Source organism: Acidovorax sp. BLS4, assembly GCF_032929295.1.
Lineage (GTDB): Bacteria > Pseudomonadota > Gammaproteobacteria > Burkholderiales > Burkholderiaceae_C > Paracidovorax.
On the sequence record NZ_CP136797.1, the window covers coordinates 3,190,383 to 3,301,014 of the forward strand.

Here is a 110,632-nt window from a genome sequence, read left to right on the forward strand (position 1 = left end):
CGGCCATCGGCCATCGGCCATCGGCCATCGGCCATCGGCCATCCCTCACTGACTGGTTACCCGGCCTCCGCTTGGCGTTCCTGGCCCGACCCCTGTGTCTCGCCCGCGTCCTCATCGAACGCGAAGCCCACCCCGTACACCGACCGGATCCATTCCACGCCGTCGCCGCTGGCGGCCTTGAGCTTCTTGCGCAGGTTCTTGATGTGGCTGTCGATGGCCCGTTCGTTCACGTCCAGCGTGTCGCCGTAGGCCAGGTCGAGCAATTGCGCGCGCGAGAAGATGCGCCCACTTTGCCGCGCCAGCGCCTGCAGCAGGCGGAATTCGCGCGGCGTGAGCGCCACGTGGGCGCCGCGCAGCGTGACCTGCCAGTGCGCCTCGTCCAGCGCCAGCACCGGCGGGCCGGCCGTGGCCGGCGCCTGGGCCATGCCGCGCCGCAGCACGGTCTTGACCCGCGCCACCACCTCGCGCGGGGAGAACGGCTTGCAGATGTAGTCGTCCGCGCCCAGCTCCAGGCCGATCAGGCGGTCCACCTCCTCGACGCGGGCGGTGAGCATGATGATGGGCTTGTCCGTGTGGCGGCGCGCCTGGCGCAGCACCGACAGGCCGTCGAGCCCCGGCAGCATCACGTCCAGCAGGGTGAGGTCGGGCGGCGTGGGGCCGGTGAGCCGGGCCAGGGCGCCGGGGCCGTCGGCCACGTGCTCGGCCTCGTAGCCGGCGTGGCGCAGGTAGTCGAGCACGATGTGGGCGATGTCGGTCTCGTCCTCGACCACGAGGATGCGCGCTGTCATGAAGGGTTCTCCAGCAAGGGCAGGGTGAGGGTGGTGCGCAGCCCGCCGAGCGGCGAGGGCTGCGCGGTGATGCGGCCGCCGTGCGATTGCACGATGGCGCGGCAGATCGCCAGGCCCAGGCCCGATCCGCCCAGGTCGCCGGTGGCGCGCGCGCGCGACGCCTCGGCGCGGTACAGGCGGTCGAACAGGCGCGGCAGGTCGTGCTCGGCCACGCCGGGCGCGGTGTCGTCGAACTGCAGCACGAGCGAGGGCGCGGGTCCGCTGCGCTCGGTCTGCGCCTGGATTTCCAGCCGGCCGCCGGGATCGGTGTAGCGCACGGTGTTTTCCAGCAGGTTCAGGAACACGCGGTGAAGCTGCTGCGCGTCGCCGCGCACCAGCGGCGGGGGCGACAGGCTGGCGAGCGCGGCCAGCCCGTGCGTGTCCACCGCAAGCTCGGCCTGGTCGAATCGCGGCTGCATGGAGGCCACGGCCTCGGCCAGCAGCGACAGCGGGTGCACGGGCACCAGCGCGGAGGGCGCGCTGCCCGCGGCGGCATCCAGGCTGGCGCGCAGGTCGCCCACCAGCTGGATGAGCCGCATCACCTGCCGGTGCAGGCGCAGCGCGGTCTTGTCGTCGAACGGGCGCACGCCGTCCTGCACGGCCTCGATCTCGGCGCGCATCGCCGCCAGCGGGGTGCGCAACTCGTGCGCCACGTCGCCGATCCATTGCCGGCGCGAGGCTTCCATGCCGCCCAATTGCTCGGCCATGTCGTTGAAGGTGAGCGCCAGCCGCGCCAGCTCGTCGTCGCCATGCACGGCCACGCGCGTGTCCAGCCGGCCCGCCGCCACGCCGCGCGCGCCGTCCACCAGCGCGCCGATGGGGGCGAGCCAGCGGCGGGCCAGCGCCCAGGACAGCAGCAGCGCGAGCGCCAGGCCGGCAATGCCGGTCCACACCACGAAGCCCAGTTGCCGGGCGATGAAGGCACGGTCGGCCTCGGTCTCCATGTGCGAGGGCGGGCTCAGCACCAGCTCGCCGATGGGGGTGCCGTCGCTGCCGCGCAGCGGCAGGCGGGCGGCATCGGGCGTGGGGCGCACGCCGGCCACCAGGCGGCCCTGGGCATCGAGCACGCCGAGCCGCTGCGACAGCATGGAGCCCGGCGGCGGCGGCGGACGGTCGCGGCCATCGGAGGCGGTGCGATCGGGCGAATAGCCGTCGGGCGGCGGGCCTTCACCGGGTTCGCCGAAGTCGGGCGGCGGCGGGGGGCGCTCCCGAAAGCCGCCGCCGCGGCCCTCGTTGCCGGCGGTGGTGTTGTCGCCGCTGCGGCCGTTCGGGCTGGCCGCGCCCTGGGCGCTGCTGCGCAGCGCGGGGCTGTCGCCGGGGCGGCGCATCTCGCGCCACAGCTCGGGCTGGGTGCGCAGCGTCTGCCAGCCGCCATGCAGCAGGTGCATGCGCTGCAGCCGCGCGGCCAGCCAGTCCATGCGGGCCAGCTCGATCTCGGCCACGTACGGGCCCAGCCCGCGCTGCAGCCCCAGGCGCGAGAACCCCACGAAAAGCAGCAGCAGCACGGCCAGCAACAGGGTGAGTGCGAGGAAGGCTTTGCTTTGCAGCGTGAGGCGGGGCATGGGCGGCTGGTCGGGGGTCAGCGGGAGGGGGGCGGGCCGCCAGCGCCTGGAGGGGGGCCGCCGGCGGGCATGGCCACGAGGGTGCCGTTCATTGTGCGGCATGTGCCGGGCAGGGTCTTGCCGTCCGGCATGGTCAGCGTGACCGAGGCGCCTTCGGTCTGGCCCTTGCAGGCGGTGTAGGCCTCTGGCGGCGGGCCGGGGGGCTGCCCGCCCGGCGCGCCCTGGGCCAGGGCGCCGCAGGTGAAGGCGGCGAGGGACAGGCCCAGGCAGAGGCCGGCGAGGGTGATGGTCGTGTGGCGGGGAGGGTGCATGGTGTCACGTGCCTTTCTGGCGGGGAGAAGAAGGCCCGGGGCCGGGCCCAGGGGCAGGGAACACACCGGGGCAACGGCCCCGGTGGCGCTCAGGCGGCGATCGAGATCGTGATGGCGGCGGTGTAGCCGCCGCTGCCGTTGCTTTGCATGGTCACCATCTCGAGGTCGGTGCCGTCGCTGAACACGTTGTCGGTGGCGAAGGTGATCGCCGCCAGGTTGGACACGCTGGCGCTGTAGCCCGAATTGGCCGTGTAGATGGAGCGCAGGGTGTCCGTGGGGAACGCGAGCTGGGTGGTCTTGACCTTGTTGCTGGCCGTGGTGGCCACCGACAGGCTGGGATACACCTCCAGGTGCATGTGGGGCATGCGCCCGGCATAGCAGCCCGGCACGATGGTGGTGAAGGTGACGGTGCCGCTCGCATCGGTGGCCTGCACGCCGCGCAGGTAGTTGGCGGCGATGCTGCGCTCGGTGTAGACCGAGTAGTCGCCGCCCTGCGAGCAATGCCACAGGTAGATGGCATAGCCCTGCAGCGCCGCGCAGCTGGCACGCGTGTTGGTGAGCGTGATGGTGATGGTGAGCGGCACGCCGCCCACGGTGGTGGACGCGCCGATGTTGCTGCGGATGTCCTGGCGCACGATGCCGCTGAGCGCGAGCACGTTGTAGTTGGAGTTGCTGGCGTTGGAGCCGTCGGCGGGGTAGGGGCCGGCGGTTTCCTCGGGGACGACGGAGCAGGTGGTGTCCGTGCCGGTTCCCGTTCCGGTGCCGGTGCCTGTCCCCGTGTCCGTTCCTGTCCCGGTTCCAGTGCCCGTACCGGTGCCTGTCCCCGTGCCCGAACTGTCGGCCACGGCGTCGGAGCCGCCTCCGCCGCAGCCCAGCAGGGTGGCGATGCCCAGGGAGCCGATGGTGCCGAGTGCCAGGCGCCGCCGCTGGTCCGCGGTGGATGCTGCGATGTCAGTGGCTGCGGTGGCCAATGGGGTGGATGTGTTCATGGTTCCTCTCCTTTTCCTTCGTTGGGGGATGGAGGAACTTTGCAATCCAATTGAGGAGAAATTGAGGCGGTGCACGCCTTTCTCCCCGTCAGGCGGGCGGTGCATGGTGCTATTGTTTTGATAGCAAAATGCCCTAGTAGTCCATGCGCTGGAGGCCTTTTTCGCCTCCAGTGTGGCCGGCCCGCTGCTCACGCCGCGGCGAACGCCTGGGCGATGTCCTGCGTCACCGCGAGGAACCGGTCCACGTCGGCCGTCGAATGGCAGTGCAGCGGCGAGACGCGCACCGCGCCCGCGAGGCCGAACGACTCCAGCATGCGGCGCGAATACAGGCTGGAGGCCGAACGCTCGTACACCGTCACGCCGCGTGCGCCGTACTCGCGCACGGCGCTGGTGCAGTCCAGGTGCGGAAAGCCGATGCCGACGATCAGGTCGCGCCGGGTGAGGTCGGGGTGGTCCAGGAACACCTCCACGCCCGGCATGGCGCGCAGCCCGGGCACCGCACCCACGCCGTCGCCGCCGTTCAGCAGGCGCGACAGCAGCGCGCGTTCGTGCAGCTCGATGGCCGCGATGCCGGCTTCGAAGCGCGCCCGCCGGTCGCCAGGGGCCGCATCGCCGGCGGGCCCGCCCTCGGGCGCCTGTGCGCCGAGCCAGCACACGTAATCCACGATCTCCGTCACCACGGCGAACTGCCAGGGCGCGGTGCTGCCCAGGTCCCAGAAATCGGCGGGCTTGGCCGACAGCTTGTGGTGCGGCAGGGCGGCCGCGCGGTCGGACAGCCAGGCGAAGCCCGAGCCCCGGCAGCCGAAGAACTTGTAGGGCGCGATGTTGATGCCGTCCACCGGCGTCTTCTGCAAATCGATGAGGCCGTGCGGCGCGTGCTGCACCGCGTCCACCAGGATGTACAGGTCGGGCCGGATGGCGCGGGCCCGGCGCACGATGGCCTCCAGGTCCAGCTTGGCGCCGGAGATGTTGGAGGCGTGGATCACGTTGAGCACGCTGGTGCCCTCGTCCACCAGGGCCACGATGGCGTCCACGTCCACGCCGCCAGTGGCGCGGTTGCTGGGTGCCACGCGCAGCTCGCGGCCCATCTCGCGGGCGTAGCGCTCCATGGCGTCGTACGACGAGGGGTGCTCCAGCACGGTGGTGACCATGTTGGTGCCTGGCACGTTCTGCGCCACGGCCCGCACCATCTCGAACATGGCGCCCGAGGCGGTGAGCGCGGCGTACACGCTGCCGCCCGTGGCGTTGAGCAGCAGCCGCACGTCGGCCACGCCGGCGGCCTGGATATCCTGCAGCTCGCGCGCCGTGGCGTGGATGCGCTCGGTGTTGTCCGGCACGGCATCGATCTGCGCGAAGCGCTCCACCGCCGCCTTCAGCCGGAACGAGCCGCCCGCGTTGTCGAAATACAGCCGCTCGTGGCCGTGGTGGTCGCGCTCCACCTGCAGGAAGCGCTCGCGCACCTCGCGCATCAGGGCGTCGGAGAAGAGGCGGCCCTGCGGGTAGGGTGTGGTGTTGCGGTGGCCTGCCATCACACGCCCTTGTTGCTGGGGTTGCGGAAGGCTTCGCGCACGGCGTCGGACATGGGGAAGTTCAGGTTCACGTTGCTCGGCGGGATGGGCTGGGTGAACCAGCGCGCGTACAGCCGCTCCATTTCGCCGGAGCGCATCAGGCCGGTCACCGTCTGGTCCACCAGGGCCTGGAACTGCGGGTCGTTCTTGCGCAGCATGATCCCGTAGGGCTCCTGGCGCAGCACCACATCCTTGAGGATGCGGAAGTCGCCCGGGTTGGGCGCGGTGGCGATCAGGCCGGCCAGCTGCACGTCGTCCAGCACGTAGGCGGCGGCGCGGTCGCTGGCCAGCAGCAGGAAGGCATCGGCCGTGTCCTTGCCCGAGATTTCCTGCACCTCCAGGTTCTCGGCGCGCTTGTAGGTGCGCAGCAGCTGGATCGACGTGCTGCCCGCCACGGTGGCCACCGTCTTGCCGGCCAGGTCGGCCAGCGACTGGATGCCGGAGTTCTTCTTCACCGCCACGGTGATGTTGGTCACGAAATGGCTGGGCGCGAAATTCACGTGCTGCTGGCGCACGACCGAATTGGTGGTGGTGGCGCAGTCCAGGTCCACGGTGCCGTTTTGCAGCAGCGGAATGCGGTTGAGCGAGTTGAGCAACGTGTACTGCACGCGCAGCGTGGGCAGGCCGAGCTTGGCCTTCACCGCCTCGGCGATCTTCAGGCAGATGTCGTTGGAAAAGCCGATGGGGTCGCCGCTGCCGGTGGGCTTGTACGAAAACGGAATGGAGCTGTCGCGGCTGCCGATGATGAGGGTGCCGCTCTCCTTGATCTTGCGCAGGGTGTCGATTTCCTGGGCGCTGGCCGCGGTGGACAGCAGGGCGGCGCAGACCGCCAGGGACAGGGTGCGGCGCAGGGCGAAGGCAAGGGGGCGGGGCAGGCGGTGCATGGCGGGCTTTCGGAAGAGGGCGCTGGGGACCTCGCGTTGGCGAGGGGCTGAAAGGCATTCTCAAAGCGCCGACGCTTTTGAAAAAGCGATTTTTTGTGCTCGAATCGGATGAATAAAAGTGTTCTGAAATCCCCGCCATGATGACCTTCAAGCAACTCGAAGCGCTGTACTGGATCGGCCAGCTCGGCGGCTTCGCGCAGGCGGCCCAGAAGCTGCACACCTCGCAGTCGGCCGTGTCCAAACGGGTGCACGAGCTGGAGCTGCTCTTCGACACGCCGCTGTTCGACCGCAGCCAGCGCACGGCGCGGCTGACCGAAAAAGGCGAGGAGATGTTCGTGCTCGCCCGCAAGCTGCTGCGCCAGCGCGATGCGGCGGTGGAGCAGTTCGGCAAGCCCGGCGTGATCGAGCGGCGCCTGCGCATCGGCGTGACCGAACTCACCGCGATGACCTGGCTGCCCCGGCTGGTCGCCCTGGTGCAGCAGCACTACCCCAAGGTGACCCTGGAGCCCGATGTGGACGGCAGCCTGCCCCTGCGCGACAAGCTGCTGGCCGACGAGCTGGACCTCATCATCGTGCCCGATGCCTTCGCCGATGCGCGCCTGCCGGCCAAGGCGATCGGCCAGGTGGAAAGCGCGTGGATGTGCAAGCCCGGGCTGGTGCCGGCCGGCACGGGGCGGCTGCACGAACTGGCGCGCCACCGCCTGCTGGTGCAGGGCAACGCCTCGGGCACCGGGCGGCTCTACGACGCGTGGATGAAGGAGCGCGGGGTGGAACTGGCCGACGCCATCGTGGTGAGCAACCTCGTCGCGCTCACGGGCCTCACCGTATCGGGCCTGGGCGTGGCCTACCTGCCCCGGCACTGCCTGGCGCCGCTGATCGCGGCGGGCATGCTGGCCGTGATCGACGTGGTGCCCGCGCTGCCCAGCGTGCCCTACGTGGCCATGCACAAGGGCGAGCACCGCAGCGCGCTGGCCGCCTCGATCATCATGCTGGCGCAGTCGTGCTGCGACTTCACGCGGGCCTTCCAGGCGCAGGCCGATGGCGCGGCGTGATGCCCTCGGGCAGCGCGTGCCCGGGGCTGCGCGCCGCCTCAGGGCCTGGCCGCGGCGAGCGCCTGCTGGATCCAGCCGTCGAAGGTCTTCTGGTGGGCCTTGATCCAGCCGTCGGTGTGGCGCGCCACGTCGGCCGGCTGGTTCTGGCCGTTCTTCATCGCCAGGTTCTGGGCGTTGATGTCGCCCACGGGCAGCTGCATCACCTCGAACAGGCGCGCGGCGGCGGGGTTCTTCTCGGCGAAGGCCTTGTTGGCCACGATGCGCTGGGTGTTCAGCACGAAGCCGTAGTTCTTGCCGTCGGGCAGGGCGGTGTCCTGCCCGGCCTGCGCGCCCGGCAGCGAAGACCGCGGCACCTGCAGCCACACCACGTCCTGGCCCGGGCGCAGCACGCCGCTCACCCAGTAGGGCGTCCAGGTGTAGTAGAGGATGGGCTGGCCCTGCTTGAAGCGCGCGATGGTGTCGGCGATCAGCGCCGAGTAGCTGCCCTGCACGTGCGTGACGGTGGCGCCCAGGCCGAAGGCCTTCAGCTGGTGCTCGATCACGCCCTCGCAGCCCCAGCCGGGGTTGCAGCCCGTGAGGTCGGCCTTGCCGTCGCCGTTGGTGTCGAAGAGCTTGGCGAGCTTGGGGTCCTTGAGCTGGTCGATGTGGGTGATGCGGTACTTCTCGGCCGTCTTGCGGTCGATCAGGTAGCCCTGCGCGGCGTTCTGCGAATAGGTGCCTTGGCGCCACAGCCTGGCATCGCCGCCCGCGTTCTTGTAGAAGTCCGCGTGCAGCGGGTCCCAGTGGTCCGCCATGAAGGTGGCGTCGCCGTTGGCGATCGCCACGTGGGCGGTGGCGTACTCGATCTCCTTGATGGGCTGCACGTCGTAGCCCAGCTTTTGCAGCGCGCGGCCGACCAGCAGGGTCTGGAAGGTCTCCTCCGCGATGGAGCTTTGCAGCGGCTGCACGCGCACGCCCTGGCCCGGCAGGGCCTGCGCGGCGGCGGTGCCGGCCAGGCCGACGGCCAGGGCGCTGGCGGCCAGCCAGGTGCGGGCGAGGGATCGCGAGGGGCGCAGGGAAGGGGTGATGCAGGTCATGTCGTCGTCCTTGTTTCTGAAAGGGGATGGGCGGGGCTCAGCGGCCGGCGGTGGCCCATTGCGGGGCGGCGCCGGAGGCGCCTTGCGCGGCAGGCGAGGGCGATGCCGCATCGGCCGCGGGGGCCGCCGGGGCGGCGTGGTCGCGCCGCGCGGCGAGGCGCCACACCAGGCCGGCCGGGCCGGTCTGCCACCAGTGGCGCACGCCGCGGCGCGGCTGGCCCATGGACTGGGTGATGCGGTCCAGCGTGATGGCCAGCAGCACGATGCCCAGGCCACCCACGGTCGCCAGGCCCATGTCCAGCCGGCCGATGCCGCGCAGCACCATCTGGCCCAGGCCGCCCACGGCGATCATCGAGGCGATCACCACCATCGACAGCGACAGCATCAGCGACTGGTTGATGCCCGCCATGATGGACGGCATGGCCAGCGGCAGCTGCACCTTGGCCAGCAACTGCAGCGGCGAGGCCCCGTAGGCCCGGGCGGCCTCGATCAGGTCGGGCCGCACCTGGCGGATGCCCAGGTTGGTCAGGCGCACCAGCGGCGGTAGCGCGAACACGATGGTCACCACCACGCCCGGCACGTTGCCGATGCCGAACAGCATCACCACCGGCACCAGGTACACGAAGGCCGGCGTGGTCTGCATGGCATCGAGCACCGGCCGCATCACGCGCTGGGCCCGGTCGCTGCTGGCCAGCAGGATGCCCAGCGGCAGCCCGATGACCAGGCAGAAGGCCAGCGAGGTCAGCACCAGCGACAGCGTCACCATGGCCTCGGGCCAGATGCCCAGCATGGCCACGAGCAGCAGCGAGACCACCGTGCCCACGGCCAGCGCGCGCCCCGCGAACTGCCAGGCGAGCACGCCGATCAGCGCGATCATGGCCAGCGTGGGCACGCTGGTGAGCAGGCCTTCCACCCAGGCCAGCGTGCCGTCGATGGGCGCGCGCACGGTCTGGAAGAACGGCCGGAAATGCGCCACCACCCACGACAGGCCGTGGTTGATCCACGACTCCACGGGCAGGCTGCCGTCCCACAGCTGGTGCAGGTGAAAGCCGCCGGCCGTGGGGTCGAAGCCCGTGGCGGCGTCGCCGGGCGTGGCGCTGGCGGGGGCGTTCAGCCAGTCGGTGTTGCCGGCGTCGCTGGGTGCGGTGGACGCGGCCCAGGGATCGGCCGCCGCCTCGGGGGCGGGGGCCTGCTGCGCTGCGGCGGCCGGGCTATCCCAGGGCGAGGCCGAAGCCGCAGGGGGTGCTTCCGCGGCCGGCGTCCAGGGGGGGGACTCGCCGGCCGTGGGGTTGGCGGTGGAATCGAGCGCTGGGGCGGTGGACTGGGTCATGCCGGGCTCCTTTCGGATGGTTCATTGGCGGGCGGGTTGGCGATGGCGGGCGCGGGCGCGGATGGCAAAGGGTCCGGCGGCACGGGCGGCGTGTCGCGGTCGAGAAAGCGCAGCAGCGTGGTCTTGCTGATCGCGCCGCGGAAGCGGCCGCCGTCCTCCACCACCGGCAGCGGGCAGGGCGCCTGCGCCACCTGGCCGAACAGGTCCGCCACCGGCGCATCCACGGGAATGGGCACCACGCCGTCCAGATAGGCGTGCTGCAGGCCCAGCGGGCCCACGTGGCCCTGCAGCGCGGCGCGCAGCGAGTCGGCCGACACCGTGCCCAGGTACATCCGCGCCGGGCTCACCACGTAGGCGAAGTCGCGGTCCTGCTCCTCCAGCTGCTGCAGCGCGGCGCGCGAGCCCCGGTCGCGCTGCTCCGACACCACGGTGAGCGGGCGCCGGGCGATGTCGCCGGCCTTGAAGACCGCCGCCGCGTCCACGCCGCGCACGAAGCTGCGCACGTAGTCGTTGGCCGGGTTGCGCAGGATCTCGTCGGGCGTGCCCACCTGCACCACGTAGCCGTCCTTCATGATGGCGATGCGGTCGCCGATGCGCATCGCCTCGTCCAGGTCGTGCGAGATGAAGACGATGGTGCGGCGCTGGATCTGCTGCAGGCGCAGCAGCTCGCTCTGCATCTCGGTGCGGATGATCGGGTCCAGCGCGGAGAACGCCTCGTCCATCAGCAGGATGGACGGGTCCGACGCCAGCGCCCGGGCCAGGCCCACGCGCTGCTGCATGCCGCCCGACAGCTCGTCGGGGTAGCTGTCGGCCCAGCATCCCAGGCCCACCTGCTCCAGCGCCAGTGCGGCCTGGCGCTGGCGCTCGGGCCGGGCCACGCCCGCCAGTTCGAGGCCGAAAGCGGTGTTGTCCAGCACCGTGAGATGGGGCATGAGCGCGAACGACTGGAACACCATGCTGATGTCCTTGCGGCGCAGCGCGCGCAGTTGCCGGTCGGACAGCGCGTTGATGTCCTGGCCGTCCACCAGGATGCGGCCCGCCGTGGGCTCGATCAGCCGGTTGAGCATGCGCACCAGGGTCGACTTGCCCGAGCCCGACAGCCCCATGACGACGAAGATCTCGCCCGCCTCGATGGTGAAGCTGGCGTCGAACACGCCGATGGAATGGCCGGTGCGCGCCAGGATGTCCTGCTTGCTCAGGCCCTGGCTGGCGAGTTCGAGCGCGGCTTGCGGCGCATCGCCGAAAACCTTGAACACATGTTCGATGGTGATTTGTTTGGCCACGGTGGGGGTCCTCCCTCGGTTGGAACGGGTTGAACACGCCCCGGCCGCCCGAAGGCGGGCGGGGCTGCGAAGGCCTGGGCATTCGAGACCCTGATGCGGCAGCCGAACCCGGACGCCCAGGGCGCGCGGGAACAGCAGCGAAAGGGTGGGCACCGAGGTGACCGGGATCGGCCCGAATGGCACGCGAGGCGGTGCGCAAGGGCCTGGGGCGTGCCGGGAGAGGTCGGTCGGAGGACTCCCGGGATCACGCGGCGCCGAGCCCGATGAACGGGCGAGCGCCTTGGGGCATCAGGGCCGAATGGGTCGGCCATGGGCCAGGGGGAAGCGGCCGGGCCTGGGGCCGGGCCGCCGTTTTCCTGGCGGGATCCGCTCCGGTGAAAGCGCCGCGTTGCGGGCCGGAAAGAGCGGATTACCTGCATTGCAGGTTGTAAAACACTCCAAAAGTATAGTTATTGGGTGTTTTTGTGTCAAAAGACCCGGGTTTGCCCGATGTGTTAATCGCGGGCGCAGCAGCGGAGCCGGGTGGATACCGGTTTGCTATGTTTTTGGTAGCAATCAGGCCAATAAGTACTAAGGCAAGAGCCCGAAAGACCCCTGTTTGGGGGCCTTGCCGGGGCTCGGTGGGAGAGGGGGTGGGCGCTCAGTGCTTTTCGTGCGAAACGTTCAGCAATTTGTCAGTGTAGGCAATGGCGATGGCGCTCAGCAGAAACACCACGTGGATGATCGTCTGCCACATCAGCACCTTCTCATCGTAGTTGGCGGCGTTGATGAAGGTCTTGAGCAGGTGGATGGAGCTGATCCCGATGATCGACAGGCCCAGCTTCACCTTGAGCACCGAGGCGTTCACGTGGCCCAGCCATTCCGGCTGGTCGGGGTGGCTTTGCAGGTTGAGCCGGCTTACGAAGGTCTCGTAGCCGCCCACGATCACCATGATGAGCAGGTTGGAGATCATCACCACGTCGATGAGCGCCAGCACGACCAGCATGATCACCGTCTCGTTGAGCGCCGTGACCTCCACGCCCGGCTTGTAGCCGATGCTGGTGACCAGCGACTGCAGCGCGCCCTGGTGGCCGAACGCGGCCTCGATCAGGTGCCACAGCTCCACGAGGAAGTGCCACACGTACACGCCCTGGGCGGCGATCAGCCCCAGGTAAAGCGGCAGTTGCAGCCAGCGGCTGGCGAAGATCAGCGAGGCCAGCGGGGTGAGGGACTTGCTGCCGTTGCGGGAAGCGGGGGGTTGCGGGAGGGCCATGGGAGGGTTTTCTTGAAAATCGCTAGAAATGAAACTCGCGCGATTCTAGAAGCACCGGCCGCTTGCCCTGTGACAGAAACCCGCCGCCTGCACAGGCGTAGCATCGGAGCCTTTGGCGGCCGCCGGCATCCGTCAGTGGCATGTAAGTGCGGCCCCCGAAAGTACCGCCAAATTATGTTGACTCCAGGAGACAAAACCCATGAGTGCGCCCTCGTCCACGATTGAATCCGTGCTGGTGGAAAACCGCGTTTTCCCGCCCTCCGAAGCCCTGCAGAAGGCCGCGCGCATTTCCGGCATGGCCGGCTACGACGCGCTGTGCGCCGAGGCCGAGCAGGATTTCGAAGGCTTCTGGGCCCGCCTGGCGCGCGAGAACCTGCAGTGGGACAAGCCCTTCACGCGCACGCTCGATGCCTCCAAGGCGCCGTTCTACGAATGGTTCGCCGACGGCCAACTGAACGCCAGCGCCAACTGCCTGGACCGGCACATCGGCACCCCGGTCGAGAACAAGACCGCCATCATTTTCGAAGCCGACGACGGCACCGTCACCCAGGTCACCTACAAGGAACTGCTGGCCCGCGTGGGGCAGTTCGCCAACGCGCTCAAGGCCAACGGCGTGCAGCAGGGCGACCGCGTGCTCATCTACATGCCCATGACGGTCGAGGGCGTGATCGCCATGCAGGCGTGCGCGCGCATCGGCGCCACGCACAGCGTGGTGTTCGGGGGCTTTTCGGCCAAGGCGCTGCAGGAGCGGATCATCGATGCGGGCGCGGTGGCCGTCATCACCGCCAACTACCAGATGCGCGGCGGCAAGGAACTGCCGCTCAAGGCCATCGTGGACGAGGCCCTGGCCATGGGCGGCTGCGACACCATCCGCAGCATCCTCGTGTACCAGCGCACGGCCACCGCCTGCGCCATGGTGGCGGGCCGCGACAAGACCTTCGCCGAGGCGCTGCAGGGCCAGAGCAGCGACTGCCCGCCGGTGCCCGTGGGCGCCGAGCACCCGCTGTTCATCCTGTACACCAGCGGCTCCACCGGCAAGCCCAAGGGCGTGCAGCACGCCACCGGCGGCTACCTGCTGTGGGCCAAGCTCACCATGGACTGGACGTTCGACCTGCGCCCGGACGACGTGTTCTGGTGCACGGCCGACATCGGCTGGATCACCGGCCACACCTACGTGGCCTACGGGCCGCTGGCTGCGGGCGCCACGCAGATCATCTTCGAGGGCATTCCCACCTTCCCGAACGCCGGCCGCTTCTGGCAGATGATCGAGCGCCACCGCTGCACGATCTTCTACACCGCGCCCACGGCGATCCGCTCGCTCATCAAGGCGGCCGAAGGCGATGCCGCCGTGCACCCCGCACGCTCCGACCTGTCGAGCCTGCGCATCCTGGGCAGCGTGGGCGAGCCCATCAACCCCGAGGCCTGGATGTGGTACCACAAGAACGTGGGCGGCGAGCGCTGCCCTATCGTGGACACCTTCTGGCAGACCGAGACCGGCGGTCACGTCATCACCCCGCTGCCGGGTGCGACGCCGCTGGTGCCGGGCAGCTGCACCTTGCCGCTGCCGGGCATCGCGGCCGCCATCGTGGACGAGGTGGGCAACGACATCGCCAACGGCACGGGCGGCATCCTGGTCATCAAGAAGCCCTGGCCCAGCATGATCCGCACCATCTGGAACGATCCCGAGCGCTTCAAGAAAAGCTACTTCCCCGAAGAGCTCAAGGGCTACTACCTGGCGGGCGACGGCGCGGTGCGCAGTGCCGATCGCGGCTACTTCCGCATCACGGGCCGCATCGACGACGTGCTGAACGTCTCGGGCCACCGCATGGGCACAATGGAGATCGAATCGGCCCTGGTGTCCAAGACCGACCTGGTCGCCGAGGCCGCCGTCGTGGGCCGGCCTGACGACGTGACGGGCGAGGCGATCTGCGCCTTCGTCGTGCTCAAGCGCTCGCGCCCCACCGGCGACGAGGCCAAGGCCATCGCCAAGGAACTGCGCGACTGGGTCGCCAAGGAGATCGGCCCCATCGCCAAGCCCAAGGACATCCGCTTCGGCGACAACCTGCCCAAGACCCGCAGCGGCAAGATCATGCGCCGCCTGCTGCGCTCCATCGCCAAGGGCGAGCAGATCACGCAGGACACGAGCACGTTGGAAAACCCTGCGATCCTGGATCAATTGGCTGAAACCAATTGATCCAGGGGGCCGCCGCAAGGCGGCTTGGCGCGAAGCGCTTCGCAGGGTTTGCCGTCACTCATATCGCCGCAGGCGATGTGAGTGACGGCAAAATCCCCCAATCTCATCCAGGGTGCACTGGCCTTCGAGGCTTCCTAAAAACCACCGCACGCCCCCGTCCGGTGGTTTTTTCACGCCTGCGCCGCGCTGTAGGACAGTGCCGGTTTCAATTTCCTGCCAGCGATAACCGCTCCCGCACAGGTTAAAAACGTCCCCCAACCGCGCCTGCCAGGCTGCGGATTTCGACACCTTCCGGGAGATTGACATGAATTTCAGAACCATCGCGCTGCTGCTCATCGTGGCCGCCATGGCCGTGCTGGCCGCGCTCAACTGGACCACGCTGGCCACCCCATCCGTCATCTCGCTGGGGCTGACCTCCTTCGAGGCCCCGCTGGGCCTGCTCATGCTGGGGCTGACCGTGCTGCTGGGCATTTTCTTCATCGCCTACGTCCTGTCGCTGCAGGGCTCGGTGCTGCTGGAGACGCGCCGCCACGCCAAGGAAATGACGGCCCAGCGCGATCTGGCCGACAAGGCCGAAGCCTCCCGCTTCACCGAACTGCGCGCGTTTCTCGAAAACCAGAACCTGCAGTCCCATTCCGCCCTGATCGCGCGCATCGATGCGCTGGAACTGCACCTGGCCCAGCGCGCTCAGGAATCGGACAACACCACGGCGGCCTACGTGGGCCAGCTCGAACACCAGCTGCGCGGCACCCCGCGCGTCGATTCCCGCATCGACCCGATCTGATGTGGTGATGCGTCGGCGGCCCAGCCCGCCCGCCGACCCTCCAAAACGAACGCCGCGCTGCACGGGAACCCGTGCAGCGCGGCGTTTGCGTTAGCGTTGATCGGCAGCGCGATGGATGGATTTACTTCAGAGACAGCACCCAGGCGGCCAGCTTCTTGGCGTCGGCATCGTTCACCTGGGCATTCGCCGGCATGGGCACCGGGCCCCACACGCCCGATCCGCCCTTCATGATCTTGGCGGCCAGCTTGTCCACCGCATCCTTTTGGCCGGCGTATTTGGCGGCCACATCCTTGTACGATGGGCCCACCAGCTTCTTATCCACCGCATGGCAGGCCATGCAGTTTTTCGAGGTGGCGAGGGCCTGGTCGGCCAGGGCCGGCACGGCCACCGACAGGGCCATCGCGAGGGTGATCAGGGTGCGCTTCATCGGGGGTTTCCTGTGGGTTGTGGGTTAGTATCCGGCTCAATGAAATTGTAGTGGCGGGGGTTGACCCCTGGCACGTAAAGTCCGTACCGCACAGGAGATCGCCATGTACGCGCTGGGTCTGGGAGTGCTTCTTGTGCTGCTCAAATACCTCGAGATCGGGCCCGTGGCCCTGTGGTCGTGGTGGTGGGTTCTGTCCCCCTTCGCCGTGGCCTTCGTCTGGTGGGCCTGGGCCGACGCCACCGGCTACACCAAGCGCCGCGCGATGGAACGGATGGACCAGCGCAAGCAGGACCGCATCAACAAGAACAAGGAAGCGCTGGGCATCCAGCCACGCAACCGCCGCTGAACGCACCGCCCCGATCGGCACCGCCCCCTCCAACCAAAAGCCCGCGCGCCTGACCGGCCGCGGGCTTTGTCTTTTGCAATGGCCGGCGCGCGGCCGGCCTGGATCAGTAGGCGTCCAGCACCGCGCCCTTGCTGGCGCTGGCGGCATTGAAGGCGAACTTGGCCTGCACGCCGCGCGTGTAGCGCGGAGCGGGGGGCGTCCAGCCTTCGCGGCGGCGGGCCAGTTCGGCCTCGGGCACGTTCAGTTCCAGCCGCAGCGTGTGCGCGTCGATGGTGATGGAATCGCCTTCGTTCACGAACGCGATGGTGCCGCCCGCCGCCGCTTCCGGTGCCACGTGGCCCACGACCATGCCCCAGGTGCCGCCGGAGAAGCGCCCATCGGTGATGAGGCCCACGCTTTCGCCCAGGCCCGCGCCGATCAGCGCGCCCGTGGGTGCCAGCATCTCGGGCATGCCGGGGCCGCCCTTGGGGCCCAGGTAGCGCAGCACCATCACGTCGCCCGCCACGATCTTGCCGTCCAGGATGGCCTTCAGGGCCGACTGCTCGTCGTCGAACACGCGCGCCGGGCCGGTGATGACGGGGTTCTTCAGGCCCGTGATCTTGGCGACCGCGCCCTCGGGGCTCAGGTTGCCCTTGAGGATGGCCAGGTGGCCCTGCTCGTACATGGGCCGGTCGATGGGGCGGATCACGTCCTGGTCGGCGCGGGGCGCGTCCGGCACGTCCTTCAGCACCTCGGCGATGGTCTTGCCTTCGATGGTGAGGCAGTCGCCGTGCAGCAGGCCGGCGTTCAGCAGCACCTTCATGACCTGCGGAATGCCGCCGGCCTGGTGCAGGTCCACGGCCAGGTACTTGCCGCTGGGCTTGAGGTCGCACAGCACGGGCGTCTTCTGGCGCACGCGCTCGAAGTCGTCGATGGACCATTCCACGCCGGCCGCGTGCGCGATGGCCAGGAAGTGCAGCACCGCATTGGTCGAGCCGCCGGTGGCCATGATCACGGCCACGGCGTTTTCGATGGACTTCCTGGTCACGATGTCGCTCGGGCGGATGTCCTTCTTGATCGCCTCGATCAGCACCTTGGCCGATTCCTTGGCCGAGTTCTGCTTCTCGTCGTGCGGGTTGGCCATGGTGCTGGAGTAGGGCAGGCTGATGCCCAGCGCCTCGAACGCGCTGGACATGGTGTTGGCCGTGTACATGCCGCCGCACGAGCCGGTGCCGGGAATGGCGCGCTTTTCGATCTCCTTGAGGTCGAAGTCGCTCAGGTTGCCGGCGGCGTTCTGGCCCACGGCCTCGAACACGCTCACGATGTTCAGGTCCTGGCCCTTGTACTTGCCCGGCAGGATGGTGCCGCCGTACACATAGATGGCCGGCACGTTGGCGCGCAGCATGCCCATCAGGCCGCCGGGCATGTTCTTGTCGCAGCCGCCCACGACGACCACGCCGTCCATCCACTGGCCCTGCACGCAGGTTTCGATGCAGTCGCTGATGACCTCGCGGCTCACCAGGCTGTACTTCATGCCTTCGGTGCCCATGGCCATGCCGTCGCTGATGGTCGGGGTGCCGAACACCTGGGCGTTGCCGCCGGCTTCCTCAATGCCCTGGATGGCCGCATCGGCCAGCTTCTGCAGGCCCGAGTTGCACGGCGTGATCGTGCTGTGCCCGTTGGCCACGCCCACCATGGGCTTCTTGAAGTCGCCTTCTTCGTAGCCCATCGCGTAGTACATCGAGCGGTTGGGCGCGCGCGACTTGCCTTCGGTGATGTTGGCGCTGCGGCGGTTGATCTGCAGGGGTTTGTTTTCCATGGGGGCGTCCTTCGTGGGAGGAAATTTCGTGTCGCCGGGCCGGCCTCGGGTGGGCGGGCGGCTTTTGGGGCAGCGCGGAGTATGCGCTGTTTGATTGATTGGTTCCAATCCGTTTTCAAGGGGTCATTGATATGCTTGGCATATGAATGACGCATCGATCGAGCTGCGCGTGTGGCGCCAGTTCCTGGCCGTGGCGGAAGAGCTGCACTTCGGCCGCGCCGCGCAGCGCCTGCACATGACCCAGCCCCCGCTCACCCAGGCGATTGCTCAGCTGGAGCGCGCGCTGGGCCTGCTGCTGTTCGACCGCACGCGCCGCCGCGTCGCGCTCACGCCGGCCGGCGAGGCGCTGCTGCCCGACGTGCGCGAGGTGCTGGCGCGTGCCCAGGCCCTGCCGGCGCGCGCCCGGGCCGCGGCGCAGGGCGAGGTCGGGCGCATCCGGCTGGCCTTCGTGTCCACCGTGGGCTTCGAGCAGTTGCCCGCCTGGGTGCGCGCCTTTCGCCGCGCCTGCCCGCAGGTGTCGCTGGAACTGGTCGAGGCGACGGGCGACGTGCAGCTGCAGTTGCTGGAGCGCGGGGAGATCGATGCCGGCCTGCTGCTGCATTCACCGCAGTTCGCCCCGCCGGGCCTGGCCGGCCTGCGCGTGGCGCGCGAGCCGCTGGTGCTGGCGCTGCCGGCGGCGCACCCGCTGGCGGTGCAGGCGAAAGCCCCGCCACTGGCCGCCGTGCTGGCCGAGCCGCTGGTGATCTTTCCGCGCCGCATCCTGCCTTCGGTGTACGACGCGATCTTCGCGCTCTACCACGCGGCCGGGCATTCACCGCAGGTGGCGCAGGAAGCCATCCAGATGCAGACCATCGTCAACCTGGTGGCGGCCGGCCTGGGGCTGGCCTTCGTGCCGCAGAGCGTGATGCAGTTCCAGCGCACCGGCGTGGTCTACCGCCGCGTGGCCACGCCGCTGCGCCGGCCGGGGCCTTTGCTGCCTGAGTGCGAAACCCGGCTGGTGTGGAACGCCCCCGCGGCCGGGCCGGCCCTGCTGCGCTTCGTGGCCTTCGTGCAGGCGCTCCAGGGTGCGGCGCCGGGCGAGGGTGCGGATCAGTCGATCGGGGATGTTTTGCTATCAAATGAATAGCTGCCGGGGCAATGAAAACGCCGGCGTGGGGCTTGAACGGCTTGGAAAAAAGAAAAGCGCGCACACCGCCCTGGCGTGCGCGCCTTGGTCGGGCGCAGGATCAGTCCGCGGAGGCCGATTGTGTTTGCAGGTAGTTCTGCAGGCCGACCTTGTCGATCAGGCCGATCTGCTTTTCCAGCCAGTAGGCGTGGTCTTCCTCGGTGTCGCGCAACTGGGCGAGCAGCAGGTCGCGGCTCACGTAGTCCCGCACGCTTTCGCACAGGGCCATGCCTTGCTGCAGCGCGGCGCGCACTTCGTATTCGGTGGCCAGGTCCTTGCGCAGCATCTCGGGCACCGTGGTGCCGGGGGTGAATTCCTTCGGGCGCATGTCGGGCATGCCGCCCAGGAAGAGAATGCGCCGCAGCAGCGCGTCGGCGTGCTGGGTCTCCTCCTGCATTTCATGGTCGATCCGCGTGTAGAGCTTCACGAAGCCCTGGTCTTCGTAGAGGCGCGAATGGATGAAGTATTGATCGCGCGCGGCCAGTTCGCCGCGCAGCAGGTCCTTGAAATAATCGATGACCTGTGGGTTTCCCTGCATGTGTTTTCCTTGGAATCAGGGCAGGAGTATCGCGCGGCCGCCCGGCCCGCGGGTGAAAGCCCCCGGGCCGGCGCTCTGCATGCGTACCGGGATCAGAAGCGTTCGCGTTGGGGGTGCTTTGATGATGATAGCGCTCGGCGTTGATGGAGCCGATCGGTATTTCGTGCATCGATGGTCAATTGCAGGAAAAGATGCTCGACTTTCAACAAGGAGATGTGCTGCCAATTCGTCAAGCGAGAGTAATTCGTTATTTTTGCCATTGCTTCGCGCTCGATCATTGGGTTTCCTTTGCATTTTTTAAGATGATTTAACGAATTGCTATGGAGTCCCCTAATGAAGTCATCGCCCATTGATTCATCATCACGTCGTGGTAACCCGACTGCATCAGGGGAAGGGCCGAGTACCCAACGCCCGCCTCTCAGGCATCGGGCTGCGCTCCATCGCCCATCTGATTTGCCTCCACGCGTCGAGGGCAACTCATCGAGTTCCAGTTCGTCTGCTCCAAGAAAGGCATTTGCGTTTCAGCCCCGTGGACCTGCGCTGGATCGGCGAAGGATGACGGAAATTGCCGAGCGGGTCGCATCCGAGCCGGGGTCTGCCCTGATGATGTCTCCCTCGATAAGGGGTCGATCGGGCAGGGCGGAAATCAGGCCAGTATTGCCACAGAGCAAGAGCGAGCAAAGGGAAATGCTCCAAGATTTTTTGACGAATTGGTCAGGTCCCCAGTCGGTAAAAACCAAAATTCTCAAAGCCCACGAGGAGGAGTCCTTCGTTCTAGACTTGGAAGGGAAACATCTGAGCAGTCTTCCGGATGGGCTTTTCTTGCTGCCACATTTGGGAAACCTCATTGTGAATGGCAACCCTTCACTCAAAAATTTGCCGCCCGATCTGGCTTACGCCCCCGCATTGGCCCGCATCCAGGCAAACGATTGTGACCTGCATGAGTTGCCGGAAAATATCGGTCAGGCGGGGGAGCTGGTCATGCTGGAGATTAAAAATAACGGCCAATTAACCGAACTCCCTGCATCGATGGCGGATTTGAAAAAATTCGAGGTGATCGAGGCGACCCGTTGTAATTTGGTGGTCTTGCCGGAAGGCGGGATGGGCCCAAAAATCCGGCAAATCGATCTCTCTAATAATCCGAGACTCAGCCATTTACCGGAGAAATTAGGCGAGAGCCCCAATATTGAACATCTGGAATTGAAAGGTTGCTCGCTCTCGAGCATTCCTTCTGGTATTGGTGCCCTCCCAAGGCTGAAGTCGCTGAACTTAGCGGACAACGCGGCCATGCAGCAGCTTCCACCAGGCCTGAACTTCAAAAAGGTGCATGTCGGCACGCGAGGCACGCAGATCCGCCTGATGGACTTGGTTTTAAACCAACCCATCAGTCCGCCTGTGCGCAAAGAGCAAGACGCCAAACTCAAGCACGTGCAAAAGCACTGGGGAACGATCCAGAAGCTGATCGAAACCGGCGGCGCTAGAGTGGCACAGAAGGCAGAGGCCGCCCGCTTGGAAGTGGACCAGGGCAGGGCCGGTCTCTCCAATACCGCGCAATCAACACCACTGGCAGGGCGCAATTGGAAGGCCGCCAATCATCAAATCGAAGAATGGATCGGCCAGCACCAGCCGTTGGATACCGACCATCTGAAGCGCCTGAATGCGATGCTGGGCAAGGACACCGATCCTTTCAATGACCCCGATGCTTATGAAAAACTTGGCGCTCGCTTTGGGGAGTTTCGTCGGCAACCGACTGGTTTTCCCCAGGGGGGCTCTGCAGCTGCTGTAGTGGACGAGCGAGAAGTGGGTGCGGAGATGGCTCAGTTTGATGAATGGTTTGAACAGGCGTCTGCTAAGGTGGCTCAAGGCAGAATGAGTCCCGCTGAATTGTCTGCTGCGACAGTGCAGCGCCTTGTCAGCATTCACCCGTTCCCCGATGCCAACGGTCGCACGACGCGGCTTGCGGGCGACTGGGTATTGATGAGCTATGGACTGCCGCCCGTCAACAGCCCGCAACGTCCAATCATCGTGTTTTCCAGCGGACGCAATCCAAACGGTCCCGACGATGCTTTGGCCTGGACAGTCGAGGGGATGACAAAGACCGTCGAGATTTACGAAAAACATTTGGGATTGAAAACCTCAAGGCGTTAGAACTCACCATATCCAAAGATGCCTTTTGACAAACCCGTCTCCGCACGGCGTGTCCTGCGCAGCACTTTGGTGCTTTGTTTTGTCTCCACCGCTGCGGTGGCGCACGCTGGAGGAGCAGGTATCTACCGCTTGGACTGGCCCTACCGCGGCGAAGTGCTCAACTACCGCTCCTGCGGCTGCGCCGACGCATGCTGGGTGGCCGAAGTTCGGATTCAGCGGACAAAGGTCTTGAAAGCCCGGTTGCGGTGCGACTGCGAGTCCCTGCGCTACGCCCGCTCCACGAGTCCGTCCAAAGAAACGGCGCTGGGGAATTGCGAAACCATCAACCGCAGTGGAAGCAAAGCGGAAGCGATCCGCGAAAAGCTGGAGCAGATTCTGCACCCCACCGGCGCGCATCGAGGTTTAGCGTCCTCTGCACCATGAGGCTGACACGGCAACGCCGGCGGCGTTGTTCGGGCCTCTGATTTCCTGCCAGGCAACCTAGCGTCAGAAATCCACAGCCGCCGACAGCATCAGCGTGCGTGGCGCGCCCACGGTCACGTAGTTGCTGACCACCCAGTAGTTCTTGTCGAACGCGTTTTCCAGGCTGGCGCGCAGCACCACGGGCTTGCCGGAGACCTTGGTGGCGTAGCGGGCGCCGATGTCCAGGCGCGTCCAGTTGCCCACGCGCAGGCGGTTGGCGGCGTCGGCATAGACCGGCGAGGTGTGGATGACGCGGCCGTTCAGGCTCAGGCCCTGCGCCCAGGGGGTGTCCCAGTCCAGGCCCAGGTTGAAGGTGCGGTCCGGCACGCCGGCGGCGTTGTTGCCCTGGTTCAGGCCGCCTGCGGTGCGCGTGAGCTTGGCGTCGTTGAAGGCGGCGCTGGCCATCAGGCGCAGGCCGCGCTGGACTTCGCCGTAGGCCGTCAGCTCCAGGCCGCGGTTGCGCTGCTCTCCACCGAAGCTGTACACGTTGGTGGCCGGGTCGGTGACCGCGCCGGGCTTCTTGATCTGGTAGATGGCGGCCTGCGTGGTGAGCTGGCCCCAGTCCACTTTCACGCCCACTTCGTGCTGCTTGGATTTTTGCGGGGCGAAGGTCTCGCCGGCGTTGGCGGTGGTGACCCCGGCGGTGGCGCCGCGGGTGAGGCCTGCGGTGTAGTTGGCATAGACCGAGATGTTCCTCGCGGGCTTGAACACCACGCCCGCCAGCGGCGTCACGGCGCTCTTGTCGTAGTGGCTGGTGGAGACTCCGGTGGTGGGCGTGAAGTTTTCCTGCTCCATGGTCTGGTGGCGCAGGCCCAGGGTCACCAGCAGGCGGTCGTCGAGGAAGGCCATGGTGTCGGCCAGGGCCAGGCTCGACTGGTCGGTGACCGAGCTTTTGCCGGGTGCGCCGCGCGCCACGGTCATGGCGGGCAGGGGCGAGGGGTTGTACAGGTTGGAGGCGTTGGTCGTGGCCGAGGTGGCGTAGAAGTAGCCCGTTTCCTGGTTCAGGTAGTTCGCGCCCAGCGCCAGCGTGTGGCCGACGCTGCCGGTCTTGAAGCGCGTGCGCAGGCCGACGTCGGCGGCCTTGGACTTCGTGTACTGGTCGTAATAGGCGTTCGACACCCGGAAGTTGCCCAGCGCGTCGGGCCGGCCGCTCGGAAAGGTCTGCTCGTAGTCCATGTCCATGTAGCCCAGGCTGCCGTAGACGGTGGTGCGGTCGTTCAGGTCGTGCTCCAGGCGCGACATGACCGTCTTCACGTTGTCCTGCAGCTTCGTGCCGGGGTAGAAGTTGAGCCGCGCGTCGGGCACGGCCGGCACCGAGGTGGCCGTGCCGGCGAAGTTGATCTGGGGCCGGAATTCCTTGGTTTCGCCGCGCGTGGCGAAGGCGTCCAGCGACCAGCGCGTGCGGGCGCCGGCGTAGTCCAGGCCGACCGAGCCCAGGCCCAGGTTCTGCTTGCCGCCGTCGATGTTGCCCTCGCCGCCGCGCACCAGGCCGTTCACGCGCACGCCCCACTGGTTGTCTTCGCCGAAACGGCGGCCCACGTCCAGGTGGGTGCCGAACTGCGCCTTGCCCATGTAGGTGGTGGTCAGCCGCGTGAGCGGCACGTCCGCCGCGCGCTTGGTCACCACGTTGATGCTGCCGCCGACGCTGCCGCTCGGGCCCACGCCATTGGTCAGCGCGCCGGGGCCCTTGAGCACTTCGACGCGCTCGATGGTCTCCAGCGGAATGCTGGTCGACGGCGCCAGGCCGAACAGCCCGTTCATGCTGATGTCGCTGTTGGACAGGGTGAAGCCCCGCACCTGGAAGTCGTCGCCGAAGCCGCCGCGCGAGGTGAGCGTGCGCACCGAGGCGTCGTTCATCACCACGTCCGCCACGGTCCGTGCCTGCTGGTTGTCGATCAGCTCCGAGGTGTAGTTGGTGGTGCTGAACGGCACGTTCATCAGGTCGGTGTTGCCCAGGATGCCGAGGTTGCCGCCGCGCGCGAACTGGCCGCCCGAATAGGTCTTTTGCAGGCCACCGATGGCCTCGGCCTGGTCGGACACGATCACTTCGTCGAGCGCCGTCCGGGCGGCGGTCTGCGCACCGGCGCCGGTGGCGGCGATGAGAAGCCCTGCGCCGACGCAATGGCGGACGAGGCGGGCGAGCGGGGTGGGGGCGAATCGGCGTTCTGCGCGGCTGGCGTGTCGGTGCATGGTGTTCAGGAGCGGGCTTTGCGGCCGGCGGGCCGGGGTCCATGGCCAGGCCGTGAAAGGCCGGGAGAGGACCGCCGGGCGGCGGAAAGCGGTTAGAAGAATGAGAAGCGTTATCAATTATGAAGTCGCCACCACGGGCCGATCGGGGTCGTCGGCCGGGCGCGTGGGATTGGTGCTATCAATTAAATAGCGTCGAAGGCAATCAAAACGCCGGCATGGGCCCGATTCGGCCCATATCCCGCCCGGCGGAATGCGATGACGAAGTCCTCCGGGCGGACCGCGGCGGCGCCTGGCCGGCCGGCGCGCTGCGCCGTCGCCGCAGCGGCCGCCGCTCCAGGGCGCCGGCCGGAACCGTCATGCCGGGCGGGCACAATACCGCCCACCATGCTGATGTACCCCCAAATCGACCCCATCGCCCTGCAAGTGGGCCCGCTGGCCATCCACTGGTACGGCCTGACCTATCTGGCGGCCTTCGCGCTGTTCATGTTCCTCGGGGTGCGGCGCCTGCGCCACGAGCCCTTCGCCTCCATCACCGGGCCCGGTGCCTGGACGCGGCGCGACGTGGAGGACATTCTCTTTCTCGGCGTGGTGGGCGTGGTGGCGGGGGGGCGGCTGGGCTACTGCCTGTTCTACAAGCCGGGCTACTACCTGTCCAACCCGCTGGAGATCTTCTACATCTGGCAGGGCGGCATGAGCTTTCATGGCGGGCTGCTGGGCGTGATCGCCGCGATGGTGTGGTTCGCGCATTCGCGCAAGCGGCCCTGGCTGCAGGTGGCCGACTTCGTGGCGCCGTGCGTGCCGACGGGGCTCGCGGCCGGGCGCGTGGGCAACTTCATCAACGGCGAGCTGTGGGGGCGCTTCAGCAGTCCGGACCTGCCCTGGGGCATGGTGTTCCCGCAAAGCGGCTCGCTGCTGCCGCGCCACCCGTCGCAGGTGTACCAGTTCCTGCTGGAGGGCGTGCTGCTGTTCGTGCTGCTGTGGCTCTATGCCCGCCGCGAGCGCCGCCAGGGCGAGGTGGCCGCGGCCTTCCTGGTGGGCTACGGCAGCTTCCGCTTCATCGCCGAATACTTCCGCGAGCCGGATGCGTTCCTGGGCATCCTCTCGCTGGGCATGAGCATGGGCCAATGGCTGTGCGTGCCGATGATCGTCGCCGGCATCGCCATGTGGGTGTGGGCGCGGCGCCAGCCGGTGCTGCAAAGGGCTTGAGGCCCCAGGGGCCTCCAGCACAATAAATACTAGGGCATGTTGCTATTGAAAATATAGCAAACGCCCCGGGTGCGAATTGTCACCGCAGGGTGCCTCAGACCGCCGCGCGCCGCGGCGCCATCGACCACAGCAGGCCCAGCGCCACGGCCAGCAGGACCAGCATGGCCGCATTGATGGCGGTCCATCCGATGCCCGACAGCAGCGCGCCCGAGCCGAACGACATGGCCACGGCCATGCCGCCGTTGCACAGCTCCATCAGCGCCTGGGCCGGGCCGCGTTCGTGCTCCGCGTGGTTTTCGGACAGCAGCGTGGTGCCGGCGATCAGCATCAGGTTCCAGCCCACGCCCAGCAGCAGCGAGCTGGCCAGGAACTGCGCGAACCCCAGGCCCGACAGCGCCACCGTCGCGCTGGCCACCAGTGCCAGGGCGCCCGCGCCGGCCACGCGCCGGCTGCCCCAGCGGTCCACCAGCGGGCCGGCGAAGAACGCCGGCAGAAACATGCCCACCACGTGCCACTGGATCACCCGCGCCGCCTGGGCCGTGGAGAAGCCGCACCCATCCATGGCCAGCGGGGTGGCATTCATGGCCAGGATCATCAGGCCGTGGCCGATGGCCGTCATGCCCACGGCGGCGCGCAGGGCGGGGCGCCGCAGCAGCGCGAGCAGCACCGCGCGCCCGGCGGCGGCCGGCTGCGGCGCCACGCCTTCGCGCAGCCGTGCCATGGTGGCGACGCCCAGCGCCGCCAGGGCCGCGATGGCCAGGTAGGAGCCCACGAACGGCGTGGCCAGCGCATCGCGCGAGCCCACTGCCACGGCCGGCGCGAGCAGCGCGGCGCACAGGCCCCCGCCCACCACGCAGGCGGCGGCCCGGCCCTTGTGGCGCGGGTCCACGGCCTCCAGCGCGGCGTAGCGGTAGTAGCCTGCCGAGGCCTGGTAGACACCGATGCAGGCCGTGCCCACGCACAGCAGCGCGAAGCTGCCCGCCGCCACCGCCAGGGCGCACACCAGCCCCCCGGCCACGCCGAAGGCGGCGCCCAGCACCAGGCCCGGCCGCCGGCCGCGCCGCTGCATGAACAGCGACAGCGGCGACACGGCCAGCAGGTTGCCCAGCACCAGCAGCGCCAGCGGCAGGGTGGCGAGCGCGCCCCAGGGCGACAGCCGCATCCCGACGAGGGACGTGAGGGTGATGCCGATGATGGAGCACGACCAATAGAGCGCCTGGCCGGCGAACAGCAGACGGATGGCGGGGTTGCGAAGCAGCATGGCAGGACCTGTGAGGGAGATGAAAAACGGAAAAGGGAAGGGCGGCCAAGCCGTGGCGCGGTGCGATGGGCCGGCCGCAGCGACCCGGGGCTTTCTCTGCCGGCCGCCGCGTCAGCCCGGCCGGGCCGCGCCGGCCGTCCCGGCGCCGAAGCGCTCGGCATAGGCCTGCGGGCTCACGGCCCGGTGCTTGTGGAAGGCGCGTCGCAGCGTCTCGGGGTGCTGGAACCCGCACAGCCGCGCCACGGTGGAAACCGAGGCCTGCGCCTGGGCCAGCAGGGCCGATGCCGCCTCCACCCGCACCCGCTCCACGTAGCGCGCGGGCGTGGTGCCCAGTTCGCGCTGGAACACGCGGGTCAGGGTGCGCGGCGGCATGCAGGCGCGCGCGGCCAGGGCGTCCAGCGACAGGTCGCCGCCCAGGTGGCCGGGAATCCATTCCAGCAGCGGCGTGAGGCGGGGCGCGTGCGCCGCATCGGGCGCCAGCAGGGGGCTGAACTGCGCCTGCCCGCCCGGGCGGCGCAGGTACATCACCAGGCGACGCGCCACGGCCAGCGCCATGGCGCGGCCCAGGTCGTGCTCCACCAGCGCCAGGGCCAGGTCGATGCCCGCCGTCACCCCGGCCGAGGTGAAGACGTGGCCGTCGCCGTCGATGCCGCCCGGGTCGTAGGTGTGCAGCCGGTCGCCCGCCACCCGCACCTGCGGATGGCCCTGGCGCAGGCCGTCCACGCTGTCCCAGTGGGTGGTGGCGGGCCGCCCGTCCAGCAGGCCGGCGCGGGCCAGCAGCAGCGCGCCCGAGCACACCGATCCCACGCGCCGGGCGGTGCGCTCGGCCTGCCGCAGCCAGTCGTGCAGGGCGGTGTCGTCCAGCTGGGCGTCCACGCCCATGCCGCCGGGCACGAGGAGGGTATCCAGGCCAGGGAGCGCCACGTCGCGCCGCGCCGCGTCGGCCACCACGGCGAAGCCGGCGGAGCACGCCACCGGGCCGGCGGCCTCGGCCACCAGTTGCAGGGCGTAGGCCGGCGCGCGGCCCTGGCGCTCCATCTCGACATTGGCGGAGGCGAAGACCTGCAGCGGGCCGACCACATCCAGGCTCATGAAGCCGGGGTACAGCAGGCAGGCGATGCGGCGGGGGCGGGGTGGGGTCATGCGCTGCAGTGTCGCGCGGCGCGGCGGTGGCTGCAATGACAACCATCGCACAGATCCGGCCACTGTCTGCGGAGCCAGTCGGCCGCGCAGGCGCCACCGCATGGGGGTTTTCGCGGCCCAGGGAATCCCTGATGGGAAAGTGGCGGCTCCATCGCCATAATTATGTGAAATTACGCACATTGCCGCGCGATGCCGGCAGGTTGCGTTTCGTTGCCACCGCTTGCGAGGTCGATCGAGCCACTCACCGCCGCCCTGCCGCCGCTGTCCATGTCCTCCCTTCCCGCCACCGCGCGCGCACTCCCCCTGTCCTTGCATTCCGAGGCGGCCGAGCGCATCCGCGAGCTGATCTTTGCCGGGCAGCTGCCTCCGGGCGGGTTCGTGGACGAGATCGCGCTGTGCGACCGGCTGGCCATCTCGCGCACGCCGCTGCGCGAGGCACTCAAGGTGCTGGTGGCCGAGGGCCTGCTGCGCCACGAGCCGCGCCGGGGCTGCTTCGTGGCCGAGGTGACCGAGCGCGACCTGGACGAGATCTTCCCCGTGATCGCCCTGCTGGAGGGGCGCGCCGCGCACGAGGCCACCCTGCGCGCCAGCGAGGCCGACCTGGCCGCGCTGGAGGTGCTGCACGAGCGCCTGCGCGAACACGCTGCGGCCGGCCGCATCAGCGAGTACTACGCGGCCAACCACGCCATCCACGAGGCGCTCATCACGCTGGCCGACAACCGCTGGCTGGCCCAGGTGATCGGCGACCTGCGCAAGATCCTGCGGCTGGCCCGCCTGCAGCAACTGCGCGCCCCGGGGCGGCTGCAGCAGAGCCTGGCCGAGCACCTGGAGCTGTTCGATGCCATCAAGCTGCGCGCTCCCGAGGTGGCCGAGGAGGCCATGCGCACCCACCTCGTGCGCCAGCGCGCCGCGCTGCGCGACATCGCCCGCAACCCCCCTTCGAGGATCACGCCATGAATGCCACTGCGGAATGGATCACGCGCAGCGTCTCCCGCCTGCGCCCCGCTGACAAGACCACCGGATCGGCCGACGGCGCGGGCAGCGGCCCGGCCAAGGCGCCGGTGCCGCGCTCCACGCACGAACGCCTGCAGGCCACGCTGCGCCGCGGCCAGGAGGCGCTGTCGCCGCGCGCGCTGCGGCGCCTGCTGGCCGACCTGCAGGAGGTGGGCGCGCCGCAGGTGAGCGAGGTCGAGGGCGGGCGCCGCGCCGAGGCCGTCGCCGCCTGGTACCACGCGGCCGAGCCCGAGGAGCGCCGCGACATGTGGCTGCTGCTGTGCGAGCAGTTCGCGCCCGATGCCACGCGCTTCAAGTCGGCGCGCCAGCGCTACGAGGCGGCGGCCGGCACGGCCGAGGAGGCCCATGCCGAGATCCACCTGCGCCGCGCGCTGGTGTCGCCGCGCACGCGGCTGCTGCAGCGCTTTGCGGTGTTTCCGAACGGCATGCGCTTTCTGCTCGACCTGCGGGCCGAGCTGCTGCCGCAGCTCAAGGGCGACAAGCGGCTGCTCGCGCTCGATGCCGAGCTGGAGCAGCTGTTTTCCACCTGGTTCGACGTGGCGTTCCTGGAACTGAAGCGCCTGTCGTGGGATTCGCCCGCCTCGCTGATCGAAAAGCTCATCAAGTACGAGGCGGTGCACGACATCCGCAGTTGGGCGGACCTGAAGAACCGGCTGGACAGCGACCGGCGCTGCTACGGCTTCTTCCACCCGCGCCTGCCCAACGAGCCGCTGATCTTCGTGGAGGTGGCGCTGGTGGCCGACCTGTCCAGCAGCATCACGCCGCTGCTGGACGAGGGCGCGGCGCCGTCCGACCTGTCGAAGGCAACCACGGCGATCTTCTACTCGATCAGCAACACGCAGACGGGGCTGCGCGGGGTGAGCTTCGGCGATTCGCTCATCAAGCACGTGGTGGAGACGCTGAACGCGGAGTTTCCGCGCCTGCGCACCTTCGCCACGCTGTCGCCGATCCCGGGGTTCCGTTCGTGGCTGTCCAAGCACTGCGCCGCCGCGCTCGATGCGCTCGATGACAAGCGCCGTGCCGAGCTGGGCAAGGCCGTGGGGTTCGAGCCGCCCCAGGCCGCCCACGTGCTGGCCGCGGCCGACAAGGCGCTGGAGCTGCCCCCGAAATCGCCCGTGCGCCAGCTGCTGCTGCAGTGCGCCGCGCGCTACCTGGGGCGCGAGCTGCACGAGGGCAAGCCGGTGGACCCGGTGGCGCGCTTTCACCTGGGCAACGGCGCGCGCGTGGAGCGCCTGAACTGGGCGGGCGACCCGTCGTCCAAGGGCCTCAAACAATCGTTCGGCCTGATGGTCAACTATCTCTACGATCTCAAGCGGATCGACAAACACCGCGGCCTGCTGGCGCAGGGCCGCGTGCCGATGTCGGGAGACATCGAGAGCCTGTGCCGGGACTGAGGCGGTGTGAGCGGGGCAGAAAGAAAAAAGGCCGGTGCGCGCCATGAAGGAAAGCGCCCGAGCCTTTCGCCCCGCGGGTCAGATGGCACCGGCGCCATGAGCGCGCCTTCCTTGCATGCATGACAAAGACCCACAACGACAGGAGACAGACACCATGAACCATTCCCCTTTGCAGCGCCGCGGCGTGCTGCGTGGCGCGGCCGCGGCCGGCCTGGCGCTGGCCACCGGCCGGGTGTTGGCGGCCGACCCCTGGCCGGCCAAGCCGGTCAACCTCGTCGTGCCGTTCCCGGCCGGCGGCGGCACGGACGCCTTCGCGCGGCCGTTCGCGGCGCAGTTCGCCAAGTCCACCGGCAAGATGCTGATCATCGACAACCGCGGCGGCGCGGGCGGCACCGTCGGGGCCAGCTTCGCGGCCAAGGCGCAGCCCGACGGCTACACGCTGTTCATGGGCGGCACGCACCACGTGATCGCGCCCTCGATGTATCCCAAGCTCGACTACGACATCGAGAAGGACTTCATCCCGCTGGCGCTGCTGGCCAACGTGCCGCAGGTGCTGGTGGTCAACCCGCGCACGGTGCAGGCCACCACCATGCCGCAGTTCCTGGACTTCCTGCGGCGCAACCCGGCCAAGCTCAACTACGCCTCGGCCGGCGCGGGCACCTCGCACCACCTGGCGGGCGAGCTGTTCAAGCTGCAGACCAACACCTTCATCACGCACATTCCCTACCGCGGCGCCGGCCCGGCGCTGCAGGACCTGATCGGCGGCAACGTGGACATGATGTTCGACGGGCTGGGCTCGTCCGCCGCGCACATCAAGGGCGGGCGGATCAAGGCGCTGATGGTGGCCGGCGCCCGGCGCAACCCGGCCTTCCCCGACGTGCCCTGCGCGGCCGAGGTGGGCCTGCCCGACTACACCGTGACCACCTGGTACGGACTGTGGGCGCCCAAGGGCACGCCGGCCGACCTGCAGGCGCGCATCGTCGAGGAGACGCAGCGCCTGGGCACGGCCGAGGACCTGAAGGCCGTGTGGGCCAAGAACGGCGCCGACTACGGCGGCCTGTCGCAGACGCAGTTCGCCGCCATGGTCCACTCGGAGGTTCGCCGCTGGGCGAAGGTGGTCAAGGATTCGGGCGCCAAGCTCGATTGACCGGGGGCCCCGGGCGGGGCGGCAAGGCGGCCGATGCGGCCAGTGCAAACGGCGGACATGGCGGACATGGTGGAGAGGGCGGAAATGGCGGGTGACATCGGGGTGGAGCGGGTCGACGGGGCGGATGGCGCCCCCGGGGTGGTGCGCGTGGTGCTGCGCCACCCGGGGCGGCTCAACGCCATGTCCCGCGCCATGTGGCGGCAACTGCGCGCCGTGTTCGAGCAGCTGCAGGCCGATGCCGGTGCGCGCTGCGTGCTCATCGAAGGCGAGGGCGATGCCTTCTGCGCGGGCGGCGACATCTCCGAGTACCCGGCCTTCCGCTTCGACCGCGAGGCGCTGCGCGACTTCCACGAAACCGACGTGTGGGGCGGCCTGGCGGCCATGCTGGCGTGCGACGTGCCCATCGTGGCCGCGATCCGCGGCGCCTGCATGGGCGCGGGCGTGGAGATCGCCAGCTGCTGCGACCTGCGCATCGCCGGCGCGGGGGCCCGCTTCGGCGCGCCGATCGCGCGGCTGGGCTTTCCGATGGCCCCGCGCGAGGCGCAGTTGGTGGCCGGCGCGGTGGGCGAGCTGATCGCCCGGCAGATGCTGCTGGAGGCCGCCACCTTCGGCGCCGAGGCCATGGCGGCGCGGGGCTTCCTGAACCGCGTGGTGGCCGACGAGGCACTGGCCGCCGAAGCCCTGGCCAGCGCCCGGCGCATCGCCGCGCTCGCCCCCGCCGCGGCGCGCATGAACAAGCAGACGCTTCGTGCCTTGAAAGGGTCTGCAGTGCATATTCCACTGGGGCATGTTGCTATGAATAATGTAGCAATTGACCCATCGGTCGCCGCACCGGAGCAGGGGCCGGGCCCCTTCGCCGACCCCGACCCCTATGCCTACGCGGACAGCCCCGAGCACCGCGAAGGCATCATGGCGTTCCTGGCCAAACGTCCTCCCGTCTTCTGACACCCGACCGTTTTCCTCTTTTTTTGTATGAGCCAACACAACCTGTACACCGCCCTGCGCGCGGCCTTTCCGGACGACCTGGATACCGTCGCCGTCGAAACCACGGCGGCCGACGGCACGCCCCTGCACTACACCTGGAGCGACCTGGACCGCGCCAGCGCGCGCATCGCCAACCTGCTGGCGTCGCTGGACCTGCCGGACGGCAGCCGCATCGCGGTGCAGGTCGAAAAGTCGGTCGAGGCCCTGCTGCTGTACCTGGCCACGCTGCGCGCGGGGCATGCCTTCCTGCCGCTGAACACGGCCTACCAGAGCGGCGAGATCGAATACTTTGTCGGCAATGCGGAGCCCGCGGTGGTGGTGTGTTCGCCCGCCAACTTCGGCTGGGTGTCCAAGATCGCCTTCACGGCCGGCACGCAGCATGTGTTCACGCTGGGCGACGACCGCACCGGCACCCTGCTGGAGCGTGCCGCGCACCACGGCGACACGCACCTGCCCGTGCCGCGGGCGGCCGACGACCTCGCCGCCATCCTCTACACCAGCGGCACCACCGGCCGCAGCAAGGGGGCGATGCTCACGCACGGCAACCTGCTGTCCAACGCGCAGGTGCTCAAGGAATACTGGGGTTTCCGGCCGGACGACGTGCTCATCCATGCGCTGCCCATCTTCCATGTGCACGGCCTGTTCGTGGCGATCCATGCGGCGCTGCTCAACGGCAGCAAGATGATCTGGCTGGCGCGGTTCGACCCGCGCGCGGTGGTCGCCGCGATGCCGCGCGCTACCGTCTTCATGGGCGTGCCCACGCTGTACGTGCGCCTGCTGGCCGAGCCGGGCCTCACCCGCGAGGCGGTGCGGAACATGCGCCTGTTCATCGCGGGCTCGGCGCCGCTGCTGATCGAGACCTTCCGCGAATGGCAGGAGCGCACCGGCCACACCATCCTGGAGCGCTACGGCATGAGCGAGACCATCATGCTCACCTCCAACCCCTATACGGCCGACCCGCGCCACGGCGGCCAGGACGAACGCCGGGGCGGCACCGTGGGCTTTGCGCTGCCGGGCGTGGGCCTGCGCGTGGTGGACGATGCGGGCGCGCCGTTGCCCGTGGGCGAGATCGGCAATATCCAGGTGCGCGGGCCCAACGTGTTCAAGGGCTACTGGCGCATGCCCGAGAAGACGCAGGAAGAGTTCAGCATCGATGCCGACGGGCACCGCTGGTTCAAGACCGGCGACGTGGGCCGCGTGGACGAGCGCGGCTACGTGAGCATCGTGGGCCGCAGCAAGGACCTCATCATCAGCGGGGGCTACAACGTCTACCCGGCCGAGATCGAGGGCTACATCAACGAGATGCCCGGCGTGGCCGAGAGCGCGCTCATCGGCGTGCCGCACCCGGACTTCGGCGAGGTCGGCGTGGCCGTCATCACGCCCAAGCCCGGCGCGCAGCTCGATGGCGACGCCATCGTGGGGCGGCTCAAATCGCAGCTGGCCAACTTCAAGATTCCCAAGCGCTGCTTCATCGCCCCCGAGCTGCCCCGCAACGCCATGGGCAAGGTGCAAAAGAACCTGCTGCGCGAGCAGCACAAGGGGCTCTTCGCCTGACCCGGTGGCCGGCGACGGCAGGCCCGGGCAGGCAGGGGCCGTGGAACGCGGGGGAAAAGCCGCTTCACCGATGGGGTGGCAGGTGCTAACCTGACCCTTGCCCTTGCCCTCTGGAGTCCTGCCGCATGCCTGCCGTCTTGCCCCGGTCCCCAGCGACCCCGGCCCCCCCGAAACTGCCGGACAAGGACCGGTCGGTCGCCTCGGCGGTCCTGTTCGTCGTGCTGGTCGCGCTGCTGCTGGTGGCCTCCAACGTGTGGCTGGCCTGGCGCGCGCGCGATGCCGGGTGGCAGCAGGCCGCCGATGCGTCGCGCAACCTGACGCATGCCGTCGCCCAGCAGATCGATGCCATGTTCGCCGAGGTCGGCCGCGTGGTCGGCAGCGTGGTGTACGAACTGGAGCGCTCGGAGATGGCCCCCGACGCGCTGGACCGCCTGCAGCCCGTGCTGGTCACCCACGTCGCGCAGTCCGAGCACCTGCACGGCATGTTCGTCTTCGGGCCCGATGGCCGCTGGCTCGTCAACTCGCAGCCGGTGCAGAACCCCCAGGCCAACAATGCGGACCGCGCCTATTTCATCCACCACCGCGACAGCCCGAGCACGCGCGTTGCCATCGGCAAGCCCATCGTCAGCCGGTCCTCGGGCGTGTGGGTCATTCCGGTGTCGCGGCGGATCGACGACGCCGAAGGGCAGTTCGCAGGGGTGGCGCTCGCGACCATCCGGGTGGACTACGTGCTCGGCCTGCTCAACGGGCTGCAGATCGGCGACAAGGGCGCCATCGCGCTCCTGCTGGACGACGGAACCGTCCTGGCCCGGCGGCCCTTCTTCGCCGAAGACCTGGGCCGCAGCCTGAGCGGCACGCCGCTGTTCCAGATGCTGACGCAAAGCCGCGCCGGCATCGCCACCGCGCCGTCGCCCATCGACGGCGTGCGCCGTCTGGTGGGTTTCGAGCACACCCGCAGCAATGCCCTGCTGGTCACCGTCGCGCTGGCGGAAGACGAGGTGCTGGCCGAGTGGCGCCGCTCGGCCTCGGTGCAGGCCCTGGGCATCCTGCTGCTGGTGGTCGTGGTCGGGCTGGCCGGGGGCGGCGTGATCCAGGCGGTCCGGCACCGCCGCGACGTCGAGCGCGACCTGACCGCGGCGCGCGATGCGCTGGTGCTGGCCAACGACAAGCTGGAGCACCTGGCCGAGCACGACGGCCTGACGGGGCTGTACAACCGCCGCGCCTACGACCAGCACATCGCCAGTGCGATGGCCCGATGCCGGCGCAGCCGCATGCCGGTGTCGGTCGTCCTGTTCGACGTGGATTTCTTCAAGAAGTACAACGACTTCTTCGGCCACCTCAGCGGCGACGAATGCCTGCGGCAGGTCGCCAAGGCGCTGGAGGCGTCGGTGCGCCGGCCGGAGGACATGGTGGCGCGCTATGGGGGCGAGGAGTTCGTGATCGTGCTGCCCGAGACCGACGCGGCCGGCGCGGCCCTCGTGGCCTCGGCGGCGCGCGCGGCGGTGCGCGCGCTGCAGATCGCGCACCCGCAAAGCCCCTTCGAATGCGTGACGGTCAGCGGCGGCCTGGCGTGCTGCGACTGGACGGACGGCGCGCCCGACAGCGCCCAGGACCTGCTGGCCAGCGCCGACGCCGCGCTGTATGCCGCCAAGCAGGCCGGGCGCAACACGGTGCTCTCCCTCGCCGGGCGCGGCGCTCTGGCGGCCTGACCGGCGCGGCGCGGGAGTAGGTTGCACTGTTCGCCAGAATCACTGCGCGGTCTGCGACGCAGGAGCCGGCTGGGGGTTCAGTTCATGTGCTGCAGCATCCGTTGGGCGGTTTCTTCGACGCTGAGGTTGAGATTGAAATCGGCCTTGCTCCAATCGGGCGATGGCATGCCAAGCTCTTTCAGAATACGTTCCGCGCACAGCCTGCTGACCCGTCCATTGCCGTCCATGTACGGATGGATGGCAATGAAGTTTTGCTTGAAGTGGGCCGCGATCATGGCAGCCTCCATGGGATCGTTTCCCTTGGCCTGGCGGAGCATCTTCTTGACTTCCCCGCACAGCCTCTGCAGGTCTTGCGGGATGCGTTCTGCCGGGCGAAACACGGTTTTTCCCGTGAGCGTTCCAGCCGTTCCTGACGAACCCGGCAAAGGCAGACCCCAGAAAGATGCGCCGTAGCTCTCCAGCTTGCCGATCTCTTCGGGCTGATAGGTTTTCACGCCCAGGCCGCCAGGCGCTGCAGCCCACGACTCACGTATCTGTGCGGGTTCGACCTTGTCCTTGCCACGTGCCCAGGCCAACGCATAGCCGACGGAAAGTTTGCCCTTCAGCGTGCTGTATTGGTCATCAGGTGCGTAAGCCGCCGAATGCACGACATGCAGCAGTTCTGGCGAGAACTCGCTTTTCAGTTGCCCCAGCGGAACGCTGTCCAGCACTTCGCGGGCCATTTGTTCGGCGGCATGTGCCTTGCCGCCATGGTGGCTTTGTGGCTGCAATGCGGTTCTTGGGCGCAGACCGGATGTCCCGGAAGTTCTCGCCCTTTGCGCGCTTTGAAGCCCCTCCGGTGCGGAGCCCGCGCGGGAGCGCCCGGAAGTGTTCGGTGCTTTGTCGAACGAGGCCGATGGTGGCAGGGTCGAGGCACGCGCCGTTCTCGATCCGTCAATTTTTGGAGGCATGTGAATCACATTGCTTGATGTGCTTCCCATGCTGCCCCGATTTTCCCGCAGGCCCCCTGCGCCGAACGAAAAACCTGGCCTGGTTGCGAACGGGGCTCAACCCGCCATCGGCGAACCGCTGGCGCAAAAGATGCAGCCGGCCGCGGGCGAGGTGCCTTCGCCCGGGTCCGTGCCCGCGGCGTGGCTGCAGCAGTGCTCCAGCCAGCCGCTCACCAGGCGGTACACCGACAGGTTGGTGCGGGCCGTGGGCGCGCACAGGTAGTAGCCCAGCGGGCTCTGGAAGCGCTGGCCCAGCGGCTCGACCAGCGTGCCGGCCTGCAGCTCGTCCTCCACCAGGCAGGTGGGCACGATGCCCACGCCGAAGCCCGACACGGCGGCCCGGATGATGAGCGAATACAGGTTGAAGCCCGGCCCGAAGCGGCTGCCGCCGGTGTCGCAGCCGTTCGCCGCCATCCAGTCGTGCCAGGCCAGCGGCACCTCGATGTGCTGCAGCAGCGTGGCGTGCTGCAGGTCGGCCTGGGTGCGCAGCGGCAGCGTGTCGCGCAGCTGGGGGCTGCAGACGATGCTGGTCTCCTGCCCGATCAGGTAGCGGGCATTGGCGCTGGGCCAGTTGCCGTAGCCGTACTGGATGGCGGCGTCGAACTCGTGCGGCACCGCGAAGTCGTGCGCGTGCTGGTAGCGCACGAAGTTCAGCGACACCTGCGGCAGCGTGCGCTTGAAGTGCCCCAGGCGCGGAAACAGCCACTGCGCGGCGAACGTGGGCGGCACCGAGAGGTTCAGCGCCCCGCCGTCGCCGCCATAGGACATGAGCTGGGCCGTCGCCGACTCCAGCGCGGCGATGGCCGGGCGCGTGGCGTTGAGGTAGGTGGCGCCCGCATCGGTCAGCTCCAGCCCCGACGAGCGGCGGATGAAGAGCTTCTGGCCCAGGTAGTCCTCCAGCGAGGCGATGTGGCGGCTGATGGCGCTTTGCGTCACGCACAGCTCCTTGGCCGCCATGGTGAAGGCCTGGTGCTTTGCCGCAGAGTGGAAAGCGTTCAGTTCGGAGAGGGTGGGGCAGAGGCGGCGCATGCAGTGGTATGAGCTGTAGTCATGGGCAGGTGAGATTTTAGGCGTTGCGACAAGACGCCATTGGCCCGATAAATGCAACCTGTGACGGCGTTGTGACGGTTTTTTCCGAATGAAGGTGTCAGCGTGCACCGCTTTCGGGACGGTACGGGGCCTTGGCCCCCATCGCCGGCAGCCCATGAGTAATTTCGAAGCCCCTATTTTGGATTTTTTGATTCCATGACCGCTTTGTTGATTGAAAACAGCCAGGTGCTGGACGTGCATGCGCTGGCGCTGCGCCCGGGTCTTTCGGTGCTGGTGCAGGACGGGCGCATCGCCGCGGTGGGCGAAGGCCTGCAGGCGCCCGAAGGCGCCACGGTGGTCGATGCGCGCGGCATGACGCTCATGCCCGGCATGATCGACTGCCACGTGCACGTGGTGGCCTCGTCGTTCAACCTGGGCGCGGTGGCCCGAATGCCCAACGTGTTCACCATGCTGCGCTCGCTGCCCATCATGAAGGGCATGCTCGAGCGCGGCTTCACCTCGGTGCGCGATGCGGGCGGCGGCGACTGGTCGCTGGCCGAAGCGGTGCGCACGGGGCTGGTGCAGGGCCCGCGCATCTTCCCCTCGGGCAAGGCGCTGTCGCAGACCGGCGGGCATGCGGACTTCCGCCAGCGCAACGACGACCTGGACGTGTGCTCGTGCGCCTACAAGCTGGGCAACATCGGCCGCGTGGTCGATGGCGTGGACGCCTGCCGCCTGGCGGTGCGCGAAGAGATCCTCAAGGGCGCCACGCAGATCAAGGTCATGGCCTCGGGCGGCGTGGCCTCGCCCAACGACCCGATCAACAACCTGGGCTATTCCGAGGCCGAACTGCGCGCCATCGTGGAAGAAGCCTCCAACGCCAATACCTACGTGATGGCCCATGCCTACACGCCCCGCGCCATCGCCCGCGCGGTGCGCTGCGGCGTGCGCACCATCGAGCACGGCAACCTGGTGGATGCCCCCACGGCCGAGCTGATGGCCGAGCTGGGCGCCTTCATGGTGCCCACGCTCATCACCTACGAGGGCCTGGCCAACGAGGGCGAGCGCTATGGCCTGCCGGCGGTGTCCATCGCCAAGATCGACTCGGTGCGCGGCCAGGGCAGGCAGGCCATCGAGATCCTCGCCAAGGCCGGCGTGAAGATGGGCCTGGGCAGCGATCTGCTGGCCGAGACGCACTACCTGCAGGCCGACGAGCTGCGCCTGCGCGCCGACGTGCTGGGCAACGGCCCGGTGCTGCAGCAGGCCACGCTGGTTGGCGCCGAGATCCTGGGGCAGCAGGGCCAGCTGGGCGAGGTGACGCCCGGCGCCATCGCCGACCTGCTGCTGGTGGACGGCAACCCGCTCACCGACATCGCCTGCCTGCTGAACCAGGGCGAGCGCATCCGCGCCATCGTCAAGGACGGCGCCTTCGTGAAAAACAACCTCTGACACCAACCCCCCTGACCTGACCGGAGAACACCATGCAACGTAGAAATTTCGTCAAGCTCGGCGGCGCCGCAGCCGCCCTGCAGTGCCTTCCCTCCATCGGCTTCAGCCAGCAGGGCGAGGTCTTCCGCATCGGCTCGCTCACGCCCATCACCGGCGCCGGCAGCCCCTACGGCCCAGGCATGCAGCAGGCCATCCGCCTGGCGGTGGACGAGGTCAACGCCGCGGGTGGCGCGGGCGGTCGCAAGCTCGAACTCTTCACCGAGGACGACCAGACCAAGCCCGACGCGGCCGTGCTGGCCGCCAAGAAGCTGATCGAAGTGAACAAGGTGCAGGCCGTGCTGGGCACCTGGGCTTCGGGCGTGACGCTGGCGGTGATGCCGCTGACCGACGCGGCCGGCATCATCCAGATGAACGTGTCGGGCGCGCCCGCCATCTCCACGCTCGACACCAAGGACCTGGTGTGGCGCTTTCAGGCCACCAACGACCGCTTCGGCGCGGCGTTCGCCGAGATCTGCGCCAAGCGCGGCTTCAAGCGCCCGGCCACCATGGCGTTCAACAACGCCTCGGGCCTGGGCAACGTGGAAGGCTTCACCAAGGTCTGGGAAAAGCGCGGCGGCAAGGTGGCGGCGCACGTCACCTACGAGCCCAGCCGCCCCAGCTACCGCAGCGAGCTGCAGAAGATCCTCGCGGCCAAGCCCGATGTGATCGTGATGGGCTCGTACCTGCCCGACACCACCATCATCCTGCGCGAATGGTTCCAGTCCGGCGCCGACAACCAATGGGTCATCCCCGGCTGGGCGGCCAATCCCGACCTGGTGAAGGCCCTGGGCGCCGAAGTGTGCGAGGGCATCATCTCGGTGGAGACGGTCTCCAACGAAAAGAGCACCTCGTACGCGCAGTTCGATGCGGCCTTCACCAAGGCCACGGGCAAGGCGGCCTCCACCAACATCTACGCCGCCATGGCCTACGACATGGTGATCTCGCTGGCCCTGGCCATGGAAGCGGCCGGCCCCAAGGCCACGGTGGAGCAGGTCAACGCCAAGCTGCGCGAGGTGTCCAACGCCCCCGGCACGGCCGTGTACTCGTTCGCCGAAGGCAAAACGCAGCTGGGCAAGAAGGCCAAGGTGAACTACGAGGGCGCGTCCAGCAAGCTGGACTTCGACAAGTTCGGCGACGCCACGCCCGACTTCGGCGTGTTCATCATCGAAAAGGGCCAGCTGGTGCGCCGCGACGTGGTGTCCATCACGGTGTGAGCGGGCGCAGCCCGGGCGGCCCCCGAGCGGGGGCGCCCGGGCTTTTCTTGACAAGGCAGGGTAAGAACGAGATGACGCAATGACCTGGATAGCTTTCGCAAACCTGTTGATCAATGGATTGATCGAAGGGCTGGTGGTGGCGCTGCCCGCACTGGCCATGACCCTGGTGATGGGCGTCAACCGCTTTCCCAACGCGGCCACGGGCGACTTCCTGACCACCGGCGCCTATGCCGCCGTGGCGGTGCAGATGCTGGGCGGCTGGCCGCTGTGGGCCGCGGCGCTGGCGAGCATGGCCGCGACCGCTGTGGTGTCCGCGGGCTCGTACACGCTGATCTTTCGCAAGCTGGCCGGGCGGCCCATGGTGTCGTCGATGCTGGCGGCCATCGGCCTGGGCTTTCTGCTGCGCAGTTTGATCTCGTTCTTCGCCGGGCACGACCAGCGCACGTTCGATCTGCCGCTGGTGCGGGCCTGGAACTTCGGCGGGGTGCGCCTGCTGCCGACCGACGTGGCCATCGCGGGCATCGCCGTGCTGTGCCTGCTGGTGGTGTTCGTGCTCATCTACAAAACGAGCTTCGGGCGCCAGTTGCGCGCCGTGGCCGACAGCGCCGACCTGGCGCGCGCCAGCGGCATCCGCGCGGGCGGGCTCATGCTCAGCCTGTGGGTGCTGGTGGGTGCGCTCTCGGCCATCGGTGGCGTGCTGCTGGGCATGAAGGCCATCGTCAGCCCCGAGATGGGCTGGGAGAGCTTGATTCCCGCCTTCGCCGCCATGGTGCTGGGCGGCATCGGCAGCCCGGTGGGCGCGGTGCTGGGCGCGCTGCTGCTGTGCGTGGCGCAGGAGCTGGCCGTGCCGCTGCTGGGGCCTTCCTACAAGCTGGTGCTGTCGTTCGTGGTGCTGGCGCTGGTGCTGCTGCTGCGCCCGGCCGGCATCATGGGCCGTGTGCAGCTCGTGCGCTGATGCCGAAGGAGCCGAATCCATGATTGCCTACCTTTGCGCCATCGGCGTCATCGCCCTCATCTACTGCCTGCTCGCGCTGGGCCTGAACCTGCAGTTCGGCCTCACGCGGCTGGTGAACTTCGGCGTGGTGGCGTTCTTCGCCGTCGGCGCCTATACCTCGGGCCTGCTGTCGCTGCAGGGCGTGCCGCTGGCGCTGTGCTTCGTGGCCGCGGGCGTGCTTTCGGGCCTGCTGGCGCTGCCCATCGGCCTGTTGTCGCTGCGGCTGCGCGACGACTACCTGGCCATCGTCACGCTCGGCTTCTCGGAGGCCGTGCGCATCTCCATCCAGCAGGAAAGCTGGCTCACCAAGGGCGTGCAGGGCCTGCCGGGCCTGCCCAAGCTGTTCGCGGCCTGGGGACCGGTGTCGGACGTGGCGACGTTCGCCACCTTGCTCGCGCTGGTCGCGCTGGTGTCCTGGGGCACGGTGCGGCTCACGCGCAGCCCCTTCGGGCGGCTGCTGAAAGCCATCGGCGACGACGAGGCCGCGCTGTCGGCCCTGGGCAAGGACCCGGCCTGGTTCAAGGTGCAGGTGTTCATGCTGGGCGCGGCGCTGGCCGGCGTGGCGGGTGCGTTCTACGCGCACTTCATCACCTTCATCACGCCCGAGCAGTTCATTCCGCTCATCACCTTCTACGTGTGGATGGGCCTGGTAATGGGCGGCGCCGGTTCGGTGCGCGGCGCGGTCTTCGGCTCGCTGCTGCTCATGGTTTTCCTGGAGGGCTCGCGTTTCGCCAAGGACTGGGTGCCGGGCGTGTCCGAAGTGGGCATGGCCAGCCTGCGGCTCGCGGCCGTGGGGCTGGCGCTGATCCTGGTCACCCTGTATCGCCCGAGCGGCCTGTTCGGAGGGAAGTCGCAATGATGGCAACGACAGCAGCACCGATGCTGAAAGTGGAGGCCGTGACGCGGCAGTTCGGCGGCTTCAAGGCGGTGGACGGCGTGTCGCTGCAGCTGGCCGAGCAGGAGATCCTGGGCATTGCAGGCACCAACGGCGCGGGCAAGAGCACCCTGTTCGCCGCCATCGCCGGCCAGCAGCCCGCCGATGCCGGGCGCATCACCTTCACCGGCCAGGACATCACCCGCGTGCCGCCGTACCGCCGCGCGCGCATGGGCCTGGTGCGCACCTTCCAGATCCCGCGCGAGTTCAAGAGCCTCACGGTGCACGAGAACCTGCTGGCCGCCGCGGCCAACCCGCAGGGCGAGCGCTTGCTGAACGCGTTCTTCCAGACGCGCAGCCTGCGCGAGCACGAAGCGCAGCTGGCGGCCAAGGCTGACGGCATCCTCCAGTTCCTGAACCTCGCGCGTGTGCGCGATGTCAAGGCGGGCGGCCTGTCGGGCGGGCAGAAGAAGCTGGTGGAGCTGGGCCGCGTGCTCATGCTGGACCCGCGCTGCATCCTGCTGGACGAGCCTTTCGCGGGCGTGAACCCGGTGCTGATCGAGGAAATCTGCGACCGCGTGCGCGAGCTGCACGGCCAGGGCATCGCCTTCATCGTGATCGAGCACCACCTGCAGGCGCTCAAGGCGCTGTCCCACCGCATGATCGTGATGGACCGCGGGCGCATCCTCGCCGAGGGCGATCCGCACACCGTGCTGGACGACCCGCGCGTGCAAGAGGCCTACATGGGAGGGGTGGTATGACCAGTGCATCGCACAACGGCAGCGGCAACCTGCTGCAGATCGGGCAGCTGCGCGGCGGCTATTCGGACGTGGACATCATCCACGGCATCGACCTGGCCGTCGCGCCGGGCGAGATCGTCACCATCGCCGGCACCAACGGCGCGGGCAAGTCCACGCTGGTGAAGGCGCTGCTGGGCCTGCTGCCGCGCGTGGCGGGCAGTATCCACCTGGGCGGGCGCGACATCACGCGGCTGTCGGCCGAAGACCGGTTCGACGCCGGCCTGGCCTACGTGCCCCAGGTGGCCAATGTGTTCCCCTCGCTCACCGTGCGCGAGAACCTGCTGGTGGTGCGCGGCGTGCCGCACGTCAAGCGCCGCATGGATGCGGTGCTGGCCGACTTTCCCGCCCTGGTCGAGCGACTGCCGCAGCCGGCCAGCAACCTCTCGGGCGGCGAGCGCCAGCAGCTGGCTTTCGCCCGCGCGCTGATGCCCTCGCCGCGCATCATGGTGCTGGACGAGCCCACGGCGGCGCTGGCGCCCTCGCTGGTCGGCAAGGTGTTCGACATGGTGCGCACGCTGCCCGCCGCCGGCGTGGCGGTGCTGATGGTGGAGCAGCGCGCGCGCCAGGCGCTGCAGATCAGCCAGCAGGGCTACATCCTCGACCAGGGGCGTTGCGTGCTGCAGGGCCCGGCCGCCGGCCTGCTGGCCGACGAGCGCATGGCGCAGCTGTACCTGGGCAACCACTGAGGCGGGGAAGGAGCGCCCGCTGCGGTTGGTTGCTCCTTTTTTGATAGCGTAATGCCCTAGTACTGATTGCGCTGGAGGGCGATTCGATGCGCAATCGCCCTGTAGCGCGGATCGCCCTCGGTCAGCGCAGCACCAGCACGGGGATGTGCGAGTGGGTCAGCACGTGCTGCGTCTCGCTGCCCAGCAGCAGCCGCTGCAGGCCCTTGCGCCCATGCGAGGCCATCACGATCAGGTCGCACTGGTGCTTGCGGGCCGCGGCGATCACCGCCTCGGCGACGAGGTCGGACTTGCTCACCACCGCCTTCACCGCCACCCCCTGGGCGCTGCCCAGCGCCTTGACCCCGTCCACCAGTGCCTTGGCGGATGCGGTCCACTGCGCCTCGATGCGCTTGGCATCGCCCGTGTCCACGATGGAGCCGCCCTCGAAGTAGCTGCGCGGATAGCGCGGCACCACCTTGAGCACGACCACGGCGGCGCCGCTCAATGCCGCCAGGGCCAGCCCATGGTCCACGGCCTTGCCGGAGAGTTCGGAGCCATCGGTGGCGATCAGGATGCGTTGGTACATGGAAGACTCCCGAAGTGGACGGAGGACGCCAGCTTACGAAGCCTGGGCAAGGGCAGGCTTGATCCAGGTCAATGTGCGGACGGGGGAGGGCGCATAGCCTCGGGGCCATGCTTTCCCACCGCTTCGAGCCGCCTCCCGACCGCCCCGACCTGGCTGCGGGAACGCCGGCCCCGGACGCTCCGTGCGCCGAGTTCGCCTCGCTGCTCGACGATCCGCAGGAATGGCCATCGTTCGGCCGCGCCCGCATGCCTGCGGGTGCCGGCGCTGACGCTGACGCCACCGCGCAGACCTGGGAATCGCATGTGGTGCTGGAGGGCATGCACTGCGCCGCCTGCGCCCTGACCATCGAAGACGTCCTGCGCGCCGTGCCCGGTGTGGCGCAGGCCGATGTGAGCGCGGCCACCCGGCGCGCGCGCGTCGTGTGGAATGCCGCCCACGTGCGGCCCTCGCAGTGGATCGCGGCGGTGCGGCGCGCGGGCTACCGGGCCCTGCCGGCCATGGACGCCTTCGCGCGGGCGCAACGTCAAGGCGAGCACCGCCGCGCGCTGTGGCGCTGGCTGGTGGCCGGCTTTTGCATGATGCAGGTGATGATGTACGCGTGGCCCGCCTACGTGGCGCAGCCGGGCGACCTCACGGCCGAGATGGAGCAGCTGCTGCGCTGGGCCTCGTGGGTCATCACGCTGCCGGTGGTCATCTTCGCTTGCGGGCCGTTCTTTGCGAACGCGCTGCGCGACGTGCGCCTGCGCCGGGTGAGCATGGACCTGCCCGTGGCGCTGGGCATGGCCATCACCTTCGGGGTGAGCACGGCGGGCACCTTCGATCCCAGCGGAATCTTCGGGCGCGAGGTGTTCTACGACTCGCTGACCATGTTCGTGTTCTTTTTGCTCACCGGCCGCTGGCTGGAGCTGCGCCTGCGCGACCGCACGGCCGGCGCGCTGGAGGCGGTGATGAACCGCCTGCCCGACAGCGTGGAGCGCCTGCAGGCCGATGGCGCCTTCGTGCGCGTGGCCGTGCGGCGCCTGGCGGTGGGCGACACGGTGCGCGTGCTGCCGGGCGAGGCCTTCCCGGCCGATGGGCGCATCATGCGGGGCGACACGCTCGCGGACGAGGCCCTGCTCACGGGCGAGTCCACGCCCGTGGCGCGGCCCGAGGGCAGCGCCGTGACCGCCGGCAGCTACAACCTGCAGTCGGCCGTGCAAGTGAAGGTGGAGCGCGTGGGGGCCGACACGCGCTTCGCCCAGATCGTGGCGCTGATGGAAAGCGCCTCGCTGCAAAAGCCGCGCCTGGCGCAACTGGCGGACCGCATCGCGCGGCCGTTCCTCATCGCCGTGCTGGCGGCGGCTGCGCTGGCTGCGGCGTGGTGGTGGCCCACCGACCCGGGCCATGCGCTCATGGTGGCGGTGGCGGTGCTCATCGTCACCTGCCCGTGCGCGCTGTCGCTCGCCACGCCCGTGGCCATGCTGACCGCGGCGGGCACGCTGGCGCGCCAGGGCGTGCTGGTGCGCCATCTGCAGGCGCTGGAGGCCCTGGCGGGTGTGGACACGGTGGTGTTCGACAAGACCGGCACCCTCACGCGCGACGGCATGGCCGTGCGCGGCGTGCATCCGGCGCCGGGTCTGGACCGGGCCGACGCCCTGGCACTGGCCGCGGCCGTGGCCCGCCATTCGGTGCACCCGGTGTCGCGGGCGCTGGTGGCTGCGGCATCGCGCGAGGGGCTGCCCGCCGCCTCGCGCTGGCACGTGCTGGAAGTGCACGAACTGGCCGGGCAGGGCCTGGTGGCGCGTTTGCGGGAGGCGGATGAGGGCGCGGATGGCGCCGCCGATGCGCGCGGCCGGCTGGCCCTGGGCGAGCGCACCGTGCGCCTGGGCTCCGTGCGCCATGCGGGCGCCAGCGTCCCGGCAGGTGACGGGGGCGAGGGCGGCTCCACGGGTCAGCAGGTGGTGCTGTCCGAGCAGCGCGGCGACGGCACGCGCGTGGAGCTGGCCCGGTTCGACTGGAGCGAAGACCTGCGCCCCGAAGCGCCCCGCGCGGTGCGCCGCCTGCGCGATGCGGGCGTGGCCGTGCAGTTGCTCTCCGGCGACCGGCCCGGCGCGGTGCGGCGCATCGCCAGGCAGGTGGGCATCGAGCGGGCACAGGGCGACTGCACGCCGCAGGACAAGCTCGCGCTGCTGCAGGCCGAACAGGCGCGCGGCCACCGCGTGGCCATGGTGGGCGACGGGCTCAACGACGGGCCGGTGCTGGCGGGCGCCCATGTGTCGTTCGCCTTCGGCCGCGCCGTGCCGCTGGCGCAGTCCCGCGCGGATTTCGTGGTGATGGGCGGCGACCTGGAGCAGGTGGTGCAGACGCTGCTGCTGGCGCGCCGCACCCTGCGCGTGGTGCGGCAGAACCTGTGCTGGGCCGCGCTCTACAACGCGCTGTGCGTGCCGCTGGCCGTCGTGGGCTGGATGCCGGCGTGGCTCGCCGGGCTGGGCATGGCGTTCAGTTCGCTGCTGGTGGTCGCGAATGCGGCGCGGCTGGCAGCCGGTACCGGCTCCCCGCACGCTCCCGCTGCGGCACCAGCCGCCCACAGCGACGTGCCGCTGCTGGAAGGTGTGTGATGGACATCCTCTACTTGCTGATTCCCCTGTCCGTCGTGCTGGTGCTGCTGGTTTTGATGGGCCTGGGCTGGGCGGTGTCCCGGGGCCAGTTCGAGGATGTGGAGCAGGAGGGCGAGCGCATCCTGCGAGATGAATGACCGGAGCGCCAAGCCAAACCGTCCCGGTATTCAACGCCCGCCGCGTCACGCAGCGGCTGACGGGCCCCTATGGCAGACCAACCGCTGCTGCCGCCACCCGTCGCCCGCGTGACAAACGCGCGGGAAAACCCGCACAGGGGTAACGCAAGCCGTGCCTAGACTGGCGCCGCCAATCCGGGCGTCATTGCTCCCCTAACGAGAGAGACACAAGCATGCAGCCGATCCGCTTTTTGATTCCTTCCCGCACGGCTGCCATCGGCGCCGTCAGTGCGTTGCTGCTCTCGGCTTGCGGTGGTGGCGGGGGCCTCGTACCAGAGGAAACCCGTGTGCAAGACACCCGCACCAGTTTTGCCGTGGCCACCGCCAGCCTGCCTTTCGCGGCCATGGATGGCACCACGGTGCAGACCGACCGCTGGAGCGGCACGAATGCCGGCGCGGGCTACCGTGTAGAGGTTCCGAAGAACTGGAACGGTATCCTGGTGATGTACGCCCACGGCTATGCGGGCGAAGGCAATGCGCTGACCGTGTCCAACCCGGCCTTCCGGCGCTACCTGATCGAAAACGGCTACGCCTGGGCGGCATCCAGCTACACCAAGAATTTTTATGACGTGCGCGTGGGCGTGGAAGACACGAATGCGCTGGCCAATGCGTTTGTGGCGATTGCCGCCGCCAACGGCCGTGTGCTGTCAGAGCCTGCCCGCACCTATGTCACCGGTGTCTCGATGGGCGGCCACATCGCCGCCGCCGCCATCGAGGACGAGGCGCAGCAAACGGCGGTCCACAAGCGGCGCTACCAGGGCGCCCTGCCGATGTGCGCCGTGCTGGGCGATCTGTCGCTGTACAACTATTTCGGTGCCTACCAGTTGGCGGCGCAGAAGCTGGCCGGTGTGCCCGCCGTTGCCGCACCCACCACCGACTGGGCCGCGCTCGCTCCGCGCGTGCGCGACGCCATGTTCGGCAGCCAGACATCGTTTGCACCGGTGACGCCGCAAGGACAGAAGCTCAAAGACATCGTCATGAACCTGACCGGCGGGCCGCGGCCGATCTTCGACCAGGGCTTTGCCAATGCACCGCTGCAAAACACCGTGTGGGGCACCTTCGGACGCGACGGCACCCTCAACGGCATCCTGAACAAGCAGGGAATCGACACCACCGGTACGGTCTACCGGTTCAACGCCAGCGCGTCAGAGGTGGCAGACTTCAACGCCACCATCGCGAAGTGGGTGCCGGCACCCGACGCCAACCGCCTGCGCACCGATGGCCTGCGCTGGGTGCCACAGGTCAATGGCCAGTTCCGAATCCCGGTGGTCACCCTGCATACGCTGGGCGACATGTACGTGCCCTTCCACATGGAGCAGGTCTACCGCGACCGCGTCGAGGCCAACGGCAATGGCCAGTGGCTGGTGCAGCGCGCCATTCGCGCCCCCAGCCACTGCGATTTCACCGTGGCCGAGCAGTCCGAAGCATTCAAGGCGATGGCCGAGTGGGTCGAGAAAGGCACCAAGCCCGCGGGCGACGACGTGAAAACGCCCGCCACCGTCGCTGACGCCCGTTATGGCTGCACCTATACCCGCAATGCAGGTGGGCGCGACGACAGTGCTGCAACCGTGGCGACCCGCGCAACCTTGCCCGGGTGCAGCGGCAGCTGATCTGGCGTCGACTCGAATGCATGGCAAAGCCCTGTGAGGCGGGCCTTCTGGCGCCGCCTCACATGCGTCCCCTCTGCCGCTCAACCAGCCCAAGGGCAACTCTCCTTCGCTCCCTAAGCGGGACTGAGCCGACAGGAATCGCGGGTGTTTCAGGTCAGTGGCTACCAAGGTGCTTAGGCTCCTTCGGCTCGGCGCAGAAAGGGAGTCTCGTCTGGGTGGTCGGTGTAGCGGCGAAGCAGTGACGTCCCTGTTGAACGACCAGTCGGGCCCGCCGTCCAGAATTTGGTCCTGGAAAGATGCCGAACCGCTCGTACACGCGGGTCTGTATCGCCTTGTTCATTGACAACACAGGTGTTGCGCTTCAGGTTCGAATCCGCCGCGGTGACCACGGCGTGACTCCTGATTTCCTGGTAGAGATCCATTGGCGATTCTCTGGTGGTTGCTGACTCATGCCAACCCCTGTACGGGCAGCCGTGCTGCCAGTGGTTGGCCTGACGCTCTGTGACTCCGGCCGCATTCATCGCAACGATTGACATGCGTCAATGCCCCCGACGGGTATCCGGAAGAAACTTTCCGTGCAATCAAAGAGGTGCACGATGGAATCTCCAAAAACCGCTGCCGCGCATTACGACGACACCGTCGTGCGGCAGTTTTCGATCATGGCCGTGGTGTGGGGGGTGGTGGGCATGCTGGTCGGCGTCTTCATCGCCGCCCAGCTGGCCTGGCCGGAACTCAACTTCGGCATTCCCTGGCTCAGCTACGGCCGTCTGCGGCCGCTGCACACCAACGCGGTGATCTTCGCCTTCGGCGGCTGCGCGCTGTTCGCCACCAGCTACTACGTGGCGCAGCGCACCTGCCAGGTGCGCCTGTTCGCGGGGCCGCTGGCGTCGTTCACGTTCTGGGGCTGGCAGCTCGTCATCGTGGCGGCGGCCATCAGCCTGCCGCTGGGCTACACCACCGGCAAGGAATACGCCGAGCTGGAATGGCCCATCGACATCCTGATCACGCTGGTGTGGGTGTCGTACGCCATCGTGTTCTTCGGCACCATCGGCCGCCGCAAGGTGCGCCATATCTACGTGGCCAACTGGTTCTTCGGCGCGTTCATCCTGGCGGTGGCGCTGCTGCACCTGGTCAACAGCGCCGAAGTGCCTGCCGGCTGGATGAAGAGCTACTCGGCCTATGCCGGCGTGCAGGACGCGATGGTGCAGTGGTGGTACGGCCACAACGCGGTGGGCTTCTTCCTCACCGCGGGCTTCCTCGGGATGATGTATTACTTCATCCCCAAGCAGGCCGGCCGCCCGGTGTACAGCTACCGCCTGTCGATCGTGCACTTCTGGGCGCTGATCTTCACCTACATGTGGGCGGGCCCCCACCACCTGCACTACACCGCGCTGCCGGACTGGACGCAATCGGTGGGCATGGTGTTCTCGCTGATCCTGCTGGCCCCCAGCTGGGGCGGGATGATCAATGGCGTGATGACGCTGTCGGGCGCCTGGCACAAGCTGCGCGACGACCCCATCCTGCGCTTCCTGATCGTGTCGCTGTCGTTCTACGGCATGGCCACGTTCGAGGGCCCGATGATGTCCATCAAGACCGTCAACGCGCTCAGCCACTACACCGACTGGACTGTCGGCCACGTGCATGCCGGTGCCCTGGGCTGGGTGGGCCTGATCACCATGGGTTCGCTGTACTACCTGATCCCGCGCCTGTTCGGCCGGGAAAAGATGCACTCGGTGCCCGCCATCGAGCTGCACTTCTGGATGTCCACCATCGGCATCGTGCTGTACATCGCCGCGATGTGGATCGCCGGCGTCATGCAGGGCCTGATGTGGCGCGCGGTCAATCCCGACGGCACGCTCACCTATACCTTCGTCGAAAGCGTGAAGGCCACCTATCCGTTCTACGTGGTCCGCTTCGCCGGCGGCCTGCTGTACCTGGGCGGCATGCTGGTGATGGCCTGGAACGTGTGGGCCACCGCCATCTCGGGCCGCTCGGTCAAGGTGTCGATCCCCGCCGTGAACACGGCCCATGCCTGAGCCCCGAGGAGCGCATTCCATGTCCGAACACAACCCCAAATCGGCCGGCTTCTCGCACGAGAAGATCGAGACCAACAACTTCCTGATGATCGTGCTGATCGTGCTGGTGGTCGCCATCGGCGGCCTGGCCGAGATCGTGCCGCTGTTCTTCCAGAAGTCCACCACCGAGCCCGTGACGGGCGTGCAGCCCTACACCGCGGTGCAGCTGCTGGGCCGCGACATCTACCTGCGCGAGGGCTGCTACAACTGCCACTCGCAGATGATCCGCCCCTTCCGCGCCGAGACGCTGCGCTACGGCCACTACTCGGTGGCCGGCGAGTTCGTGTACGACCACCCCTTCCAGTGGGGTAGCAAGCGCACCGGCCCCGACCTGCACCGCGTGGGCGGCAAGTACAGCGACGAGTGGCACCGCATCCACCTGAACAACCCGCGCGACGTGGTGCCCGAATCCAACATGCCCGCCTACAGCTGGCTGGAGAAGACGCCCGTCGATCCCGCCGTGGCCGCGCCGCGCATGAAGGCGCTGCGCACGGTGGGCGTGCCCTACACAGACGAGCAGATCGCGGCCGCGTCCGAGGAGGTCAAGGGCAAGACCGAGATGGACGTGCTCGTGGCCTACCTGCAGGTCATGGGCCGCGCCCTCAAGTAACGAACCGCAAGGAGCTGGTCATGGACATCACCACTGTGCGCATCGTCGCCACGCTGGCATCGCTGGCGTGCTTCCTCGGCATCCTGGTCTGGGCGTTCTCGCGCCGCAACCGGGCCCGGTTCGAGGAGGCCGCGCGCCTGCCCTTCGAGCAAGACTGATCCGCAAAAAACAATGAGAACGACATGAGTGACTTCACCCACAATTTCTGGTCGGTCTATGTGGCGGGGCTGACCGTGGTCGGCATCCTGGGCTGCCTGCTGCTGCTCTGGATCACGGCCCGCAAGAAGGTCGCGCCCAGCACCGACAACACCACGGGCCACGTCTGGGACGAGGACCTGCGGGAGATGGACAACCCCATGCCGCGCTGGTGGATGTGGCTGTTCGTGCTCACCATCGTCTTCGGCTTCGGCTACCTGGCCGTCTATCCGGGCCTGGGCCGCTTCGCCGGCCAGTTCGGCTGGACGCAGGCCGGTGAGTACGAGGCCGAGATGGCCAAGGCGCGCACCGAGCTTGCGCCGCTGTACGCCCGGTTCGCCACGATGAAGACCGAGGACATGGCCGCCAACCCCGAGGCCATGGCCATTGGCGAGCGCTTGTTCATGAACAACTGCGCGCAGTGCCACGGCTCGGACGCACGGGGCAGCAAGGGCTTTCCCAACCTGTCCGACAACGACTGGCTGCACGGCGGCGCGCCGGAGAACATCCGCGAGACGCTGGAGAAGGGCCGCATGGGCACCATGCCGCCCATGGCCGCAGCCGTGGGTTCGCCGGAGGACATCCGCAACCTCGCGCACTATGTGCTGAGCCTGTCGGGCAGCCCACACGACTCGCTGCGCGCCTCGCTGGGCAAGTCCAAGTTCACCGCCTGCGCGGCCTGCCACGGCATGGACGGCAAGGGCAATACGGCCCTGGGCGCGCCCAACCTGACCGACGACGTCTGGCTGCACGGCTGGGGCGAGGCGGCCATCACCGCCATGGTCAACCACGGCAAGGTCAACGTGATGCCGGCCCAGGCCGACAAGCTGACCGAGGCCCAGATCGGCGTGCTCACCGCCTACGTGTGGGGCCTGTCCCACCGCGCGAACGCGGTGCGCTGACGGCGCCGATGCCACCGGGGAACGCGATCCAGGCCTTTCCCGCGGCGCGCCCTGGCCGGCGGCGCAGCCGCTGACGCGTCCCCTTGCCGGCCCACCCTTTCGAGAACTGCCATGAAGCCACCCAGCGGGCCTGCCCGCAAGGTCATTCCCATCACCCCGGTCGCGCCTGGCGCCGCCGATGCGGCCGCCGAGATGGTGTCGCTGTACGAGGCGCAAAAGAAGATCTACCCGCGCTCCATCCGCGGCCTGTTCGCCCGCTGGCGCTGGGCCATGGTGGCCCTCACGCAGCTCGTTTTCTATGCGCTGCCCTGGCTGCAGTGGGGCGAGCGGCAGATGGTGCTGTTCGACCTGGGGGCGCGGCGCTTTTACCTGTTCGGGCTGGTGCTGTACCCGCAGGATTTCATCTACCTCACGGGCCTGCTCATCGTCAGCGCGATGTCGCTGTTCCTGTTCACCGCGGTGGCGGGGCGCCTGTGGTGCGGCTTCGCCTGCCCGCAGACGGTGTACACCGAGATCTTCATGTGGATCGAGCACCGGGTGGAGGGCGACCGTAGCGCCCGCCTGCGCCTGGATGCCGGGGGCTGGACCTTCGAGAAGGTGCGCAAGAAGGCGCTCAAGCAGTTCCTCTGGATCGCGGTGGCGCTGTGGACGGGCTTCACCTTCGTTGGCTACTTCGTGCCCATCCGCCAACTGTCGGGCGAGCTCCTGGCGATGCAGGGCGGCTGGCAGATCTTCTGGGTGCTGTTCTACGGCTTCGCCACCTACGGCAATGCCGGCTTCATGCGCGAGCAGGTGTGCAAGTACATGTGCCCCTATGCCCGGTTCCAGAGCGCCATGTTCGACCGCGACACGCTCATCGTCACCTACGACGACGCACGCGGCGAGCCGCGCGGTCCCCGCACCAAGACGGTGGATTACAAGGCCCGGGGCCTGGGCGATTGCATCGACTGCACGCTGTGCGTGCAGGTGTGCCCGGTGGGCATCGACATCCGCAACGGCCTGCAATACGAGTGCATCGGCTGCGGGCTGTGCGTGGACGCCTGCAACACCGTGATGGACAAGATGCACTACCCGCGGGGGCTGATCCGCTTTTCCACGCAGAACGGCGTGGCGGCCCGCTGGGGCCGCGCGCAGATGCTGCGCCGCGTGCTGCGCCCCCGCGTGCTGATCTACACCGCGGTGCTGGTGGCGCTGTGCGTGGGGCTGCTGTCCAGCCTGGTGCTGCGCACGCCGCTCAAGGTGGACGTGGTGCGCGACCGCGCCGCGCTCTCGCGCATCGTGGCCGGCGGGCAGCTGGAGAACATCTACCGCCTGCAGATCATGAATGCCACCGAGTCCGGCCAGCGCTACCGCATCGGCGCGAGCGGGCTGCAGGGGCTGCGCGTGGCGTCCGACGCCGAGGTGGAGATCGGCGCGGCCGAGTCCCGCTGGGTGGCCGTGCGCCTGCAGATCCCCTACGGCTCCGCGCCGCCCGGATCGCATGCCGTGCAGTTCGACGTGCAGGCGCTGGGCTCGGGCGGCCATGTCGCCGAGAAGTCGGTCTTCCTGGTGCCGCGATGAGCGCCGCCGGCCCCACCGTCACCGTTTCAGGCGCCAGACCGCTGGTCCGACCGCCTTTCTTCTTTTCCTGTCAGGAGTGAACACCATGCCATCCCCTATCGCTGCCGCACCGGCTCCCCTTCCTTCGGCCGCTCCCTGGTGGAAGTTCGGCTTCGTCTGGATGGTCATTGCCGGGCCGGCCATCGTGGTCGTGGCGGGCTTCACCACGCTGTGGGTGGCGGTCGTGCGCCCCGACCCGGTGGTGGCCGAGGACTATTACCGCCAGGGCATCGAGATCAACAAGACGCTGCAGGGCGCGCCGAACAGCCTGGCCCCGGCCATGAAGGCGCGCAACCATGCGGCCACCCCCGTGCAGGACCAGCCGCGCTGAAGGCGGCCTGTCCGCACCACCCCCCGAAACGAGGAGACAAGCGCAATGTGGACCCAACGCCTCATGTGGATTGCATGGCCCGCCTTCCTGATGGCGGGCGTGCTGGAAATGCTGGTCTTTGCCCTGGTGGACCCACAGGACATGCACTGGTTCGGACAGCCGCTGGCGCTCTCGCGCGAGGGGGTCTACACCATCGCCTTCTTCGCTTTCTGGCTGGTGACGATGGCGTCGAGCGCGCTCACCACGCTGCTGGCCATGTCGCCGTTCGAACTGAACCGCTGCCCCGTGCCCGTGACCGACCGGCCCGCCGACTGCGCGCGCAACCACCCGGGCGCATGAAATGCCAGCGCCGGTGCCGGAGGCCGGCCGCTCAGTGGCAGTTCTGCGAGTTCACGATGCGCTTGAGCGCCGCGGTCTCCAGGATGCGCACGTGGCGCTGCTTGACCTCGACGATGCCGTCCTCGACGAACTTCGAGAAGGTGCGGCTCACCGTCTCCAGCTTGAGGCCGAGGTAGCTGCCGATTTCCTCGCGCGTCATGCGCAGCACGAGTTCGGACTGCGAGAAGCCCCGGGCATGCAGGCGCTGCACCAGGTTGAGCAGGAAGGCCGCCAGGCGCTCTTCCGCCCGCATGCTGCCCAGGAGCAGCATCACGCCGTGCTCGCGCACGATCTCGCGGCTCATGATCTTGTGCACGTGGTGCTGCAGCGCCGTGACCTCGCGCGACAGTTCCTCGATGCGGTCAAAGGGCATGACGCAGACCTCGGCGTCTTCCAGCGCGACGGCGTCGCAGGTGTGGTGGTCGCTGACGATGCCGTCCAGGCCGATGATCTCGCCGGCCATCTGAAAGCCCGTGACCTGGTCGCGGCCGTCTTCGGTGGCCACGCAGGTCTTGAAGAAGCCGGTGCGGATGGCGAAGAGCGAGCTGAAGGGCTCGCCATTGCGAAACAGGGTGGCCCCCCGCTTGACCTTGCGGCGCACGGCCACGATGTCGTCGATCCGCTGCAGTTGCTGATCGTTCAGGCCCAGCGGCATGCACAGCTCGCGAAGGTTGCAGTTCGAGCATGCCACTTTGATGGTTTGCGGATTCATGGGAAAAGGCCTTTGTGGTGAGGGGAGGGCGGGCGGCCGGCAGGGTGGTAGAGCCCGGGCGAACGCCGGGCACCTGTCATGGATCAATTGTGGCAGCGTACGCCTGCAGAACCCTTGACCCAGGTCAAGGGTTTCCCCCGGGGCCTGCGGCACATTGGGCAGGCACAAGGAAATCCCATGATCGCTGTCACCCCTGAACTCCTGCGCCGCTTCGACGTGCCCGGCCCCCGCTACACCTCCTACCCGACCGCCGACCGGTTCGTGGAGGCCTTCGGACAGGACGACTACGTTCTCGCGCTGCAGCAGCGCCGCCTGGGGTCGGCCGCCAAGGCACTGCCCTTGTCGCTGTATGTGCACATTCCCTTTTGCGAGTCGCTGTGCTACTACTGCGCCTGCAACAAGATCATCACCCGCCACCCCGAGCGGGCCGAGGTGTACCTGCGCTATCTCAGCCGTGAGATCGACCTGCACACGGCCCAGTGCGGCGTGGGCCAGGTGGTGAGCCAGCTGCACCTGGGCGGGGGGAGCCCGACGTTCCTGTCGGATGACGGCCTGCGGTCGCTGATGGCCATGCTCCAGCGCAGCTTCACGCTTGCGCCCGGCGGCGAGTATTCGATCGAGATCGATCCGCGCACGGTGGACGCGGGCCGGCTGGCGCTGCTGGCGGAGCTGGGCTTCAACCGCCTGAGCTTCGGCGTGCAGGACTTCGACCCCGAAGTGCAGAAGGCCGTGCACCGCATCCAGCCGGCCAGCCAGGTCTTCGACCTGGTGGCCAGCGCGCGTGCGCTGGGCTTCGAGTCCATCAACGTGGACCTGATCTACGGCCTGCCGCGGCAGACACCCGAGTCCTTCGAGCGCACGCTCGAGCAGGTGGGCCGGTTGCGGCCGGACCGCATCGCGCTGTATGCCTACGCCCACCTGCCCGAGCGCTTCAAGCCGCAGCGCCGCATCGTGCCGGCGGATCTGCCGCTGGCGGCGTCGAAGGTGGCCATGCTGTCGCAATCGCTGCGGTCGTTCCAGGATGCCGGCTACGTCTATGTGGGCATGGACCACTTCGCGCTGCCGGGCGACGCCCTGGCCGTGGCCAAGCGCCAGGGCCGGCTGCACCGCAACTTCCAGGGCTACAGCACCCAGCCCGATTGCGACCTGCTCGGCCTGGGCGTGTCGGCCATCGGCCGCGTGGGCGCCACCTACAGCCAGAACGCCAAGACGCTGGACGAGTACTACGACTTCATCAACCAGGGGCGCCTGCCGGTGGTGCGGGGCCTGGCGCTCACGCGCGACGACCTGGTGCGCCGCTCCGTCATCATGGCGCTGATGTGCCAGGGCGAGGTGCTGTTCGAGCCGGTGGAGCAGGCGTGGCTGATCGATTTCCGGCAGTACTTCGCCACCGAACTGCAGGCACTGGAGGACCTGCAGGCGCAGGGCCTGGTCGTGCTCGGCCAGGAAGGCATCGAGGTCACGGCCATGGGCTGGTTCTTCGTGCGCGGCGTGGCGATGCTGTTCGATCGCTACCTGCAGGCGGACCGCAACCGCGCGCGCTTTTCCCGCATCATCTGAAGGACGCCGCCATGCCCGACACCCTGGTCTGGACCGCGTTGGCCATGGGGCTGGCGGGCGGCCCGCATTGCCTGGCGATGTGCGCGGCGCCCTGCGGGGCGCTGGTGCGCGCTGGCGGCCCAGGCCACGCCGCGGCGGAAAACGCAGGGGCGCAGACGGTGCGATGGGCGGGCCGCGGCCTGGCTTTGCCGGCGGACCGGGTGTGGGCACGGCCCTTCGCTTTCCATCTGGGCCGGCTGGCCGGGTACGCCCTGGCGGGCGCGATGGCGGCCTGGGCCATGGACCGCCTGGCCTGGCTGACCCAGCACGCGGCTGCGCTGCGGCCGGCCTGGACGCTGCTGCACGTCGCCGTGCTCGCCTGGGCCGTGCTGCTGGTGTTCCAGGCGCGGCAGCCGGCCTGGGTGGACCATGCGGGCCGGGTGCTGTGGCAGCGGGTCGCCCCCTGGGTGCGCTCGCCCGGCGGCCTGTTCTCCACGGGCCTGGCCTGGGCCTGCATGCCCTGCGGCCTGCTGTACTCCGCGCTGCTGCTCGCGGCGTTGACCGGAAACCCCTGGCGCGGCGCGCTGGCCATGGTGTGCTTCGGCGTGGGTGGCGCGGCCTGGCTGGTGGCAGGCCAGTGGCTCTGGCAACGGTTGCGGGGCGGCGGTGCTGCGGGGGACGCGCGGGGCGGGTGGGGCGTGCGGTTGTCCGGCCTGCTGCTGTTCGGCATTGCCGCCTGGGGGCTGTGGATGGACGTTTTCCACCGCCAGGCCGAGCCCTGGTGCCTGTAGCCAATCCCTGCGCGCAGGGGGTTGACAAAGCCTATCGTGACCGTAGTCCGTGAAGTTTTTGACATTTGATTCGGGGGTGTATTAACTGGTGATAATGGTTACCAATACCCCGGCGTCCCCGTGGCGCCCTCCGGTGCCCCCCGAAAGTGACTAATCCCCTCCTCATCGATGTCGGCCGGCTGCGTGTAGGCATGTACATCCAGCTCGATCTGGGCTGGATGAACCACCCTTTTCCGGTCAGCAGTTTCCGCATCGCCTCGCCGGAGCAGATCAGTACCCTGGCCGCCCTGGGCCTGTCCCAGGTGCGGTGGATTCCTTCCAAAAGCGATCCCTCGGTGCAGGGCCTGCTGCCGCCCGGCCACCCTTCCGCGCCCGATCCCGTGACCGAAGCCGCCCGGGCACCGGTGGAGACAGGGCCTTCGATCGCCCAGGCCTCCATGGCGGAGTTCCGCGAGCGCATCAAGGCGCAGAGCCGTTCCCTGGCTGCCTGCGACGAGCGCTTCGCCCGTGCCACGCGGGTGTACGAGCGCCTGGCCACCAGCGCCGAGCAAGACCCCTCGGAGGCGCGTGCTTCCACCAACGCGCTGGTGTCCACCTGCGTGGATGAGCTGCTCGACCAGGGCGACTCCGCCATCCGCCTGCTCTCCGAGCGCGTCGGCACGCGCGCGGCGCTGCATTCGGTCAACGTGATGGTGCTTTCGCTGCTGCTGGGCAAGGCCCTGGGCCTGCTGGGCGAGGACTTGCAGCCCCTGGGCGCGGCCGCGCTGCTGCACGATCTGGGCAAGATCACGCTGCCGCCCCATGTGGCTCAGCCGCATTCCGCGCTGGGTCCGGCCGACCAGGCCCTGTACGAGGCGCATGTCGGCGAATCGGTGGTGCTGGCAGAACGCATGGGCCTGGGCGCCGCCGTCATCGAAGCCATCGCGCATCACCATGAAATGGCCGATGGCACGGGCTTTCCGCTCCAGCTCAAAGGGGCCGATATCTCCCGCGGAGGGCAGGTGCTGGCGCTGGTCAATTACTACGATCGGCTGTGCAATCCGCTACGGGGCGCCAACGCGCTGACCCCGCACGAGGCGCTGTCGGTGATCTTCGCGCAGCACAAGCAACGGTTCGACGCCGTGGTCCTGCGGGCCTTCATCCGCATGATGGGCGTGTACCCGCCGGGCTCGATCGTGCAGCTCGTGGACGACCGCTACGCCATCGTGACAGCCGTGAATTCGGCCCGCCCGCTGCGGCCCAAGGTGATCGTGCACGAGTCCGGCGTCTCCAAGGACGATGCCCTGGTGATCGATCTGGAAGACCAGCCGGCGCTGGGCATCCGCCGCAGCCTGCGGCCCGCGCAGCTGCCGCGCGATGCGCTCGACTATCTGTCGCCCCGAAAGAGGATCTGCTACTACTTCGAACGGGCCGTCGACGCAGCGCCGACCGGGGCCCCCGCGTGATCCGCGGCCCGCAAGGCAGCGTGTGGCGCGCCGTGTTCGACGGGTTGCTGGAGGCCGTGTGGCTGGTCGAGCCCGAGGGGCTCACGGTGCGCTTCGCCAATCAGAGCGCGGCCGCGCTGCTCGGGCGCTCGCCCGAAACCATGGAAGGCGCGGACGCCGTCGAACTCCTGGCCTGCACGCCGGAAGACCTGTACTTCTGGGCGCAGGGTCGGGATGCGCTGATGCGCGGCATCCAGTCGCACTCCGGCCTGCTCGGGGGCGATGGCCAGTTCATTCCGGTGGACCGGCGCGTGTCGCGCGTGGATTCGCCCGAGGGCGAGGCGCTGCTGCTGGTGACCATGATCGATCGCCGCGAGCAGGCCTCGACCGAGCGCGAGCTGGAAATCCTGCTGTCCGAACTGCGCGCCACGCTCGACTCCGCCGCCGACGGCATGCTGGTGTACGACATGGCCGGGCGCATGCGGGCCTTCAACCAGCGGCTGGCGCAGCTGTGGGGCATGCCCGAGGACCTGCTGGTGCAGCGCAATGATGCTGCCGTGGTGGCCCACATGCAGCAGCAGGTGGCCGATGCCGATGCCTACCGGGCGCGGCTGTCGTCCATCGCGCTGGAGCCGGGGCGCGAGACCACGGACATCCTGCACCTGCGCAACGGCACCATCATCGAGCGCCGCTCAGTGCCGCAGCTGAGCCAGGGCCGCCCCGTGGGCCGGGTGTTCTCGTTCCGCGACGTGACGCTGAACGCCGAGGCGCAGGCCAGCCTGCGGCTCGCCGCGCGGGTGTTCGACTCCAGCCTGGATGCCATCTTCATCGCCGATGACCGGCACCAGATCGTGCGCATGAACCCGAGCTGCGAGCGGCTGATCGGCGCGCCCGCGGTCGCCTTGCAGGGCGTGCCCGCGGTTTCGCTCTTCGGAGCCGAGGGCGCGCAGCCCGGCTGGATGGAGCACGTCCTGGCGGCGTGGGACCGCGACGGCTTCTGGGAGGGCGAGCTGCGCCTGCCCGAGGGCGGCGCGAACGGGGCCGCGCGACGGGCCTGCGCGGTGCACCTGTCGTGGGTGGTGCTGCGCAGCGAGACGGGCAATGCGCTGCAGAGCATCGGCTTCATGCGCGACCTCACGCAGCAGCATGCGGCGCGCACGCGCATCGAGGAACTGGCGTACAGCGATGTGCTCACCGGCCTGCCCAACCGGCTGCGCCTGTCGCGCCGCGTGGGCGAAGCCATCGACGCGATTGAGCAGGGCCCGCGGCCGGACGCCGGCAGCTTCGCCATCCTGTTCGTGGACCTGGACCGGTTCAAGATCATCAACGACTCCCTGGGCCACCTGTTCGGCGACCGCGTGCTGCAGATCGTGGCCAAGCGCCTGCAGGGGTGCCTGCGCCAGAGCGACATGCTGTGCCGCCTGGGCGGCGACGAGTTCGTGGTGTACCTGCACGGGGGCGATGCCGCGATCGCCGAAGGCGTGGCGCGGCGCATGCTCGAGGACATGCTGCGCCCCTTCATGCTCGACGGCATGGGGTTTTCCATTCAGTGCAGCATTGGGGTGGCGCTGTACCCGCAGGACGGCGAGACGCTGGACGACCTCATCAAGCAGGCCGACACCGCCATGTACCGCGTGAAGGAGCGCGGCCGCGGAAGCTACGGCTTTTACCAGCCGCAGATGAATGCCGACCTGCTGTCGCGCATGAAGCTCGAACACGCCATGCGCCAGGCCCTGGGCCAGCAGCGCATGGTGGTCCACTACCAGCCGCAGGTCGCCATGGCGACCGGCAGCGTGGTGGGCGCCGAGGCGCTGCTGCGTTGGACCGATCCGGAACTGGGGCCCATTTCGCCGGGCGTTTTCATTCCTCTGGCCGAAGAGTCCGGCTACATCATCACGCTGGGTTCATGGGTCATGGAGCAGGCCGTGCAGGAGGCTGCGCGCTGGATGCGCTCGGGCTCGCCGCTCGTGATGGCCGTCAACGTGTCGGCGCTGGAATTCCGCCAGCCCGATTTCGTCGATCGGCTCACGCAGCTTTTGCTCAAGCACGGCCTGCCGGCCTCGCTGCTCGAACTGGAGCTGACCGAGACCATCCTGCTGCAGGATGCGCTGGAGATGGAGCAGCGCCTGCAGGCGCTGGCCGAACTGGGCATCGGCCTGGCCATCGATGATTTCGGCACCGGCTATTCCAGCCTGGCCTATCTGAAAAAGCTGGCGATCCACAAGCTCAAGATCGACCAGTCGTTCGTGCGGGGGTTGCCCGACGACGACGGCGACCGCGCGATCATCAATGCCATCGTGCACATGGGGCGCGCGCTGCACATCGAAGTGGTGGCGGAAGGCGTGGAAACCCAGCAGCAGCGCATGGCGCTGGAGCAGATGGACTGCCGCTACTTCCAGGGGTATCTGTGCGCGCCGGCGATGCCGGCCGAAGCCTTCAGAAGCCTGCTGGCGAGCCGCCAGAGCTATTCGTGGGGACTGTCGACGCCGGCGTGAAAACCGCCGGGCCGTGGGAGAAACAGGTGTCTGCGAATGCCACCGGACCGGCATCCTGAACCGGGGGTTCAGGTGGGCGAGGGCAGCCAGGCGTTGGGTTCATCTGACGCGAGATGATCACGCTCACCGGGCAATGTACCAAGCCCGTGCTCAATGAGCATTGGTTCAAGGAAATATAAAGCCCGGCAGCACCGCAGACGTCTCCATTGTAGGCGCTGCATGCACGGCGCGCGAGCGGCCGTTGCGTAACCCTTTTTAAAGAAGGCGGCCGTCGTCGCCGAGCGCATCGTCCAGCCGGCGCAGCAGCAACTGCATCTGGCCGGACGGGTCGCCCGCCAGCGAGGCGTGAGATGCGTGCAATGGCGCCGGGGCATCGGTGGATTGCGGGCCGGCGGCCGGGGCCAGCGGCGCGGGCTCCGTCGGGGCTGCCGCCTGGGCCTGTGCAGCGGAGGCCAGGTCGGCCTCTTCGCGGTCGGCGATCTCGAAGGCCAGGTTGAGCGCTGCCAAAACGGCGATGCGCTCGCGGGCCCGCACCTTGCCGGCATCGCGGATGCGCGTCATGGCGGTGTCCACGCGCTCCACGGCCTGCAGCAGGCGCGATTCGTGGCCCTCGGGGCAGCCCAGCAGGTAGCTCTGCTGCATGATCTGGACTTCGATCTGCTTCATTCGGCGTCCTTCGAGGGGGGCGTCGCGGGCAGGCTCTCCAGCAGCGCGTCCACACGGGCGCGCGCGGTGTTGAGCCGGGATTTGAGCGAGTCTCGCTCCTGGGTGAGATGGACCACCTGGGCGGTCAGCAAGGCATTGGCGCGTTGCAGTTCCGCATGGCGCAACAGCAACCGCTCCACGCGTTCGGCGATCTGGTCGATGGGAGAGGATGGATCCATACAGCCGCAATTGTAGGGTTGGCGCCACCACCCGCCCATCCGGCGGCGTTTACAGGCTGCAACACCCGTAAAATCCGCGGGTTGGTGCTCGCAGCATGGTTCGCATGCTGCAGTTCAACGGGAAGCAGGGAGGTTTGCGTTCGCCAGAGCGCGCCGTGCCTGCGCTGCCCCCGCAACGGTCAGCGGACGGGTCGGCCCTTTTCTCCGACTCACTCTCCAGCCATGAGCCACTGGGCGCCTTGAACAAGCGCCTGGGAAGGCGCTGGAGGGCGCTCCGCCAGCCCGGATACCGGCCAACAACGTGGCCGCGCTTGGGACCGCCATGGTCCTGAAGGCGCGGCTGTTTTGCCCAATGCCGGCGGGGAAGCCGGCGCGGGGATGTTTGCCAGTCTGTCTGTTTCCATGAAAAAGCCCTTGTTCCCCGCGCGCGCCGCTGCCATTGCCGCTGCCGTGCCTTCCTCGCCCCTGCGGCCTGCCGCCCTGGCTGTTTCCCTGGCCCTCACGTTCGCCGCCGCACCTGCCGCCCAGGCGCAGGACGCCCCCGTGCTGCTGGCGCAGAACCAGCGCGTGCCCTCCCTGGGCGAAACCGTGGTGGCTGCCACGCGCACGCCCCAGCCGCTGGCCGACCTGGTGGCCGACGTGTCCGTGCTGGACCGCGAGGCCATCGAGAACAGCGGCGCGACCGGCCTGGCCGACGTGCTGGCCCGCCTGCCCGGGGTCGAGATGGTCCGCAACGGCGGCCCGGGCAGCGCCACCAGCCTGTACCTGCGCGGCGCCGAGACGCGCTTCACGGCCGTGTACATCGACGGCGTGCGCATGGACTCGCAGTCCACCGGCGGTGCGCCGTGGGAGGCCATTCCGCTGGCCGTCATCGACCGCATCGAGGTGCTGCGCGGCCCGGCCGGCGCGGTGTACGGCTCGGACGCCATCGGCGGCGTGGTGCAGATCTTCACGCGCCGTGGCGAGGCCGGCACCGCCCCCTACGTGGGCGTCGGCGTGGGCAGCCAGGGCACCTACAAGGCCGAGGCCGGCGTGAGCGGTGCCAGCGGCGCGGTGGACTATGCCGTGGGCCTGGCGCGCGAGACGAGCCAGGGCTTCAACGCCCGCACCGTCGCCACGCAGAACCCCGACAAGGACGGCTATCGCCGCACGTCCGGCAACGCCCGGGTGGGGCTGCAGATCGATGCAGTCCACCGCCTGGAAGGCACGCTGGTGGCCAGCGAGATGAACTCCGGCTACGACACCCTGCCGCTGGGCAACGACGACCGCAACCTGCACAAGATGCACGCCCTCGGCCTGAACTGGGCCGCGAAGTGGAGCCCGCAATACACCACCCGCGTGTCGGTCACCGACTCGCGCGACCGCTACGAGACGCGGCCTTCCGTGTACCTCACCGACACGCGCCTGCGCGGCTACCTGTTCCAGAACGAATGGCGCCAGGGCCCGCACCTGGTGACGGCAGCCCTGGAGCGCCGCGAGGACCACCTGGAGAACGCGCCCATCGACCGCAAGCGCTCGCAGGACGCGCTCGCGCTGGGCTATGGCTTCAATGCCGGCGGCCACACGCTGCAGTTCAACGTGCGGCACGACTCCGACAGCGAGTTCGGCGGCCAGAACACCGGCAGCGCCGCGTACGGCTATGCCATCACGCCGCAGTGGCGCGCCACCGCGTCCGTGGGCACCTCGTTCCGGGCGCCCACCTTGTACCAGCGCTTCAGCGAGTACGGCCTGGCATCGCTCAAGCCGGAGGAGGGCCGCAATGCCGAGGTGGGCCTGCGCTGGGCCGAGGGCGCCGGCACCTTCTCGGCCGTGGCCTACCGCAACCGCGTGAAGAACCTCATCGTGTTCGGCGGGGCGGGCGGCTGCCAGTCCAATTTCGGCTGCTATGCCAGCACGGCGCGCGCCAAGTACGACGGAGTGACGCTGTCAGGCTCGTACAAGGTGGCCGGCGTACAGTTGCGCGGATCGGTGGATTTCCAGAACCCGCGTGACGAAGACACGGGCCGGCTGCTGGCGCGGCGCTCCAAGCGCCACGGCACGCTGGGGGCTGACACCCAGGTCGCCGGCTGGACGCTGGGCACCGAAGTGCAGGCCTCGGGCCGGCGCTTCGACACCGCGGCCAACACCACGGTGCTGGGCGGCTACACGCTCGTCAACCTGTATGCCAGCACGCGCATCGCACGCGACGTGACGCTGCTGGCGCGCGTGGACAACCTGGCCGACAAGGATTACCAGCTGGCCCGCACCTATGCCACGGCGGGGCGCACGTTCTATGCGGGCCTCAAATGGGCACCGCAATGACCGCGGCGCAGCCAGCGATGAAGAACCCATGAGGGCGAGGGGAGAAGCAGCGCGAGAAGAAGAAGCGGCTGGCATGGCGGGCAGCGTGGGCTGTCCCGCCATCGCCATCGCCGCACCCGCGTCCGGCCAGGGCAAGACCACCGTGACGGCGGCGCTCGCGCGGCTGCACGCGCGCCAGGGGCGCCGGGTGCGGGTCTTCAAGTGCGGCCCTGATTTCCTCGATCCCTGCTGGCACCAATTGGCCAGCGGCGCCCCGGTGCACCAGATCGACCTGTGGATGACCGGCGAGGCCGACATCGCCCAGCGCCTGCATGCCGCCGCGCGCGAGGCCGATCTGATCCTCATCGAGGGCGTGATGGGCCTGTTCGACGGCGCCCCCAGCCTGGCCGATCTGGCGCAGCGCTTCGGGCTGCCGGTGCTGGCGGTGGTCGATGCGTCGGCCATGGGCGCTACGCTGGGGGCCGTGGTGCACGGCCTGCGGCACTACCGCGCGGGCCTGCCATGGGCCGGGGTGCTGGCCAACCGCGTCGCCACCGAACGCCATGCCGACCTGCTGCGAGCAGGTCTCAACGATCCCGCGGACTGGCTGGGCGCGCTGCCGCGCGTGCAGCGGGATGCGCCCGACGGTGCCACGGCCACACCCGCTGCCCCCACACGGGCGCGGGCCGGCCTGCTGCCTGAGCGGCACCTGGGCCTGGTGGCCGCACACGAACTGGCCGATGGCCTGGCGCGGCTGGACGCCGCGGCCGATGCGCTGGCGGCCACGCCACTCGGCCGCCTGCAACCGCACGAACTGCAGCGCTGGGCCGTGCGCTTTGCGGCGCCCGAACGGCCCGAGCCTGTGCCGCCGCTGCTGGAGGGCCGCACGGTGGCGGTGGCGGACGATGCGGCGTTCTGTTTCATCTACCGCGCCAACCTGGACACGCTGGAGGCGCTGGGCGCGCGGGTGGTGGGGTTTTCGCCGCTGGCCGATGCCGTGCTGCCGCCGTGCGATGCGGTCTGGCTGCCCGGCGGCTACCCCGAGCTGCATGCCGACCGCATCGCCAGCCACGCCGGCATGCGGGCCAGCCTGCGGGCGCACGTGCAGGCCGGCCGCGCGGTGTGGGCAGAATGCGGCGGCATGATGGCGCTGTTCGAATCGATCACCCTGGCCGACGGCCAGCACCGGCCCCTGTGGGGGCTGCTGCCGGGCCGCGTGGCCATGCAGAAACGGCTGGCGGCCCTGGGGCCGCAGCAACTGGACGTGGACGGCCACGTGCTGCGCGGCCACACCTTCCACTACTCCACCTGCGACAGCCCGGCCCCGGTGCGGGCGCGCACCGAGCGGCCCGCGCACGCGGGGCCGCCCGGCCCGGGCGAGGCGCTGTACCGCCACGGCAGCATCCACGCGAGCTACTTCCACGCCTGGTTTCCGTCGGCCCCGCGCGCGGTGGCGGCCCTGCTGGGCGCCGGCCCGGATGCGCCACGGGGGGCGGCATGAGCGGCCCCGGCCCCATTGCCACCAGCGAGCTGATCCTGGGCGGCCAAAAGAGCGGCAAGTCGCGCCGTGCCGAGCTGCTGGCGCGCCAGTGGCTGGCCGATTCGCCCACGCACCGCGCGCTGCTGATCGCCACCGGGCAGCCCTGGGACGACGAGATGCGCGAACGCATCGCGCGCCACCAGCGCGACCGCGCCGAGCGCGTGCCCGGCCTGCGCACGCTGGAAGAGCCGCTTGACCTGGCCCGCGCCATCGCCCGCCACGGCAGCGCCGATACGCTGATCGTGGTGGACTGCCTCACGCTCTGGCTCACCAACTGGCTCATGCCGGCCCCGGCCCCAGCGCCGGTCTCGGAGGGTTCGGAGCCAGATCGGCCTCCAGCGCATGATTGGCTAGGGCAGTGCGCTATGTTTTTAGGAGCAATCCGCCAGTGCCCCGGCCCGGTGGTGCTGGTGGGCAACGAGATCGGCCTGGGCGTGATTCCCATGGGCCGCGAGGTGCGCGCCTTCGTCGATGCACTGGGGAGCCTGAATCAGCGCGTGGCCGAGGCCTGCCAGCGCGTCACCCTGGTCGCGGCGGGCCTGCCGCTCACATTGAAGGACACGCCATGACGCACCGCTTCTTGCAACGCCTGCGCTGCCATGCCGCTCGCCGGTGGCCCGTGGGGCTGGCGCTCGCGGCCCTCGCCTTCATGGCGGGCGCCACGGCCGCGCAGGCCTTCGAGGTGACCGATGCGCGCGGTCGCACCGTGGCGTTCGCCCAGCCGCCGCAGCGCATCGTGAGCCTGCTGCCCTCGCTGACGGAGAGCGTGTGCGAGCTGCAGCAATGCCAGCGCCTGGTGGGGGTGGACCACTATTCCAACTGGCCCGAAGCCGTGCAGCGCCTGCCGCAACTGGGCGGCGGCATCGATCCGAACATCGAGGCCATCGTCGCCCTGCAGCCCGACGTGGTGTTGCTGGCCACCAGCTCGCGCGCCAGCGACCGGCTGGAGGCATTGGGCCTGAAGGTGGTGGCTCTGGAGCCCAAGACCCATGCCGACGTGCGCCGCGTGCTCGCCACGCTGGGCCAGCTGCTCGGCGTGCCGCAGGAGCAGGGGGCCGACCGGCTGTGGCGCGTGATCGACGCCGGCGTGCAGGCCGCCACGCAGTCGCTGCCAGCACGCGCGCGCGGGGCCCGCGTGTATTTCGAGGTGAGCCGGGGGCCGTATGCGGCGGGCACGGCGTCGTTCATCGGCGAGACGCTGGCGCGCCTGGGCGCGCGCAACGTGGTGCCGCCCGAGCTGGGCCCGTTCCCGCGGCTGAACCCCGAGTTCGTCGTGCGGGCGCGGCCCGACGTGATGATGGTGGGCAACCGCAGCATGCAGTCCATGGCGATGTACCCCGGCTGGAACAGCCTGAAAGCCGTGCGCGAGCAGCGCGTGTGCCTCTTCGGTCCCGGCGAGGCCGACGTGGTGGTGCGCCCCGGCCCGCGCATGGCCGAGGCCGCGCGCATCATGGCGCGCTGCCTGGCGGACAAGGCGCCATGAGCGTGCCCCCGGACGGCGCACCCGCCATGCCATCGTCATCGCCCATGCCATCGCAGCCCGTGCCGGCGGCCTCGCATGCCGCGCAGCCCGGCCCCGGCCCGCGCCGCGCCGCGTGGCTGGGCGCCTGCCTGCTGGTCGCCAGCGCGCTGCTGCTGGTCGTCGGCGCCTGCGTGGGCAGCACGGGATTCGACAGCCTGCTGCGCATGGGCCAGGACCCGGTGGCCTGGCAGATCGTGTGGGAGATCCGCCTGCCGCGCACGCTGGGCGCCTGGCTGGCCGGCGCGCTGCTGGGGTTGGCGGGCGCGGTGGCGCAGGGCCTGTTCCGCAACCCGCTGGCCGATCCGTACCTGCTGGGCTCGGCCTCGGGCGCGGCGCTGGGCGGCGCGCTGGCGATGGTGGTGTTTGGCGTCTCGCCCATGGCGGCGCAGTGGCTGGCGCGGCTGGGCGTCACCGGCATGGCGTTTCTCGGCGCGGCCGGCGCCGTGGCCCTGACCCTGGTGCTGGCGCGCGGGGTGCAGCACACGCTGCGCCTGCTGCTGGCCGGGGTGATCGTGGGCGTGGTGCTGGGCGCGCTGCGCGACCTGGTGGAGCTGGCCTCGCCGGACATCCTGCAGGCCATGCAGGCCTTCACGCTGGGCAGCACCAGCTTCGTCGGCTGGGTGGCCTGCGCGCTCATGGCCGGGGCGTGGGCGCTGTGCGGCATCGCCGCGTGGACCCTGTCGCGCGCGCTCGACGGCCTGACGCTGGGCGAGGCCACGGCCGCCAGCCTGGGCCTGCCGCTGGCGCCCATGCGCGCGGGGCTGGTGGCGGCCATGGCGCTGGCCACCGGCACGGCTGTGGCGCAGACCGGCCTGATCGCCTTCGTGGGGCTGGCCGCGCCGCACCTGGTGCGTTCCATCGTCAAGGTCACGCACCAGCGGCACATCGTGCTGTCCAGCCTGATGGGCGCGGCGCTGCTGCTGGCGGCCGACATCCTGGCGCGCTGGATCCTGGCGCCGCAGGAGCTGCCCGTGGGCGTGCTCACCGCAGCGCTGGGCGGCACCTACCTGCTGTGGCTGATGCATCGGCGCTCCATGCAGGGCCATTCGCTATGAAAAACATAGCAATCGAGGCAATCAACATTGCGGCACACATCGGAAATGCCCCGATATTGAACGGCGTGGACCTGACCGTGCCCGCCGGCCGCTGGACCAGCGTGGTCGGCCCCAACGGCGCCGGCAAGTCCACCTTGCTCAAGGTGCTGGCGGGCCTGCTGCGCGGCGCGGCGGTGTCGGGCCGGGTCGAACTGCTGGGCCGGCCCCTGGCCGCCATGCCGGCCCGCGAGCGCGCCTGCCGGCTGGCCTGGCTGGGGCAGAACGAAGCCTCGGCGGACGATCTCACGGCCTACGACGTCGCCATGCTCGGGCGCCTGCCGCACCAGCGCTGGATGGCCCCGGCCAGCGCCGCCGACCATGCGGCGGTGGAGCAGGCCCTGCGCACCACGCAGGCCTGGGACTGGCGCCACCGGCCGCTCGGGCAGCTGTCGGGCGGGGAGCGCCAGCGGGTGCTGCTGGCGCGTGCGCTGGCCGTGCAGGCCGAGGTGCTGCTGATGGACGAACCCCTGGCCAACCTCGATCCGCCGCACCAGGCCGACTGGCTGCACGCCATGCGCGCGCTGGCGGCGGGCGGCGGCACGGTGGTGAGCGTGCTGCACGAGGTGTCGCTCGCGCTGCAGGCCGATGACATGGCCATCATGGACCGCGGCCGCATCGTGCACCATGGCGCCTGCGCCGACCCGGCCACCCACGCCGCGCTGCAGGCCGTGTTCGACCAGCGCATCCAGGTGCAGCAGGTGGCAGGACTGTGGGTGTCGCTGCCGCGCATCGACTAGGGCCCGGCCGGCGTCCCGACCACCGCTTTCGCCCCCTTTTTTTCGAACGACTTCCGAGACATTGCGCATGCAGATCGAAACCCCTCCCGCCGAACGGCGCTCCGAAAAACCCGACGGCGAGCGCCGCGGCATCGTGCTGGTCAACACCGGCAACGGCAAGGGCAAGAGCACCGCCGCGTTCGGCCTCGCCCTGCGCGCCCACGGGCGCGGCAAGCCGGTCAAGATCTTCCAGTTCATGAAGGTGCCCACCGCGCGCTTCGGCGAGCACCGCATGTTCGAGCAGCTGGGCATCCCCATCGAGGGCCTGGGCGACGGCTTCACCTGGAAGAGCCGCGACATCGACCAGTCGGCCGAACTGGCCCGCGCCGGCTGGGAGCGCGCGCGCGCCGCCGTGCTGGGCGGCGAATTCTTTCTGGTGGTGCTGGACGAGATCACCTACCCGCTCATCTACGGCTGGCTGCCGCTCGACGAGGTGCTGCAGGTGCTGCGCGACCGCCCGCGCCATGTGCACGTGGTGCTCACCGGCCGCCGTTGCCCGCCCGAGGTGATCGAGCTGGCCGACACCGTGACCGAGATGGGCATGGTCAAGCACGCGTTCCAGGCCGGTGTGCCGGCGCAGCGCGGCATCGAGGATTGAGCCCCGCCGACCAACCCCGCGCTGCGATGCCATCCCCCACGCCGCCCACCGGCAGTGCGCAGGGCGCCGCCTTCTCCGCAGAGGAGCGCGCCGCCGTGTACCGCGCCATCCGCGAGCGCCGCGACATGCGCCACTTCGCGGGCGGGCAGGTCGCGCCCGAGGTGCTGGCGCGGCTGCTGGAGGCCGCGCATCACGGCCCCAGCGTGGGCTTCATGCAGCCCTGGCGTTTCATCCGCGTGGCCGATGGGGCGCTGCGCGGGCGCCTGCATGCCTGTGTGGAGGCCGAGCGCCTGCGCACGGCCGAGGCGCTGGGCCAGCGCGGCGCGGAGTTCCTGCGCCTGAAGGTCGAGGGCCTGCGCGATGCGGCCGAGTGCATCGCCGTGGCGCTGGCCGATGGCCGCGAGGCGCACGTCTTCGGCCGCCGCACGCTGCCGCAGATGGACCTGGCCTCGGTCGCCTGCGCGCTGCAGAACCTGTGGCTGGCCGCGCGCGCCGAGGGACTGGGCATGGGCTGGGTGTCCATGTTCGACCCCGCCGCCGTGGGCGCGCTGTTGGGCCTGCCGCCTGGTGCCGAGGCGGTGGCGTTGTTGTCCATCGGCCCGGTGCATGGCTTCTACGAAGAACCCATGCTGCAGCAGGAGCGCTGGGCGCGCCGCGCGCCGCTTGACACCGTGGTGTTCGACAACGCCTGGGGCCAGCCGGCGCCCTGGCTGGCGGAAGGCGTTGCCGCGGACCCGATGCCTGCCGCCGGCGAAAAGGGCCCCGGTTGATGGACGCCGCCTGGGCCCTGGCCCTCACGCCCGCCGCGGCATTGCCGCTCGCGCTGGCCATCGACCGGTGCTTCGGCGAGCCGCCCGTGGCCGTGCACCCCGTGGTCTGGATGGGCCGCGCGCTGCAGGCCGGCGGCGACCGGGTGGCGCCCCGCGCGCCCACTGCGCGCGACTGGCGGTCTTTCGGGCTGGCAGCGTTGCTGTGGTGTGCGCTGGCCGCCGTGGTTGTGATCGTCTCGGCGGTGCTGCAATGGGCCGTGCTGCGCCACGCGCCGCCATGGCTGGCCGCGGTGCTGCTGGCGCTGCTGCTCAAGCCGCTGCTGGCTTGGCGCATGCTGCGCGACGAGGTGCTGGCGGTGGAAGCCGCCCTGGCCGAATCGCTGGAGGCCGGGCGCGCGCGACTGGCGCGCCTGGTGAGCCGCGACGTGCAGGCGCTCGATACGGTGCAGGTGCGCGAGAGCGCCATCGAGTCGCTGGCCGAGAACCTCAACGACTCCGTGGTCGCGCCGCTGTTCTGGTTCGCGCTGCTGGGCCTGCCTGGCGCCGCGCTCTACCGCTTCACCAACACGGCCGATGCCATGTGGGGCTACCCCGGCATGCGCGGCGGGCGCTACTGGCAGTGGGCCGGCAAATGGGCGGCGCGCGCGGACGATGCGCTGTCGTGGCTGCCGGCGCGGCTCACGGCGCTGCTGCTGCGGGCCATTGCCGGTGGCCCGCGCTGGCGCGTGCTGGCGACCGAAGCGCGCCGCACGCCGTCGCCCAACAGCGGCTGGCCCATGGCCGCCATGGCGCTGGCCCTGGGTGTGCGCCTGGCCAAGCCCAGCGTGTACACGCTCAACCACGAAGGGCGGGGCGCTGACGCCCGCGACACGCCCCGGGCGGCACGCTGGGCATCGAAAGTGGTCGTTGCCGGCGGATTGATTGCCCTGGTTGCTCACTTTTCAATAGCATTGTGGGTGCTGCAATGGATGTGACGGCGCACGCCCCCCTGCATGGCGGCCCGGACGCCCTGGGCGTGCCGCTGCACGACTTTTCCACCAACAGCAACGCCTGCGGCCCGTGCCCCGAGGCGGTCCAGGCGCTGCGCGAAGCCGATGCCCGGCATTACCCCGACCCGGCCTATACCGCGTTGCGCGAGCACCTGGGCGCGTTCCACGGCGTGGCGCCGGCGCGCATCGTGATCGCGGGCAGCGCGAGCGAATTCATCCACCGCATCACCGCCTTCGCCGCCCGGCGGGGCGAGCGGGCCGTGGCCGTGCCGGCGCATGGCTATGGGGACTACACGCGCGCGGCGCAGGCCTGGGGGCTGGATGTGCGGCGCGCCGCGCCCGGTGCAGGCCAGGCAGGCACCGGCCTGTTCTGGACGTGCGATCCCTCCAGCCCGCTCGGCACGCCCGACCTCGAGCTGGCCGCCTGGGGCCGGCCCGGAGCGCAAGACGGCGCACTGCGCGTGCTCGACTGTGCCTACGCCCCCCTGCGCCTGGAGGGTGCCGCCCCCCCCATGCCCGCCAACGCCTGGCAGTTGTGGACGCCCAACAAGGCCCTGGGCCTGACCGGCGTGCGCGCGGCCTACGCCATTGCGCCGCAGGCGCAGCCGCCGCAAGACCTGGCCGCGCTGCAGTCGCTGGCGCCATCGTGGCCCATCGGCGCCCATGGCGTGGCGCTGCTCACGGCATGGACCTTTGCCTCCACCCAGCGCTGGCTGCGCGACAGCCTGGACACGCTGCGGGTCTGGAAGGCGCAGCAGCAGGCGCTGTGCGAATCGCTGGGCTGGGCCGTCGTGCCCGGGAGCGTGGCCAACTACTTCGTGGCACGGCCTGGGGTCGATGACCTGCCGGCAGCCCTGCAGCGGTTGCGTGCCCACGGCGTCAAGCTGCGCGACGGCACGTCGTTCGGGCTGCCGGGGCAGGTGCGCCTGGGCGTGCTGCCGCCGGGTTCCCAGCAGGCGCTGCGCCAGGCCTGGATCGGCTGACTGCCGCTACCATCCCCGCCTCACCCGCGATCGCTCCAAGGAGGCCGCCCCGCCATGCGCACCATCACCGTCAGCCGCTACGTCACGCCCCTGCGTGAGGGCGGCTCCATGCCCGCCGTCGTCGAGGGCGACGACCTGGGCCTGTATGTGCTCAAGTTCCGTGGCGCGGGGCAGGGCGTGCGGGCCCTGCTCGCCGAGATGATCGCCGGGGGCATCGCCCGCGCGCTGGGCCTGCCCGTTCCCGAGATCGTGCTCGCGCAGTTGGACGTGGCCCTGGCGCAGACCGAGCCGGACCCCGAGATCCAGGACCTGATCCGTGCCAGCGGCGGCCTCAATGTGGGGCTGGACTACCTCTCGGGCGCCGCGAACTTCGACCCGGCGGTGGATGCGGTCTCGGACGACTTCGCCTCGCGCCTGGTCTGGTTCGACACGCTGGTGGGCAACGTGGACCGCACGGCGCGCAACACCAACCTGCTGGTGTGGCACCGCAACCCGTGGCTGATCGACCATGGCGCGGCGCTCACTTTCCACCATGCGTGGAACGGCACGGTGGCCGTGCCCGCCAAGCCCTTCGCCCCCATTGCCGACCACGTGCTGCTGCCCCGCGCCACCGCGCTGGCCCAGGTGGATGCGGAACTGGCCGCGCGCCTCACGCCCGCCGTGCTGCAGGGCGTGCTGTCCGAGGTGCCCGATGAATTCCTGCAATTGGCCGGTGCCGACCACGCCGAAGGCCCGTTGACCGCGCCCGGCACCCACCGGCAGGCCTACGCGGATTACTTCGCCGCACGGCTGGCCGGGCGCGGCGCCTGGCTGAAAGGAGCGATCGATGCACGCGGCTGATGTGTACGACTACGCCATCGTGCGCGTGGTGCCGCGCGTGGAGCGCGAAGAATTCATCAATGCCGGCGCCATTCTTTCGTGCCAGCGCACGGGCTTCCTTCAGGCCGCCATGGCACTGGACGAGGCGCGGCTGCTGGCCCTGGACCCTGCGGCCGACCTGGACACGGTGCGCCGGCACCTGGCGGCCATCGTCGCCATCTGCGCGGGCGACACGGGCTGCGGGCCCATCGCGCAGATGCCTTACCGATCGCGCTTTCACTGGCTGACCGCGCGGCGCAGCGGGATCATCCAGACCTCGCCGGTGCACACCGGGCGCTGCACCGATGCGGGCGCGGCGCTGGAGCACATCATGGACCGCATGGTGCGCCCGCTGGTTTAAGGGGGTTCGCCAAAGGGGCGGCGCCGGGCATGGTCCCCGCCCCGTGCTGCCGTGCGCCGCCGGTGTGCGGCCTTGGCTGACAGGCGGACGGGCGCATGGCGCGGGTCCCGCGCGGGCGATGCGCCGAAGAATGGCCGTTTCCGCGCCTGCCGTGCGATGCCCTCTCCAGCGGAATGCCATCGCGGCGTGTCCGTCGAGGCAGGCCTGGCATCGCCAGCAGCGCATTCACCCCACACGAAAGGAAACCCCATGGCCCAGCCACCGTCCTCCACTCCGCTGCAGCGCTTCACGGACCAGGTCGTCATCGTCACCGGAGCAGGGTCCGGCATCGGCGCTGCCACGGCACGGCGCTTTTCGCAGGAGGGTGCCAAGGTGGTCATCGCCGACCTCAGCGACGACAAGCTGGCGGCGACGCGCGCCGACCTGCCGGCCGACCGCACGCTCGCCCATCCGGCCGACGTCTCGAAGTTCGACGAAGTGCAGGCCCTCGTCGATGCCACGGTGGAGCGATTCGGCCGCCTCGACGTGATGGTCAACAACGCCGGCATCGCCGTGCAGGGCAAGGTCATGGAAGCCAGCCTGGAAGACTGGCACCGCATCCTCGCGACCAATGTCTCGGGCGTTTTCCACGGCGCGCGCGCGGCCCTGCCGCACCTGCTCAAGACGCGGGGCTGCATCGTCAACACCTCGTCCGTCTCCGGCCTGGGCGGCGACTGGGACATGAGCTTCTACAACGCCTCCAAAGGCGCGGTCTCCAACTTCACCCGTGCCTTGGCGATGGACCACGGCAAGGACGGCGTGCGCGTCAACGCCGTGGCGCCCAGCCTGACCTTCACGGGCATGACGCAAGACATCAAGAACGATCCGGAGCAACTGAAGAAATTCGCCGAACGCATTCCCCTGGGCCGCGGCGCGGAGCCCGAGGAGATCGCGGCGGTGATCGCCTTCCTCGCCAGCCCGGATGCGAGCTTCGTCACCGGCGTGGTGCTGCCGGTGGATGGGGGCGTGTCGGCATCGAACGGCCAGCCGGCGCAGTGAGCGGCGGCGCGGACGCGCAGCCGCTTGCGCGGCGTTGAAAAAAACGCGGGCGGGGCAGGGGACAATACGGCCTTCTTCGCTTTCCAAGCTGCGCCCGTGCCCTTTGCCGCCTTCGCTTTTCCTGGCCCCGCCACCGCCTTCCAAGGCACCCTCGTCCCTGCCCGGCAGGGCACGGGTGGCGCCGGGCGCTGACATGGCGGCGCGCTGCGTCATGGTGCTGGGCACGACCAGTGGCGCCGGCAAGAGCTGGCTGGCCACGGCCCTGTGCCGCTGGTACAGCAACCAGGGCCTGAAGGTCGCGCCGTTCAAGGCGCAGAACATGAGCAACAACGCGCGCGTGGTCGCCGGGCCGGGGGGTGACCATGGCGAGATCGGCAGCGCGCAGTATTTCCAGGCCCTGGCGGCGCGGGCCGAGCCCGATGTGCGCATGAACCCGCTGCTGCTCAAGCCCGAGGCCGATACGCGCAGCCAGGTGGTGCTGATGGGGCAGGTGAGCGAGGAGCTGTCCGCATTGCCCTGGCGCGGCCGCAGTGCGCGCGTGTGGCCGCAGATCGCCGCCGCGCTCGATGCGCTGCGCGCCGAGAACGACGTGGTGGTGATCGAAGGCGCGGGGTCCCCCGCCGAGATCAACCTGCAAGCGAGCGACGTGGTCAACCTGCGCGTGGCGCGGCATGCGGACGCGAGCTGCCTGCTCGTCACCGACATCGACCGGGGTGGCGCCTTCGCCCACCTCTACGGCACCTGGGCCCTGGTGCCCGAGGACGAGCGCGCGCTGATCCAGGGCTTCGTGCTCAACAAGTTCCGGGGCGATTCGGCGTTGCTGGCGCCGGCGCCCGAGATGCTGCAACAGCTGACCGGCGTGCCCACCGTGGCCACCATCCCCATGCAGTGGCACCATGGCCTTCCGGAGGAAGACGGGGTGTTCGACGATGCCGCGCGCGCCAGCGGCGTGGTGCACACGACCATCGCCGTGGTGGCCTACCCGCGCATCAGCAACCTCGACGAATTCCAGCCCCTGAAGGCCGTGCCGGGCGTGCGGCTGCTGTGGGCGCGCAGCCCGGCCGACGTGGCGGGGGCCGACTGGATCGTGCTGCCCGGCTCCAAGGCCACGGCGGCCGACCTGGCCTGGCTGCGCGCGCAGGGGCTGGACGCCGCCGTGGCCGCGCACGCGGCGCGGGGCGGGCGGGTGCTGGGCATCTGCGGCGGCCTGCAGATGCTGGGCGAGGCCCTCATCGACACGCACGGCGTGGACGGCAACGCGGCGGGCCTGGGTCTGCTGCCGCTGGTGACGGCCTTCGAGCCTGCCAAGACCGTGCGCCACACCCGCACCGCGTTCGGCGCCGCGCACGGCGCCTGGCAGGCGCTGGCCGGCACGGCGGTGCAGGGCTACGAGATCCACCATGGCCAGACCGCGCAGCACCCGGCGATGGCTGCGGCGGGCGACGTGGCGCATGCCGTGATCCCGGGCCTGGCATGGCAGAACGCGCGCGGCAACGTGCTGGGGCTGTACCTGCATGGCCTGTTCGAGGACGCGGGCATCCTGCGCGCGCTCTTCGGAGCCGACGCACCCACGCTCGACGCCGTGTTCGACCGGCTGGCCGGCGGCATCGACACGTGGTTCAGCCCGCAGTGGCTGCAGGCCCACCGGGGCCGCGCATGACCCGGTGCGCAGCGCCGGCCACGGCGTGCGGCGCGGAAGCCTTTCCTGTTTTGTTTTTCCCACCGTTTTCGTGGAGTGAATGACCGATGACCCTTGCCGTTGATCTGCCGCTGCCCGCCGTGGCTCCGTTGTCCGACGAGGCCCTGGCCGCTCGCCTGCAGCACCTGCTGGACCACAAGACCAAGCCGCTGGGCGCTCTGGGCCGGCTGGAGTCGCTGGCGCTGCGCATCGGCCGCATCCTGGGCACCGAGGCGCCCGAGCTGCGCCAGCCGCAGATGCTGGTGTGCGCGGCCGACCACGGCCTGGCGGCGCGCGGCGTGTCGGCGTTTCCGAGCGATGTCACCTGGCAGATGGTGGAGAACTTCCTGGCTGGCGGTGCGGCGGTGAGCGTGCTGGCGCGCCAGCATGGCCTGGACCTGACCGTGGCCGACTGCGGCGTGGCACGCGTCATTGCGCCGCGCGACAGCGCGCCGGGACAACCGCGCCTGCTCAGCCACACCCGCGTGGCAGCCGGCACAGCCGATGCGTCGGTAGGCCCGGCCATGACCGAGGCGCAGTGCGCACAGGCCATTGCCAACGGCTGCGCCATCGTGCGCGGCTTGCCTGGCAACGCGCTGCTGCTGGGCGAGATGGGCATCGGCAACACATCGGTCGCCTCGCTGCTGCTGTCGCGCCTGTGCGGCCTGCCGATCGGCGATTGCACGGGCGCGGGCACCGGCCTGGATGCCGAGGGCGTGGCGCGCAAGCGCGCGGTGCTGCAGCAGGCACTGGAGGCCAACGCGCAGGCCACCGGGCCATTGCAGGCACTGGCCGCGCTGGGTGGGCTGGAGGTGGCCACCCTGGTGGGCGCGGTGCTGCAGGCCGCCAGCGAGCGCCGGGTGATCGTGGTGGACGGCTTCATCACCAGCGCGGCCGTGCTGGTGGCCAGCCGCCTGGCGCCCGCCGTGCTGGAGCGCTGCGTGTTCGCCCACCGATCGGGCGAGCGGGGCCATACGCTGCTGCTGGGCGAATTGCAGGCCGAGCCGCTGCTGGACATGGGCCTGCGGCTGGGCGAGGGCTCGGGCGCTGCGCTGGCCTGGCCCCTGCTGCAATCGGCCTGCGCCGTGCTGCGCGAGATGGCGAGCTTCGAATCGGCGGGGGTCGCCGGCAAGGTGTGACCCGGGCGGCGCGCGTGCCGGAAAGTGTCCTGGCCTACCGGGCCGCGGGCCGGGCCAGCGTGACGAAGTTCTGCACGAAGGGCGAACGGTCGCCCTCGCGGTGGGCGACGGCCAGGCTCACCAGGGCCGACTGGCTGCTGAGCGACCGGTAAGCCACGCCCTTGAAGGCCAGGTGCCGCATGGAGGCAGGCACCAGTGCCACGCCCAGCTCGGCGGCGACCAGTGCGAGGATCGACACGATCTGCGGCGCCGTGGGGCCCAGTTGCGGCTCGAAGCCCGCCGCGCGGCAGGCCGCCACCGAGGCATCGAACAGGCTGGGGCCGAGCGGCCGGGGCGTGAGGATGAAGGGCTCGCCGCGCAACTTCTGCAGGTCGATGCGCGGGCCCCTGCGCGAGGCGGCGTGGCTGGCCGGCAGCGCCACGATCAGCGGCTCGTCCGGATAGCGGTGAAAGTGCAGGCCCGTGGCGTCCAGGCCGTCCGGGCGCAGGATGGCGATGTCCAGCCGCCCGTCGCGCAGCCGCTCCACCAGGGTGAGGGAGTTGCCCTCGTCGATCCTGAGTTCCACCTGCGCGAATCCGCGGCGGTACGAGCGGATGGCCTGCACGACCACGGGATTGAGCGCGGACGAGCCGGTGAAGCCCAGGTGCAGCACGCCCGCCTCGCCGCGCGCCGCCCGCTGCGCTGCGCGCACGGCGTCGAAGGTGCGCGCCGGCAGGCCGCCCACGCCTTCCAGGAAAGCGCGGCCCGCGTCGGTGAGCTGTGCGCCGTGCGGCACGCGGTGGAACAGCGGCACGCCCACCTCGGCTTCCAGGTCCTTGATCTGCAGGCTCAGCGGCGGCTGCGCGATGCCCAGGCGCGCCGCGGCCCGGGTGAAGTTGCCTTCCTCGGCCACGGCGATGAAGTAGCGGATGTGGCGCAGTTCCATCGGGTATCTGAAATAAGTATGGTGATGAGATGAATCATATATTGGACATATATGAGGGAAGCGCCTAGATTCCAGCGCTGGCTGCCTTTCGGCGCAGCGCCTTTCCCTCGCCGCCTTGCTCTGCTGTCCATTGTTCGACCCATGCCTTCGTTGACCGCCTCTCCAGACCTCGCCCCGCCTTCCGCCATGCCCTTGGCCGAACCGTCCTCGGCCCGATCCACGCCGCCGGGCACGTCCGCTTTGGGCTGGATCGCGCGCGGCTCCGCGGATTACCGGCGTGCCGCCGCGGCGCTGTTCCTGGCGGGCTTCGCCAGTTTTTCGCTCATCTACTGCGTGCAGCCGCTGCTGCCGGCGTTTGCCCGATCGTTCGGCATCAGCCCCGCGCAGAGCGCCTTGCCGCTGTCGCTGACCACCGGCCTGCTGGCCGTGGCGATCGTGCTGGCGGGGGCGTTTTCGCAGGCGCTGGGGCGGCGCGGGTTGATGTTCGCCTCGATGGCGCTGGCCTCGCTGCTGAACATCGCCGCGGCCATCGTGCCCAGCTGGCATGGTCTGCTGGTGGCCCGCGCGCTGGAAGGGTTGGTGCTGGGCGGCGTGCCGGCCGTGGCCATGGCCTACCTGGCCGAGGAGATCGACCCGCGCCATCTGGCGCACACCATGGGCCTGTATGTGGCGGGCACCGCGTTCGGCGGAATGATGGGGCGCGTGGGCATGGGCGTGCTCACCGAATGGGTGAGCTGGCGCGCCGCGCTGGGCTGCCTGGGCGCGCTGTGCCTGCTGTCCGCCATCGGCTTTCTCGTGCTGCTGCCGCGGTCGCGCCACTTCACGCCCCAGCCCGGGCTGCAGATCCGCTACCACCTTCGGGCCTGGGGCGGCCACCTGCGCCACCGCGGGCTGCTGCGGCTGTTCGCCATCGGTTTTCTGCTGACGAGCATCTTCGTGACGCTGTTCAACTACGCCACGTTCCGCCTGTCCGGCGCACCCTACGGCCTCAGCCAGACGCAGATCAGCCTGATGTTCCTGGTGTTCGGCTTCGGCATCGTGTCGTCGTCCGTGGCGGGTCGGCTGGCGGACCGCCTGGGCCGGCGCGGGCTGCTCGCCGCGGGCTTCGCGTTCATGCTGGGCGGCACGCTGCTCACCCTGTCGCCGTCGCTGTGGGGCGTGTTCGCCGGCATCGCGCTGGTGACCACCGGCTTCTTCATCGGCCACTCGATCGCCAGTTCATCCATCGGCCCGCTGGCCGGACTGACCAAGGGGCACGCGGCATCGCTCTACCTTTGGTTCTACTACATGGGTTCGAGCGTGGTCGGATCGATGGGCGGATGGTTCTGGCAGCACGGCGGGTGGCCGGCCATCGTGGGGCTGACGGGGGCACTGGCGGTGCTGGGCATCGGAATGTCGGCGGTGGGGCCGCGGGGGACCGGGCCGAAGGCGTGAACCGGGCGGCGGTGGGCAAGGCGCCGCCGTTCTGCGGCCGGAGCGCTTCAGTTCACGAACCACCGCCCGTTGCCGTCGCTGAGCAGGAAGTACTTGAAGGCGCCCTGCAAGGTGCTGCCGATGCCGTTGCCGCTGAAGCTTGCATTCACGATGGTGTCCGCGCCCGAGGCCTGCAGGATGACCGACGCGCCGTTCTGTGGATCGAGGGTGATGATGGTGAGCGTCTGCCCCGCCACGTTCGCAGGGGGCAGGTTCAGCGTGCTGCCGCCCTGGGCCGCGTAGTAGACCCCTCCGGTCGGGGTGCTGGGCACGGTGGAGCCCGATGTCAGGGTGCCGCCCTGTACGAGCTGCCCGGGCTGCACCCACACGCCGTCCGAGCGCAGGTAGGTTCGGGCCCCGGCGGAGGCACCTCCCTGCAATTTGGACACGCTCACCGCATCGTCGGCCAGCTTGACGTTGGTCACCGCCGAGTCCAGCAGCTTGAGCGTGGAAATCGCCTGGTCGGCCATCTTGCTGGTGGTCACGGTGCCATTCGCCACCTTGCTGGTGGTGATGGCATTCACGGCAATGTTGGCATTGTTGATGCTGAGGTTGGCGATCTTGTTGCCGGTGATGGCGCCGTCCGCGATGGTGAGCACGCCGGCATTGCTCAGGCTCGCGTCTCCCGTCAGCGTGACGGGAGCCTGCGGACTGAAGGGCGCGGACGACGACGTCAACGTGATCTGCCCACCAGCCGTGCCGTTGGCATAGCCCTCGCCCGTGGCACCTGTCGACCCGGTCGCTCCCGTCGCACCGGCGGCGCCTGTCGGCCCGGTGGCCCCGGTGGCTCCCGTGGCGCCTGCAGCGCCGGCGGTGCCCGCAGGTCCCGTGACACCCGCAGCGCCGGTGACACCGGTGGCGCCAGTCGCCCCGGTCGCGCCCGTGGCGCCGGTCGGACCGGCCGCCACGCCTGCTGCACAGGGACCCAGGGCGCCCGTCGTGGTTTCAAAGCACAGCACCGTGGCCACGGGTGTGCGCGTGGAGAGGGTGGGCAGAAAGACACCGCCACCATCCTGCACCCGCAGCCCCTCTTGCGTTCCATTGGCGCTGCGCACCACGAAGCCGCCTGCTGAAGGCACGGTGATGCGCACGTCCGCTGCCAATACCAGAGGAGCATGTACCAGGCAAGCGGCAGCGAGGGCGGCATTCAGCAGGGAGAGGCGGATTTTTCTGGAGTGGTTCACAGGTCGTTTCCTGGGTGATCGCGTTGGGCCGAAGGGACGGCCACGTGCCGGTGTGCGGCCGAGGCGGTAGAAATCGGCGCCAGACTATCTTTCGCCGGTGTTTATGTAAATAGGTGTTTCAATCTTGATAGGTACTTGCTTGCACGCGGAATGTGCGTGTGAGGCGTGCTCGCGCGGATGCCGATGAATGGGTCCGCCCCAGGCTGAAACCGTTGGAAGCATGGGCGATGCGGCCGCACGCCATCATGGTTTGGTACCGGTGCACAGGAGTCGCTTGGCGACTGACCTGTCCTCCGGCTTTCTGGTCCATCGCGCCGGCGGTGGTCTCCTCAGCTCACCGGATGCGTTCCGCACGTCAGCCCGCCAGTTGCGCAGTGCAGTGCGGCGCCATCCACCAGGGAAGATCAATGTCAATGGTTCTATGGAAAGTGCGGCACGCCATGCCTTTTTCCCGCAGCGGGCGCAACGTCGTCCTGACGGCTCTGGCCTGGGTGGCGTTGTCTTGCGCTTGCCTGGCGCAGGCACAGACGCTGTGGCCCACGCCCCGGCAATGGGATCAGGCGCGAGAACAATCGGCCACCGTCCCCGCATGGCGCAGTGCCATGGCCGCCCAGCGGCGCATCGCCGAAGACGCGATGAAGAGCGAGCCCCGGCCCGTGGCCGTGCTGACCACTGGCGGCCGGCTGCGGGGCGATCCGCTCAAGGCCCAGACCGAAGCGGGCCTGCAGGACATGGACAAGATCCAGGCGCTGGCCATCACCTACCGGCTCGACCACGACCCGCGCCATGCGGCGAAGGCGGGCGACTACCTGCTGCGCTGGGCACAGGTCAACCGACCGACCGGCCAGCCCATCGATGAAACCGGCCTGGAGCCCGCCATCTTCGGGTATCGGCTGGTGCGGGCCGACCTGGACGCTTCCACACGCGGATCGGTCGATGGCTGGATGCACCGCATCGCCGAAGCCGAGATGGGGTCGCGGGAGATGAAGAAGAAAACCGCCACCAACAACTGGCACAGCCATCGCCTGAAGATCGTCGGCCTCATCGGCTTCGCAATCGGCGATGCACGGCTGATCGCCTACGCGCGGGACGGCCTGCGTGCGCAGATCAACGACAACCTGCTTGCCAGCGGCGAAAGCGTCGATTTCCAGGAGCGCGATGCGCTGTCCTACCACGTGTACGACCTGCGCCCGCTCGTCACGCTGGCGCTGGCCTTCGCGGAACAGGGCGAGGATTTCTACCACTGGAAGGCGGCGAACGGCGCCTCCATTGCCCACAGCGTGGCGTGGCTGATGCCGTACCTGAGGGGTGAGAAGACGCATGCCGAGTTTGTGCGCAGCGATGTGCGATTCGACAAGGCGCGCTCGGACAATGGCGAGCGGGGCCATGTGGTCGGCAGCCTGTACGAGCCGCGCGACGCACTGCCGCTGCTGTTCCTGGCCGCTGCCTACGACCCCGAGTGCGCCGCCCTGGCGGAGCGGCTCGGCGGGGGGCGCCCGAACTGGCGCCTGGCGTTCAGCCGGCTGCCTGCCGCACGCACCCAGGGAGGGTGAGTGGGGCGCCTGAACACCCTGCATGAACGCGGTGGGTCACACAGGCCAGGGGCCGTTCAGGGCTTGACCTCCAGCCGCACGCGGCGCCGGTCCGTGCTGACCGTGACCGACAGGCAATCGTCGGCCCACACCGGGCGAAGCGCGTCGGCATCCGAATGCTCGGCGCGTCCATACGACCGCCCGGCCTGGTCCACCAGTTTCACGTAGCCCGCGCCGTCGCTGTAATCGTAGAACTCCAGGCTGTAGTCACTCCCGCCGCACACATCGGTGTGCATGAGCTCTGCGGTGTTGAAAGCGCGGGAGGAGAGCAGGGACCCGGCCAGCAGGGCCAGCGGCATGCCCGCGAGAAGCAGCAACGCCCATCGCGGCCAGGCCTGCCAAAAGCGGGGCTGGCGGAAGGCCGCGCGGTGGGTGGAGAGTGAAGAGGTGTGGGATTTCATGGGAAGACGATTGGGGGCGCAGCGATCAGGTGCCTGAGCGACGTGGACGCTCTGCCAGCACGAGGCCTTGGCGTGGTGGCCTCGACGAAAGTGCGCTGCCATCGCAGCCAGGGGGCTTTTCCCTGTGCATGTCTGGCCATCGGCCGGTTGGCACGAGGTGCGGTGTCTTCCCATGCGTTTGTCATTTTTTCTCCCTGATGGCGTTGTCTTCTTCTGTTCGTCGTTGCGAACGAACGGGCTCAGCGGCTCCGAGCGGCGCATCTTAAAAGTGCTGTTCCGCGAAACCACCGTTTGCAACGCTCTCTTACTTTATTTGCACGAAAATCACGTAACCGGCTGGCAGGTGGCTACGCTGGTGCTTCCAATCGCCAGCCCGGTGCGCTGATCTCCCGAACGTGCGGTTTTTGTATACAAAACGGTGCAGAAACGGTATTCCAGGCTGGCATGGCGTTTGCGTGATGCCCCGGCATGGATGCCACCTCCCACCCCTCGGCCCCCGCCGCCATCGAAATCGTTGCGCTCACCAAGCGCTATGCGCAGGGCAAGCCTGCCGTCGATGGCATCGATCTGCGCATTGCCAGCGGCAGCTACTGCTGCCTGCTGGGGCCTTCGGGCTGCGGCAAGAGCACCACGCTGCGCATGATCGCGGGGCACGAGTCGGTGACCAGTGGCGATGTGCTGCTGGAAAACCGCAACATCACCGACCTTCCGGCGGCCGAGCGGGGCACGGCGATGATGTTCCAGAGCTTCGCCCTCTTTCCCCACCTGTCCGCGCTGGACAACGTGGCGTTCAGTCTCAAGATGAAGGGCGTGGGCAAGGCCGAGCGGCAGGCGCGCGCGCGGGCACTGCTGGAGCGCGTGGCGATGGGGCACTTGGCCGACCGCAAGCCGGCGGAGCTGTCGGGCGGGCAGCAGCAGCGCGTGGCGCTGGCGCGCGCCCTCATCACCGAGCCGCGCGTGCTGCTGCTGGACGAGCCGTTGTCCGCGCTCGACCCGTTCTTGCGCATCCAGATGCGCGCCGAGCTGCGGCGCTGGCAAAAGGAGCTGGGGCTGACCTTCATCCACGTGACCCATTCGCAGGAAGAGGCCATGGCCCTGGCCGACACGATGGTGGTGATGAACCATGGCCGCATCGAGCAGGTGGGCTCGCCGCACACGGTCTACAACCGGCCCGCGAGCGAATTCGTGGCGCGCTTCATGGGCGGGCACAACGTGATCGTCACACCGTCCGGGCCAGTGGGCGTGCGCACCGACCACCTGCAGATCGCCGCGGTGGGCGAGGCGCTGCCGGCCGGGTCGAGCCACATCGGCGCGGTGGTGACCGATGTGGAGTACCAGGGCACCTACGTGCTGCTGGGCCTGCAGGACGAGGGCGCCGTGGTGTCGTCCAGCACAACCGCCGCGTATTCCGTGATGGTGTCTGAAGACGCCTACGCCGCCCGGCCTTACTTGGTGGGCGATGCGGTGCGGCTGCACTGGCGGCCTGAGCGCGCGCATCCGCTGCAGGCGCCGTCCACACCGGCCTCGGCAGGTGCCGCCGTCGCGGTGCCGGCCTGAGGCGCTGCAGGCCGGCAGCCGCAACGCACCGGGCGTCGCGGCTCCTGCCTCCGCTGGTCGACAAAAGATTTCCCTTTCCCCCTGTCCCTTCGTTCAACCTAGGAGCTTTCCATGTCCGATGCGTCTTCCGAATCCCTCGCTGCCCCGTCGTCCGCCGTGCAGCGCCGCTCGCTGCTCAAGGGCACGGCCGGCATCCTGGCCGCCGGCATGTTCCCGGCCATCCATGCGCAGGAGAAGATCGTGCTGCGCTACCTGGGCACGGCGGTGAACCAGGACAAGGCCATCGCTGAAAAATTCAAGGCCGACACGGGCATCGAGATCCAGTACGTGGCCGTGACCACGGACGACGTGACCAAGCGCGCCGTCACCGCGCCCAACAGCTTCGACCTGATCGACACCGAGTACTTCTCGCTCAAGAAGATCGTGCCCACGGGCAACCTCAAGGGCATCGACACCAAGCGCATCAAGAATGCCGACAAGATCACCCCGCTGTTCACCACCGGCATGGTGGGCGGCAAGGCGGTGGGCGAGCAGGGCACCGCGCCCAAGAAGGTGATCTACCTCGAAGGCGAAAAGAGCAAGGTGTTCGCCAAGAGCCCGACGCAGTTCATGAGCCTGATTCCCACCGTGTACAACGCCGACACGCTGGGCATCCGCCCCGACCTGATCAAGCGCCCCATCGATTCCTGGGCCGAGCTGCTGAACCCCGAGTTCAAGGGCAAGACGGCCATCCTGAACATTCCTTCCATTGGCATCATGGATGCGGCGATGGTGGTCGAGGCCATGGGCCTGTACAAGTACCCCGACAAGGGCAACATGACCAAGAAGGAGATCGACCTCACGATCAAGACCCTGATCGAAGCCAAGCGCGCCGGCCAGTTCCGCGCGCTGTGGAAGGACTTCAACGAGTCGGTCAACCTGATGGCCTCGGGCGAGGTGGTGATCCAGTCCATGTGGAGCCCGGCGGTGACGGCGGTGCGCACCAAGGGCATCGCCTGCAACTTCCAGCCGCTCAAGGAGGGCTACCGCGCCTGGGCGGCGGGCTTCGGGCTGCCGGCCACGCTGTCGGGCAAGAAGCTGGACGGCGCGTACGAGTTCATCAACTGGTTCCTCGACGGCTGGGCCGGTGCGTACCTCAACCGCCAGGGCTACTACAGCGCCGTGCTGGAGACCGCCAAGGCCAAGATGGAAGCCTACGAGTGGGCCTATTGGATGGAAGGCAAGCCCGCCGCGCAGGACATCAAGAGCCCCAATGGCGACCTGCTGGCCAAGGCCGGCAGCGTGCGCGACGGCGGCAGCTACGAGTCGCGCATGGGCGGCATCGCCTGCTGGAACGCGCTGATGGACGAGAACAACTACATGGTCCAGAAATGGAATGAATTCGTCGCGGCCTGACCGATGAAACCGGGCGGCGCCTGCCGCCCGGCGTCTTCGATTGGCATGCTCCTTTCGTCGTCCCTTTCAGCACGTTCCACCGCACCATGAGCCCTCCTTCGACCTCCCATACCGCCGCCGTGGCCGCCGCGCCCGGCCGCGGCATCGCGGCCTGGTGGCAGGCTGCGCCGTTCACCGCGGTGTTCGTGCTGTTCTTTCTCGTCCCGCTCGGGCTCATCCTGATGGTGAGCTTCTGGGACTTCAACGAATACGAGCTGCTGCCCGGCTTCACCTTCAAGAACTACCTGTCGGTGTTCGAGGGCTGCGGCAACACGGCCGACCTGTGCACCACGCTGCGCACCTACCTGTCCACCCTCAAGTTCAGCCTGCTGGTGTGGGGCATCACGCTGGTGCTGGGCTTCGCGGTGGCGTACTTCCTGGCCTTCCACGTGCGCTCGCCCGGCATGCAGACGCTGCTGTTCGTGCTGTGCACCATCCCGTTCTGGACCTCCAACGTGATCCGCATGATCTCGTGGGTGCCGCTGCTGGGGCGCAATGGGCTGGTGAACCAGACGCTGATCGACCTGCACCTGATCCAGACCCCGATCGAGTGGCTGCTGTTCTCCGATTTTTCCGTGGTGCTGGCCTTCGTGCACCTGTACACCATGTTCATGATCGTGCCCATCTTCAACAGCATGATGCGCATCGACCGCAGCCTGCTGGAGGCCGCGAGCGACTCCGGCGCCTCGGGCTGGCAGACGCTGTGGAACGTGATCGTGCCCCTGTCGCGCACCGGCATCATCATCGGCTCGATCTTCGTCATCACCATCGTCATGGGCGACTTCGTCACCATCGGCGTGATGGGCGGGCAGCAGATCGCCTCGGTGGGCAAGATCATCCAGGTGCAGACCTCGTACCTGCAGTTTCCGCTGGCGGCGGCCAATGCCGTGATCCTGCTGGCCGTCGTGCTGATGACCATCTACGGCCTCACGCGGCTGGTGGACATCCGCAAGGAGCTTTGAGCCATGGCCGTTCACGCACGCACATCCTTTTGCGCAGTGCCCCGCGCAGGCACCGCCCCCTTCGTCTTTCCCATGGCATGGAGGCCCTTTCCATGAACAAAACCCGCCTGCGCGAGCCGCGCCCGCTCAGCTTCTGGCTGCTGGCGATGGTGTTCGTTCTGTTCGTGCTGTTCATGTACGGGCCCATGCTGGTCATCTTCGTGCTGAGCTTCCAGGGCCCCGAAGGCGGGCTGACCTTTCCGATGCGCGGCCTGTCGCTGCACTGGTTCCGCCAGCTGGCCGAGGGGCTGGGCGTGGTGGACATCGGCGCGGCGCTGCGGCGTTCGCTCGCCCTCGGTCTGGCCGTGATGGCGTGCACCGTGGTGCTGTCGGTGCTGGCGGGCCTGGCCTTTCGCAAGCGGCTGGCAGGCGGCAACACGCTGTTCTTCGTGGTGGTGGCCAGCCTCATCATGCCGTCCATCATCGTGTCGCTGGGCATCGGGCTGGAGTTCCGACTGATCGATACCGCCATCAAGGCGGTGCTGGGCTGGCTGGGCCTGCAGGAGACGCTGGAGGGCTTCGGCACCTCTCTGGGCCTTTTCACCTCGGCCCTGGGCGCGCACCTCACGTGGACGCTGCCGTTCGGCCTGCTCATCATGTTCGCGGTGTTCAACCGCTTCAACCCGGCCTACGAAGAGGCGGCGCGGGACCTGGGCGCCACGCCGTGGCAGGGCTTCGCGCACGTGGTGCTGCCGCTGGTGGCGCCGTCGGTGGTGGGCATCGGCATGTTCGGCTTCACGCTGAGCTGGGACGAGATCGCCCGCACCTCGCAGGCCATCGGCGACGTGAACACGCTGCCGCTGGAACTGCAGGGGCTGACATCGACCGTGACCACGCCGTCGATCTACGCGCTGGGCACGCTGACCACGGTGGTTTCTTTCGTGGTGATGGGGCTCACCCTGGCGCTGGTGTGGCTGCTCGGGCGCGGTCGCCGCGCGGGGGCCGCCCGATGAAGCCTCCCGCACCCGCCGGCCGCGCCCCCCGTGCCGCGGCCGCGCCGCGCCGCAGGGCCGCGTCCCCGCGCACCGCCGCGCTGCCTGCGACCGATGCCGACGACGGCCTGCTGAGCGACAACGACATGTACGAGCGCATGGTCTCGGCCATCCTGGACCATCGCCTGCCGCCCGGCACCAAGCTGGTGGAAGACAAGCTGGCCATGGCCTTCGGCGTGTCGCGCACCCGCGTGCGGCCGGTGCTGGTGCGCCTGGCAGGTGAGCAGGTGGTCACCCTCACGCCGCGCCGCGGCGCCTCCATCGCCCAGCCCACGGTGCAGGAGGCGCGCGAGGTGTTCGAGGCGCGCCGCCTGATCGAGCCGCGCCTGGTGTCGCTCTTCGTGGAGACGGCCACCGCGCAGGACGTGGCCTGGCTGGTGCAGAGCGTGGCCGACGAGGAGGCCTCGCGCCAGGCGGGCGACATGCGCCGGGCGATCCGGCTGTCGGGGGACTTTCACCTGCACATCGCGCAGGCGGCCGGCCACCAGACGCTGGGGCGCATCCTGCGCGAGCTGGTGTCGCGCACATCACTCATCCTCATGACCTACAGCCCCAGCCATGTGCAGGCCCGCGAAGAGGCCACGGCCTGCGGCTGCCGCGAGCACCGCGCGCTGATCGACGCGATCCGCCTGCGCGATGCGGGCGAGGCCGCGCGGCGCATGCTGGACCACCTGGCGCGCATCGAATCGCAGCTTGAATTCACGCCCCCGCAGGACGCGGCGCCGGACCTGGTGCAACTGCTGGGCGCGGGCCGCGCGGCCTGACGCGCGCCGCTCACCCGGACAACAAGGCAACGCATGCGCCAACTGCTCGTCATCAACCCCAACACCTCGGCCAGCGTGAGCGCCTTGCTGCAGCGCCACGTGCAGGCCGCCGCCGGATCGCACGTGCAGGTGCGCACGGCCACGGCCCGGTTCGGCGCGCCCTACATCGCCTGCGAGGCCAGCTACGCGGTGGCCTCGCACGCCGCGCTGGACGCCTGGGCCGCGGCGCTGGCGGACGGCGGCAGCGCGCCCGATGCGGTGCTGGTCGGCTGTTTCGGAGATCCGGGCCTGATGGCGCTGCGCGAGAGCAGCCCCGTGCCGGTGACCGGGCTGGCCGAGGCCTCTTTCATCACGGCGGCGCGGCAAGGGCGCTTCGGCATCGTCACCGGCGGCGAGCGCTGGGGGCCCATGCTGCAGCGCCTGGCGCAGGCACTGGGGCATGCGCCCATGCTGGCGGGCATCCACACGGTGGCACCCACCGGCGCGCAACTGGCCGCGGACCCTGCGGCGGCGCGGGCGCTGCTCGCCCAGGCCTGCCGCGACGTGGTGCGGCAGATGGGCGTGCAGGCCGTCATCCTCGGGGGCGCGGGCCTGGCCGGCATGGCCGGCGCGATCCAGCCCGAGGTGGGCGTGCCGGTGATCGACAGCGTGGTGGCCGGCGCGCAATGGGCGCTGCGCACGCCCGCGTTGCCGAGCGAGCGCACGCAGCCCCGGTGCGACGTGGCCTGGGAGCGGGTGTCGCCCGAGCTGGCGGCGCTGGGGCTGGCACCGCGCCCACCTGACGGAGCCGCAGCGGCCTGAAAAAAGCGCAGGCCCCGGCCCGCTGCGCAGCCAGCATGCCGCGCGTCGGGCCGGGGCCTGGCCTTCAGGGCCGGTTCTTCAAGGCAGCGGCGTGAGCGTGATCCGGCCGTAGTTCAGCTGTGACCGGCGCGGCGTCGCGCCGTTGCTGTCCACCGGCACCAGCGTGACGGTGACGGCCTTGTCCCGCGCGATCAGGCGGGCCGTCTCCTCGTCGATCACGAACGAATAGCGGATACCGGCCTGGTGGTGCGCCGCATGCCCCGCCGTGTTCGCGGGCGTGGTCTTGGCCACGCTGGAGATCATTCCCACGAAGTTGGGCGACTCGGTGGTGGTGCTGGCGTTGGCGTTGGGCAGGTTCACGTACACCTTGGCGCTCACGCTGCGGTCGGGCGGGGTGGTCACGTCGTCGATGTGCAGCAGGTACAGCCGCGACGACTGGTTGGCCGCCAGCGCGGCGAGCGGCTTGCGAAAGCCCTCCGGCAGCGCGGCCTTGTGCGTGACGGGCGCGGTGCCCAGGTTGCGCTTTTGGGGCGCGGCCAGCACCACCAGCGGCTGCGCGGGATGCGCCAGGGCCGCGTTCTCGGCCGGTGCCGGCTGGCTGGCGCCTGCTGTCCGCACGGCGCTGCGCAGGGGCTTCGGGGGTGTGGCCAGCGAGTCGTACACGTAGCCCAGGTTTTCGGAGTTGACGACGTCGCTGACCTTCATGGAGGTCCACACGCCGTTTTCGTCGTAGAAGTTCCAGGCGTGGCCGTTCCAGTCCGCATCCGGCGGGTTGGTGTGCGAGGGGTCGACCGCAACCCAGCTGCTCCACATGCGGTCCACGTTGGAATGGTGGGCGAAGAAGACCGGGTCGCGGGCGGCCGTGGAGAGCACGCCCATGTCGGAGCCGTAGTTGGGCGACTGGCTGCCATCGGTGCCCGTCCACACGTGCACGTGGTTGTGGGGAATGGTCTCCAGCGTGCCGGGGCTGCCGCCGCCGATGGCCGTGTTGACCCCGCCGAACAAGGCGTAGGTGGGCGAGTTCAGCACGATGGACATGGCCTTCGGGCCCACGAAGGCGGCAGGGATCCGGGCACCCGGCTTCACGTTGGCGGGGTTGCGCAGCGGATCGTACAGGGCGCTGCCGGCACTGGCGTAGATCTGCGGGAAGGTCTGGGTCGAGGGGCTCTGGGTGCTCCAGTCCCAATACGGCAGGCGCAGGTCGGGGTCGCCCGAGGCCTTGACCAGGGCGCGCTCCAGGAAGAACAGGTAGGCGCGGTGCCATGGCGGGAACCACCAGCTCGAATGGATTTCCTCGCCCTGCTGGCCGTCGGTGCCGCCGCCGCAGGCCCAGCAGTGCACGTAGCTCTGGCGCAGCCAGCCGGTGGGGCTGTTGGGGTTCTGGGCGGTGATGTCGCGCAGCCCTTGCCAGCCCTTGGTGAGGCTGGCGATCTCGGCATCGGTCAGGGCGAAGGCGCTCTTGCGCGGCTTGACGGCGATCTTGCCGCCCTGGAAGGGCGTCGCCGGGCCGGGCGGCGTGGGCGGGGCGCAGTTCTGCGGGTTGTCGGCCGGGTTCTGCGCCCAGGCGGCACTGTGCTGCAGGCTCCACAACGAAAAGCCGGCGGTCAGGCTGGCCAGGTGCTGCAGGGCTTGCCTGCGGGAAGTATGGGAATGGCTCATGCCGCGGTCCTCCGAATTGATTTTTTGCCGTGGCGCGGGTCAGGGCCCGTGCCACGGCGATCAATGTACGCGGGGGAGGGCGGCCCGCGAGGGCGCGGGCGAAGGGCTGCAAGGGGTGCTGGCGCGACCCGATGGCAGCGCCAAGTCCTTGTCGGGCATGGATTTTTTGCGCTGCAGCGCACCAGGTGCCGCCGCTGGCGAGGCCACTGGCCGGCACCTTAAAAGTTCTGAATTCGGTGGCCCAGGCATTCGGCGGCAGGGCGCGGGGCAGTGCGTGGGGGGCGGGGGGGGCGGGGGGGCGGTGCGGCCCGGCCGACGCGGCCGGGCCGGCCCCGTCAATGGTCGTGGTGCAGATAGCTCGCCTGGCGCGGCAGGCGCAGGCTGACCACGAACGCCAGCACCATCATGCCGGTCACGTACCAGAAGAACACCGTCTCATGGCCGATGGATTTGAGCCCCAGCGCGACGTACTCGGCCGAGCCGCCGAAGATCGCGTTGGCCACCGCGTAGGCCAGGCCCACGCCCAGTGCGCGCACCTCGGGCGGGAACATCTCTGCCTTCACGATGCCGCTGATGGAGGTGTAGAAACTCACGATGGCCAGGGCCAGCGCGATCAGCACGAAGGCCACGTAGGGGCTGGTCGTGTGCTGCAGCGCCGTGAGGATGGGCACCGTGCAAAGCGCGCCCAGCGCGCCGAACAGCAGCATGTTGTTGCGCCGGCCGATGCGGTCCGACAGCGCCCCGAACAGCGGCTGCATGCACATGTACACGAACAGCGCGCACGTCATCACGTAGCTGGTGGTCTTGATGGGCAGGCCCACCGTGTTCACCAGGTATTTCTGCATGTAGGTGGTGAACGTGTAGAAGATCAGCGAGCCGCCGGCCGTGTAGCCCAGCACGGTGAAGAAGGCCGCCTTGTGGTGGCGGAACAGCCCGCCCATGGTGCCGGCTTCCTTGTTCTGCTTGGCGGCGTCGGTCTGCGTCTCGTGCAGGGTGCGGCGCAGCAGCAGCGCGACCACGGCCGAGATGGCGCCGATCACGAACGGAATGCGCCAGCCCCAGGCCTTCAGCTCGGCCTCGCTCAGCAGCGTCTCCAGGATCACGATGACCAGCACCGCCAGCAGCTGCCCGCCGATCAGCGTCACGTACTGGAACGAGGAGAAGAAGCCGCGCTGGCCGCGCAGCGCCACCTCGCTCATGTAGGTGGCGGTGGTGCCGTATTCGCCGCCCACCGAAAGCCCCTGGAACAGGCGGCACATCAGAAGCAGGAAGGGCGCCCAGGCGCCGATGGCGGCATAGGTGGGCAGGCCGGCGATGACGAGGGAGCCCGCGCACATCATGGTGACCGAGATCAGCATCGAGGTCTTGCGCCCGTACTTGTCCGCGATGCGCCCGAACAGCCACCCGCCGATGGGCCGCATGAGAAAGCCCGCGGCGAACACGCCGGCGGTGTTCAGCAACTGGGCGGTGGGGTCCGATTTGGGGAAGAAGGCCGGCGCGAAGTACAGCGCCGAGAAGGCATACACGTAGAAGTCGAACCATTCGACGAGGTTGCCCGACGAGGCCGCCATGATGGAGAAGACGCGGTGGCGCTTCTCCTCGGCGGTGTAGGCGCGGGGCGCGGGTGCGTCGGCGTCGGCCGCGGTAGGGACGGGTGCAGTCATGGAAGACGGGCCTTTCTGGTCCGCATGCGCGGCATGCAGGTGTGTTGTTGTGGCAGGCCGCATTGTCGTCGGGACGACGAAGTCCTGGCTGTCAGCCAAATCCGGCATCGCGCGCCACCGGCCTATTGAAAACCGCGCTTTCGCTCCTAGATGCAGCCCGGGGATCGCTCCGCCATTGCGGCGGCTGCGCTTTCCTTCCTCTGCAAAACCAACGCATACAGCGCAGCGGGAACCCGGATCGGCACCGCGCCGGCCCGCCAGCCTGTTGGAGGCCGGCGGCCCGTGCACGCGGCGCCGGCCGACCGTCTCTCCCCTTTGATGCCTTTTCGTTTTTGCCACCCGAGGAATACCGATCCATGCAACCCGAACACACCCGCGCCGTGATGGCCATCAGCCTGATGGCGGCCTTTGCCGACGAACACAAGGACGAGCGCGAGCGCGAACACCTGCGCCAGCTGGCCGAGTCGCTCAGCGCCGGCACCGGCCTGGACCTGATGAAGCTCTACCAGGACGTGCTGCTGCAGCGCGTGCGCATCGAGGACGCGGCCCAGGCGCTGGACACGCCCGCGCTGCGCCAACTGGCCTACGAAATGGCCGTGGGCGTGTGCGATGCCGACGGTGTGTGCAATGCCCAGGAAAAGGCCTTTCTGCAACGCCTGGGCACGGCCCTGCAGATGGCGCCGGACGAAGCCGCCGCCGTGGTGCGCGAGGCCGATGCACTGGCGGCTGCGCCGCTGCGCGATGCGCCCGTTGATTCGCAAGGCGCATCGCAGGGTTGGGCCGAGCCTGCCGCGGTGGCCGTGGCGGGGGCGGGTGCCGCCGCGGCGGTAGCGGCGGGCACCACGGCCGTCTCCGTCCCGGCGCCGGCGCTGGCACCGGTGCCAGCGCCACCTCCACCGTGGCGTGCTTGCCCAGCAACGCCTTGGGGTCGAGGGACTTGCTCTCGCTCAGCAGATCCACATCCAACGCGAACAGCTCGGAGAGCGCTTCCTTGCCCTGCAGGCGGCGAAACTGCAGCTGTTCTCCCAATGGCGTTTGGATCGTGACGCGGCGTGTCATCGTGGACAGGCCCGAAACGGGGCTGTATCGCTGTGGTGGAAGCGGCCATGATGGCTTTCCAATATGACAATTCATCGACAACGCAGTAGACCGGCTGCGCCTGGGTGGATTCCACCATTCAGCGCCATCGCGCTCCCCGCTACGGCCCGGCCATCAAAGACACTCACCCACATCGCCCGCGCCAGAAAGCCTGTTCACATGCCCCGCTTTGCCGCCAACCTGTCCCTGCTCTACCCGGAGTTCGATTTCCTCGACCGCTTCGCCGCGGCCGCACGCGATGGCTTTCGTGCGGTGGAATTTCTCTTTCCCTACGCCCACCCGCCCGCCGAACTGGCGGCGCGCCTGCAGGCCCATGGCCTCGAACAGGTGCTGTTCAACGCGCCACCGGGCCAGTGGGACGCGGGCGAGCGCGGCACGGCCTGCCTGCCGGGGCGCGAGGCGGAGTTCCGCGCCGGCATGGTGCAGGCGATCGATTACGCGCAAGCGCTGCAGTCGCCGCGCATCCACGTGATGGCGGGACTGCTGCCGGCCGGCCGCACGCGGGGCGAGGTGCGCGCCACCTATGTGGCCAATCTGCGCGTGGCGGCCGCGATGGCCGCGCCGCACGGGCTGCAGATCCTCATCGAACCCATCAACGGACGGGACATGCCCGGCTACTTTTTGAACCGCCAGGACGAGGCCCATGCGCTGCTGGCCGAGATCGGTGCGCCGAACGTTCAGGTGCAGATGGACCTGTACCACTGCCAGATCGTCGAAGGCGACCTGGCCACCCAGATCCGCCAGTACGTGCCCACGGGCCGGGTAGGCCACATCCAGATCGCGGGCGTGCCCGAGCGGCACGAGCCGGATGTGGGCGAGGTCCACTACCCCTACCTGTTCCAGTTGCTGGACGAACTGGGCTACCCGGGCTGGATCGGCTGCGAATACCGGCCCGCGCGCGGCCTGGGACCGGGGGGGACCACCGCCGGGCTGGGCTGGTTGCATCAATCCCGATGAAACGGACCCGGGCCCGCCGGCCACGAGCCGCCCCGATCACTTGTTCAAAGCCTTCTGCACTTCCAGCTGGAACTGGTCGCTGTTGCGCAAGCGCAGGTATTCCTGGTATGCGGCGTGGTACGCCTCTTTCTCCAGGCCATAGGAGTGCGCCAGCACGTCGTAACGGTCCACGCCCGCACGCCGCCACAGCGCGAGGTCGGCAACCACCTCTGCGCGTGTGAGGCGGCTGTCCTTTTTCTGGGCTTCGCCCGGGGGGGTCTGGGCTTGCGCAGGCAGGGCAAGCGATGCGGCCAGGGCGGCGGCCCCGAAAGCGGCCAGCATTGGGCGGGTGAGACGACGGGATGGGTTGGATTTCGTGTTCGGCATGGGAGCTCCTGTGGTGAGGGAGGGAAAGAACAAAGCCTTCCAAGGCACGGGCACGCAAACGGCTCAGCGCCGCTCTGTGCCCGCCGCTGACGCAACGGGTGGCGCCGCATCGGCGAAGCGAAAGGGCCGATCGGCTGGAACGGGCGAAAGGCCGGAAAGGACGGCCGGCGGCGCTTTCTCCGGCACCCACCCGCCGCCCAGCGCCTTGAAGATGGCAATGGCCGATCGCGCGGATTCCGTTTGCGCCTGGACCTGCCCATCGAGCACGCCGAGCAGCGCCTCGTCGGCCTGCAGGACTTCGATCAGGCTGACGACGCCCTTGTCGAAAGCGGCCGCCGAAGCATCCCGCGCCCGCGTGAGCGCGTCGGCACCCGCAGCCAACAGGTCGGCCTGTTCCCGTCGGCGCTGGAACGAGGACAGCGCGTTTTCCACCTCCTCGGTTGCGCGCAGCACGGCGTGGCGATAGCCTGCCAGTGCCTCGGCCTCCTGTGCCTCGGCGTACCGGATCTGGGCGTCAATGCGGCCGAAGTCGAACAGCCGCCAGCGCAGGCCCACGGTGGCGCCGGCCTGAGCCGCCCCACCGGTGAAGAGGTTGACGCTGGAAATGGCGGTGGCGCTGCCCAGCAGGCCGCTGAGCGAGACCTTCGGGTAATACTCGGCCACGGCAACGCCGATGCGTGCGCTGCTGGCGGCCAGCCGACGCTCGGCGGCGATCAGGTCCGGACGGCGGCGCAGCAAGTCGCCCGGCGCACCGCCGGATCCGATCTGCGGCAGTGCCGGCACGGGGCGGGGGACGGACAACGCGGCGCGGTGGGTGCCCGGATGGGTGCCCAGCATCACGTCCACTGCGTTCATCGCGGCCTCCAGGGCTGCCTGCGATACGGGGATCGAGGCCTTTACCCGCGCGAGCGCCCCTTCGGCCTGGCGCAGTTGCAACTCCGACGCCAGGCCCTTGTCGAACCGCAACTGGATCATGGAGAGCAGCCCCTGCTGTGTCTTGACCTGCCGTTGCGCAATCTCGATGCGCGCCTGCAGGCCACGCACCATGATGTAGGTGTCGGCGATCTGCGCAGCCACCGCCAGCCGCACCGCGGCCGCTCCCGCTTGCGACCCTTCGAAGTCGGCCCGGGCCGCCTGGATCCCGCGCTCGAGCCCCCCGAAAAAGTCCAGCTCCCAACTGGCGGAGAGATTGGCCTCATACGCGCTGCCGTAACGATCGAAGCCGGGGGACGAATTCAGCACCTGCCCCAGCGGGGTTTCCACTGACTGGTAAGCCCTCGATGCCTGTGCCGCAACGCCCACTGCCGGTGCCAATGCGGCCCCGGCGGCCTGCAGCCCTGCCCTGGCCTGCAATACACGGGCGGACGCCTGGGCCAGCTCCCCGTTTTGCTCCAGCGCCAGCGTGACGAAATGGGTGAGCTGCGGATCACCGAAGGCCGGCCACCATGCGGCAAGGTCGGCATCCGCAAGGGCGCTTCCCGGGCTTTGCCGGGCTTGGCCAGAGTCGCCTTGGTATGCGCCGGGCATGGCCGGCACCGGCCGTATGTAATCCGGGCCGACCGCACATCCGGCGGACAGCGTGGCGACGAGGGTCATCAGGGCATGGCGAGTGCGAAACATGGGGAAATACGGTGGCTTGGATGTTGTGACTATATACGTTATTAGTCACTCGTTGTGATATTTTTGGCAGGGCGTTAAGCTCAGACCCATGAGTACCCCTACCGCTTCACCGATGCCCACGCGCGGCCCCGCCGATCACGACGTGCGGGCACAGATCGCCACCGCCGCCAAAGAGCACTTCAGCCGCTATGGCTACGAAAAAACCACCGTGTCCGACCTGGCAAAGGCCATCGGCTTCTCCAAGGCCTACGTCTATAAATTCTTCGAATCGAAGCAGGTCATCGGCGAGATGATCTGCACCCACTGCCTGGCGGAAATCGAGGCCGAGATCCGACAGGCGGTGGAGGAGGGAGGCCACCCTCCCGAACAGCTGCGGCGCATGTTCAAGGCGATCGTGCAGTCCACGCTGAAGCTGCTGTCCCAGGACAGCAAGCTTTATGAGATCGCCGCGTCGGCGGCCACGGAAGGCTGGCAGTCTGCGGCCGCGTATGAAAAACGCATACGGCAGCTCCTCAACGAGATCCTCGAGGCGGGGCGCAAGTCGGGCGATTTCGAGCGCAAGACACCGTTGGACGAGGCCGGCGACGCCATCTTCCTCGTCATGCGGCCGTACCTGAATCCCTGGCTGCTGCAACACAGCCTTCACCACGCGGAGCGCGCTTCGAGCCAACTGGCCAACCTGGTGCTGCGCAGCCTTTCGCCTTGAATCGAACTTGTGACCATTGACATTAATGGTCACAAATCACAAAATCGAGTCCTGATTGTTTTTTCAGGACTCCCATGCCTCGGCACTGCTCCCTGCCCCTTGCCGCGCTGTTTGCGCTGCCGCTTGCCCTTGTCGCCTGCGGCAAAAACCAACCCCCTGATCCCCGGACCGAGCCCCCTTTGGTGCGCACCGCTGTGGTTGCCCCCGGCAACGCGAGCCTGCGGGCTTTCACGGGCACAGTGGCCGCCCGCGTCCAAAGCGATCTGGGTTTTCGCGTTCCGGGCAAGGTGCTGGAGCGGCTGGTGGACGCAGGGCAGACCGTCAAGCGAGGCCAATTGCTGCTGCGCATGGACCCCATCGACCTGCGGCTTGCAGCAAACGCCCAGCAGGAATCGGTTGCGGCAGCCAAGGCCCGCGCCGAGCAGGCGAGCGACGAAGAGGCGCGGTACCGCGATCTGCGCGGCACCGGCGCCATCTCCGCGTCGGCGTATGACCAGGTCAAGGCGGCGGCCGACTCGGCAAAGGCCCAGCTCAAGGCCGCACAGGCGCAGGCGGAGGTCGCGGGCAACACCACGCGGTATGCCGAGCTGGTCGCCGATGCCGATGGTGTGGTGATGGAAACGCTGGCCGAGCCCGGCCAGGTGGTGGGTGCGGGCCAGACGGTGGTACGCATCGCGCGCTCCGGCAAGCGGGAAGCGGTCATCCACGTGCCCGAAACGCTTCGGCCCACCGTGGGCTCCAACGCGCAGGCGACGCTATTCGGCAGCGAAGGCACGCCGGTGCAAGCCCGGCTGCGCCAGCTGTCCGATTCGGCCGACCGCGTGACCCGCACCTTCGAGGCACGCTATGTGCTCGAAGGCCCGCTGGCACAGGCGCCCCTCGGAACCACCGTCACGGTGCGCCTTCCGGGCGGCGGCCGCCCTGGAGCCCCTGCCTTGCTGGTCCCCCTGGGCGCCATCGTGGACGAGGGCCAGGGCGCTGCCGTGTGGCAGGTCCAGGGCACGCAGGTGTCTCGCCGGCCCGTCTCGATCGCCAGCATCGAGGACGACCACGCCTATGTCACGGGCTCGCTCAAGGCAGGCGACACGATCGTGGCGCTTGGGGCCCACCTGCTGCGCGAAGGGGCCTCCGTCCGCTTGGCAGACGCAGTGCCGGTGAAGACGCTGGCGCCTGCGGGAGCCGGCCGTGAGTGAGGGACGCTTCAACCTTTCCGCGCTGGCGGTCCGCGAGCGCTCCATCACGCTCTTCCTGATCCTCCTGATCTCGCTGGCGGGCGTGGTCTCTTTCCTGAAACTGGGCCGCGCCGAGGACCCCGCCTTCACCGTCAAGGTGATGACCATCGTCACGGCATGGCCTGGTGCAACAGCGCAGGAAATGCAGGATCAGGTGGCTGAAAAACTCGAAAAGCGGTTGCAGGAACTGCGCTGGTACGACCGCACCGAAACATTCACCCGGCCAGGACTGGCGTTCACCACCCTCACGCTACAGGACTCGACCCCGCCGTCCACGGTGCAGGAAGAGTTCTACCAGGCGCGCAAGAAACTCGGCGACGAGGCCCGCAACCTCCCGGGCGGCGTGATCGGCCCGATGGTGAACGACGAATACGCCGACGTCACGTTCGCCTTGTATGCCCTCAAGGCGCAGGGCGAGCCGCAGCGGGTACTGGCCCGCGATGCGGAAGCGCTGCGGCAGCGCCTGCTGCACGTGCCAGGGGTCAAGAAAATCAACATCATTGGCGAGCAATCCGAGCGCATCTATGTCGAGTTCTCACACGAGCGGCTGGCAACGCTGGGCATCGCACCGCAGGAGATATTCACCGCGTTGAACAACCAGAACGCGCTGACCCCCGCGGGCTCCATCGAGACGAAGGGCCCGCAGGTCTTCATCCGCATCGATGGCGCGCTGGACGAACTGCAGAAAATCCGCAACACCCCGATCGCCGCGCAGGGCCGCACGGTGGTGCTCTCGGACATTGCCACCGTCAAGCGTGGCTACGAAGACCCCTCGACCTTTCTGATCCGCAACGGCGGAGAACCGGCATTGCTGATCGGCGTGGTCATGCGCGATGGCTGGAACGGCCTCGACCTGGGCAAGGCGCTGGACACCGAGGTGACAGCGATCAACGCCGGCATGCCGTTGGGCATGGCCCTGTCCAAGGTCACCGATCAATCCGTGAACATCAGTGCCTCGGTGGATGAATTCATGGTCAAGTTCTTCGCGGCCCTCGTGGTTGTGATGGTGGTCTGCTTCGTCAGCATGGGCTGGCGCGTGGGCGTGGTGGTGGCCGCCGCCGTGCCCCTCACGCTGGCCGCGGTGTTCGTGATCATGGCGGCCACCGGCAAGAACTTCGACCGCATCACGCTCGGCTCGCTCATCCTCGCACTGGGCCTGCTGGTGGACGACGCCATCATTGCGATCGAGATGATGGTGGTGAAGATGGAGGAAGGCTTCAGCCGCACGGCCGCTTCCGCCTACGCATGGAGCCACACCGCAGCGCCGATGCTCTCGGGAACGCTGGTCACCGCCGTGGGTTTCATGCCCAACGGCTTCGCGCGCTCTACCGCGGGCGAATACACCAGCAACATGTTCTGGATCGTGGGCATCGCGCTGATCGTCTCCTGGGTGGTCGCGGTGGTGTTCACGCCCTACCTGGGCGTGAAGATGCTGCCAGACCTGAAGAAAATCGAAGGTGGCCACGCTGCGATGTACGACACGCCGCGCTACGCCCGCTTTCGCCGCACGCTGGAAAGCGTCATCGCGCGCAAGTGGCTCGTGGTGGCCGCCGTCGTACTGGCGATGGTGCTGGCCGTACTGGGCATGGGCGTTGTGAAAAAGCAGTTCTTCCCGACATCGGACCGCCCCGAAGTGCTGGTGGAAATCCAGATGCCGTATGGCACGTCAATTGATCAGACCAGCGTGGCCACGGAAAAAGTGGAAACGTGGCTGTCAAAACAGCCCGAGTCGAAAATCGTCACGGCCTATGTCGGCCAGGGTGCGCCCCGTTTCTTCCTGGCCATCTCGCCGGAACTGCCGGACCCGTCGTTCGCGAAGATCGTGGTGCGCACCGACAACCAGGATGAGCGCGAAGCCCTCAAGGCGCGCCTGCGCGATGCGATTGCCCAGGGGCTCGCCCCCGAGGCCAGGGTTCGCGTCACGCAGTTGGTGTTCGGCCCCTACTCGCCTTTTCCGGTGGCCTACCGCGTTTCGGGACCCGACCCCGCAAAGCTGCGCGTGATCGCATCGCAGATGCAAGAGACGATGCAGTCGGATCCGATGATGCGCACGGTGAACGTGGACTGGGGCGTTCGCACCCCGGCACTGCACTTCAAGCTGCAGCAAGACCGCCTGCAGGCCGTCGGCCTGACATCGGCCGGGGTTGCCCAGCAATTGCAGTTCCTGCTCAGCGGCGTGCCCGTGACATCGGTGCGCGAAGACATCCGCACGGTCCAGATCACGGCCCGGTCCGCTGGCGCCAACCGTCTGGACCCGGCAAAGGTTGCGGACTTCACGCTCACGACGGTGACGGGCCAGCGAATTCCGCTCTCGCAATTGGGCGAGTTCGAGATCCGCATGGAAGAACCGATCCTGCGGCGCCGCGACCGCATGCCGACCATCACGGTACGGGGCGACATTGCGGAGGACCTGCAGCCACCGGACGTGTCCACAGCGATCTCCCGGAAATTGCAGCCGATCAAGGATGCATTGCCAGCGGGCTACCGCATCGATGAAGCAGGCGCCATCGAGGAGTCCGGCAAAGCGATGGCGGCGATGATTCCCCTGTTCCCGATCATGATCGCCGTGACCCTGATGATCATCATCCTGCAGGTACGCTCGATGTCCGCGATGGTGATGGTGTTCCTGACCAGCCCGCTGGGCCTGATCGGCGTCGTGCCCATGCTCCTGGTGTTCCAACAACCGTTCGGCATCAACGCGCTCGTCGGGCTGATCGCACTGTCGGGGATCCTGATGCGCAACACCCTGATTCTGATCGGGCAGATCCAACACAACGAACAGGAGGGACTCGACCCGTTCCACGCCGTCGTGGAGGCCACCGTGCAGCGGGCCCGCCCGGTCATCCTGACCGCTTTGGCGGCCGTCCTGGCGTTCATTCCGCTCACGCATTCGGTTTTCTGGGGAACGCTGGCGTACACCCTGATCGGCGGCACCTTGGCGGGGACGGTGCTGACACTGGTCTTCCTGCCCGCCATGTATTCGATCTGGTTCGGAATCCAGCCTGCGGGGCCAAAGCCGGGGACCGCCATGGCCGCGTGAACCCGCATGCGCCGTGGTTGTCCCGGGGTGCGGGACGACTCGGGCGCCCCTGAGCGCCGGCCGGCGCGGGAAAAGCCGCCGCGCTCCGGGCCTTGCGCCATTGGCTGACACAGCGGGCGGCCCAACGGGGATGAAATGGCACATCGCCCGGCGCCTCGCCCGCCGGCCTTTCCTTCACTCCCACCGACCATTCCCATGCCACGCCTTTCCCAGAAAACCGCCCTCGTCACCGGCAGCACCCAGGGCATCGGTGCCGCGATCGCGCTGCGCTTCGCCCGCGAGGGCGCCGACGTCGTGCTCAATGGCCGCAAGCCCGATGGCGGTCCGCGCGAACTCATCGAACAGATCCAGGCACTGGGCCGCCGCGCGGTCTACGTGCCGGCCGACATCGGCACCGCCAGCGCGGCCACAGCGCTGGTCGAGCGCGCGGTCGAGGCGCTGGGCGGCCTGGACATCCTGGTCAACAACGCCGGCGTGGAGCGCCATGCCGATTTCTGGGACGTGACCGAAGAAGACTACGACCTGGTGATGGACACCAACGTGAAGGGCCTTTTCTTCGCCACTCAGGCTTTCGTTCGCCACCGCCGCGCGCTGCAGCGCGGAGGCGCCGTGGTGAACATCAGCTCGGTGCACGAAGAGATCGCGTTCCCCCACTTCGCCTCGTACTGCGCCAGCAAGGGTGCGCTGCGCATGCTGGCGCGCAATCTGGCGAGCGAACTGGCGCCGCTGTCCATCCGCATCAACAACGTGGCGCCGGGCGCGATCGCCACGCCCATCAACGAAAAACTGCTGAACGACCCGGCCAAGCTCAAGGCGCTGCAAGCGCAGATCCCCATGGGCCGGCTGGGTGTGCCGGAGGACGTGGCAGGGCTGGTCGCGTTCCTGGCGAGCGAGGACGCGGGCTACATCACCGGCGGCACCCATTCGGTGGATGGCGGGCTGACCTACCACTACACGGAGCAGTGACCGCGAGTCCGTGGCATGCGGCCGCAACGGCCGGTCACGCGCGGACGCCTGCGGCTGAAGACCCTGCATGAAAATGGCCTGCGCCGCCGTATCCACCCCGCAATATTGCTATACATTCGCCGATCGTGACTGCGGTCCCGCCAAGGCACAGTACCGGTTCGTCCAATGTGACTCCACCGTCCTTTGGAGGTGCAGGAATCGGCTGGCAAGCCGAGGAATGGGCCGCAGGCAATGGAGCAGCGGAGCCCGCCCGCTGATACCCGCGTTTTGCACCGTTCACCGAGGCTGCCCCTTCCAGGCAATCTTCCGAACGGATTTCGAATGTCCATGGCGCACGGAATGCGATGCCAGCCACCCAGCCCTTTGCACTGATTGCCGATCTGCAGCGTCTCAACCAGCAACTGGTGGAACTGCCCTGCCCTGCCTGCGGCGGGCACGATCCCCATCTGATATGGCGCCGTGACCGTTACTTTCTGACAGTGAACCTGTCGAGCTGCCGCGCTTGTGGCCTGGTGTATCTGGCGCGCGGGCTGCAGGGCGAGGCGCAGGACCGGTTCTATGCCCATTTCTATCCCCGCCTGATGAAGCAGCCGCCCGACGCCCACAGCCTGTGGAACTACCGGATGATCGCCGGCTATCGGCACAGCGAGATCAGCGCGGTGATCGGTCCGATCGACTCGGTGCTGGACATCGGCGCAGGCCTGGGCTTTTTCCTCGATGCCTGCCGCGGCCATGGCTGTGGGCAATATCTGGGACTGGAGCCCGGGGGACCGCAGCGCGAGCATGCCGTGCACACGCTCGGACTGGGTGGGCATGTCCTCGACCGGGGTCTGGACGAAGGAACGGTGCTGCCTTTCCGGCCCCGGCTGATCACCCTGTTCCATGTCCTGGAGCATCTGGAGGATCCGGGGAAGGCGCTGCAGCGGGCAGCGGCGCTGATCGATCCCGAGGGATGGCTGGTCATCGAGGTGCCCGACATCCGAGCGCCATGGCGCGGACTCGGCCTGCAGCAGGTTCACGTATCGCACCGCAGCTACTTTTGCGAGGCCACCCTCACGGCCTTGCTGCAACGCAACGGGTTCGGCGTGCACCGCACGGTGCGGGAACCCCACGGCATCTACGAAGGCAACCTGCGCATGTACGCTCGGCCGGGGTTCCAGGCGCGGCAGGCCAGCCCACTGTCGCCGCCCTCCCCCTCGGCACTGGCCGAGTTGAAAGCGCATGTGCTCCGGCACATCAGTCCCTGGAGCCTTCGCAATGGCTATCCCCGTTCGGCCATACGCCTTTGCAAGTTGTCGATGAAAGGCCACTGACCGTCCCCGAGGCGCAGGCCTCAGACCCCGTCGCCCAGTTCCCGCCGTGTGGGCAACCCGTCCGAGTCGCCCGGGAACTGCACCACCCGCGCGCCGATGGCGTTGCCGCGCGCCGCGGCGCGGGCCAGGTCCAGCCCTTCGAGCAGGCCGCTGACCACGCCCACCGCGAAGCCGTCACCAGCGCCGACCGTGTCCACCACGCGAGCCACCGGGCACCCGGGCGCGGTGCCCCGCGCACCGCCCTGCTGGGCGTAGAAGGCGCCTTCCGGCCCGAGCTTGACAACCACCTGCCGCGCGCCCTGGGCGAGGTAGAAGTCAGCCACGGCCCCGGGGGTATCGCGCCCTGTGAGGGTGCGGCCTTCGCCCAGGCCCGGCAGCACGGTGTCGCACAGCGCCGCCAGGGCATTGATGCATTCGGCCATGGCGCCAGGCGAGGGCCACAGCCGGGGCCGCAGGTTGGGGTCGAACGAGATCGTGGCGCCCGCCGCGCGCGCCTGCCGCGCGAGGTGGAAGACCAGCTCGCGCGTGCTGGGCGACAGCGCCGGCGTGATCCCGGTCAGGTGCAGATGGCGTGCCGGGAACGCGCCTTGCGGCGCATCGGCCAGGCCCAGGTGGCTCGCGGCCGAGCCCTTGCGGAAATATTCGATCTGCGGGTCGCTGCCGTCCTCGGCGCGGGTTTTGAGCATGAATCCCGTGGGGTGCGCGGCATCGGTGGTGACGTGGCGCCGGTCGATGCCCTCGCGCTCCATCTCGCCCTGCAGGAAGCGGCCGAACGAATCCGCGCCCAGCCGCGTGATGTAGCCGGTGCGCAGCCCCAGCCGCGCCAGGCCGGTGGCCACGTTCAGCTCGGCGCCGGCCGCCGCGCGGCGGTAGTCGGCCACGGCGTGCAGCTCGCCCGGGACGGTGGCCATGAAAAGCGCCATGGGCTCGCCCACGGTCAGAGCATCGAGCGCAAGGGAGTCGGGTTGCATCGGGGCGTCGTCCATTCAGTGGGTCATCGGTCCGTCGTCACATCACGGCCCCGAGTTGCCAGGGCAGGAATTCGTTGTCGCCCAGGCCGTTGTCCTCGCTCTTGCTGCGCTGGCCCGAAGCCGTGGCGATCATGAGGCGAAACAGCGCCTCGCCGGCCTCGGCGATGCTCTGGCGCCCTTCCACGATGCCGCCGCAGTCGAAGTCCATGTCGAGCGCCATGCGCTGGAACATGGGCGTGTTGGTGGCCAGCTTGAGCGAGGGCGTGGGCTTGCAGCCGTAGGTGGAGCCCCGGCCGGTGGTGAAGCAGATCAGGTTGGCGCCGCCGGCCACCTGGCCGGTGGCAGACACGGGGTCGTAGCCGGGCGTATCCATGAAGACCAGGCCCTGCGTGCGCACGGGCTCTGCGTAGCCCACCACGTCCATCAGTCCGCTGGAGCCGGCCTTGGCGACCGCGCCCAGCGACTTTTCCAGGATGGTGGTGATGCCACCGGCCTTGTTGCCGGGCGAGGGGTTGTTGTTCAGGTCGCCGCCGTGCAGCGCCGCGTAGCGCTCCCACCAGGCCAGGCGCTCCAGCAGCTTGGCCGCGACCTGGGGTGTGGCGGCGCGGTGCGTGAGCAGGTGCTCGGCGCCGTAGATCTCGGGCGTCTCCGACAGGATGGCGGTGCCGCCATGGCGCACCAGCAGGTCCACCGCCGCGCCCAGCGCCGGGTTGGCGCTGATGCCCGAGTAGCCGTCCGATCCACCGCACTGCAGGCCCACCGCCAGGTGCCGCAGCGGCACCGGCTCGCGCCGCGCTGCGTTGGCCTGCACGAGCATGTCACCGAGGATGGCCTTGCCGTGCGCGATGGTCTCGCGCGTGCCGCCCTCGTCCTGGATGGTGAGCGTGGCGAACAGGCCGGGCGCGCGCGCCGTCAGCGTCTCCACCAGCGGCGCGATCTGGTTGACCTCGCAGCCCAGGCCGATGACCAGCACACCCGCGAAGTTGGGGTGGTTGGCGTAGCCGCGCAGCGTGCGCTGCAGCAGTTCCAGCCCCTCGCCATTGCCACCCATGCCGCAGCCGCTGCCGTGGGTGATGGCGACCACGCCGTCCACCTGCGGGTACGCGGCCAGCGCCTCGCCCTTGAAGGCGTCGGCGATGTGGCGGCACACGGTGGCCGAGCAGTTCACGCTGGCGATCACGCCCAGGTAGTTGCGCGTGGCCACGCGGCCGTCGGCGCGCACGAAGCCGTCGAAGGTCAGCGTTTCTTGCAACGCGCCCGATGCGGGCGTGGGCCGGTAGCCCGCGCCCGCGCTGTGGCCGTGGCCGTGGCTCGATGCCGCCATGCCCACGTTGTGCACGTGCACGTGATCGCCGGCCGCGATGTCGGCCGTGGCCGTGCCGATGCCCTGGCCGTACTTGAGCACGGCCGCGCCGCGCGGGATGGGCACGAGCGCCACCTTGTGGCCCGAGGCGATGGGCTCCCGGACCTGCACGGCGTGCCCGCCGATGGTCAGGCGCGTGCCGGCCTCCAGCGCCTGGCGCGCCACGGCCACGTTGTCGGCGGCGCCCAGCTGGAGGGCCAGGGGCGGGGTGGGCTGCAGGTCGGTGGTCATCGTCGGGGCTGCGCGGCAGGGTCGGTGGCAAGCAAGGAATGAAAGGATCAGGCGGCGGCCAGGGCTGCCTTCAGACGTGGCTGGGCCAGGTGCGGGGCGTGCTCGGCCGCCAGGGCCACCAGGGGGCCGAAGCGGCGCTGCTTCTTTTGCGCATGGTTCTGCGCGATGTCGGCGATGCGGTGATCCAGGAACGGGTTTTCGAAGCGCTCGCGCACATCGACGAGGTAGGCCTCGGCCTGCGCGCGCGCGCCCAGGGCGCCGAACACGGGCAGGATCTCTTCGGCCCAGAGCGCCTCCAGCCCGGCACGCAGCGCGGCATCGGCCATGGCCTCGCGCACGGTCTCGCCAGCGGCGCGGCCTTCCTGCTGCCAGCGCTCGGCCAGGTAGGTATGGCCGGCGTTGAGCAGCAGCAGCTTGAGCCGCTCGTAGAACGCCAGGTCGTCGGTGAGCACGATGGCCGGGTGCGTGCACGGCAGCGTGAGGCGCGGGTGGCGTTCGATCACCCACACGGCATAGGGCTCGGCCACCGCGCCCACGGGCGCGATGGCCTCGGACACGATGCGGTCCACCAGCGAGTTGCCCCACACGCAGTGCGCCGTGAGCCAGTCGGTGCACTCGGCCGGCAGCGCCCATTGGCGCGCCAGGCCCGCGACCACATCGCGCAGCACGTCGCCGTTGCGCTCGACCAGTTCGCACGGCAGCAGCGTGATCGGCGACTGCGGCGCGGCCTGCCAGCGGCCGTGCAGCAGCACCAGCAGCTTGGCGGGAAAGCTGTGCGGCGGCGCGCTGCCTGGGCGCAGTGCGGCGGGGCCGTCGCGGTCGTCGAGCAGGTAGCCCCGGTCTGCGGTATTGGAGACGATCACGCGCACCGGGCCGGCCACGGCGGCGCGCAGCTCGGGCCAGTGCGTGGCGGCCTGCCAGGCCTCGCGCACCGCCGTGCATTGCACGGTGCGGTCCACGCGCTCGCCACCGGCGAGACCCCGGATGCGCACGGGGTAGCCCTCGCCGCGCGCCAGCGCCGCGACGCGGGCCGCGCCGTCGCGGCGGTCGGTGGTCTGCACCACGGTGATGCCGCCCAGCGCATCGCCCGCGCCGGGAGCGCCCGCGAGCGCCTCGGACACGAACAGATCGACGTGCGCCTGCAGGAACCGGCTGGTGCCGAACTGGAGGATGGGTTGGACCATGGCCGCGCGTTCCTCAGACTTCGACCAGGGCCTTGACCACGCCCTGGGCGGGGTCCAGCAGCCGCGCGAAATTGGCCGGCACGTCGGCCAGGGCCATGCGGTGCGTGTTGAGCGCCGCCGTGGGCACCTGGCCCGCGCGCATGGCGGCCAGCACGGTCTCGAAGTCTTCGGTGGTGGCGTTGCGGCTGCCCAGCAGCGTGGTCTCGCGCTTGTGGAATTCGGGGTCGGAGAAGGTGATGGTGTCGCGCACCACCGAGATCAGCACGTACTTGCCACCGTGCGCCACGAAGCCGAAGCCGCGCTCGATGGCCTTGGCATTGCCCGTGGCATCGAACACCTGGTCGTAGAACTCGCCGCCCGTGGCGGCGGACAGCTGCGCCTCGTCGCCCTCGCCCAGCGCCACGGCATGGGCCACGCCCAGCTCGCGCTGGCAAAAGGCCACGCGGTCCTGCCGGCCGTCGATGGCCGTCACCTCGGCGCCGCGCAGCTTCGCGAAGATCATGGCGGCCATGCCGATCGGGCCGGCCCCCACCACCAGCACGCGCTGGCCGGGCTGCACGTCGCCCCGGCGCACGGCGTGCGCGCCGATGGCGAGGAACTCGATCATCGCGGCCTGATCCAGCGTGGCGCCCTCGGCGCGGTGCACGAAGGCCTCGGGCAGCGAAAGCACCTCGGTGAACGCGCCGTCGCGGTGCACGCCCAGCACCTGGATGTTGACGCAGCAATTGGTCTTGCCCTGCCGGCAGGCCACGCAGGTGCCGCACGAGAGGTAGGGCATGACGTAGACCACGTCGCCCACCGCCAGCCGCCCGCCGGGCACGGCCTCTTCCACCACGCCCGACAGTTCGTGCCCCATCACCCGCGGGTACTGCAGGAACGGCTGGTTGCCCGTGTAGATGTGCAGGTCGGTGCCGCACACGCCCACGCGCTTGACGCGCAGCAGCACTTCGCCCTCTCCGCGCACGGGGCGCTCGCGCTCCACGGCGCGCAGGGTGCCAGGGGTTTCACAGATGACGGTCAGCATGGGAGGCTCGCAATGCAGGAAAAAGAGGGGTGGGTGGGTCGGTGGAATGGGCCGCTGGCTCAGTTGCCGCCGTGGTACTTCTTGTAGATCGCCACGAGCTTGCCGTTCTCGGTGTTCTTGGTGATCCAGTCGTTGATCCAGGCCTTCAGCTCGGGCTCGTTCTTGCGCAGGCCGACGCCGAGCGGCACCTTCTGCATGACGAACTTCTGCACCAGGTCCTTCTGCGGCGATTTCGCCAAGACCGTGTTCACGATGGCGGGCGAGGTGGCGATGATGTCCGCCTGCCCGCTCACCGCGGCGGTGACCAGCGTGGCGTCGTCGTCGAAGCGCACGATCTGCGCGCCCTTGGCGCCCTGCGTGACGACCTTGTCGTTGTTGGAGCCGCGCGTGGTGGCCACGCGCTTGCCCTGCAGGTCTTCGAAGCCCTTGATGTCCGCGGCCTTGGGGGCGGCGACCACGGCGAGGATCTGCGCGTAGGGCACTGAAAAGTCGATGACCTTCTCGCGCTCGGGCGTGACCGACAGCGAGGCGACCACGATGTCAGCCTTGCCCGTCTGCAGGAACGGGATGCGGTTGGGGCTGGTGGTCTGCACCATCTCCAGGGCCACGCCCAGGTCCTGCGCCAGCAACTGCGCGGTCTCCACGTCGGAGCCCACGGGCTTCATCGCGTCGTCCACGAAACCGTAGGGCGGCGATCCGGTGTCGAGAGCGATGCGGATCTTCTTGGCCTCGCGGATGTCCTTGAGCAGATCGGCATGGGCGCTGCCCGCGCCGAAGGCCATCAGGGCGGCCGAGGCCAGCAGGGTGCGCAGCAGGAAGGAACGCGGTGTTGTCATGGGGCTTTGTCTCCGTGTGAAAAGGAAGGGTTGGGGGTCGGCCCCGTCTGGCGCGGGGCTCGGGAATCACCGGGGCAGCGCTACAGGCCGTTGCCGA

General features: G+C 69.1%; 101 protein-coding genes, 1 pseudogene and 1 riboswitch (1 of these 103 running past the window's edge). Of the genes and pseudogenes, 65 read left to right on the top strand and 37 right to left on the bottom strand.

The window, feature by feature from the left end; all coding sequences use genetic code 11:
• Positions 1 to 56 precede the first annotated feature (56 nt).
• The 6 genes from R1Z03_RS14840 to R1Z03_RS14865 all read right to left on the bottom strand — a co-directional run bounded on the left by R1Z03_RS14840 (position 57) and on the right by R1Z03_RS14865 (position 6,141).
• Entirely contained in the window at positions 57 to 788 is a 732-nt protein-coding gene (locus tag R1Z03_RS14840) for a response regulator (RefSeq protein WP_317352275.1), read from the bottom strand.
• Positions 785 to 2,389: an ATP-binding protein gene (locus R1Z03_RS14845; RefSeq protein ID WP_317352277.1), complete on the bottom strand. Its 1,605-nt coding sequence runs from the start codon at positions 2,387 to 2,389 to the stop codon at positions 785 to 787. The genes R1Z03_RS14840 and R1Z03_RS14845 overlap by 4 nt, the downstream gene beginning before the upstream one ends.
• 17 nt (positions 2,390 to 2,406) lie before the next feature.
• Positions 2,407 to 2,700, bottom strand: coding sequence for a hypothetical protein (locus R1Z03_RS14850; RefSeq protein WP_284406815.1), 294 nt, complete (start codon positions 2,698 to 2,700; stop codon positions 2,407 to 2,409).
• Between the two features lie 89 nt (positions 2,701 to 2,789).
• Positions 2,790 to 3,689, bottom strand: coding sequence for an intradiol ring-cleavage dioxygenase (locus tag R1Z03_RS14855; protein WP_317352281.1), 900 nt, complete (start codon positions 3,687 to 3,689; stop codon positions 2,790 to 2,792).
• Between the two features lie 188 nt (positions 3,690 to 3,877).
• A complete protein-coding gene (locus R1Z03_RS14860) occupies positions 3,878 to 5,218 on the bottom strand; it encodes an aminotransferase class V-fold PLP-dependent enzyme (RefSeq protein WP_317352283.1) in 1,341 nt (446 codons plus the stop codon).
• Positions 5,218 to 6,141 (bottom strand): amino acid ABC transporter substrate-binding protein, encoded by a 924-nt coding sequence (locus R1Z03_RS14865; protein ID WP_284406812.1) that lies wholly within the window; start codon positions 6,139 to 6,141, stop codon positions 5,218 to 5,220. The genes R1Z03_RS14860 and R1Z03_RS14865 overlap by 1 nt, the downstream gene beginning before the upstream one ends.
• A gap of 140 nt (positions 6,142 to 6,281) precedes the next feature.
• Here R1Z03_RS14865 and R1Z03_RS14870 point away from each other — a divergent pair, with 140 nt between their 5' ends.
• On the top strand, positions 6,282 to 7,193 hold the full coding sequence (locus R1Z03_RS14870) for a LysR family transcriptional regulator (RefSeq protein WP_317360381.1): 912 nt from the start codon (positions 6,282 to 6,284) through the stop codon (positions 7,191 to 7,193).
• A 38-nt stretch (positions 7,194 to 7,231) separates the two neighbouring features.
• Here the strand turns inward: R1Z03_RS14870 and proX are convergent, their stop codons facing one another.
• The 4 genes from proX to R1Z03_RS14890 form a co-directional block, all read right to left on the bottom strand.
• Positions 7,232 to 8,269 carry a glycine betaine/L-proline ABC transporter substrate-binding protein ProX gene (gene proX, locus R1Z03_RS14875; protein ID WP_317352285.1) on the bottom strand — a complete coding sequence of 346 codons (1,038 nt, stop codon included), beginning with the start codon at positions 8,267 to 8,269 and terminating at the stop codon, positions 7,232 to 7,234.
• A gap of 37 nt (positions 8,270 to 8,306) precedes the next feature.
• Positions 8,307 to 9,599, bottom strand: a complete 1,293-nt coding sequence (gene proW / locus R1Z03_RS14880) for a glycine betaine/L-proline ABC transporter permease ProW (RefSeq protein WP_317352288.1) — start codon at positions 9,597 to 9,599, stop codon at positions 8,307 to 8,309.
• Positions 9,596 to 10,882 carry a glycine betaine/L-proline ABC transporter ATP-binding protein ProV gene (proV, locus tag R1Z03_RS14885; RefSeq protein ID WP_317352291.1) on the bottom strand — a complete coding sequence of 429 codons (1,287 nt, stop codon included), beginning with the start codon at positions 10,880 to 10,882 and terminating at the stop codon, positions 9,596 to 9,598. Before proV ends, proW begins: the two co-directional genes overlap by 4 nt.
• A 640-nt stretch (positions 10,883 to 11,522) precedes the next feature.
• Positions 11,523 to 12,134, bottom strand: a complete 612-nt coding sequence (locus R1Z03_RS14890) for a TIGR00645 family protein (protein ID WP_092740989.1) — start codon at positions 12,132 to 12,134, stop codon at positions 11,523 to 11,525.
• 199 nt (positions 12,135 to 12,333) lie between these two features.
• Here R1Z03_RS14890 and acs point away from each other — a divergent pair, with 199 nt between their 5' ends.
• Both acs and R1Z03_RS14900 read left to right on the top strand, forming a co-directional pair.
• A complete protein-coding gene (gene acs, locus R1Z03_RS14895) occupies positions 12,334 to 14,328 on the top strand; it encodes an acetate--CoA ligase (RefSeq protein WP_317352297.1) in 1,995 nt (664 codons plus the stop codon).
• A gap of 304 nt (positions 14,329 to 14,632) precedes the next feature.
• The gene (locus R1Z03_RS14900) at positions 14,633 to 15,112 is read left to right on the top strand and encodes a LapA family protein (protein ID WP_272564182.1); all 480 of its coding nucleotides are present in this window, start codon (positions 14,633 to 14,635) and stop codon (positions 15,110 to 15,112) included.
• A 121-nt stretch (positions 15,113 to 15,233) separates the two neighbouring features.
• Here R1Z03_RS14900 and R1Z03_RS14905 read toward each other — a convergent pair whose 3' ends face one another.
• Positions 15,234 to 15,539, bottom strand: coding sequence for a c-type cytochrome (locus tag R1Z03_RS14905; protein WP_272564181.1), 306 nt, complete (start codon positions 15,537 to 15,539; stop codon positions 15,234 to 15,236).
• Between the two features lie 103 nt (positions 15,540 to 15,642).
• On the opposite strand from R1Z03_RS14905, the gene R1Z03_RS14910 reads away from it, so the two are divergent.
• On the top strand, positions 15,643 to 15,885 hold the full coding sequence (locus R1Z03_RS14910) for a TIGR04438 family Trp-rich protein (protein ID WP_284399149.1): 243 nt from the start codon (positions 15,643 to 15,645) through the stop codon (positions 15,883 to 15,885).
• A 103-nt stretch (positions 15,886 to 15,988) separates the two neighbouring features.
• On the opposite strand, the gene ilvD is transcribed toward R1Z03_RS14910, so the two are convergent.
• Entirely contained in the window at positions 15,989 to 17,683 is a 1,695-nt protein-coding gene (gene ilvD, locus R1Z03_RS14915) for a dihydroxy-acid dehydratase (protein WP_317352305.1), read from the bottom strand.
• Between the two features lie 142 nt (positions 17,684 to 17,825).
• On the opposite strand from ilvD, the gene R1Z03_RS14920 reads away from it, so the two are divergent.
• The gene (locus R1Z03_RS14920; RefSeq protein WP_317352307.1) at positions 17,826 to 18,809 is read left to right on the top strand and encodes a LysR family transcriptional regulator; all 984 of its coding nucleotides are present in this window, start codon (positions 17,826 to 17,828) and stop codon (positions 18,807 to 18,809) included.
• A gap of 100 nt (positions 18,810 to 18,909) precedes the next feature.
• On the opposite strand, the gene bfr is transcribed toward R1Z03_RS14920, so the two are convergent.
• Positions 18,910 to 19,386 carry a bacterioferritin gene (gene bfr, locus R1Z03_RS14925; RefSeq protein ID WP_272548335.1) on the bottom strand — a complete coding sequence of 159 codons (477 nt, stop codon included), beginning with the start codon at positions 19,384 to 19,386 and terminating at the stop codon, positions 18,910 to 18,912.
• A 92-nt stretch (positions 19,387 to 19,478) separates the two neighbouring features.
• Positions 19,479 to 19,664, bottom strand: a complete 186-nt coding sequence (locus R1Z03_RS14930) for a hypothetical protein (protein WP_317352311.1) — start codon at positions 19,662 to 19,664, stop codon at positions 19,479 to 19,481.
• A gap of 277 nt (positions 19,665 to 19,941) precedes the next feature.
• Between R1Z03_RS14930 and R1Z03_RS14935 the strand changes: the two genes are divergently transcribed.
• Entirely contained in the window at positions 19,942 to 21,534 is a 1,593-nt protein-coding gene (locus tag R1Z03_RS14935; RefSeq protein ID WP_317352314.1) for a Fic family protein, read from the top strand.
• An 18-nt stretch (positions 21,535 to 21,552) separates the two neighbouring features.
• The gene (locus R1Z03_RS14940; RefSeq protein ID WP_317352316.1) at positions 21,553 to 21,957 is read left to right on the top strand and encodes a hypothetical protein; all 405 of its coding nucleotides are present in this window, start codon (positions 21,553 to 21,555) and stop codon (positions 21,955 to 21,957) included.
• Between the two features lie 63 nt (positions 21,958 to 22,020).
• Here R1Z03_RS14940 and R1Z03_RS14945 read toward each other — a convergent pair whose 3' ends face one another.
• Positions 22,021 to 24,186, bottom strand: a complete 2,166-nt coding sequence (locus R1Z03_RS14945; protein ID WP_317352318.1) for a TonB-dependent siderophore receptor — start codon at positions 24,184 to 24,186, stop codon at positions 22,021 to 22,023.
• Positions 24,187 to 24,570: 384 nt separating this feature from the next.
• On the opposite strand from R1Z03_RS14945, the gene lgt reads away from it, so the two are divergent.
• Positions 24,571 to 25,392, top strand: a complete 822-nt coding sequence (gene lgt / locus R1Z03_RS14950) for a prolipoprotein diacylglyceryl transferase (protein WP_284428883.1) — start codon at positions 24,571 to 24,573, stop codon at positions 25,390 to 25,392.
• A gap of 94 nt (positions 25,393 to 25,486) precedes the next feature.
• Here lgt and R1Z03_RS14955 read toward each other — a convergent pair whose 3' ends face one another.
• Both R1Z03_RS14955 and R1Z03_RS14960 read right to left on the bottom strand, forming a co-directional pair.
• Positions 25,487 to 26,653 (bottom strand): MFS transporter, encoded by a 1,167-nt coding sequence (locus R1Z03_RS14955; RefSeq protein WP_317352322.1) that lies wholly within the window; start codon positions 26,651 to 26,653, stop codon positions 25,487 to 25,489.
• Positions 26,654 to 26,764: 111 nt separating this feature from the next.
• Entirely contained in the window at positions 26,765 to 27,796 is a 1,032-nt protein-coding gene (locus R1Z03_RS14960; RefSeq protein WP_317352325.1) for a DJ-1/PfpI family protein, read from the bottom strand.
• A gap of 267 nt (positions 27,797 to 28,063) precedes the next feature.
• Between R1Z03_RS14960 and R1Z03_RS14965 the strand changes: the two genes are divergently transcribed.
• The 6 genes from R1Z03_RS14965 to R1Z03_RS14990 all read left to right on the top strand — a co-directional run bounded on the left by R1Z03_RS14965 (position 28,064) and on the right by R1Z03_RS14990 (position 35,598).
• Positions 28,064 to 28,753, top strand: a complete 690-nt coding sequence (locus R1Z03_RS14965; RefSeq protein ID WP_317352329.1) for a GntR family transcriptional regulator — start codon at positions 28,064 to 28,066, stop codon at positions 28,751 to 28,753.
• Complete coding sequence (locus R1Z03_RS14970; RefSeq protein WP_284408882.1) at positions 28,750 to 30,204, top strand: malonyl-CoA decarboxylase; 1,455 nt, start codon at positions 28,750 to 28,752, stop codon at positions 30,202 to 30,204. Before R1Z03_RS14965 ends, R1Z03_RS14970 begins: the two co-directional genes overlap by 4 nt.
• A 154-nt stretch (positions 30,205 to 30,358) precedes the next feature.
• A complete protein-coding gene (locus R1Z03_RS14975; RefSeq protein WP_272564166.1) occupies positions 30,359 to 31,351 on the top strand; it encodes a tripartite tricarboxylate transporter substrate binding protein in 993 nt (330 codons plus the stop codon).
• Between the two features lie 84 nt (positions 31,352 to 31,435).
• Positions 31,436 to 32,296, top strand: coding sequence for an enoyl-CoA hydratase/isomerase family protein (locus R1Z03_RS14980; RefSeq protein WP_317360382.1), 861 nt, complete (start codon positions 31,436 to 31,438; stop codon positions 32,294 to 32,296).
• A 27-nt stretch (positions 32,297 to 32,323) separates the two neighbouring features.
• Positions 32,324 to 33,889: a malonyl-CoA synthase gene (locus R1Z03_RS14985; RefSeq protein WP_317352335.1), complete on the top strand. Its 1,566-nt coding sequence runs from the start codon at positions 32,324 to 32,326 to the stop codon at positions 33,887 to 33,889.
• Between the two features lie 125 nt (positions 33,890 to 34,014).
• Positions 34,015 to 35,598 (top strand): diguanylate cyclase, encoded by a 1,584-nt coding sequence (locus R1Z03_RS14990; RefSeq protein ID WP_317352337.1) that lies wholly within the window; start codon positions 34,015 to 34,017, stop codon positions 35,596 to 35,598.
• A 77-nt stretch (positions 35,599 to 35,675) separates the two neighbouring features.
• Here the strand turns inward: R1Z03_RS14990 and R1Z03_RS14995 are convergent, their stop codons facing one another.
• A complete protein-coding gene (locus tag R1Z03_RS14995) occupies positions 35,676 to 36,368 on the bottom strand; it encodes a Fic family protein (RefSeq protein WP_284406797.1) in 693 nt (230 codons plus the stop codon).
• Positions 36,369 to 36,644: 276 nt separating this feature from the next.
• On the bottom strand, positions 36,645 to 37,616 hold the full coding sequence (locus tag R1Z03_RS15000) for a LysR substrate-binding domain-containing protein (protein WP_284406796.1): 972 nt from the start codon (positions 37,614 to 37,616) through the stop codon (positions 36,645 to 36,647).
• A 216-nt stretch (positions 37,617 to 37,832) separates the two neighbouring features.
• Between R1Z03_RS15000 and R1Z03_RS15005 the strand changes: the two genes are divergently transcribed.
• The 6 genes from R1Z03_RS15005 (at position 37,833) to R1Z03_RS15030 (ending at position 43,672) form a co-directional block, all read left to right on the top strand.
• Positions 37,833 to 39,065, top strand: coding sequence for an amidohydrolase family protein (locus R1Z03_RS15005; RefSeq protein WP_284428878.1), 1,233 nt, complete (start codon positions 37,833 to 37,835; stop codon positions 39,063 to 39,065).
• Positions 39,066 to 39,097: 32 nt separating this feature from the next.
• On the top strand, positions 39,098 to 40,318 hold the full coding sequence (locus tag R1Z03_RS15010; RefSeq protein ID WP_284428877.1) for an ABC transporter substrate-binding protein: 1,221 nt from the start codon (positions 39,098 to 39,100) through the stop codon (positions 40,316 to 40,318).
• Positions 40,319 to 40,397: 79 nt separating this feature from the next.
• The gene (locus R1Z03_RS15015) at positions 40,398 to 41,273 is read left to right on the top strand and encodes a branched-chain amino acid ABC transporter permease (RefSeq protein ID WP_272564160.1); all 876 of its coding nucleotides are present in this window, start codon (positions 40,398 to 40,400) and stop codon (positions 41,271 to 41,273) included.
• Positions 41,274 to 41,292: 19 nt separating this feature from the next.
• The gene (locus tag R1Z03_RS15020) at positions 41,293 to 42,171 is read left to right on the top strand and encodes a branched-chain amino acid ABC transporter permease (protein WP_284428876.1); all 879 of its coding nucleotides are present in this window, start codon (positions 41,293 to 41,295) and stop codon (positions 42,169 to 42,171) included.
• Positions 42,168 to 42,947 carry an ABC transporter ATP-binding protein gene (locus R1Z03_RS15025; protein ID WP_372588153.1) on the top strand — a complete coding sequence of 260 codons (780 nt, stop codon included), beginning with the start codon at positions 42,168 to 42,170 and terminating at the stop codon, positions 42,945 to 42,947. The genes R1Z03_RS15020 and R1Z03_RS15025 overlap by 4 nt, the downstream gene beginning before the upstream one ends.
• Entirely contained in the window at positions 42,944 to 43,672 is a 729-nt protein-coding gene (locus R1Z03_RS15030) for an ABC transporter ATP-binding protein (RefSeq protein WP_317352345.1), read from the top strand. The genes R1Z03_RS15025 and R1Z03_RS15030 overlap by 4 nt, the downstream gene beginning before the upstream one ends.
• 121 nt (positions 43,673 to 43,793) lie before the next feature.
• On the opposite strand, the gene R1Z03_RS15035 is transcribed toward R1Z03_RS15030, so the two are convergent.
• Complete coding sequence (locus tag R1Z03_RS15035) at positions 43,794 to 44,237, bottom strand: universal stress protein (protein ID WP_284428873.1); 444 nt, start codon at positions 44,235 to 44,237, stop codon at positions 43,794 to 43,796.
• 107 nt (positions 44,238 to 44,344) lie between these two features.
• Between R1Z03_RS15035 and R1Z03_RS15040 the strand changes: the two genes are divergently transcribed.
• From R1Z03_RS15040 to R1Z03_RS15050, 3 genes are all read left to right on the top strand, one after another.
• On the top strand, positions 44,345 to 46,834 hold the full coding sequence (locus tag R1Z03_RS15040) for a heavy metal translocating P-type ATPase (RefSeq protein ID WP_372588154.1): 2,490 nt from the start codon (positions 44,345 to 44,347) through the stop codon (positions 46,832 to 46,834).
• Complete coding sequence (gene ccoS / locus R1Z03_RS15045; protein ID WP_272564155.1) at positions 46,834 to 46,971, top strand: cbb3-type cytochrome oxidase assembly protein CcoS; 138 nt, start codon at positions 46,834 to 46,836, stop codon at positions 46,969 to 46,971. The genes R1Z03_RS15040 and ccoS overlap by 1 nt, the downstream gene beginning before the upstream one ends.
• Before the next feature lie 212 nt (positions 46,972 to 47,183).
• A complete protein-coding gene (locus R1Z03_RS15050; RefSeq protein WP_317352348.1) occupies positions 47,184 to 48,620 on the top strand; it encodes an alpha/beta hydrolase in 1,437 nt (478 codons plus the stop codon).
• A 173-nt stretch (positions 48,621 to 48,793) separates the two neighbouring features.
• Here R1Z03_RS15050 and R1Z03_RS15055 read toward each other — a convergent pair whose 3' ends face one another.
• Positions 48,794 to 49,042: a hypothetical protein gene (locus tag R1Z03_RS15055; RefSeq protein ID WP_317352349.1), complete on the bottom strand. Its 249-nt coding sequence runs from the start codon at positions 49,040 to 49,042 to the stop codon at positions 48,794 to 48,796.
• Positions 49,043 to 49,216: 174 nt separating this feature from the next.
• Here R1Z03_RS15055 and ccoN point away from each other — a divergent pair, with 174 nt between their 5' ends.
• The 7 genes from ccoN (at position 49,217) to R1Z03_RS15090 (ending at position 54,671) form a co-directional block, all read left to right on the top strand.
• Positions 49,217 to 50,656, top strand: coding sequence for a cytochrome-c oxidase, cbb3-type subunit I (gene ccoN / locus R1Z03_RS15060; protein ID WP_272564153.1), 1,440 nt, complete (start codon positions 49,217 to 49,219; stop codon positions 50,654 to 50,656).
• Positions 50,657 to 50,675: 19 nt separating this feature from the next.
• On the top strand, positions 50,676 to 51,305 hold the full coding sequence (gene ccoO, locus R1Z03_RS15065; protein WP_272548311.1) for a cytochrome-c oxidase, cbb3-type subunit II: 630 nt from the start codon (positions 50,676 to 50,678) through the stop codon (positions 51,303 to 51,305).
• A 20-nt stretch (positions 51,306 to 51,325) separates the two neighbouring features.
• The gene (locus R1Z03_RS15070; protein WP_272548310.1) at positions 51,326 to 51,463 is read left to right on the top strand and encodes a cbb3-type cytochrome c oxidase subunit 3; all 138 of its coding nucleotides are present in this window, start codon (positions 51,326 to 51,328) and stop codon (positions 51,461 to 51,463) included.
• 24 nt (positions 51,464 to 51,487) lie between these two features.
• Positions 51,488 to 52,402: a cytochrome-c oxidase, cbb3-type subunit III gene (gene ccoP / locus R1Z03_RS15075; protein ID WP_317352355.1), complete on the top strand. Its 915-nt coding sequence runs from the start codon at positions 51,488 to 51,490 to the stop codon at positions 52,400 to 52,402.
• 111 nt (positions 52,403 to 52,513) lie between these two features.
• Positions 52,514 to 53,962: a cytochrome c oxidase accessory protein CcoG gene (gene ccoG / locus R1Z03_RS15080; RefSeq protein WP_284424818.1), complete on the top strand. Its 1,449-nt coding sequence runs from the start codon at positions 52,514 to 52,516 to the stop codon at positions 53,960 to 53,962.
• An 85-nt stretch (positions 53,963 to 54,047) separates the two neighbouring features.
• Positions 54,048 to 54,332 carry a FixH family protein gene (locus R1Z03_RS15085; protein WP_284428870.1) on the top strand — a complete coding sequence of 95 codons (285 nt, stop codon included), beginning with the start codon at positions 54,048 to 54,050 and terminating at the stop codon, positions 54,330 to 54,332.
• Between the two features lie 45 nt (positions 54,333 to 54,377).
• A complete protein-coding gene (locus R1Z03_RS15090) occupies positions 54,378 to 54,671 on the top strand; it encodes a hypothetical protein (protein WP_317352361.1) in 294 nt (97 codons plus the stop codon).
• A 31-nt stretch (positions 54,672 to 54,702) separates the two neighbouring features.
• On the opposite strand, the gene fnr is transcribed toward R1Z03_RS15090, so the two are convergent.
• Positions 54,703 to 55,422, bottom strand: a complete 720-nt coding sequence (fnr, locus tag R1Z03_RS15095; RefSeq protein WP_272564148.1) for a fumarate/nitrate reduction transcriptional regulator Fnr — start codon at positions 55,420 to 55,422, stop codon at positions 54,703 to 54,705.
• A gap of 177 nt (positions 55,423 to 55,599) precedes the next feature.
• Here fnr and hemN point away from each other — a divergent pair, with 177 nt between their 5' ends.
• The 4 genes from hemN (at position 55,600) to R1Z03_RS15115 (ending at position 61,671) form a co-directional block, all read left to right on the top strand.
• A complete protein-coding gene (hemN, locus tag R1Z03_RS15100; RefSeq protein WP_284428869.1) occupies positions 55,600 to 56,982 on the top strand; it encodes an oxygen-independent coproporphyrinogen III oxidase in 1,383 nt (460 codons plus the stop codon).
• 11 nt (positions 56,983 to 56,993) lie between these two features.
• Positions 56,994 to 57,752, top strand: coding sequence for a sulfite exporter TauE/SafE family protein (locus R1Z03_RS15105; RefSeq protein ID WP_317352366.1), 759 nt, complete (start codon positions 56,994 to 56,996; stop codon positions 57,750 to 57,752).
• A 146-nt stretch (positions 57,753 to 57,898) separates the two neighbouring features.
• A complete protein-coding gene (locus R1Z03_RS15110) occupies positions 57,899 to 59,197 on the top strand; it encodes an HD domain-containing phosphohydrolase (protein ID WP_317352370.1) in 1,299 nt (432 codons plus the stop codon).
• Entirely contained in the window at positions 59,194 to 61,671 is a 2,478-nt protein-coding gene (locus tag R1Z03_RS15115; RefSeq protein ID WP_284428866.1) for a bifunctional diguanylate cyclase/phosphodiesterase, read from the top strand. Before R1Z03_RS15110 ends, R1Z03_RS15115 begins: the two co-directional genes overlap by 4 nt.
• Before the next feature lie 255 nt (positions 61,672 to 61,926).
• Here R1Z03_RS15115 and R1Z03_RS15120 read toward each other — a convergent pair whose 3' ends face one another.
• On the bottom strand, positions 61,927 to 62,337 hold the full coding sequence (locus tag R1Z03_RS15120; RefSeq protein WP_284406778.1) for a cell division protein ZapA: 411 nt from the start codon (positions 62,335 to 62,337) through the stop codon (positions 61,927 to 61,929).
• Positions 62,334 to 62,555 (bottom strand): DUF904 domain-containing protein, encoded by a 222-nt coding sequence (locus tag R1Z03_RS15125; protein ID WP_272548299.1) that lies wholly within the window; start codon positions 62,553 to 62,555, stop codon positions 62,334 to 62,336. Before R1Z03_RS15125 ends, R1Z03_RS15120 begins: the two co-directional genes overlap by 4 nt.
• A gap of 65 nt (positions 62,556 to 62,620) precedes the next feature.
• Positions 62,621 to 62,868: riboswitch (cobalamin riboswitch) on the top strand.
• Positions 62,869 to 62,957: 89 nt separating this feature from the next.
• On the opposite strand from R1Z03_RS15125, the gene R1Z03_RS15130 reads away from it, so the two are divergent.
• The 15 genes from R1Z03_RS15130 (at position 62,958) to cobT (ending at position 78,181) form a co-directional block, all read left to right on the top strand.
• The gene (locus R1Z03_RS15130; RefSeq protein WP_317352376.1) at positions 62,958 to 64,856 is read left to right on the top strand and encodes a TonB-dependent receptor domain-containing protein; all 1,899 of its coding nucleotides are present in this window, start codon (positions 62,958 to 62,960) and stop codon (positions 64,854 to 64,856) included.
• 73 nt (positions 64,857 to 64,929) lie between these two features.
• Positions 64,930 to 66,336 (top strand): cobyrinic acid a,c-diamide synthase, encoded by a 1,407-nt coding sequence (locus R1Z03_RS15135; RefSeq protein ID WP_317352379.1) that lies wholly within the window; start codon positions 64,930 to 64,932, stop codon positions 66,334 to 66,336.
• Positions 66,333 to 66,944, top strand: a complete 612-nt coding sequence (locus R1Z03_RS15140) for a bifunctional adenosylcobinamide kinase/adenosylcobinamide-phosphate guanylyltransferase (protein WP_284428863.1) — start codon at positions 66,333 to 66,335, stop codon at positions 66,942 to 66,944. Before R1Z03_RS15135 ends, R1Z03_RS15140 begins: the two co-directional genes overlap by 4 nt.
• 80 nt (positions 66,945 to 67,024) lie before the next feature.
• Complete coding sequence (locus tag R1Z03_RS15145) at positions 67,025 to 67,858, top strand: helical backbone metal receptor (protein ID WP_317360387.1); 834 nt, start codon at positions 67,025 to 67,027, stop codon at positions 67,856 to 67,858.
• A 44-nt stretch (positions 67,859 to 67,902) separates the two neighbouring features.
• The gene (locus R1Z03_RS15150) at positions 67,903 to 68,952 is read left to right on the top strand and encodes an iron ABC transporter permease (protein WP_272569754.1); all 1,050 of its coding nucleotides are present in this window, start codon (positions 67,903 to 67,905) and stop codon (positions 68,950 to 68,952) included.
• The gene (locus R1Z03_RS15155) at positions 68,949 to 69,728 is read left to right on the top strand and encodes an ABC transporter ATP-binding protein (RefSeq protein ID WP_317352382.1); all 780 of its coding nucleotides are present in this window, start codon (positions 68,949 to 68,951) and stop codon (positions 69,726 to 69,728) included. Before R1Z03_RS15150 ends, R1Z03_RS15155 begins: the two co-directional genes overlap by 4 nt.
• Positions 69,729 to 69,795: 67 nt before the next feature.
• Complete coding sequence (gene cobO / locus R1Z03_RS15160) at positions 69,796 to 70,365, top strand: cob(I)yrinic acid a,c-diamide adenosyltransferase (protein ID WP_272564138.1); 570 nt, start codon at positions 69,796 to 69,798, stop codon at positions 70,363 to 70,365.
• 26 nt (positions 70,366 to 70,391) lie between these two features.
• Positions 70,392 to 71,135: a 5,6-dimethylbenzimidazole synthase gene (bluB, locus tag R1Z03_RS15165; protein ID WP_317352387.1), complete on the top strand. Its 744-nt coding sequence runs from the start codon at positions 70,392 to 70,394 to the stop codon at positions 71,133 to 71,135.
• On the top strand, positions 71,135 to 72,109 hold the full coding sequence (gene cbiB, locus R1Z03_RS15170; RefSeq protein WP_317352390.1) for an adenosylcobinamide-phosphate synthase CbiB: 975 nt from the start codon (positions 71,135 to 71,137) through the stop codon (positions 72,107 to 72,109). Before bluB ends, cbiB begins: the two co-directional genes overlap by 1 nt.
• The gene (locus tag R1Z03_RS15175; protein ID WP_317360389.1) at positions 72,100 to 73,107 is read left to right on the top strand and encodes an aminotransferase class I/II-fold pyridoxal phosphate-dependent enzyme; all 1,008 of its coding nucleotides are present in this window, start codon (positions 72,100 to 72,102) and stop codon (positions 73,105 to 73,107) included. Before cbiB ends, R1Z03_RS15175 begins: the two co-directional genes overlap by 10 nt.
• Positions 73,108 to 73,161: 54 nt before the next feature.
• Positions 73,162 to 73,947 (top strand): HipA family kinase, encoded by a 786-nt coding sequence (locus tag R1Z03_RS15180; protein WP_272564133.1) that lies wholly within the window; start codon positions 73,162 to 73,164, stop codon positions 73,945 to 73,947.
• Positions 73,934 to 74,326 (top strand): DUF3037 domain-containing protein, encoded by a 393-nt coding sequence (locus R1Z03_RS15185; RefSeq protein ID WP_284428858.1) that lies wholly within the window; start codon positions 73,934 to 73,936, stop codon positions 74,324 to 74,326. Before R1Z03_RS15180 ends, R1Z03_RS15185 begins: the two co-directional genes overlap by 14 nt.
• 249 nt (positions 74,327 to 74,575) lie before the next feature.
• A complete protein-coding gene (locus R1Z03_RS15190) occupies positions 74,576 to 75,364 on the top strand; it encodes an SDR family oxidoreductase (protein WP_317352396.1) in 789 nt (262 codons plus the stop codon).
• A 193-nt stretch (positions 75,365 to 75,557) separates the two neighbouring features.
• Positions 75,558 to 77,024, top strand: a complete 1,467-nt coding sequence (locus R1Z03_RS15195) for a cobyric acid synthase (RefSeq protein WP_317360391.1) — start codon at positions 75,558 to 75,560, stop codon at positions 77,022 to 77,024.
• A gap of 86 nt (positions 77,025 to 77,110) precedes the next feature.
• The gene (cobT, locus tag R1Z03_RS15200) at positions 77,111 to 78,181 is read left to right on the top strand and encodes a nicotinate-nucleotide--dimethylbenzimidazole phosphoribosyltransferase (protein WP_317352398.1); all 1,071 of its coding nucleotides are present in this window, start codon (positions 77,111 to 77,113) and stop codon (positions 78,179 to 78,181) included.
• Positions 78,182 to 78,215: 34 nt separating this feature from the next.
• Here cobT and R1Z03_RS15205 read toward each other — a convergent pair whose 3' ends face one another.
• The gene (locus R1Z03_RS15205; RefSeq protein ID WP_317352399.1) at positions 78,216 to 79,106 is read right to left on the bottom strand and encodes a LysR family transcriptional regulator; all 891 of its coding nucleotides are present in this window, start codon (positions 79,104 to 79,106) and stop codon (positions 78,216 to 78,218) included.
• A gap of 141 nt (positions 79,107 to 79,247) precedes the next feature.
• On the opposite strand from R1Z03_RS15205, the gene R1Z03_RS15210 reads away from it, so the two are divergent.
• A complete protein-coding gene (locus R1Z03_RS15210; RefSeq protein WP_317352402.1) occupies positions 79,248 to 80,540 on the top strand; it encodes an MFS transporter in 1,293 nt (430 codons plus the stop codon).
• Between the two features lie 47 nt (positions 80,541 to 80,587).
• Here R1Z03_RS15210 and R1Z03_RS15215 read toward each other — a convergent pair whose 3' ends face one another.
• Positions 80,588 to 81,763: a hypothetical protein gene (locus R1Z03_RS15215; protein ID WP_317352405.1), complete on the bottom strand. Its 1,176-nt coding sequence runs from the start codon at positions 81,761 to 81,763 to the stop codon at positions 80,588 to 80,590.
• A 440-nt stretch (positions 81,764 to 82,203) separates the two neighbouring features.
• Here R1Z03_RS15215 and R1Z03_RS15220 point away from each other — a divergent pair, with 440 nt between their 5' ends.
• The gene (locus tag R1Z03_RS15220) at positions 82,204 to 83,316 is read left to right on the top strand and encodes an alginate lyase family protein (protein WP_317352407.1); all 1,113 of its coding nucleotides are present in this window, start codon (positions 82,204 to 82,206) and stop codon (positions 83,314 to 83,316) included.
• Positions 83,317 to 83,372: 56 nt separating this feature from the next.
• On the opposite strand, the gene R1Z03_RS15225 is transcribed toward R1Z03_RS15220, so the two are convergent.
• Positions 83,373 to 83,756 (bottom strand): hypothetical protein, encoded by a 384-nt coding sequence (locus R1Z03_RS15225; protein WP_317352409.1) that lies wholly within the window; start codon positions 83,754 to 83,756, stop codon positions 83,373 to 83,375.
• A 172-nt stretch (positions 83,757 to 83,928) separates the two neighbouring features.
• Here R1Z03_RS15225 and R1Z03_RS15230 point away from each other — a divergent pair, with 172 nt between their 5' ends.
• From R1Z03_RS15230 to R1Z03_RS15260, 7 genes are all read left to right on the top strand, one after another.
• Entirely contained in the window at positions 83,929 to 84,141 is a 213-nt protein-coding gene (locus tag R1Z03_RS15230) for a hypothetical protein (RefSeq protein WP_284408959.1), read from the top strand.
• Positions 84,142 to 84,224: 83 nt separating this feature from the next.
• Complete coding sequence (locus tag R1Z03_RS15235; protein ID WP_317352413.1) at positions 84,225 to 85,313, top strand: ABC transporter ATP-binding protein; 1,089 nt, start codon at positions 84,225 to 84,227, stop codon at positions 85,311 to 85,313.
• A 111-nt stretch (positions 85,314 to 85,424) separates the two neighbouring features.
• On the top strand, positions 85,425 to 86,708 hold the full coding sequence (locus R1Z03_RS15240; protein ID WP_272564121.1) for a PotD/PotF family extracellular solute-binding protein: 1,284 nt from the start codon (positions 85,425 to 85,427) through the stop codon (positions 86,706 to 86,708).
• Positions 86,709 to 86,794: 86 nt separating this feature from the next.
• The gene (locus R1Z03_RS15245; RefSeq protein ID WP_317352418.1) at positions 86,795 to 87,709 is read left to right on the top strand and encodes an ABC transporter permease; all 915 of its coding nucleotides are present in this window, start codon (positions 86,795 to 86,797) and stop codon (positions 87,707 to 87,709) included.
• 92 nt (positions 87,710 to 87,801) lie between these two features.
• Positions 87,802 to 88,701, top strand: coding sequence for an ABC transporter permease (locus R1Z03_RS15250; RefSeq protein WP_272564119.1), 900 nt, complete (start codon positions 87,802 to 87,804; stop codon positions 88,699 to 88,701).
• Positions 88,698 to 89,504, top strand: coding sequence for a GntR family transcriptional regulator (locus R1Z03_RS15255; protein WP_372588155.1), 807 nt, complete (start codon positions 88,698 to 88,700; stop codon positions 89,502 to 89,504). The genes R1Z03_RS15250 and R1Z03_RS15255 overlap by 4 nt, the downstream gene beginning before the upstream one ends.
• Before the next feature lie 33 nt (positions 89,505 to 89,537).
• Entirely contained in the window at positions 89,538 to 90,305 is a 768-nt protein-coding gene (locus R1Z03_RS15260) for an aspartate/glutamate racemase family protein (RefSeq protein ID WP_284408966.1), read from the top strand.
• A 78-nt stretch (positions 90,306 to 90,383) separates the two neighbouring features.
• Here the strand turns inward: R1Z03_RS15260 and R1Z03_RS15265 are convergent, their stop codons facing one another.
• Both R1Z03_RS15265 and R1Z03_RS15270 read right to left on the bottom strand, forming a co-directional pair.
• On the bottom strand, positions 90,384 to 91,964 hold the full coding sequence (locus R1Z03_RS15265; RefSeq protein WP_317352422.1) for a tyrosinase family protein: 1,581 nt from the start codon (positions 91,962 to 91,964) through the stop codon (positions 90,384 to 90,386).
• Positions 91,965 to 92,299: 335 nt separating this feature from the next.
• Positions 92,300 to 93,628 (bottom strand): MFS family transporter, encoded by a 1,329-nt coding sequence (locus R1Z03_RS15270; protein ID WP_317352425.1) that lies wholly within the window; start codon positions 93,626 to 93,628, stop codon positions 92,300 to 92,302.
• Positions 93,629 to 93,669: 41 nt separating this feature from the next.
• On the opposite strand from R1Z03_RS15270, the pseudogene R1Z03_RS24960 reads away from it, so the two are divergent.
• Positions 93,670 to 94,317, top strand: a pseudogene (locus R1Z03_RS24960) (tellurite resistance TerB family protein); the annotation flags it as partial.
• Positions 94,318 to 94,885: 568 nt separating this feature from the next.
• Positions 94,886 to 95,683, top strand: coding sequence for a 2-oxo-tetronate isomerase (otnI, locus tag R1Z03_RS15280; protein ID WP_317352431.1), 798 nt, complete (start codon positions 94,886 to 94,888; stop codon positions 95,681 to 95,683).
• A 36-nt stretch (positions 95,684 to 95,719) separates the two neighbouring features.
• On the opposite strand, the gene R1Z03_RS15285 is transcribed toward otnI, so the two are convergent.
• Both R1Z03_RS15285 and R1Z03_RS15290 read right to left on the bottom strand, forming a co-directional pair.
• The gene (locus R1Z03_RS15285; protein WP_317352434.1) at positions 95,720 to 96,049 is read right to left on the bottom strand and encodes a DUF4148 domain-containing protein; all 330 of its coding nucleotides are present in this window, start codon (positions 96,047 to 96,049) and stop codon (positions 95,720 to 95,722) included.
• 63 nt (positions 96,050 to 96,112) lie between these two features.
• Complete coding sequence (locus R1Z03_RS15290) at positions 96,113 to 97,669, bottom strand: efflux transporter outer membrane subunit (protein ID WP_372588156.1); 1,557 nt, start codon at positions 97,667 to 97,669, stop codon at positions 96,113 to 96,115.
• Between the two features lie 88 nt (positions 97,670 to 97,757).
• Between R1Z03_RS15290 and R1Z03_RS15295 the strand changes: the two genes are divergently transcribed.
• The 5 genes from R1Z03_RS15295 (at position 97,758) to R1Z03_RS15315 (ending at position 104,926) form a co-directional block, all read left to right on the top strand.
• Positions 97,758 to 98,375: a TetR/AcrR family transcriptional regulator gene (locus R1Z03_RS15295; RefSeq protein ID WP_317352440.1), complete on the top strand. Its 618-nt coding sequence runs from the start codon at positions 97,758 to 97,760 to the stop codon at positions 98,373 to 98,375.
• A 74-nt stretch (positions 98,376 to 98,449) separates the two neighbouring features.
• Positions 98,450 to 99,568 carry an efflux RND transporter periplasmic adaptor subunit gene (locus R1Z03_RS15300; RefSeq protein WP_317352442.1) on the top strand — a complete coding sequence of 373 codons (1,119 nt, stop codon included), beginning with the start codon at positions 98,450 to 98,452 and terminating at the stop codon, positions 99,566 to 99,568.
• A complete protein-coding gene (locus R1Z03_RS15305) occupies positions 99,561 to 102,647 on the top strand; it encodes an efflux RND transporter permease subunit (RefSeq protein WP_317352446.1) in 3,087 nt (1,028 codons plus the stop codon). Before R1Z03_RS15300 ends, R1Z03_RS15305 begins: the two co-directional genes overlap by 8 nt.
• 195 nt (positions 102,648 to 102,842) lie before the next feature.
• On the top strand, positions 102,843 to 103,613 hold the full coding sequence (locus R1Z03_RS15310; protein ID WP_284429980.1) for an SDR family NAD(P)-dependent oxidoreductase: 771 nt from the start codon (positions 102,843 to 102,845) through the stop codon (positions 103,611 to 103,613).
• 344 nt (positions 103,614 to 103,957) lie between these two features.
• Positions 103,958 to 104,926: a class I SAM-dependent methyltransferase gene (locus R1Z03_RS15315; RefSeq protein WP_317352450.1), complete on the top strand. Its 969-nt coding sequence runs from the start codon at positions 103,958 to 103,960 to the stop codon at positions 104,924 to 104,926.
• A 20-nt stretch (positions 104,927 to 104,946) separates the two neighbouring features.
• Here the strand turns inward: R1Z03_RS15315 and R1Z03_RS15320 are convergent, their stop codons facing one another.
• From R1Z03_RS15320 to R1Z03_RS15345, 6 genes are all read right to left on the bottom strand, one after another.
• The gene (locus R1Z03_RS15320) at positions 104,947 to 105,897 is read right to left on the bottom strand and encodes a sugar kinase (RefSeq protein ID WP_317352452.1); all 951 of its coding nucleotides are present in this window, start codon (positions 105,895 to 105,897) and stop codon (positions 104,947 to 104,949) included.
• Positions 105,898 to 105,934: 37 nt separating this feature from the next.
• Positions 105,935 to 107,491 (bottom strand): altronate dehydratase family protein, encoded by a 1,557-nt coding sequence (locus R1Z03_RS15325; protein WP_317352457.1) that lies wholly within the window; start codon positions 107,489 to 107,491, stop codon positions 105,935 to 105,937.
• 47 nt (positions 107,492 to 107,538) lie between these two features.
• Positions 107,539 to 108,675 (bottom strand): mannitol dehydrogenase family protein, encoded by a 1,137-nt coding sequence (locus R1Z03_RS15330; RefSeq protein WP_317352460.1) that lies wholly within the window; start codon positions 108,673 to 108,675, stop codon positions 107,539 to 107,541.
• 13 nt (positions 108,676 to 108,688) lie between these two features.
• On the bottom strand, positions 108,689 to 109,699 hold the full coding sequence (locus R1Z03_RS15335) for a zinc-binding alcohol dehydrogenase family protein (protein WP_317352461.1): 1,011 nt from the start codon (positions 109,697 to 109,699) through the stop codon (positions 108,689 to 108,691).
• A gap of 59 nt (positions 109,700 to 109,758) precedes the next feature.
• Positions 109,759 to 110,535 (bottom strand): transporter substrate-binding domain-containing protein, encoded by a 777-nt coding sequence (locus R1Z03_RS15340; protein ID WP_272567691.1) that lies wholly within the window; start codon positions 110,533 to 110,535, stop codon positions 109,759 to 109,761.
• Positions 110,536 to 110,615: 80 nt separating this feature from the next.
• Positions 110,616 to 110,632: the 3' end of an amino acid ABC transporter ATP-binding protein gene (locus tag R1Z03_RS15345; protein WP_317352469.1), read on the bottom strand. It continues 712 nt past the right edge of the window; 17 of the gene's 729 nt are visible here — the last part of the coding sequence; its start codon lies beyond the right edge, outside the window; the stop codon is at positions 110,616 to 110,618.

What these genes read in the sequence shown, in the direction of transcription:
- ccoS (WP_272564155.1), top strand. Translation starts at nt 46,834, where the DNA reads ATGGACATCCTCTACTTGCTGATTCCCCTGTCCGTCGTGCTGGTGCTG.
- R1Z03_RS14970 (WP_284408882.1), top strand. Translation starts at nt 28,750, where the DNA reads ATGAATGCCACTGCGGAATGGATCACGCGCAGCGTCTCCCGCCTGCGC.
- R1Z03_RS15295 (WP_317352440.1), top strand. Translation starts at nt 97,758, where the DNA reads ATGAGTACCCCTACCGCTTCACCGATGCCCACGCGCGGCCCCGCCGAT.
- otnI (WP_317352431.1), top strand. Translation starts at nt 94,886, where the DNA reads ATGCCCCGCTTTGCCGCCAACCTGTCCCTGCTCTACCCGGAGTTCGAT.
- ilvD (WP_317352305.1), bottom strand. Translation starts at nt 17,683, where the DNA reads ATGGAAAACAAACCCCTGCAGATCAACCGCCGCAGCGCCAACATCACC.
- R1Z03_RS15040 (WP_372588154.1), top strand. Translation starts at nt 44,345, where the DNA reads ATGCTTTCCCACCGCTTCGAGCCGCCTCCCGACCGCCCCGACCTGGCT.
- R1Z03_RS14985 (WP_317352335.1), top strand. Translation starts at nt 32,324, where the DNA reads ATGAGCCAACACAACCTGTACACCGCCCTGCGCGCGGCCTTTCCGGAC.
- R1Z03_RS15145 (WP_317360387.1), top strand. Translation starts at nt 67,025, where the DNA reads ATGGCGGGCGCCACGGCCGCGCAGGCCTTCGAGGTGACCGATGCGCGC.
- R1Z03_RS14955 (WP_317352322.1), bottom strand. Translation starts at nt 26,653, where the DNA reads ATGCTGCTTCGCAACCCCGCCATCCGTCTGCTGTTCGCCGGCCAGGCG.
- R1Z03_RS15300 (WP_317352442.1), top strand. Translation starts at nt 98,450, where the DNA reads ATGCCTCGGCACTGCTCCCTGCCCCTTGCCGCGCTGTTTGCGCTGCCG.
- R1Z03_RS15250 (WP_272564119.1), top strand. Translation starts at nt 87,802, where the DNA reads ATGAACAAAACCCGCCTGCGCGAGCCGCGCCCGCTCAGCTTCTGGCTG.
- R1Z03_RS14935 (WP_317352314.1), top strand. Translation starts at nt 19,942, where the DNA reads ATGACGGAAATTGCCGAGCGGGTCGCATCCGAGCCGGGGTCTGCCCTG.
- R1Z03_RS15125 (WP_272548299.1), bottom strand. Translation starts at nt 62,555, where the DNA reads ATGGATCCATCCTCTCCCATCGACCAGATCGCCGAACGCGTGGAGCGG.
- R1Z03_RS15015 (WP_272564160.1), top strand. Translation starts at nt 40,398, where the DNA reads ATGACCTGGATAGCTTTCGCAAACCTGTTGATCAATGGATTGATCGAA.
- fnr (WP_272564148.1), bottom strand. Translation starts at nt 55,422, where the DNA reads ATGAATCCGCAAACCATCAAAGTGGCATGCTCGAACTGCAACCTTCGC.
- acs (WP_317352297.1), top strand. Translation starts at nt 12,334, where the DNA reads ATGAGTGCGCCCTCGTCCACGATTGAATCCGTGCTGGTGGAAAACCGC.
- R1Z03_RS15205 (WP_317352399.1), bottom strand. Translation starts at nt 79,106, where the DNA reads ATGGAACTGCGCCACATCCGCTACTTCATCGCCGTGGCCGAGGAAGGC.
- R1Z03_RS15135 (WP_317352379.1), top strand. Translation starts at nt 64,930, where the DNA reads ATGGCGGGCAGCGTGGGCTGTCCCGCCATCGCCATCGCCGCACCCGCG.
- R1Z03_RS15285 (WP_317352434.1), bottom strand. Translation starts at nt 96,049, where the DNA reads ATGCCGAACACGAAATCCAACCCATCCCGTCGTCTCACCCGCCCAATG.
- R1Z03_RS15085 (WP_284428870.1), top strand. Translation starts at nt 54,048, where the DNA reads ATGCCATCCCCTATCGCTGCCGCACCGGCTCCCCTTCCTTCGGCCGCT.
- R1Z03_RS15325 (WP_317352457.1), bottom strand. Translation starts at nt 107,491, where the DNA reads ATGACCACCGACCTGCAGCCCACCCCGCCCCTGGCCCTCCAGCTGGGC.
- R1Z03_RS15230 (WP_284408959.1), top strand. Translation starts at nt 83,929, where the DNA reads ATGCGTTTGTCATTTTTTCTCCCTGATGGCGTTGTCTTCTTCTGTTCG.
- R1Z03_RS15010 (WP_284428877.1), top strand. Translation starts at nt 39,098, where the DNA reads ATGCAACGTAGAAATTTCGTCAAGCTCGGCGGCGCCGCAGCCGCCCTG.
- R1Z03_RS14990 (WP_317352337.1), top strand. Translation starts at nt 34,015, where the DNA reads ATGCCTGCCGTCTTGCCCCGGTCCCCAGCGACCCCGGCCCCCCCGAAA.
- R1Z03_RS15030 (WP_317352345.1), top strand. Translation starts at nt 42,944, where the DNA reads ATGACCAGTGCATCGCACAACGGCAGCGGCAACCTGCTGCAGATCGGG.
- R1Z03_RS15120 (WP_284406778.1), bottom strand. Translation starts at nt 62,337, where the DNA reads ATGAAGCAGATCGAAGTCCAGATCATGCAGCAGAGCTACCTGCTGGGC.
- R1Z03_RS15240 (WP_272564121.1), top strand. Translation starts at nt 85,425, where the DNA reads ATGTCCGATGCGTCTTCCGAATCCCTCGCTGCCCCGTCGTCCGCCGTG.
- R1Z03_RS15235 (WP_317352413.1), top strand. Translation starts at nt 84,225, where the DNA reads ATGGATGCCACCTCCCACCCCTCGGCCCCCGCCGCCATCGAAATCGTT.
- cobO (WP_272564138.1), top strand. Translation starts at nt 69,796, where the DNA reads ATGCAGATCGAAACCCCTCCCGCCGAACGGCGCTCCGAAAAACCCGAC.
- R1Z03_RS15335 (WP_317352461.1), bottom strand. Translation starts at nt 109,699, where the DNA reads ATGCTGACCGTCATCTGTGAAACCCCTGGCACCCTGCGCGCCGTGGAG.
- ccoP (WP_317352355.1), top strand. Translation starts at nt 51,488, where the DNA reads ATGAGTGACTTCACCCACAATTTCTGGTCGGTCTATGTGGCGGGGCTG.
- R1Z03_RS14850 (WP_284406815.1), bottom strand. Translation starts at nt 2,700, where the DNA reads ATGCACCCTCCCCGCCACACGACCATCACCCTCGCCGGCCTCTGCCTG.
- bluB (WP_317352387.1), top strand. Translation starts at nt 70,392, where the DNA reads ATGCCATCCCCCACGCCGCCCACCGGCAGTGCGCAGGGCGCCGCCTTC.
- R1Z03_RS14870 (WP_317360381.1), top strand. Translation starts at nt 6,282, where the DNA reads ATGACCTTCAAGCAACTCGAAGCGCTGTACTGGATCGGCCAGCTCGGC.
- R1Z03_RS15180 (WP_272564133.1), top strand. Translation starts at nt 73,162, where the DNA reads ATGCGCACCATCACCGTCAGCCGCTACGTCACGCCCCTGCGTGAGGGC.
- R1Z03_RS15260 (WP_284408966.1), top strand. Translation starts at nt 89,538, where the DNA reads ATGCGCCAACTGCTCGTCATCAACCCCAACACCTCGGCCAGCGTGAGC.
- R1Z03_RS15025 (WP_372588153.1), top strand. Translation starts at nt 42,168, where the DNA reads ATGATGGCAACGACAGCAGCACCGATGCTGAAAGTGGAGGCCGTGACG.
- R1Z03_RS15035 (WP_284428873.1), bottom strand. Translation starts at nt 44,237, where the DNA reads ATGTACCAACGCATCCTGATCGCCACCGATGGCTCCGAACTCTCCGGC.
- R1Z03_RS15090 (WP_317352361.1), top strand. Translation starts at nt 54,378, where the DNA reads ATGTGGACCCAACGCCTCATGTGGATTGCATGGCCCGCCTTCCTGATG.
- proX (WP_317352285.1), bottom strand. Translation starts at nt 8,269, where the DNA reads ATGACCTGCATCACCCCTTCCCTGCGCCCCTCGCGATCCCTCGCCCGC.
- R1Z03_RS15255 (WP_372588155.1), top strand. Translation starts at nt 88,698, where the DNA reads ATGAAGCCTCCCGCACCCGCCGGCCGCGCCCCCCGTGCCGCGGCCGCG.
- R1Z03_RS15055 (WP_317352349.1), bottom strand. Translation starts at nt 49,042, where the DNA reads ATGGATCTCTACCAGGAAATCAGGAGTCACGCCGTGGTCACCGCGGCG.
- R1Z03_RS15270 (WP_317352425.1), bottom strand. Translation starts at nt 93,628, where the DNA reads ATGACTGCACCCGTCCCTACCGCGGCCGACGCCGACGCACCCGCGCCC.
- R1Z03_RS14975 (WP_272564166.1), top strand. Translation starts at nt 30,359, where the DNA reads ATGAACCATTCCCCTTTGCAGCGCCGCGGCGTGCTGCGTGGCGCGGCC.
- R1Z03_RS15320 (WP_317352452.1), bottom strand. Translation starts at nt 105,897, where the DNA reads ATGCAACCCGACTCCCTTGCGCTCGATGCTCTGACCGTGGGCGAGCCC.
- R1Z03_RS14910 (WP_284399149.1), top strand. Translation starts at nt 15,643, where the DNA reads ATGTACGCGCTGGGTCTGGGAGTGCTTCTTGTGCTGCTCAAATACCTC.
- R1Z03_RS14865 (WP_284406812.1), bottom strand. Translation starts at nt 6,141, where the DNA reads ATGCACCGCCTGCCCCGCCCCCTTGCCTTCGCCCTGCGCCGCACCCTG.
- ccoG (WP_284424818.1), top strand. Translation starts at nt 52,514, where the DNA reads ATGAAGCCACCCAGCGGGCCTGCCCGCAAGGTCATTCCCATCACCCCG.
- R1Z03_RS15150 (WP_272569754.1), top strand. Translation starts at nt 67,903, where the DNA reads ATGCCATCGCAGCCCGTGCCGGCGGCCTCGCATGCCGCGCAGCCCGGC.
- R1Z03_RS15225 (WP_317352409.1), bottom strand. Translation starts at nt 83,756, where the DNA reads ATGAAATCCCACACCTCTTCACTCTCCACCCACCGCGCGGCCTTCCGC.
- R1Z03_RS15330 (WP_317352460.1), bottom strand. Translation starts at nt 108,675, where the DNA reads ATGGTCCAACCCATCCTCCAGTTCGGCACCAGCCGGTTCCTGCAGGCG.
- hemN (WP_284428869.1), top strand. Translation starts at nt 55,600, where the DNA reads ATGATCGCTGTCACCCCTGAACTCCTGCGCCGCTTCGACGTGCCCGGC.
- R1Z03_RS14945 (WP_317352318.1), bottom strand. Translation starts at nt 24,186, where the DNA reads ATGCACCGACACGCCAGCCGCGCAGAACGCCGATTCGCCCCCACCCCG.
- R1Z03_RS14980 (WP_317360382.1), top strand. Translation starts at nt 31,436, where the DNA reads ATGGCGGGTGACATCGGGGTGGAGCGGGTCGACGGGGCGGATGGCGCC.
- R1Z03_RS15155 (WP_317352382.1), top strand. Translation starts at nt 68,949, where the DNA reads ATGAAAAACATAGCAATCGAGGCAATCAACATTGCGGCACACATCGGA.
- lgt (WP_284428883.1), top strand. Translation starts at nt 24,571, where the DNA reads ATGCTGATGTACCCCCAAATCGACCCCATCGCCCTGCAAGTGGGCCCG.
- R1Z03_RS14930 (WP_317352311.1), bottom strand. Translation starts at nt 19,664, where the DNA reads ATGATCGAGCGCGAAGCAATGGCAAAAATAACGAATTACTCTCGCTTG.
- R1Z03_RS14920 (WP_317352307.1), top strand. Translation starts at nt 17,826, where the DNA reads ATGAATGACGCATCGATCGAGCTGCGCGTGTGGCGCCAGTTCCTGGCC.
- R1Z03_RS15105 (WP_317352366.1), top strand. Translation starts at nt 56,994, where the DNA reads ATGCCCGACACCCTGGTCTGGACCGCGTTGGCCATGGGGCTGGCGGGC.
- R1Z03_RS15190 (WP_317352396.1), top strand. Translation starts at nt 74,576, where the DNA reads ATGGCCCAGCCACCGTCCTCCACTCCGCTGCAGCGCTTCACGGACCAG.
- cbiB (WP_317352390.1), top strand. Translation starts at nt 71,135, where the DNA reads ATGGACGCCGCCTGGGCCCTGGCCCTCACGCCCGCCGCGGCATTGCCG.
- R1Z03_RS14900 (WP_272564182.1), top strand. Translation starts at nt 14,633, where the DNA reads ATGAATTTCAGAACCATCGCGCTGCTGCTCATCGTGGCCGCCATGGCC.
- R1Z03_RS15020 (WP_284428876.1), top strand. Translation starts at nt 41,293, where the DNA reads ATGATTGCCTACCTTTGCGCCATCGGCGTCATCGCCCTCATCTACTGC.
- R1Z03_RS15070 (WP_272548310.1), top strand. Translation starts at nt 51,326, where the DNA reads ATGGACATCACCACTGTGCGCATCGTCGCCACGCTGGCATCGCTGGCG.
- R1Z03_RS15265 (WP_317352422.1), bottom strand. Translation starts at nt 91,964, where the DNA reads ATGAGCCATTCCCATACTTCCCGCAGGCAAGCCCTGCAGCACCTGGCC.
- R1Z03_RS15195 (WP_317360391.1), top strand. Translation starts at nt 75,558, where the DNA reads ATGGCGGCGCGCTGCGTCATGGTGCTGGGCACGACCAGTGGCGCCGGC.
- R1Z03_RS14845 (WP_317352277.1), bottom strand. Translation starts at nt 2,389, where the DNA reads ATGCCCCGCCTCACGCTGCAAAGCAAAGCCTTCCTCGCACTCACCCTG.
- ccoO (WP_272548311.1), top strand. Translation starts at nt 50,676, where the DNA reads ATGTCCGAACACAACCCCAAATCGGCCGGCTTCTCGCACGAGAAGATC.
- R1Z03_RS15000 (WP_284406796.1), bottom strand. Translation starts at nt 37,616, where the DNA reads ATGCGCCGCCTCTGCCCCACCCTCTCCGAACTGAACGCTTTCCACTCT.
- R1Z03_RS15220 (WP_317352407.1), top strand. Translation starts at nt 82,204, where the DNA reads ATGCCTTTTTCCCGCAGCGGGCGCAACGTCGTCCTGACGGCTCTGGCC.
- R1Z03_RS15005 (WP_284428878.1), top strand. Translation starts at nt 37,833, where the DNA reads ATGACCGCTTTGTTGATTGAAAACAGCCAGGTGCTGGACGTGCATGCG.
- R1Z03_RS15310 (WP_284429980.1), top strand. Translation starts at nt 102,843, where the DNA reads ATGCCACGCCTTTCCCAGAAAACCGCCCTCGTCACCGGCAGCACCCAG.
- R1Z03_RS14965 (WP_317352329.1), top strand. Translation starts at nt 28,064, where the DNA reads ATGTCCTCCCTTCCCGCCACCGCGCGCGCACTCCCCCTGTCCTTGCAT.
- proW (WP_317352288.1), bottom strand. Translation starts at nt 9,599, where the DNA reads ATGACCCAGTCCACCGCCCCAGCGCTCGATTCCACCGCCAACCCCACG.
- R1Z03_RS15340 (WP_272567691.1), bottom strand. Translation starts at nt 110,535, where the DNA reads ATGACAACACCGCGTTCCTTCCTGCTGCGCACCCTGCTGGCCTCGGCC.
- R1Z03_RS14840 (WP_317352275.1), bottom strand. Translation starts at nt 788, where the DNA reads ATGACAGCGCGCATCCTCGTGGTCGAGGACGAGACCGACATCGCCCAC.
- R1Z03_RS14940 (WP_317352316.1), top strand. Translation starts at nt 21,553, where the DNA reads ATGCCTTTTGACAAACCCGTCTCCGCACGGCGTGTCCTGCGCAGCACT.
- R1Z03_RS14905 (WP_272564181.1), bottom strand. Translation starts at nt 15,539, where the DNA reads ATGAAGCGCACCCTGATCACCCTCGCGATGGCCCTGTCGGTGGCCGTG.
- R1Z03_RS15140 (WP_284428863.1), top strand. Translation starts at nt 66,333, where the DNA reads ATGAGCGGCCCCGGCCCCATTGCCACCAGCGAGCTGATCCTGGGCGGC.
- R1Z03_RS14890 (WP_092740989.1), bottom strand. Translation starts at nt 12,134, where the DNA reads ATGGCCCTCCCGCAACCCCCCGCTTCCCGCAACGGCAGCAAGTCCCTC.
- R1Z03_RS15175 (WP_317360389.1), top strand. Translation starts at nt 72,100, where the DNA reads ATGGATGTGACGGCGCACGCCCCCCTGCATGGCGGCCCGGACGCCCTG.
- R1Z03_RS14860 (WP_317352283.1), bottom strand. Translation starts at nt 5,218, where the DNA reads ATGGCAGGCCACCGCAACACCACACCCTACCCGCAGGGCCGCCTCTTC.
- R1Z03_RS15185 (WP_284428858.1), top strand. Translation starts at nt 73,934, where the DNA reads ATGCACGCGGCTGATGTGTACGACTACGCCATCGTGCGCGTGGTGCCG.
- R1Z03_RS15315 (WP_317352450.1), top strand. Translation starts at nt 103,958, where the DNA reads ATGCCAGCCACCCAGCCCTTTGCACTGATTGCCGATCTGCAGCGTCTC.
- R1Z03_RS15290 (WP_372588156.1), bottom strand. Translation starts at nt 97,669, where the DNA reads ATGTTTCGCACTCGCCATGCCCTGATGACCCTCGTCGCCACGCTGTCC.
- bfr (WP_272548335.1), bottom strand. Translation starts at nt 19,386, where the DNA reads ATGCAGGGAAACCCACAGGTCATCGATTATTTCAAGGACCTGCTGCGC.
- cobT (WP_317352398.1), top strand. Translation starts at nt 77,111, where the DNA reads ATGACCCTTGCCGTTGATCTGCCGCTGCCCGCCGTGGCTCCGTTGTCC.
- R1Z03_RS14855 (WP_317352281.1), bottom strand. Translation starts at nt 3,689, where the DNA reads ATGAACACATCCACCCCATTGGCCACCGCAGCCACTGACATCGCAGCA.
- R1Z03_RS15050 (WP_317352348.1), top strand. Translation starts at nt 47,184, where the DNA reads ATGCAGCCGATCCGCTTTTTGATTCCTTCCCGCACGGCTGCCATCGGC.
- R1Z03_RS15210 (WP_317352402.1), top strand. Translation starts at nt 79,248, where the DNA reads ATGCCTTCGTTGACCGCCTCTCCAGACCTCGCCCCGCCTTCCGCCATG.
- R1Z03_RS15245 (WP_317352418.1), top strand. Translation starts at nt 86,795, where the DNA reads ATGAGCCCTCCTTCGACCTCCCATACCGCCGCCGTGGCCGCCGCGCCC.
- R1Z03_RS14960 (WP_317352325.1), bottom strand. Translation starts at nt 27,796, where the DNA reads ATGACCCCACCCCGCCCCCGCCGCATCGCCTGCCTGCTGTACCCCGGC.
- ccoN (WP_272564153.1), top strand. Translation starts at nt 49,217, where the DNA reads ATGGAATCTCCAAAAACCGCTGCCGCGCATTACGACGACACCGTCGTG.
- R1Z03_RS15130 (WP_317352376.1), top strand. Translation starts at nt 62,958, where the DNA reads ATGAAAAAGCCCTTGTTCCCCGCGCGCGCCGCTGCCATTGCCGCTGCC.